107 protein-coding genes and 4 pseudogenes (1 of these 111 only partly in view) are annotated in these 112992 nt (G+C 63.7%); 41 read left to right on the plus strand and 70 right to left on the minus strand.

Features of this window, described 5'->3' with window-relative positions:
• Positions 1–259 (plus strand): integrase core domain-containing protein (locus L630_RS0109545; RefSeq protein WP_024848033.1); only part of this gene is annotated, 259 nt, incomplete at its 5' end.
• A 1-nt stretch (position 260) separates the two neighbouring features.
• Here the strand turns inward: L630_RS0109545 and L630_RS0109550 are convergent.
• Entirely contained in the window at positions 261–1727 is a 1467-nt protein-coding gene (locus L630_RS0109550; RefSeq protein WP_024848034.1) for a type I secretion system permease/ATPase, read from the minus strand.
• Positions 1728–2202: 475 nt separating this feature from the next.
• Between L630_RS0109550 and rfbC the strand changes: the two genes are divergently transcribed.
• The 4 genes from rfbC to rfbB are packed head-to-tail and all read left to right on the plus strand — an operon-like array spanning position 2203 to position 5663.
• Positions 2203–2775, plus strand: coding sequence for a dTDP-4-dehydrorhamnose 3,5-epimerase (rfbC, locus tag L630_RS0109555; RefSeq protein WP_024848035.1), 573 nt, complete (start codon positions 2203–2205; stop codon positions 2773–2775).
• Between the two features lie 8 nt (positions 2776–2783).
• Positions 2784–3680: a dTDP-4-dehydrorhamnose reductase gene (gene rfbD / locus L630_RS0109560; protein ID WP_024848036.1), complete on the plus strand. Its 897-nt coding sequence runs from the start codon at positions 2784–2786 to the stop codon at positions 3678–3680.
• Positions 3680–4561, plus strand: a complete 882-nt coding sequence (gene rfbA, locus L630_RS0109565; protein WP_024848037.1) for a glucose-1-phosphate thymidylyltransferase RfbA — start codon at positions 3680–3682, stop codon at positions 4559–4561. The genes rfbD and rfbA overlap by 1 nt, the downstream gene beginning before the upstream one ends.
• Positions 4562–4598: 37 nt before the next feature.
• Entirely contained in the window at positions 4599–5663 is a 1065-nt protein-coding gene (gene rfbB / locus L630_RS0109570) for a dTDP-glucose 4,6-dehydratase (protein ID WP_024848038.1), read from the plus strand.
• Positions 5664–5669: 6 nt separating this feature from the next.
• On the opposite strand, the gene L630_RS0109575 is transcribed toward rfbB, so the two are convergent.
• From L630_RS0109575 to L630_RS0109585, 3 genes are read right to left on the minus strand one after another with little or no spacing between them, the layout of a single operon-like run.
• The gene (locus L630_RS0109575; RefSeq protein ID WP_024848039.1) at positions 5670–6494 is read right to left on the minus strand and encodes a glycosyltransferase family 2 protein; all 825 of its coding nucleotides are present in this window, start codon (positions 6492–6494) and stop codon (positions 5670–5672) included.
• Positions 6495–7406: a glycosyltransferase family 2 protein gene (locus L630_RS0109580; RefSeq protein WP_024848040.1), complete on the minus strand. Its 912-nt coding sequence runs from the start codon at positions 7404–7406 to the stop codon at positions 6495–6497.
• Positions 7407–7409: 3 nt separating this feature from the next.
• Positions 7410–9176 (minus strand): hypothetical protein, encoded by a 1767-nt coding sequence (locus L630_RS0109585; protein ID WP_024848041.1) that lies wholly within the window; start codon positions 9174–9176, stop codon positions 7410–7412.
• Between the two features lie 398 nt (positions 9177–9574).
• Between L630_RS0109585 and L630_RS0109590 the strand changes: the two genes are divergently transcribed.
• Together L630_RS0109590 and L630_RS0109595 are read left to right on the plus strand one after the other, a co-directional pair.
• A complete protein-coding gene (locus L630_RS0109590; RefSeq protein ID WP_024848042.1) occupies positions 9575–10558 on the plus strand; it encodes an SDR family oxidoreductase in 984 nt (327 codons plus the stop codon).
• 43 nt (positions 10559–10601) lie between these two features.
• Positions 10602–11630, plus strand: a complete 1029-nt coding sequence (locus L630_RS0109595; protein WP_348601903.1) for a DNA topoisomerase IB — start codon at positions 10602–10604, stop codon at positions 11628–11630.
• 57 nt (positions 11631–11687) lie between these two features.
• Here L630_RS0109595 and L630_RS0109600 read toward each other — a convergent pair whose 3' ends face one another.
• The 7 genes from L630_RS0109600 to glpD form a co-directional block, all read right to left on the minus strand.
• Positions 11688–13415 carry an ABC transporter substrate-binding protein gene (locus tag L630_RS0109600; RefSeq protein ID WP_024848044.1) on the minus strand — a complete coding sequence of 576 codons (1728 nt, stop codon included), beginning with the start codon at positions 13413–13415 and terminating at the stop codon, positions 11688–11690.
• A gap of 73 nt (positions 13416–13488) precedes the next feature.
• A complete protein-coding gene (locus L630_RS0109605; protein WP_024848045.1) occupies positions 13489–13770 on the minus strand; it encodes a DUF2160 domain-containing protein in 282 nt (93 codons plus the stop codon).
• A 217-nt stretch (positions 13771–13987) separates the two neighbouring features.
• Entirely contained in the window at positions 13988–14806 is an 819-nt protein-coding gene (locus L630_RS0109610) for a carbohydrate ABC transporter permease (RefSeq protein WP_024848046.1), read from the minus strand.
• A gap of 94 nt (positions 14807–14900) precedes the next feature.
• Positions 14901–15767, minus strand: coding sequence for a sugar ABC transporter permease (locus L630_RS0109615; protein ID WP_024848047.1), 867 nt, complete (start codon positions 15765–15767; stop codon positions 14901–14903).
• The gene (locus L630_RS0109620; protein ID WP_024848048.1) at positions 15764–16852 is read right to left on the minus strand and encodes an ABC transporter ATP-binding protein; all 1089 of its coding nucleotides are present in this window, start codon (positions 16850–16852) and stop codon (positions 15764–15766) included. Before L630_RS0109620 ends, L630_RS0109615 begins: the two co-directional genes overlap by 4 nt.
• A gap of 10 nt (positions 16853–16862) precedes the next feature.
• On the minus strand, positions 16863–17945 hold the full coding sequence (locus L630_RS0109625; RefSeq protein ID WP_024848049.1) for an ABC transporter ATP-binding protein: 1083 nt from the start codon (positions 17943–17945) through the stop codon (positions 16863–16865).
• 35 nt (positions 17946–17980) lie between these two features.
• Positions 17981–19504 carry a glycerol-3-phosphate dehydrogenase gene (gene glpD / locus L630_RS0109630; protein WP_024848050.1) on the minus strand — a complete coding sequence of 508 codons (1524 nt, stop codon included), beginning with the start codon at positions 19502–19504 and terminating at the stop codon, positions 17981–17983.
• 186 nt (positions 19505–19690) lie between these two features.
• Between glpD and L630_RS0109635 the strand changes: the two genes are divergently transcribed.
• Together L630_RS0109635 and ligD are read left to right on the plus strand one after the other, a co-directional pair.
• The gene (locus L630_RS0109635; RefSeq protein ID WP_024848051.1) at positions 19691–20527 is read left to right on the plus strand and encodes a Ku protein; all 837 of its coding nucleotides are present in this window, start codon (positions 19691–19693) and stop codon (positions 20525–20527) included.
• A gap of 3 nt (positions 20528–20530) precedes the next feature.
• Positions 20531–23029 carry a DNA ligase D gene (ligD, locus tag L630_RS0109640; RefSeq protein ID WP_024848052.1) on the plus strand — a complete coding sequence of 833 codons (2499 nt, stop codon included), beginning with the start codon at positions 20531–20533 and terminating at the stop codon, positions 23027–23029.
• Between the two features lie 2 nt (positions 23030–23031).
• Here the strand turns inward: ligD and L630_RS0109645 are convergent, their stop codons facing one another.
• Positions 23032–23847: a Ku protein gene (locus L630_RS0109645; RefSeq protein WP_024848053.1), complete on the minus strand. Its 816-nt coding sequence runs from the start codon at positions 23845–23847 to the stop codon at positions 23032–23034.
• A 332-nt stretch (positions 23848–24179) separates the two neighbouring features.
• Between L630_RS0109645 and L630_RS0109650 the strand changes: the two genes are divergently transcribed.
• The 6 genes from L630_RS0109650 (at position 24180) to L630_RS0109675 (ending at position 31166) form a co-directional block, all read left to right on the plus strand.
• Positions 24180–25199 (plus strand): porin, encoded by a 1020-nt coding sequence (locus tag L630_RS0109650; RefSeq protein WP_024848054.1) that lies wholly within the window; start codon positions 24180–24182, stop codon positions 25197–25199.
• Positions 25200–25355: 156 nt separating this feature from the next.
• A complete protein-coding gene (locus L630_RS0109655; RefSeq protein WP_034329876.1) occupies positions 25356–26522 on the plus strand; it encodes a serine hydrolase in 1167 nt (388 codons plus the stop codon).
• Positions 26523–26533: 11 nt separating this feature from the next.
• Entirely contained in the window at positions 26534–27646 is a 1113-nt protein-coding gene (locus L630_RS0109660; RefSeq protein WP_024848056.1) for a pyridoxal phosphate-dependent aminotransferase, read from the plus strand.
• Between the two features lie 81 nt (positions 27647–27727).
• A complete protein-coding gene (locus tag L630_RS0109665) occupies positions 27728–28333 on the plus strand; it encodes a TetR/AcrR family transcriptional regulator (RefSeq protein ID WP_024848057.1) in 606 nt (201 codons plus the stop codon).
• A 4-nt stretch (positions 28334–28337) separates the two neighbouring features.
• On the plus strand, positions 28338–29501 hold the full coding sequence (locus L630_RS0109670; RefSeq protein ID WP_024848058.1) for an isovaleryl-CoA dehydrogenase: 1164 nt from the start codon (positions 28338–28340) through the stop codon (positions 29499–29501).
• Between the two features lie 57 nt (positions 29502–29558).
• Positions 29559–31166 carry a carboxyl transferase domain-containing protein gene (locus L630_RS0109675; protein ID WP_024848059.1) on the plus strand — a complete coding sequence of 536 codons (1608 nt, stop codon included), beginning with the start codon at positions 29559–29561 and terminating at the stop codon, positions 31164–31166.
• 60 nt (positions 31167–31226) lie between these two features.
• Here L630_RS0109675 and L630_RS0109680 read toward each other — a convergent pair whose 3' ends face one another.
• From L630_RS0109680 to minC, 4 genes are read right to left on the minus strand one after another with little or no spacing between them, the layout of a single operon-like run.
• Entirely contained in the window at positions 31227–31421 is a 195-nt protein-coding gene (locus tag L630_RS0109680; protein ID WP_024848060.1) for a hypothetical protein, read from the minus strand.
• A 47-nt stretch (positions 31422–31468) separates the two neighbouring features.
• The gene (gene minE / locus L630_RS0109685; protein ID WP_024848061.1) at positions 31469–31738 is read right to left on the minus strand and encodes a cell division topological specificity factor MinE; all 270 of its coding nucleotides are present in this window, start codon (positions 31736–31738) and stop codon (positions 31469–31471) included.
• Positions 31735–32553: a septum site-determining protein MinD gene (gene minD, locus L630_RS0109690; protein ID WP_024848062.1), complete on the minus strand. Its 819-nt coding sequence runs from the start codon at positions 32551–32553 to the stop codon at positions 31735–31737. The genes minE and minD overlap by 4 nt, the downstream gene beginning before the upstream one ends.
• Before the next feature lie 31 nt (positions 32554–32584).
• Positions 32585–33352: a septum site-determining protein MinC gene (gene minC / locus L630_RS0109695; RefSeq protein WP_024848063.1), complete on the minus strand. Its 768-nt coding sequence runs from the start codon at positions 33350–33352 to the stop codon at positions 32585–32587.
• A 349-nt stretch (positions 33353–33701) separates the two neighbouring features.
• Here minC and L630_RS0109700 point away from each other — a divergent pair, with 349 nt between their 5' ends.
• Positions 33702–34904 carry an NAD(P)/FAD-dependent oxidoreductase gene (locus L630_RS0109700; RefSeq protein WP_024848064.1) on the plus strand — a complete coding sequence of 401 codons (1203 nt, stop codon included), beginning with the start codon at positions 33702–33704 and terminating at the stop codon, positions 34902–34904.
• A gap of 19 nt (positions 34905–34923) precedes the next feature.
• On the opposite strand, the gene catB is transcribed toward L630_RS0109700, so the two are convergent.
• Together catB and L630_RS0109710 are read right to left on the minus strand one after the other, a co-directional pair.
• Complete coding sequence (gene catB / locus L630_RS0109705; protein WP_024848065.1) at positions 34924–35559, minus strand: type B chloramphenicol O-acetyltransferase; 636 nt, start codon at positions 35557–35559, stop codon at positions 34924–34926.
• 215 nt (positions 35560–35774) lie between these two features.
• Positions 35775–36377: a DUF922 domain-containing protein gene (locus L630_RS0109710; protein ID WP_024848066.1), complete on the minus strand. Its 603-nt coding sequence runs from the start codon at positions 36375–36377 to the stop codon at positions 35775–35777.
• Positions 36378–36498: 121 nt separating this feature from the next.
• Between L630_RS0109710 and L630_RS21270 the strand changes: the two genes are divergently transcribed.
• Positions 36499–38436, plus strand: coding sequence for an acetyl/propionyl/methylcrotonyl-CoA carboxylase subunit alpha (locus L630_RS21270; protein ID WP_034329879.1), 1938 nt, complete (start codon positions 36499–36501; stop codon positions 38434–38436).
• A 127-nt stretch (positions 38437–38563) separates the two neighbouring features.
• On the opposite strand, the gene L630_RS0109720 is transcribed toward L630_RS21270, so the two are convergent.
• Complete coding sequence (locus L630_RS0109720; protein WP_024848067.1) at positions 38564–38821, minus strand: sel1 repeat family protein; 258 nt, start codon at positions 38819–38821, stop codon at positions 38564–38566.
• Between the two features lie 436 nt (positions 38822–39257).
• On the opposite strand from L630_RS0109720, the gene L630_RS0109725 reads away from it, so the two are divergent.
• Positions 39258–39599, plus strand: coding sequence for a DUF2147 domain-containing protein (locus L630_RS0109725; RefSeq protein ID WP_024848068.1), 342 nt, complete (start codon positions 39258–39260; stop codon positions 39597–39599).
• Positions 39600–39644: 45 nt separating this feature from the next.
• Here the strand turns inward: L630_RS0109725 and L630_RS0109730 are convergent, their stop codons facing one another.
• On the minus strand, positions 39645–40346 hold the full coding sequence (locus L630_RS0109730; RefSeq protein WP_024848069.1) for a glutathione S-transferase N-terminal domain-containing protein: 702 nt from the start codon (positions 40344–40346) through the stop codon (positions 39645–39647).
• A gap of 169 nt (positions 40347–40515) precedes the next feature.
• Here L630_RS0109730 and L630_RS23150 point away from each other — a divergent pair, with 169 nt between their 5' ends.
• The 6 genes from L630_RS23150 to L630_RS0109760 all read left to right on the plus strand — a co-directional run bounded on the left by L630_RS23150 (position 40516) and on the right by L630_RS0109760 (position 45815).
• Positions 40516–40683 (plus strand): hypothetical protein, encoded by a 168-nt coding sequence (locus tag L630_RS23150; RefSeq protein ID WP_186441300.1) that lies wholly within the window; start codon positions 40516–40518, stop codon positions 40681–40683.
• 88 nt (positions 40684–40771) lie between these two features.
• Positions 40772–41377 (plus strand): recombination mediator RecR, encoded by a 606-nt coding sequence (gene recR / locus L630_RS0109740; protein ID WP_024848070.1) that lies wholly within the window; start codon positions 40772–40774, stop codon positions 41375–41377.
• A gap of 27 nt (positions 41378–41404) precedes the next feature.
• The gene (locus tag L630_RS0109745) at positions 41405–42637 is read left to right on the plus strand and encodes a lytic murein transglycosylase (protein ID WP_034329881.1); all 1233 of its coding nucleotides are present in this window, start codon (positions 41405–41407) and stop codon (positions 42635–42637) included.
• Positions 42638–42718: 81 nt separating this feature from the next.
• Positions 42719–43201 (plus strand): Kazal-type serine protease inhibitor domain-containing protein, encoded by a 483-nt coding sequence (locus L630_RS0109750; RefSeq protein WP_024848072.1) that lies wholly within the window; start codon positions 42719–42721, stop codon positions 43199–43201.
• A gap of 107 nt (positions 43202–43308) precedes the next feature.
• Positions 43309–44811: an AMP nucleosidase gene (locus tag L630_RS0109755; protein ID WP_024848073.1), complete on the plus strand. Its 1503-nt coding sequence runs from the start codon at positions 43309–43311 to the stop codon at positions 44809–44811.
• A 14-nt stretch (positions 44812–44825) separates the two neighbouring features.
• Positions 44826–45815 carry an endonuclease/exonuclease/phosphatase family protein gene (locus tag L630_RS0109760; RefSeq protein ID WP_024848074.1) on the plus strand — a complete coding sequence of 330 codons (990 nt, stop codon included), beginning with the start codon at positions 44826–44828 and terminating at the stop codon, positions 45813–45815.
• Positions 45816–45897: 82 nt separating this feature from the next.
• On the opposite strand, the gene L630_RS0109765 is transcribed toward L630_RS0109760, so the two are convergent.
• On the minus strand, positions 45898–47577 hold the full coding sequence (locus tag L630_RS0109765) for an electron transfer flavoprotein-ubiquinone oxidoreductase (RefSeq protein ID WP_024848075.1): 1680 nt from the start codon (positions 47575–47577) through the stop codon (positions 45898–45900).
• 210 nt (positions 47578–47787) lie between these two features.
• On the opposite strand from L630_RS0109765, the gene L630_RS0109770 reads away from it, so the two are divergent.
• Positions 47788–48567, plus strand: a complete 780-nt coding sequence (locus L630_RS0109770; RefSeq protein ID WP_024848076.1) for a uracil-DNA glycosylase — start codon at positions 47788–47790, stop codon at positions 48565–48567.
• Here L630_RS0109770 and L630_RS0109775 read toward each other — a convergent pair whose 3' ends face one another.
• Positions 48568–48966, minus strand: coding sequence for a hypothetical protein (locus L630_RS0109775; protein ID WP_024848077.1), 399 nt, complete (start codon positions 48964–48966; stop codon positions 48568–48570).
• A gap of 133 nt (positions 48967–49099) precedes the next feature.
• On the opposite strand from L630_RS0109775, the gene L630_RS0109780 reads away from it, so the two are divergent.
• A complete protein-coding gene (locus L630_RS0109780) occupies positions 49100–49888 on the plus strand; it encodes a helix-turn-helix transcriptional regulator (protein ID WP_024848078.1) in 789 nt (262 codons plus the stop codon).
• Here the strand turns inward: L630_RS0109780 and L630_RS0109785 are convergent, their stop codons facing one another.
• Both L630_RS0109785 and L630_RS0109790 read right to left on the minus strand, forming a co-directional pair.
• Complete coding sequence (locus L630_RS0109785) at positions 49889–50836, minus strand: DMT family transporter (RefSeq protein WP_024848079.1); 948 nt, start codon at positions 50834–50836, stop codon at positions 49889–49891.
• A gap of 10 nt (positions 50837–50846) precedes the next feature.
• The gene (locus tag L630_RS0109790; protein WP_024848080.1) at positions 50847–53120 is read right to left on the minus strand and encodes a xanthine dehydrogenase family protein molybdopterin-binding subunit; all 2274 of its coding nucleotides are present in this window, start codon (positions 53118–53120) and stop codon (positions 50847–50849) included.
• A 148-nt stretch (positions 53121–53268) separates the two neighbouring features.
• On the opposite strand from L630_RS0109790, the gene pepN reads away from it, so the two are divergent.
• Together pepN and L630_RS0109800 are read left to right on the plus strand one after the other, a co-directional pair.
• Positions 53269–55914 carry an aminopeptidase N gene (gene pepN, locus L630_RS0109795; RefSeq protein WP_024848081.1) on the plus strand — a complete coding sequence of 882 codons (2646 nt, stop codon included), beginning with the start codon at positions 53269–53271 and terminating at the stop codon, positions 55912–55914.
• 135 nt (positions 55915–56049) lie between these two features.
• Positions 56050–58389 (plus strand): PAS domain-containing sensor histidine kinase, encoded by a 2340-nt coding sequence (locus L630_RS0109800; RefSeq protein ID WP_024848082.1) that lies wholly within the window; start codon positions 56050–56052, stop codon positions 58387–58389.
• A 16-nt stretch (positions 58390–58405) separates the two neighbouring features.
• Here the strand turns inward: L630_RS0109800 and L630_RS0109805 are convergent, their stop codons facing one another.
• The 31 genes and pseudogenes from L630_RS0109805 to L630_RS22830 form a co-directional block, all read right to left on the minus strand.
• Positions 58406–61354 (minus strand): bifunctional [glutamine synthetase] adenylyltransferase/[glutamine synthetase]-adenylyl-L-tyrosine phosphorylase, encoded by a 2949-nt coding sequence (locus L630_RS0109805; RefSeq protein ID WP_024848083.1) that lies wholly within the window; start codon positions 61352–61354, stop codon positions 58406–58408.
• Positions 61341–62780, minus strand: a complete 1440-nt coding sequence (locus L630_RS0109810; RefSeq protein WP_024848084.1) for an ATP-binding protein — start codon at positions 62778–62780, stop codon at positions 61341–61343. Before L630_RS0109810 ends, L630_RS0109805 begins: the two co-directional genes overlap by 14 nt.
• Positions 62777–63451, minus strand: a complete 675-nt coding sequence (locus L630_RS0109815) for a response regulator transcription factor (protein ID WP_024848085.1) — start codon at positions 63449–63451, stop codon at positions 62777–62779. The genes L630_RS0109810 and L630_RS0109815 overlap by 4 nt, the downstream gene beginning before the upstream one ends.
• Before the next feature lie 68 nt (positions 63452–63519).
• Entirely contained in the window at positions 63520–65052 is a 1533-nt protein-coding gene (locus L630_RS0109820) for a Do family serine endopeptidase (protein WP_024848086.1), read from the minus strand.
• A 108-nt stretch (positions 65053–65160) separates the two neighbouring features.
• The gene (locus L630_RS0109825) at positions 65161–65634 is read right to left on the minus strand and encodes a cytochrome c-type biogenesis protein (RefSeq protein ID WP_024848087.1); all 474 of its coding nucleotides are present in this window, start codon (positions 65632–65634) and stop codon (positions 65161–65163) included.
• Positions 65631–67619 carry a heme lyase CcmF/NrfE family subunit gene (locus tag L630_RS0109830; protein ID WP_024848088.1) on the minus strand — a complete coding sequence of 663 codons (1989 nt, stop codon included), beginning with the start codon at positions 67617–67619 and terminating at the stop codon, positions 65631–65633. The genes L630_RS0109825 and L630_RS0109830 overlap by 4 nt, the downstream gene beginning before the upstream one ends.
• Entirely contained in the window at positions 67619–68083 is a 465-nt protein-coding gene (gene ccmE, locus L630_RS0109835) for a cytochrome c maturation protein CcmE (protein WP_024848089.1), read from the minus strand. The genes L630_RS0109830 and ccmE overlap by 1 nt, the downstream gene beginning before the upstream one ends.
• A gap of 9 nt (positions 68084–68092) precedes the next feature.
• A complete protein-coding gene (ccmI, locus tag L630_RS0109840) occupies positions 68093–69169 on the minus strand; it encodes a c-type cytochrome biogenesis protein CcmI (RefSeq protein WP_024848090.1) in 1077 nt (358 codons plus the stop codon).
• Between the two features lie 67 nt (positions 69170–69236).
• Positions 69237–69668: a hypothetical protein gene (locus L630_RS22445; RefSeq protein ID WP_084465883.1), complete on the minus strand. Its 432-nt coding sequence runs from the start codon at positions 69666–69668 to the stop codon at positions 69237–69239.
• A 99-nt stretch (positions 69669–69767) separates the two neighbouring features.
• On the minus strand, positions 69768–71168 hold the full coding sequence (locus tag L630_RS0109845; protein WP_024848091.1) for an ATP-binding protein: 1401 nt from the start codon (positions 71166–71168) through the stop codon (positions 69768–69770).
• Positions 71169–71205: 37 nt separating this feature from the next.
• On the minus strand, positions 71206–71871 hold the full coding sequence (locus L630_RS0109850) for a response regulator transcription factor (protein ID WP_024848092.1): 666 nt from the start codon (positions 71869–71871) through the stop codon (positions 71206–71208).
• Positions 71872–71938: 67 nt separating this feature from the next.
• Complete coding sequence (locus tag L630_RS0109855) at positions 71939–72226, minus strand: hypothetical protein (protein WP_024848093.1); 288 nt, start codon at positions 72224–72226, stop codon at positions 71939–71941.
• A 55-nt stretch (positions 72227–72281) separates the two neighbouring features.
• Entirely contained in the window at positions 72282–72488 is a 207-nt protein-coding gene (locus tag L630_RS0109860) for a hypothetical protein (protein ID WP_024848094.1), read from the minus strand.
• A gap of 15 nt (positions 72489–72503) precedes the next feature.
• On the minus strand, positions 72504–76406 hold the full coding sequence (locus L630_RS0109865) for a glycoside hydrolase/phage tail family protein (protein ID WP_024848095.1): 3903 nt from the start codon (positions 76404–76406) through the stop codon (positions 72504–72506).
• 11 nt (positions 76407–76417) lie between these two features.
• Complete coding sequence (locus L630_RS0109870) at positions 76418–76858, minus strand: NlpC/P60 family protein (RefSeq protein WP_024848096.1); 441 nt, start codon at positions 76856–76858, stop codon at positions 76418–76420.
• Complete coding sequence (locus L630_RS0109875; RefSeq protein WP_024848097.1) at positions 76855–77742, minus strand: DUF2163 domain-containing protein; 888 nt, start codon at positions 77740–77742, stop codon at positions 76855–76857. The genes L630_RS0109870 and L630_RS0109875 overlap by 4 nt, the downstream gene beginning before the upstream one ends.
• On the minus strand, positions 77739–78383 hold the full coding sequence (locus L630_RS0109880; protein ID WP_024848098.1) for a DUF2460 domain-containing protein: 645 nt from the start codon (positions 78381–78383) through the stop codon (positions 77739–77741). Before L630_RS0109880 ends, L630_RS0109875 begins: the two co-directional genes overlap by 4 nt.
• A 14-nt stretch (positions 78384–78397) precedes the next feature.
• Positions 78398–78870, minus strand: a pseudogene (locus L630_RS21275) (phage tail tape measure protein).
• The gene (locus L630_RS22450) at positions 78830–79090 is read right to left on the minus strand and encodes a rcc01693 family protein (RefSeq protein ID WP_084465886.1); all 261 of its coding nucleotides are present in this window, start codon (positions 79088–79090) and stop codon (positions 78830–78832) included. Before L630_RS22450 ends, L630_RS21275 begins: the two are co-directional and overlap by 41 nt.
• Positions 79087–79425, minus strand: a complete 339-nt coding sequence (locus L630_RS0109890) for a gene transfer agent family protein (protein WP_024848099.1) — start codon at positions 79423–79425, stop codon at positions 79087–79089. The genes L630_RS22450 and L630_RS0109890 overlap by 4 nt, the downstream gene beginning before the upstream one ends.
• A complete protein-coding gene (locus L630_RS0109895; protein ID WP_024848100.1) occupies positions 79422–79832 on the minus strand; it encodes a phage major tail protein, TP901-1 family in 411 nt (136 codons plus the stop codon). The genes L630_RS0109890 and L630_RS0109895 overlap by 4 nt, the downstream gene beginning before the upstream one ends.
• Before the next feature lie 47 nt (positions 79833–79879).
• On the minus strand, positions 79880–80290 hold the full coding sequence (locus L630_RS0109900) for a DUF3168 domain-containing protein (protein WP_024848101.1): 411 nt from the start codon (positions 80288–80290) through the stop codon (positions 79880–79882).
• Positions 80287–80442, minus strand: a complete 156-nt coding sequence (locus L630_RS22825) for a hypothetical protein (RefSeq protein ID WP_156941756.1) — start codon at positions 80440–80442, stop codon at positions 80287–80289. Before L630_RS22825 ends, L630_RS0109900 begins: the two co-directional genes overlap by 4 nt.
• Positions 80439–80774 carry a phage head closure protein gene (locus tag L630_RS0109910; RefSeq protein ID WP_024848102.1) on the minus strand — a complete coding sequence of 112 codons (336 nt, stop codon included), beginning with the start codon at positions 80772–80774 and terminating at the stop codon, positions 80439–80441. Before L630_RS0109910 ends, L630_RS22825 begins: the two co-directional genes overlap by 4 nt.
• Before the next feature lies 1 nt (position 80775).
• Positions 80776–81345, minus strand: coding sequence for a head-tail connector protein (locus L630_RS0109915; RefSeq protein ID WP_024848103.1), 570 nt, complete (start codon positions 81343–81345; stop codon positions 80776–80778).
• Between the two features lie 93 nt (positions 81346–81438).
• Positions 81439–82701, minus strand: a pseudogene (locus tag L630_RS21280) (phage major capsid protein).
• Positions 82688–83383, minus strand: coding sequence for an HK97 family phage prohead protease (locus L630_RS0109925; RefSeq protein WP_024848104.1), 696 nt, complete (start codon positions 83381–83383; stop codon positions 82688–82690). Before L630_RS0109925 ends, L630_RS21280 begins: the two are co-directional and overlap by 14 nt.
• Positions 83376–83699 carry a DUF6107 family protein gene (locus L630_RS0109930; protein WP_245263702.1) on the minus strand — a complete coding sequence of 108 codons (324 nt, stop codon included), beginning with the start codon at positions 83697–83699 and terminating at the stop codon, positions 83376–83378. Before L630_RS0109930 ends, L630_RS0109925 begins: the two co-directional genes overlap by 8 nt.
• A gap of 10 nt (positions 83700–83709) precedes the next feature.
• Positions 83710–84804 (minus strand): annotated as a pseudogene (locus L630_RS0109935) (phage portal protein); the annotation flags it as partial.
• A 72-nt stretch (positions 84805–84876) separates the two neighbouring features.
• Positions 84877–86156: pseudogene (locus tag L630_RS21285) on the minus strand (terminase family protein).
• On the minus strand, positions 86098–86583 hold the full coding sequence (locus L630_RS22830) for a hypothetical protein (RefSeq protein WP_144702530.1): 486 nt from the start codon (positions 86581–86583) through the stop codon (positions 86098–86100). Before L630_RS22830 ends, L630_RS21285 begins: the two are co-directional and overlap by 59 nt.
• Before the next feature lie 273 nt (positions 86584–86856).
• On the opposite strand from L630_RS22830, the gene L630_RS0109950 reads away from it, so the two are divergent.
• The 3 genes from L630_RS0109950 (at position 86857) to L630_RS0109960 (ending at position 90219) form a co-directional block, all read left to right on the plus strand.
• Entirely contained in the window at positions 86857–88998 is a 2142-nt protein-coding gene (locus L630_RS0109950) for a PBP1A family penicillin-binding protein (RefSeq protein WP_024848108.1), read from the plus strand.
• Between the two features lie 107 nt (positions 88999–89105).
• Complete coding sequence (locus L630_RS0109955) at positions 89106–89687, plus strand: DUF1214 domain-containing protein (protein ID WP_024848109.1); 582 nt, start codon at positions 89106–89108, stop codon at positions 89685–89687.
• Positions 89680–90219, plus strand: a complete 540-nt coding sequence (locus L630_RS0109960; RefSeq protein WP_024848110.1) for a hypothetical protein — start codon at positions 89680–89682, stop codon at positions 90217–90219. The genes L630_RS0109955 and L630_RS0109960 overlap by 8 nt, the downstream gene beginning before the upstream one ends.
• Positions 90220–90230: 11 nt before the next feature.
• Here L630_RS0109960 and L630_RS22835 read toward each other — a convergent pair whose 3' ends face one another.
• On the minus strand, positions 90231–90413 hold the full coding sequence (locus tag L630_RS22835) for a hypothetical protein (protein WP_144702542.1): 183 nt from the start codon (positions 90411–90413) through the stop codon (positions 90231–90233).
• Positions 90414–90582: 169 nt separating this feature from the next.
• Here L630_RS22835 and L630_RS21290 point away from each other — a divergent pair, with 169 nt between their 5' ends.
• On the plus strand, positions 90583–91464 hold the full coding sequence (locus L630_RS21290; protein ID WP_024848111.1) for a DUF2336 domain-containing protein: 882 nt from the start codon (positions 90583–90585) through the stop codon (positions 91462–91464).
• Here the strand turns inward: L630_RS21290 and L630_RS0109970 are convergent.
• The 3 genes from L630_RS0109970 to L630_RS0109980 are packed head-to-tail and all read right to left on the minus strand — an operon-like array spanning position 91451 to position 94385.
• Positions 91451–91798, minus strand: a complete 348-nt coding sequence (locus L630_RS0109970; RefSeq protein ID WP_024848112.1) for a DUF1491 family protein — start codon at positions 91796–91798, stop codon at positions 91451–91453. The two genes, L630_RS21290 and L630_RS0109970, sit on opposite strands and share 14 nt — an antisense overlap.
• A gap of 12 nt (positions 91799–91810) precedes the next feature.
• Complete coding sequence (locus L630_RS0109975) at positions 91811–92671, minus strand: peptidoglycan-binding protein (RefSeq protein WP_024848113.1); 861 nt, start codon at positions 92669–92671, stop codon at positions 91811–91813.
• On the minus strand, positions 92643–94385 hold the full coding sequence (locus tag L630_RS0109980) for a HAMP domain-containing sensor histidine kinase (RefSeq protein ID WP_051473184.1): 1743 nt from the start codon (positions 94383–94385) through the stop codon (positions 92643–92645). The genes L630_RS0109975 and L630_RS0109980 overlap by 29 nt, the downstream gene beginning before the upstream one ends.
• Before the next feature lie 432 nt (positions 94386–94817).
• Between L630_RS0109980 and L630_RS0109985 the strand changes: the two genes are divergently transcribed.
• Entirely contained in the window at positions 94818–95159 is a 342-nt protein-coding gene (locus L630_RS0109985) for a DUF5330 domain-containing protein (RefSeq protein ID WP_024848115.1), read from the plus strand.
• A gap of 57 nt (positions 95160–95216) precedes the next feature.
• Positions 95217–95648: a SufE family protein gene (locus tag L630_RS0109990; RefSeq protein ID WP_024848116.1), complete on the plus strand. Its 432-nt coding sequence runs from the start codon at positions 95217–95219 to the stop codon at positions 95646–95648.
• Between the two features lie 2 nt (positions 95649–95650).
• On the opposite strand, the gene L630_RS0109995 is transcribed toward L630_RS0109990, so the two are convergent.
• Both L630_RS0109995 and L630_RS0110000 read right to left on the minus strand, forming a co-directional pair.
• Entirely contained in the window at positions 95651–96454 is an 804-nt protein-coding gene (locus L630_RS0109995) for a DUF6456 domain-containing protein (protein ID WP_024848117.1), read from the minus strand.
• Positions 96454–96780, minus strand: a complete 327-nt coding sequence (locus L630_RS0110000; RefSeq protein ID WP_024848118.1) for a helix-turn-helix domain-containing protein — start codon at positions 96778–96780, stop codon at positions 96454–96456. Before L630_RS0110000 ends, L630_RS0109995 begins: the two co-directional genes overlap by 1 nt.
• A gap of 382 nt (positions 96781–97162) precedes the next feature.
• Between L630_RS0110000 and L630_RS23395 the strand changes: the two genes are divergently transcribed.
• Positions 97163–97501: a cytoplasmic protein gene (locus L630_RS23395; RefSeq protein ID WP_245263704.1), complete on the plus strand. Its 339-nt coding sequence runs from the start codon at positions 97163–97165 to the stop codon at positions 97499–97501.
• Between the two features lie 3 nt (positions 97502–97504).
• On the opposite strand, the gene L630_RS0110010 is transcribed toward L630_RS23395, so the two are convergent.
• Positions 97505–97924 (minus strand): MucR family transcriptional regulator, encoded by a 420-nt coding sequence (locus L630_RS0110010; RefSeq protein WP_024848120.1) that lies wholly within the window; start codon positions 97922–97924, stop codon positions 97505–97507.
• 348 nt (positions 97925–98272) lie between these two features.
• Here L630_RS0110010 and L630_RS0110015 point away from each other — a divergent pair, with 348 nt between their 5' ends.
• Positions 98273–100381 (plus strand): S9 family peptidase, encoded by a 2109-nt coding sequence (locus L630_RS0110015; RefSeq protein ID WP_024848121.1) that lies wholly within the window; start codon positions 98273–98275, stop codon positions 100379–100381.
• Positions 100382–100426: 45 nt separating this feature from the next.
• On the opposite strand, the gene L630_RS0110020 is transcribed toward L630_RS0110015, so the two are convergent.
• From L630_RS0110020 to L630_RS0110035, 4 genes are all read right to left on the minus strand, one after another.
• The gene (locus L630_RS0110020; RefSeq protein WP_024848122.1) at positions 100427–101350 is read right to left on the minus strand and encodes a cytochrome c; all 924 of its coding nucleotides are present in this window, start codon (positions 101348–101350) and stop codon (positions 100427–100429) included.
• An 11-nt stretch (positions 101351–101361) separates the two neighbouring features.
• Positions 101362–101793, minus strand: a complete 432-nt coding sequence (locus tag L630_RS0110025) for a cytochrome c (RefSeq protein WP_024848123.1) — start codon at positions 101791–101793, stop codon at positions 101362–101364.
• Between the two features lie 176 nt (positions 101794–101969).
• A complete protein-coding gene (locus L630_RS0110030) occupies positions 101970–102572 on the minus strand; it encodes a superoxide dismutase (RefSeq protein WP_024848124.1) in 603 nt (200 codons plus the stop codon).
• Positions 102573–102679: 107 nt separating this feature from the next.
• Positions 102680–103555, minus strand: coding sequence for a branched-chain amino acid aminotransferase (locus L630_RS0110035; RefSeq protein WP_024848125.1), 876 nt, complete (start codon positions 103553–103555; stop codon positions 102680–102682).
• 135 nt (positions 103556–103690) lie between these two features.
• On the opposite strand from L630_RS0110035, the gene L630_RS0110040 reads away from it, so the two are divergent.
• Entirely contained in the window at positions 103691–104353 is a 663-nt protein-coding gene (locus L630_RS0110040; protein WP_024848126.1) for a haloacid dehalogenase type II, read from the plus strand.
• A 321-nt stretch (positions 104354–104674) separates the two neighbouring features.
• Entirely contained in the window at positions 104675–105238 is a 564-nt protein-coding gene (locus tag L630_RS0110045; RefSeq protein ID WP_348601896.1) for a L,D-transpeptidase, read from the plus strand.
• Positions 105239–105316: 78 nt separating this feature from the next.
• On the opposite strand, the gene L630_RS0110050 is transcribed toward L630_RS0110045, so the two are convergent.
• The gene (locus tag L630_RS0110050; protein WP_024848128.1) at positions 105317–106882 is read right to left on the minus strand and encodes a helicase HerA-like C-terminal domain-containing protein; all 1566 of its coding nucleotides are present in this window, start codon (positions 106880–106882) and stop codon (positions 105317–105319) included.
• Between the two features lie 225 nt (positions 106883–107107).
• Here L630_RS0110050 and L630_RS0110055 point away from each other — a divergent pair, with 225 nt between their 5' ends.
• On the plus strand, positions 107108–108535 hold the full coding sequence (locus L630_RS0110055) for a methylmalonyl-CoA mutase family protein (RefSeq protein WP_024848129.1): 1428 nt from the start codon (positions 107108–107110) through the stop codon (positions 108533–108535).
• A gap of 9 nt (positions 108536–108544) precedes the next feature.
• Here L630_RS0110055 and L630_RS0110060 read toward each other — a convergent pair whose 3' ends face one another.
• Complete coding sequence (locus L630_RS0110060) at positions 108545–109549, minus strand: asparaginase (protein WP_024848130.1); 1005 nt, start codon at positions 109547–109549, stop codon at positions 108545–108547.
• Positions 109550–109563: 14 nt separating this feature from the next.
• Here L630_RS0110060 and L630_RS0110065 point away from each other — a divergent pair, with 14 nt between their 5' ends.
• Positions 109564–110358 (plus strand): DUF3750 domain-containing protein, encoded by a 795-nt coding sequence (locus L630_RS0110065; RefSeq protein ID WP_051473185.1) that lies wholly within the window; start codon positions 109564–109566, stop codon positions 110356–110358.
• Here L630_RS0110065 and L630_RS0110070 read toward each other — a convergent pair whose 3' ends face one another.
• Together L630_RS0110070 and L630_RS0110075 are read right to left on the minus strand one after the other, a co-directional pair.
• The gene (locus L630_RS0110070; protein ID WP_024848132.1) at positions 110359–111102 is read right to left on the minus strand and encodes an SDR family NAD(P)-dependent oxidoreductase; all 744 of its coding nucleotides are present in this window, start codon (positions 111100–111102) and stop codon (positions 110359–110361) included.
• Positions 111099–112265 carry an acetyl-CoA acetyltransferase gene (locus tag L630_RS0110075; protein ID WP_024848133.1) on the minus strand — a complete coding sequence of 389 codons (1167 nt, stop codon included), beginning with the start codon at positions 112263–112265 and terminating at the stop codon, positions 111099–111101. Before L630_RS0110075 ends, L630_RS0110070 begins: the two co-directional genes overlap by 4 nt.
• A gap of 177 nt (positions 112266–112442) precedes the next feature.
• Here L630_RS0110075 and betI point away from each other — a divergent pair, with 177 nt between their 5' ends.
• Positions 112443–112992, plus strand: partial view of a transcriptional regulator BetI gene (gene betI / locus L630_RS0110080; RefSeq protein WP_024848134.1) — the 5' portion only. 41 nt of this gene lie beyond the right edge of the window; 550 of the gene's 591 nt are visible here — the first part of the coding sequence; the start codon lies at positions 112443–112445; the stop codon falls past the right edge of the window.

Genomic DNA, 112992 nt, shown 5'->3' on the forward strand with positions numbered 1-112992 from the left:
GGGCATCGAGCCCTCCGTCGGCAGCATCGGCGACTCTTACGACAACGCTCTCGCCGAGACGATCAACGGCCTGTACAAGACCGAAGTGATCTATCGACGCGGGCCATGGCGCTCGTTCGAGGCCGTCGAGTTCGCGACGCTGGAATGGGTCGACTGGTTCAACAATCGCCGGCTGCTGGAGCCCATCGGCAANATCCCGCCGNCCGAAGCCGAGGANCGCTACTACGCTATGCTCGAAGAGCCGGCCATGGCAGCGTGACTCAAACCAAAATGCCTCCGGCAATCCCGGCGCGGTTCACCCGGGCAAGACCGATGCGCTGACGCTGGCCGCCTGAAAGCTGCTGTCCGTTGTCGCCAACTTGGGTCTCGTAGCCGCCCGGCAGGCGCAGGATCATCTCATGCACACCAGCCATCTGCGCGGCTTTGACCACCTGCTCCGACTCGCCCGACTGGAAGCGCGAGATGTTTTCCGCAATCGTGCCGGCAAACAGGCGCACCTCCTGCGGCAAATAGCCGACATGGCGGCCGATCTGCTCGGCATCCCAGTGCGCGATCTCCGCCCCGTCGATGCGCACCGTGCCGCTGACCGCGGGCCAGACGCCGACGATGTGGCGGATGAGGCTCGACTTGCCCGAACCGGACGGACCGATGATTGCAAGTGTCTGCCCGGGCTCCACGGCGAAGTTGATGCCTTTGAGGAACGGGGTGCGGGTACCCGGCAGCACCGAGGTCAGGTTCTCTACCTGCAGGTGGCCGAGCGGAGTCGGCAACTCGGTGCGATCTTCGTCGCCCGGCACCATCTCGAACAGGCGCTTGAGGCGTGCATGCGCCTGGCGTGCCGTCACAAACTGCTTCCACTGCGCCACGCCCTGCTCGACCGGCTGCAATGCGCGGCCCATCATGATCGAGGCTGCGATCATGATGCCGGGGCTGATCTCTTGATGCAGCGCGAGATAGGCGCCGAGGCCGAGGATCGCCGACTGCAGCACCATGCGGAAGAATTTCTGGAAGGTCAGGATCGTGCCGGCCTTGTCGCTGGCGTCGGCCTGAGCATCCAGCATCTGGCCATGGCGCTGCTGCCAGCGCTCGCCCAGCGCCCTCTCCATGCCCATGGAGCGGATCACCTCGGCATTCTGCAGCACGGTGCTGGCGAACTGGTTCGCCCCCTGCGCCGCATTGTTGGCGGCCTTCAGCTGGGCTCGGGTCGAGTACTCGTTGATGAGCGCCAGCGCGAAGATGACGATCGCTCCGGTCAGGGCGAGGTAGCCAAGCCAGGAGTGGAACAGGAAGCAAACAACGATAAATACCGGGACCCACGGCGCGTCGAAGAATGCGATGATGCCGGAGCCCGTCAGGAACTCGCGTACCTTGTCTCCGTCCGACAGAATCTGCTCGGCGCCGCCGTTGGGATTGTTCAGGCGCAGCTTCACGGCGCGGCTGAAGAGGCTCTGCGAGAGCACCTCATCGAACTGCATCCCAGCGCGCACAAGCATTCGGGAACGTACATATTCGAGCACACCGTACACTGCCATCAGGAACAGAGTGATGAGCGAGATCATCACAAGGGTGTACTCGTTTCGCGTTCCCAACACGCGATCATATATTTGCAGCATGTAAAGAGGAGCTGCAAAAAGCAGCAAGTTGATCGCGAAAGTGAATATGAAAGTCGTCACAACGACCGCGCGGAATTTGTCGTAGGCGTCATGAAGAGGTGTTTTTTGTTGCATGAACCTATCTCAATTATCCCGAGCGATATTAAACCAGAGTCAAGCTAACCTTCTAGCGTAGCCTTTCCGCCATTGCAATCGAGGCGTCATATCGACAACATACAGTGTTGCACTGAAATCCAACTCGAAAGGATGCAACCTCTCTTTAATAAAGACTGCACCAATCCTCATTTTCATGAGCATAATCTCGATTGTTTTGATTTATTTTTGGACTGAGCGTCTGTTCCCTCCATTTTTGGCCCAACGACAAAATTCCATTTGTGCCGACCTCGAGGGAACCAAGTCGCCGTCGCGAATGGCGCGTCGACAGCAGTGATTCAAAGATTTGGGTTCAAAACATTGCCTAAATCAGCTAGCACCACATCGCCCAAAGTCTGGCTTGCGGGCGAAAGCGACCGAAAGCCAAATGTGTCAGCGCTTCCGGAGCAGTCGCCGTGCCGCTCCCCGCGGCAAGTCTGAAGTGGAACCCTAGCCTATGAGCGGAAACGTGTACCTTATCCACCCCAAGCGGTTTGGCGACAGCCGCGGCTGGTTCACGGAGGTCTACAACGAGAAGCGCTTTGCCGAGCTCGGGATCACCTGCCGTTTCGTCCAGGATAATCACTCGATGTCCGTTCCTGTCGGCACGATCCGCGGCCTTCACTTCCAGACGCCGCCCTTCGCCCAAGACAAGCTCGTGCGCTGCATTCGCGGCAGCATCTTTGACGTCGCCGTCGACATCCGACACGGCTCGCCGAGCTACGGAAAGTGGGTCGGCGCAGTGCTGTCTGCGGAAAATGGCGATCAGCTTTTCATTCCGGCCGGCTTCGCGCACGGCTTTGTCACGCTCGAGCCATCGACCGAGGTCACCTATAAGGTCTCAAGCGGCTATGCGCCCGCCAATGACGGGGGCATCCTCTGGAACGACGAGGACATCGGCGTCGACTGGAGGCTTCCCGCAGGCGTCGAACCGATCCTCAGCGACAAGGACAAGAAGCAGCCGCGCCTTGCCGAGTTCGAAAGCCCCTTCCCCTACGACGGCGCACCTCTGCAGCTGGTAGAGGTGTAGGTTAGTCGATGCGCAGGATTCTTATTACCGGCGGAACCGGTCAGGTCGGCACTGAACTCGAGGCAATCACGTGGGCGGAAGACGTGGAGGTCGTACGTCCGACCCGCAGTGAACTGGATCTGTCCAGCGTCGCAGCAATCCGGGCTTACTTCGCCAGCGAAAAGTTCGACGCGGTGATCAACCCGGCCGCTTACACCGCGGTGGACAAGGCCGAAAGCGATTGCGCCGGCGCTTTTGCGGTGAATGCCACAGCAGCTGCCGCCCTGGCCGATGCGACGCGTCAGCAAGACATCCCGCTGATCCACGTCTCGACCGACTATGTCTTCGATGGAGCGAAGTCCGGCGCCTATGAGATCGATGACCCGATCCGGCCGATCAACGTCTACGGGGCCTCGAAGGCTGCCGGTGAACTTGCGGTCCGCACGGGCAATCCACGGCACGTCATCCTTCGCACAGCCTGGGTGTTCTCTCCGCACGGCGGCAACTTCGTGAAGACGATGCTTCGCCTTGCGGATCGTCCAGAGCTGCGGGTGGTGGATGACCAGAAGGGGTGCCCAACATCCGCCACGGACATTGCGGCTACGCTTGCTGCGATCACGTTACGTCAACTTGATGACCCCGCTGCACCTTGCGGGACCTATCACTTCGTCAATGATGGCGCCACGACTTGGTGCGCGTTCGCACGCGAGATCTTTCACCAGGAGGAGGCAGCTGGTGGCAAGGTGCCGGTGGTCCATGCCATCCCAACCAGCGAATATCCTACGCCGGCGCGGCGTCCTGCCAACTCGGTGTTGTCGGTGAAGCGGTTGAGCGACGACTACGGCATCCGACCCCGGCCATGGACCGAAGCTTTGCAGGACACACTGGCGGCGCTGCGAGACCATAAGATGAAAGGCACTATCTGATGAAGGGCATTATCCTGGCCGGTGGCTCGGGCACCAGGCTTCATCCGGCGACCCTTGCTGTGAACAAGCAGCTGATCCCGATCTACGACAAGCCGATGATCTACTATCCGCTGTCGGTGCTGATGCTCGCGAAAATCCGCGACATCCTGATCATCTCGTCGCCGGAGTATCTGGACAACTACAAACGCCTGTTCGACGACGGCAGCAAGTGGGGCCTGAACATCTCCTATGTCGAGCAGCCGAGCCCGGACGGCCTCGCCCAGGCGTTCACTCTGGGCGCCGACTTCATCGGCTCCGACCCGGCAGCACTTGTACTCGGCGACAACATCTTCTTCGGGGCCGGTCTGAGTACTCTCGTGCAGAAGGCGCGCAGCCGCACGGAAGGCGCAACCGTCTTCGCGTACGAGGTCGATGATCCGGAACGCTATGGCGTCGTTGAGCTCGATCCGAATGGCCGCGCGATCAGCCTCGAGGAAAAGCCAAAGCAGCCGAAATCCCGCTTTGCCGTTACGGGCCTCTACTTCTACGACAACAAGGTCGTGGAATATGCGCGCCAGCTGAAGCCGTCGGCTCGCGGCGAATATGAGATCACAGATCTCAACCGCATCTACATGGAACAGGGCAACCTCTTCGTCGAGAAGATGTCACGCGGCTATGCTTGGCTCGACACCGGCACGCATGACAGCCTGCTCGAGGCCAGCGAGTTCGTCCGTACGATCCAGCACCGCCAGGGCACGCACATCGCCTGCATCGAGGAGATCGCCTACCTCAACGGTTGGATTTCGAAGGACAAGGTGATCGAGTACGGCAACTATTACTCGAAGACCGAGTACGGCAAGTATCTGCTGAAACTTGCTGAAGCCACAAATCCGCAGCAGTAATCTCAAAGCTGCGACCAGAACAACTCAGGGAGCTCACATGCGTATTCTCGTTACCGGAGGGGCCGGGTTCATCGGATCGGCACTGGTGCGCTATCTCGTCGCCGAGGTGGGCGCCGAGGTGCTGACCGTCGACAAGCTCACCTATGCCGGCAACCTCCACTCCCTGCGCGCCATCGAAAACGCGCCGAACCACCGCTTCTTGCGCGCGGACATCTGCGATGCGGCGGCGATCAACGAGGCATTCCGCTCCTTTCAGCCGGATCGGGTAATGCACCTGGCGGCGGAAAGTCACGTCGACCGCTCGATCACTGGAGCAGGCGACTTCATTCAGACGAACGTCATCGGCACCTTTACCATGCTGGATGCTGCGCGCCGCTACTGGACCGGCCTTCCTGCAGACCGCAAGGACGCATTCCGCTTCCTGCATGTCTCGACCGACGAGGTTTACGGCTCGCTCGGCGACGAAGGTCTCTTCCAGGAAGTCACGCCTTACGATCCGTCTTCTCCCTACTCTGCATCAAAGGCAGCGAGCGACCATCTCGCCACCGCCTGGCAACGCACCTACGGCCTGCCAGTGGTGATCTCCAACTGCTCGAACAATTACGGGCCGTATCATTTCCCTGAAAAGCTCATCCCGCTGATCATCCTCAACGCGCTCGAGGGCAAGCCGCTGCCGGTCTACGGCACCGGCGCCAACATCCGCGACTGGCTCTACGTCGATGACCACGCGAGGGCACTGCACCTGATCTGCTCGCGCGGCCGAGTCGGCGAGAAGTACAATGTCGGGGGCCGCAACGAGCGCCGCAACATCGACGTGGTGCGCCGCGTCTGCGAGATCCTCGACCAGATGAAGCCACAGGGGGCTCCGCACGACCGGCTGATTCAGTTCGTCACTGACCGCCCTGGCCATGACGCGCGCTATGCAATCGATGCTACCAAGCTCGAGACCGAGCTCGGCTGGCGCGCGCAGGAAAACTTCGACACCGGCATCGAGAAGACGGTGCGCTGGTACATTGAGAACGAGTGGTGGTGGCGCCCGCTGCGCGACGGTGTCTATGACGGCCAGCGTCTGGGCACGCTCGAAGCCGCGAACAACGGCTAAGTTTATCTAGAAAAGCTTCAGGCCGTGCGTCGCGTAGAAGCGCACGGCCGATTTCCCGAATTGGCGGATGTGCCACCAGCCCTTCTTGCCGGCTTTCCCGCCGGCATGAACGACTCTGACAGCCGGTACGTAGGCGATCTGCGTTTTCTTTCCGGCACGCAGCGACAGGTCGAAATCCTCGAAATAGAGGAAGTAGGCTTCGTCGAAGCCGCCCAGCGCACGTAGGACATCACCGCGGAAGAACATGAAGCACCCGCTGACGATCGGCGGCTCCCAGTGAACTTCGTCCTGCGTTTCCGCACGCATTTCGTAGCGGGCAAGGCGCTGGTCGAACATGGCTGCAAGACGCGCCGGTGCAAAACCGCGCAGCAGCAGGTCGAACAGCGCCGGGTAACGCTTGCACAGATACTGCCGGCCGCCATCCGGCCAGTACGCCATGGGCGTCAACAGCCCACAGGCCGGGTGCTCCTCCAGGAACCTCAGCGCCTTCTGCAGGGCATCCGGGCGCATCTCGATGTCCGGGTTGAGGATCAGGTGGTATTCGCCGGTGCGATCGAGGATCAGGTTATGCGCTCGACCGAAACCGACATTGCCGTGACCGTGCAGAACCTCGACTGTCCAGCTGGCCAGTTCCTGAGCAACAATTTCGCCGACCTCGTTTTGGGGCGAATTTTCGATGACGAAGATCGCGACATCATCGCGAGCGAACTCCTGCAGGGCGGTACGCAGTGACAAAAGAGTGCGCCGGAACTCGTCCGCGTCAGATCGAAACGTGACGATCGATACCGTCAGCTTCCTACGCGGCGAATTGGGCCCCGCGGTTTCCGCCATCTATTTCCTTCCCATCCGGCCGCAGAGGCCGTGCCAGAAGCCAAGCCCCATCATCTTCAGGTGCGTCAGCCCGCGCGGGGCGAAGACACTGAAGAACAGCGCCATCTTGACCGAGCGCAGCAGCAGCACATACCGCCACTGCCAGGAAATCCAGGCTTGCTTGCACAGCCAGATCGCGTTGCGGACATGATAGTAGTGGCGAAGTGGGCTGTGGACCGGCACGCGCCTGTCGCGGAAACGGATCCACTCGTCGCCAAGCGCATGCTCCATCCGCGCCGCGAAGACACCGTACGAGAGAAATCCATCACGGCGGGCACGCAATCCCCACTCGATGTCGACGTAGTCGATGAAGAGGTCGTCGACCATCACGCCAACTTCATCAAGGACGGCGACAGGAACAAGGCAACCGGAGGCTATAAGAAAATCTGCCTCGACCACCGGTTCGGCACCGCGGTGTTCGCGCCGACGCAGCTTCAGTCCGTCAAGATAGACAAAGGCCGCCGCCTCTCCCTGACGAGGGTCGACATAGGAAGGACCAACCGCCGCGACCTTCGCGCCGGTCGCTGTCAGGCGGCGATAGGCCTCGACCAACTGCGCGACCATATCGGGCGCGGGGATACTGTCCTGATCAAGAAGGAGGACGAACTCCGTTCCCCTCTCCCGCGCACGCTCGATCCCGGCATTCTGCGCGTGCGCAATGCCGAAATTTTCGCCGAGCTCAACGATCTCGCAGTCATACTGCCGGGTAAGCCCAGAGAAGTCGAAGCTGGAGCCGTTGTCGACGATGATGAGGGATGACAGTTGCGGACGAATTGCGCCCACCAGCTCCATCAGCTTCGCCGACGAAGGATGGTACGTCACGATCACGCCGCAGACGCTGGCCACGTCCTGCGGCATTTCGGGTAAATTCATGCGTCAGGCGATGCCGTACTCGAGGAAATGCTGCAGGTGCCCGATGGTGGAGATCACGCTGCCGTCCTCGGTCACCCAGCGCACGGTATACGCGACATCGGTGGCCTCGTCTATCGCGGTCATGTCGACGAGGACGATGTGGGAATCGAACTGAACCAATTCGATCTGCCCGGCCCGTTCAATAAATCGGGCGACAAAGTCCTTAGCGCGGTCGTCATACTGCAGGTACGCCGGCGAATAAGTCGGCGCGCGTTCTGCTGGAACCGATGGGATCGGCGCAATCACGGGCTCTACCGCGATGACTGCATCGCCATCCCTTTCCTCACCCTTTGGCCGAAGATGCGGCAGAAGGGTTGCGAGATCGTCCTGATCAAGGGACGTGGAAACAGTGACGTCGCCGAGCTTATGATTTGCAACAAACCCCACGTGGCCGTTGACCAGCGAGAGCAGGATCTGCGAGTCGCTGAGGCTGGCGACCTCGACCACCGCAGCCGAGCTGTGCTTGCTCGAAGCCGCTTCAGGCGCGGTCGCAGCAGCGGGGGCCGACGTGGCAGCCGTCGCCTCGACCTTTCTCGCCGGAGCCACCTTCACCATCTTCGGTGCAGCTGCCTCGACCGGCACTTCGGAATTCCCTTCCACGAAGCGCGCCTGCAGCGCGAGAAGATTGTCCTGCTCGACTAGGTCATGCATCAGCACGGCAACTTCAACATCAAGTGCCGCCAATTCCAACTGATCAGGAGCATGGTGGGACAGCAGGTCCTCTGTTGTCGTGGCGGAACCGCGATCACCGGAAACCTCTGCCTGTCCCTGCTCAGATAAAAGGGAACTCAGCGCGATTGCATCGTTGCTGCTTGTCGATGCAAGACTAACGCTTTCACCATCCGCGGTCTCGGAAACCTCCGTCACCTGCAGGAAGCCGTAGCCGATCGCGATCGCAGCAAGGCTCGCCGCGATGCCGTGGCCCCAAGCAATCGAACCGGACGAACCGGAAGCCACGTTGCGGCTGTCAACCGACAAGCTGCCTTTGCCAGCGTCGGTCACACCCGCGGCAGCGCCGGCATCAGGGGGAGCGCCATAGGAATGGACCTGCTGGTCGAGGGCGGCGTTGAGCTGGCTGACCGCGAGTTCCGGCGAAAGTGCCAGCGCTGAGGCGGCAACATCAAGCGGTCCGGGCAGAGCTCCGGCATCGCCGTCCATTTCTTCCATCGCATGAGCCATGCCGACAAAATCGTCGGAGGCGACATAAAGCGACCAGATCAGCGCCCCGAGCATCACCGCCGGGTGCAGCCGGATCGTCTGGTCGTGCAGCATACGCGGCCGCAACGAAATCACGTTGTCCGACGTCGGCGCGGCGGCTTTTGCGGCCACGTCGCTGACGAAGCGCTTGATCAGTTCCGGGAAGTCCGCGCCATAGAGCACCTCAGAGAGGCCAGGGCTATCGAGCACGTAACCGCCGTCGATGCGCGCGAGATGGACGAAAACGTCGCCATCCTCGCGGAGGAAGACAAACCACGGATCACCTTCGTCAGTAACGCCGCGCGCTGAAGAGACACGGAGGTTCGCCTGGATGAGAAGGCCTTCGACGCGGTAAAGATCCGCCAGTTCCTGATTGGTCCAGTCCCCACGCCCCCGCCGGTCACGTTGCAGGGGCGTAACGACAATTCGGCCATCCGCCGTCGCACTCACAAGCGGCAGATCTTCCCCCGGTCCGGGGGCTACACTCTTCGAATTTTTGCCCCTCAGCGACGGAAAGGCGAGGATCTTGACCATGCTGACTCTCGTCAAAATGATGCCGGATACTAGATCTGCGGTCGCCGCACGTCCAGCACACGGCCCGCTTCTTTCCCACATTTCTACTTCGCTAGACAATAAAAATTTATCAACCACATTTTGCATGATTTTCGAAACAGCGACCACTGTACGAATGTATTCGTGTTTTAATTTTTGATATGATAAACATGATAACCTATATTTCGCGCCCCCATCTTCCATGACAAAGATATGTTTTTTAATAACATCTCGCTAATCTCCATCCGACTTCTTGCTGAACTGAATTACTTTCAAAAATATAATTCCAACCTTTGAAGGACGGATAACTTCCCCAATGGAACGTTGCCGCGTCCATCGTTGTTTGGCTCCTGACGCGAACAGGAATCCCGGAGCCCAAGATGGACGAGAACAAGCACGCCGCAGATGTGGCGGAAGAGGTAGGCAAGCAGCATCGCATTCAGGAGCAGATCGACAGGCAGGATCGGGAGGGCGATAGCGGCGAAGAGAAGCCGAAGGCGATGCAGGCCGGCGCGCGGGAGTATCCCGTTCCGCCGTTCCCCGAACAGCATCAGCCCAAGCCCGGCGACGAGGCCGCGTTGGAGCCCGCCCCGATGTATGATGCACCGTTCTGGCAGGGCTCCGGAAAGCTGGAAGGCAAGGTCGCGCTGATCACCGGAGGCGATTCCGGCATCGGCCGCGCGGTCGCCGTACTATTTGCCCGTGAGGGTGCGGATGTCGCGATTGCCTACCTGAGCGAAAGCGAGGATGCGGAAGCTACCCGCCTGGCGGTGGCTGATGAAGGCCGCCGCTGCCTGCTGCTCCCCGGCGACGTGACAAGCGAAGCGTTCTGCAACGACGCCGTCGAGAAGGTCGTCGCCGAGTTCAGCAAGCTCGACATTCTCGTCAACAATGCCGCTTTCCAGTATCACGCCAGCGACATCGAGAGCATCACCACCGAGCACTTCGACACAACGCTGAAGACCAACCTCTACGGCTACTTCTTCATGGCGCGCGCGGCCGTAAAGCACATGAAGCCGGGCTCAGCGATCATCAACACCGGCTCCGTCACCGGACTTGAAGGCAGCGGCGGGCTAATCGACTATTCGATGACGAAGGGCGGCATCCACGCCTTTACCAAGGCGCTCTCGTCGAACCTCGTGCCCAAGGGCATCCGCGTCAATGCCGTGGCGCCCGGCCCCGTCTGGACGCCGCTAAACCCCTCAGAGCGTCCGCCTGAACAGGTGGCGAAGTTTGGCGCAAATACCCCTATGGGTCGCCCGGCGCAGCCTGAGGAGATCGCGCCCGCTTACGTGTTCTTCGCCTCGCCGCAGTGCTCGAGCTACATCACCGGCGAAGTGTTGCCGATCGTCGGAGGGTACTAAACTGCCCGAGCCAGCTTTCGTCGTCGCCCAGCGCGCGGAACTCATCTACGTCAATGACGGCGAGCCGGGCATCCGCCGCCGTCGCGCGGGCCGCGGCTTCTTCTACGTAGCCGCTGGCGGGGCGCGGCTGTCTGATGCGGACGTGCTGTCGCGCATCAGGACGCTCGCAATCCCGCCGGCATGGACCGACGTCTGGATTTGCCCTGACCCGACCGGACACATCCAGGCTACCGGCCGCGACCAGCGCGGCCGCAAGCAATACCGCTATCATCCTGCATGGACTGCGTGCCGTGACGAGGCGAAGTTTTCGAGCCTTGCGGCGTTCGCCCATGCGCTGCCCGGCCTGCGCGACAAGGTGGAGGAGGATCTGGCGCTTCGCGGCCTGCCGCGCGAGAAGGTGATCGCCTCGATCATCTGGCTGCTCGACAAGACGATGATCCGCATCGGCAACGATGCCTACCGGCGCGAGAACAAGAGCTTTGGGCTGACGACGCTGCGCGACAGGCATGTCGAGGTAAATGGCTCGAGCCTGCGCTTTGCCTTTCGCGGCAAGTCGGGTCAGGAATGGCGCCTGAAGCTGCAGGACCGGCGCATTGCGAAAATCGTTCGCGCCGTGCAGGACATTCCAGGCCAGCACCTCTTCCAATATCTTGACGATGACGGCGAGCGACGCGAAGTCCGCTCGCACCACGTCAACGCCTATATCCGTGACGCGATCGGAGAAGAGTTCTCGGCAAAGCATTTTCGCACCTGGGGTGCCTCGGTGCTCGCGATCCGAGAGTTCGGTGCGATCCCGCTGCCTGAAACGAAGCGTGCTCAGGCGGTAGCACTCAACCAGGTGATCGACGAGGTCGCGGCGACCATGCGCAACACCCGCGCCGTTTGCAGGCGCTGCTACGTCCACCCGCTCATCATCGACAGCTGGCTTGAAGGGACGCTCGGCGACGAACTTCGCGACATCACCCGGCGGACCCGGAAGCCGCTGAAAGGGCTCGACGAGGACGAGTCACTGATGCTGCGCTGGCTCGACATGAGAACAGCGGAAGCGCCACGAGAACTCGCCGAGGCCTGAGCAAAAAGAACGGGCGGGAGATTGCTCTCCCGCTCCCGACTGGCGGCCGGATGCGGCCTACTGAGACTGCCAGCTCTTGACCAGCTCGTCGTAGTTGACGGTCACTGGCTGTTCCTTCTCGTTCTCGATCTTCAGCTGCGGAGCAAGGTTGCCCTTCGCGACGGCATCCTTGTTCCAGTATTCGAGGTCGTGTTCCTCGGCGAGCTTCGGACCGATGTCACCCTGCACGCCGGCGCGCTCGAGGCGTGCCAGCACCTGCTCCTGCTCGGCGCAGAGCGAGTCCATCGCTTCCTGCGCGGTCTTTGCGCCGGACGAGGCATCGCCGATCGCCTGCCACCACAGCTGTGCAAGCTTCGGATAGTCCGGCACGTTGGTGCCGGTCGGCGACCACTGCAGGCGGGCCGGCGACCGGTAGAACTCGATGAGGCCGCCGAGCTTCGGAGCACGCTCGGTGAAGCTCTGGTGATCAAGGGTCGACTGGCGGATGAAGGTGAGGCCGACGTGGCTCTTCTTCACGTCCACCGTCTTGGAGGTCACGAACTGGGCATAGAGCCAGGCTGCCTTGGCGCGGTCATCCGGGGTCGACTTCAGGATCGTCCACGAGCCCGCATCCTGGTAGCCGAGCTTCATGCCTTCCTTCCAGTACACGCCATGCGGCGACGGGGCGAAGCGCCACTTCGGCGTGCCGTCCTCGTTGACGATCGGCAGGCCTTCCTTGACGAAGTCCGCGGTGAACGCGGTGTAGGTGAAGATCTGCTGTGCAACCTCGCCCTGCGCCGGCACTGGGCCGGATTCGGAGAAGTTCATGCCCTGGGCTGCGGGCGGCGCGTACTTCTCCATCCATTCAAGGTATTTTTCGATCGCGTAGACGGCGGCCGGGCCGTTGGTGTCGCCACCACGTGCGACGCACGAGCCCACCGGACGCGAGTTCTCGTCGACCTTGATGCCCCATTCGTCGACCGGCTTGCCGTTAGGGATGCCCTTGTCGCCGTTGCCGGCCATGGAAAGCCAGGCGTCGGTGAAGCGCCAGCCAAGCGACGGGTCCTTCTTGCCGTAGTCCATGTGGCCGTAGACCTTCTTGCCGTCGATCTCGCGGCCGGTGAAGAACTCGGCAATGTCCTCATAGGCTGACCAGTTGACCGGCACGCCAAGGTCGTAGCCGTACTTGGCCTTGAAGTCCGCCTTGTTCTTATCGTCGTTGAACCAGTCGTAGCGGAACCAGTAGAGGTTCGCGAACTGCTGGTCCGGCAACTGGTAGAGTTCGCCGTCCGGAGCGGTCGTGAACGACTTGCCGATGAAGTCGTCGATGTCGAGGTTCGGGTTGGTGACGTCCTTGCCCTCGTTCTCCATCCACTTCGTCAGGCTGCGCGCCTGCAGGTAACGCCAGTGCGTACCGATGAGGTCGGAGTCGTTGATGTAGGCGTCATAAATGTTCTCGCCGGACTGCATCTGGGTCTGCAGCTTCTCGACGACGTCGCCTTCGCCGATCAGGTCATGGGTGACCTTGATGCCGGTAATGGCCGTAAAGGCCGGCGCAAGGACGCGCGCTTCATATTCGTGGGTCGTGATGGTTTCGGACACCACCTTGATGTCCATGCCCTGGAACGGCTGGGCGGCGTTGATGAACCATTCCATCTCGGCTTCCTGGGCCGCCCGGTCGAGCGCGGAGAGGTCGCCGATTTCCTCGTCGAGGAACTTCTTCGCCGCCTCCATGTCTGCATGCGCACTGGTCATTCCGAAGAGGAGCGCCACTGCAGCCGTAGATACAAGCAAGTGCCTTCGCATTTCATTTCCTCCCATTGAACGCAACCAAGTTGCACCGTAGAGCCGGCGCGGAAGCGCCGGCCGTTTCTCCTCCCTAAACGTATCGAAACACGCCGATGGCGTAGACGACCGACAGGGCAAGGGCCCACCAAAGGTTGGGTCCAACGAGACCCAGCCAGGCAAGATGAATGAATGCAGCGCCGAGCAGCGAGACGAACAGGCGGTCGCCCCGCGTCGTCTCGAAGCGCAGAATGCCAAAGCGCGGATCGCCGCCCGGCGAGAAGTACTCCCACACGGCCATCCCGACGAGCATCAGGAAGATCGTGCCGAAGAAGGCCGCGGTCGGCCATGTCCAGGCCATCCATGAAAAGGTCATTGGTGCCCTCCTGTGGATGTTTGGCAAAGGCGGCGTTCGCCCCTCATCCGGCTGCCGCCACCTTCTCCCCGCTTGCGCGGAGAAGGATGAGAGGCATGAAGCGCGTCGGCACTTCGACGGGCGCACCCCGCGGCCGAATAGCCAAACAGATACGGCTTCCTCCCCTTCTCGAAGGGCGGATGAGGGGCGATAAGGGATCGGGACAGCGACCTGGTCATCACACCCGCCCCAGGGCAAAGCCCTTCGCAATGTAATTGCGCACGAAGTAGATCACGAGCGCGCCGGGGATCAGCGTCAGCACGCCGGCAGCGGCAAGCACGCCCCAGTCGAGGCCGGAGGCGGACACGGTGCGCGTCATCGTCGCCGCGATCGGCTTCGCGGCGGTCGTCGTTAGCGTGCGTGCAAGCAGCAGCTCCACCCACGAGAACATGAAGCAAAAGAAAGCTGCGACACCGATGCCTGACGCAATCAGCGGCATGAAGATTTTCACGAAGAAGCGCGGGAAGGAATAGCCGTCGATGTAGGCCGTTTCATCGATCTCCTTCGGCACGCCAGACATGAAGCCTTCGAGAATCCAGACCGCTAGCGGCACGTTGAACAGGCAGTGCGCGAGCGCCACCGCGATGTGGGTGTCGATCAGCCCGAACGCCGAATAGAGCTGGAAGAAGGGCAGCGCGAACACCGCCGGCGGCGCCATGCGGTTGGTGAGCAGCCAGAAGAACAGGTGCTTGTCGCCGAGGAAGCGATAGCGCGAAAAGGCGTAGGCGGCAGGCAGTGCCACCGCCACCGACACCACCGTGTTCATCACGACGTAGATGATCGAGTTGATGTAGCCGGAGTACCAGGACGCGTCGGTGAAGATGACCGTGTAGTTGCGCAGGGTCGGGTTCTGCGGCCAGAGCGAGAACGCGCCGGTGATCTCGGCGTTCGTCTTGAAGCTCATGTTGATGAGCCAGTAGATGGGCAGCATCAGGAAGATGATGTAGAGCGTCGGCACCAGCCACCAGAACCGGGACGCGGTGCCCCGCCGACGCATGGTACGATCAACGACGCCGGACGTGCTGCGGGAACCCCCCGCTGCCGTCGCATCCTCGCGCAGCATCATGGTCGTCTCCTTGGTTCCGGCCATATTAGCGCTCCACGTCATAGTTGGTCATGACCGTGTAGAAGACCCACGACATGAGCAAGATGATGAGGAAGTAGATGATCGACATCGCCGCCGCCGGACCGAGGTCGAACTGTCCCACCGCCATCTTGACGAGGTCGATCGACAGGAACGTGGTCGAGTTGCCGGGGCCGCCGCCCGTCACCACGAACGGCTCGGTGTAGATCATGAACGAGTCCATGAACCGCAGCAGGATGGCGATGGTCAGAACCCGCTTCATCTTCGGAAGCTGGATGTAACGGAAGGTCGCCCAGCGCGAGGCCCCATCAATCCGCGCGGCCTGATAATAGGCGTCGGGGATGGAGACGAGACCGGCGTAGCACAGCAGCACGACGAGGCTCGTCCAGTGCCAGACGTCCATCAGGATCACGGTGATCCAGGCGTCGAGCGGGTCACGCACGTAGTTGTAGTCGACGCCGAGCGCGGCGAGCGTATGGCCGAGCAGGCCGATGTCGATGCGGCCAAACACCTGCCAGATCGTGCCGACGACGTTCCAGGGGATCAGCAGCGGCAGCGCCATCAGCACGAGGCAGACCGGCACGCCCCAGCCTTTGCGCGGCATGTTGAGGGCGATGAAGACGCCGAGCGGAATCTGGATCGCCAGCACGATGAAGGAAAAGGCCAGGTTTCTGCCCATCGCGTCCCAGAAACGGCGCGAATGCAGCATCTGCTGGAACCATTCCGAGCCAGCCCAGAAGAAGACGTTGTTGCCGAAGGTGTCCTGCACTGAATAGTTGACAACTGTCATCAGCGGGATGACCGCCGAGAACATCACCAGCAGCATCACCGGCAGGACAAGGAACCAGGCTTTGTTGTTCCAGGTCTTGTTCATCGCGCGCTCCCCCCGGCTGCGCCTGCAAGATCGACGCGCCAGGAATTGGCGTAGAGGTTGATCCGCTCCGGAACGAAGGTGACATGCGGGTCGGCGGGAATTTCCTCTTCCTCGCCAGCGATCACTGCGATCTCCCTGCCCTCGAGCTCCGCGCGGACGATCTTGCGCCGGCCGGTGTCCTCGATCTTGGCGATGCGGACGGGAATGCCTTCCCTCCCGAGCCGAACGAATTCCGGCCGGATGCCGAGTTCGTACTGCTGCTGGCCGTCGGCTGGCGCGCCGGGCAGGCTGATGACATGGTTGCCAAGCCGCGCGCTCGTGCCCTCGACGCCGACCGGCAGCACGTTCATGCCGGGGGAGCCGATGAAATAGCCGACGAAGGTGTGGCTCGGCCGCTCGAACAATTCATCGGGCGTGCCGATCTGCACTATCTGCCCGTCATACATGACCACGACCTTTTCGGCGAAAGTCAGCGCCTCGGTCTGGTCGTGGGTCACGTAGACCATGGTGAAGCCGTAGCGGCGATGCAGCTGCTTCAGCTGCGAGCGCAGGACCCACTTCATCTGCGGGTCGATCACCGTCAGCGGCTCGTCGAACAGAATCGCGTTGACGTCCGAGCGCACCAGCCCGCGACCGAGCGAGATCTTCTGCTTCTGATCGGCCCCGAGGCCGGCTGCACGCCGCCTGGCGAGCGATGCCAGGTCGATGATCTCCAGCGTCTCGCGCACCTTGCGGCCGACCTCGGCTTCCGGAACGCTGCGATTGCGGAGCGGAAATGCCAGATTGTCGTAGACCGTCATCGTGTCGTAGACGACCGGGAACTGGAACACCTGGGCGATGTTGCGCTGCTGCGTCGACAGGTCAGTGACGTCGACCCCGTTGAAGCGCAGGCGCCCTTCCGATGCGCGCAGCAAGCCGGAGATGATGTTGAGGAGCGTGGTCTTGCCGCAACCGGAGGGGCCGAGCAGCGCATAGGCGCCGCCATCCTCGAAGGTGTGGTGCACCTCCTTCAGCGCATAATCGGCCTCGCTCTTCGGCCTCTCGCCGTAGGCGTGGCGGATATGGTCGAGTTCGATGCGTGCCATGGCCGTCTCCTCATGCCGCCAGGGCGCTGGTGGGCCGCACCGCACGGCCCGACTGGTCGAACACCATCAGGTGACGGGGATCGATATAGACCGTCACGCGCTCGTCCGGCTCGAACCGGTGGATGCCGGGCGCGAGCATCACCCACGATGCATTGGCATAGTGCAGGTGGATAAAGCTCTCCGAACCGGTGATCTCCGTGATCGACACCGTGGCCGTGATCGGCACGGCCGTCGACGACGTCGGATGAAGGGAAAGATGGTGGGGCTGGAAGGCGACCGTATACGGGCCGTCTTCCACGCCGGTGAGGCCGTCCGGCGCCGGGAGGTTCACCCCACCATCCAGCTCGAAGCCGCTTCCGCGCTTTATCAGCTCGATCGTGTTGAGCGGCGGGTCGGCAAAAGTCTTTGCGGTGATGATGTCATCGGGCCGCCGGAAGACATCGACGGTCGGCCCGAATTGCGTCACGCGCCCCTCGGAAAGGGTCGCGGTGTTGCCACCGAGAAGCAGCGCCTCGGACGGCTCGGTCGTTGCGTAGACGAAGATCGCCCCGGACTCCGCGAAGATCTTCGGCAGCTCCGCGCGCAACTCCTCGCGCAGCTTGTAGTCGAGGTTCGCGAGAGGCTCGTCGAGAAGGACGAGCCCCGCCTTCTTGACGATCGCGCGCGCCAGCGCCGTGCGCTGCTGCTGGCCGCCCGAAAGGTTGAGCGGCAGGCGGTCGAGGTAAGGCGTGAGGCGAAGAAGCTCCGCCGCGCGGCCGACCTCGCGCTTGATGGTCTCGCCGTCAACGCCCGCCACGCGCAGCGGCGAGGCAATGTTTTCATAGACCGTCAGGGTCGGGTAGTTGATGAACTGCTGGTAGACCATCGCGACGTTGCGCTTCTGAACCGCAACGCCGGTGACATCCTGTCCGTCAAAAAAGACCTTGCCGGAGGTAGGCTGGTCGAGACCAGCCATCAGTCGCATCAGCGACGTCTTGCCCGAAAGCGTCGGGCCAAGCAGCACGTTGAGAGAGCCATGACGAAGCGACAGGGATACGTCGCGAATGTGTTCCGCGGCTCCGACCTTCTTCGTCACATTTCGCAGTTCCAGCATGCTCCTCCTCCCAAAGGCTGCCGGCCTGCACGGCGCTACTCTGCCGCGCTACGTTTCTTCTCCACCCCTTGCATGTATTCATCCAGCATGGACGCTTCCTCTGCCGTCAGGCGCAGGCCAAGCTTGGTCCGCCGCCAGAGCACGTCTTCCGCTGTTGTCGCCCACTCGTGCGCAATTAGGAAGTCAATTTCGGCCTGATAAAGATCAGCGCCGAAATGCTGCCCGAGACCCGCGAGCAAGGACGCATTTCCAACTATCGTGCGCGCGTCGGTGCCGTAGAGGCGCACGAGGCGTGCGGCATGTGCCGGAGCGAGGAAGGCGTAGCTGTCGCGCAGCCTTTTGACCTCGCCCTCGAAACCATCATGGGCAAACTCCCCACCGGGAAGCGGCGCATTCGCCGTCCAGGGCTTGCCTCGCCTGCCGAGGAAGTCCTCGATCTTCTCGAGCATGTGCTCGGACAGGCGGCGGTAGGTCGTGATCTTGCCGCCGAAGGCGTCGATGCGCGGCGGCTGGCCTTCCGGTGCATCCGGGCGCAGCACGTAGTCGCGCGTGGCTTCCTGCGCCTTCGATGCGCCGTCGTCGTAGAGCGGACGCACGGCCGAATAGGTCCAGATGATATCCTCGGGACGCACTGGCTCGGCGAAATATTCGCTCGCGGCGTTGCAGAGGTAGGTGACCTCTTCGTCGCTGATGTGGACCTTTGCCGGATCGCCCGGATAGTCGCGATCGGTGGTGCCGATCAGCGTGAATTCGTTCTCGTACGGGATCGCGAAGATGATGCGGCCGTCGCGGTTCTGGAAGAAGTAGGCGCGCGGATCATCGAACTTCTTGCGCACGACGATGTGGCTGCCCTGGACGAGACGGACGTTGTGCGCGTCCTTCTGTCCCATAGCCTCGGAAAGCACGTTGTCGATCCAAGGGCCGGATGCATTGACCAGCAGTCGCGCCTTCACGAGCGAGCGGGCGCCGGAACGGGTGTCCTCGATCGTCACGTGCCAGAGCTTGTCGACGCGCTGCGCCGAGACAACCTTGGTACGGGTACGAATGGTCGCGCCGCGCTTCACCGCGTCACGCGCGTTGAGCACGACGAGGCGCGCGTCGTTCACCCAGCAGTCCGAGTACTCGAATGCCTTGGTGAAGAGCGGCTTCAGCGGCTTGCCCGACGGGTCGCGGCGCATGTCGAGCGTGCGCGTCGCCGGCAGCAACTTGCGGCCACCGATGTGGTCATAAAGGAACAGGCCTAGCCGCACGAGCCACGGCGGACGGATGCCCTCGGCAATCGGCAGCACGAAGCGCATCGGCCAGATGATGTGCGGCGCGTTCTTCCAGAGAACCTCGCGCTCCTTCAGCGCCTCGCGGACGAGGCGGAACTCGTAATATTCGAGGTAGCGCAGGCCGCCGTGAATGAGCTTGGTCGAACCCGAAGACGTGCCACTGGCAAGGTCATTCATCTCGGCGAGGAACACGGAATAGCCACGGCCGGCCGCATCGCGCGCGATGCCGCAGCCGTTGATGCCGCCGCCGATAATGAAAATGTCGTGGATGCCTTGGCCGTCCACGCGTTCCCTCCAGGGTTTCGCAACGCAGCGAAGTTGCTGTCATTTTTTCTGCGCCAACAATGAAAACGAATGCGAGCGAATGTCAAACGAAAATACCTGAATCCCACATGTGACATCGTGGGTTTCGAAGATGCGGAACCTTGCCGGAGGCTGCGTGTTCATGCGGAGGAACCGAGGGAGGTCTCCATGGCGATACGCGCGATCTGGAAGGGTTTCCTGAGCATCGATGAGCTTTCCTGCGCCGTCGCGCTTTATTCGGCGGCGACGACTTCCGAGCGCGTTTCCTTTCACATGGTCAACAAGAAGACGGGCAACCGCGTTCGCCGCGAATATGTCGACGAACAGTCCGGCAAGCCGGTCCCGCGCGAAGATCAGGTGAAAGGCTACGAAACGGCCAAGAACAACTACATCATCCTTGAGCCCGAGGAGATCGCTGAGGCGACACCGCAGGGTGACAAGACGCTGTCGATCGAAAGTTTCATCCCCTGCAACGAGGTCGACACCACCTATTTCGACAAGCCTTACTTTCTCACGCCCGCCGACCAGGAATCAGAAGATGCATTCGCGCTGATCCGTGAGGGCATGCGCAAGAAGAAGGTGGCCGCGCTTGCGCGCGCGGTGCTTTTCCGGCGCGTGCGTTCGGTGCTGATCCAGCCGCGCGGGCGCGGCATGCTCGCCAACACGCTCAACTTTGACTACGAGGTCAGGCCTGCAGAAAAGGCGTTCGACGACCTGCCGGACCTGAAGATCAAGGGCGAGATGCTGGATCTCGCCAAGCACATCATCGAAACCAAGAGTGGGAAATTCGATCCCGCCACTTTCGATGATCGCTATGACGCGGCGCTGGCGGAGCTGGTGAAGGCCAAGGCCGAGGGCCGCGAGATCAAGCTGCCGAAGAAGGAGCCCGAAGGAAAGGTTATCGACCTGATGGCGGCGCTGCGCGAAAGCGCGAAGCTCGCAAACAAGCCCGCGGGCAAAACGAAAACGAAATCGGCACCTGAAAAGAAGCGCAAGGCGAGCTAATCCATGGCGCTCGAAACCTACCAGCAGAAGCGCGACTTCAAGAAGACGCCGGAGCCAAAGGGGAAGGCAACCAAGGCTGCAAAGGGCAACAGCTTCGTGATCCAGAAGCACGATGCGCGGCGGCTGCACTACGATTTCCGTCTGGAGATGGATGGCGTGTTGGTCAGTTGGGCGGTCACGCGCGGCCCGAGCCTCGTGACCTCTGAGAAGCGCCTGGCGGTGCACGTCGAGGATCATCCGCTGGAATACGGGTCCTTCGAGGGCACGATCCCGCAGGGCGAATATGGCGGCGGAACGGTGATCGTCTGGGACCGGGGCACCTGGACGCCGGTCCATGATGCGAAGAAGGGAATGGCCAAGGGCCATCTCGAACTCGAGCTGCACGGCGAGAAGTTGCAGGGCCGCTGGCACCTCGTCAGGATGCCGCAGCGCCCACGCGAGAAGCGCGACAACTGGCTGCTGATCAAGGCAGACGATGAGTTTGCCCGCGAGGAAGGCGACGCCGACATTCTCGAGGAGCGGCCGGAATCGGTGCTGACCGGCCGCGAGATTGCCGACGTGGCGGGCGAAGAGCCGGGCTGGTCATCCAAGACCGGCAAGATCGAGAAAAAGAAGGCACCGCAGCCTAAGCAGAAGGGCCGCAAGTCCGCGATGCCGGACTTCATCGCGCCGCAGCTTGCGACTCTGAAGCCGCAGGCGCCGTCAGGCAAGGGCTGGATCCACGAGATCAAGTTCGACGGCTACCGGCTGCAGGCGCGGATCGACAAGGGCAAGGTACAGCTGCTGACCCGCAGCGGGCTCGACTGGACGGAAAAGTTTGGCAAGGAAGTGCCGAATGCGCTCAGCGCCTTGTCCTGCGAACAGGCCATCATCGACGGCGAACTCGTCGTCGAGGGCGCAGGCGGCGCATCCGATTTTTCATCGCTGCAGGCGGATCTCAGCGAGGGTCGCAGCGACCGCTTCATCTTCTTTGTCTTCGACCTGCTTTACCTGGACGGCCGCGACCTGCAAGGCGTTCCGCTACTCGAGCGCAAGGCAGCACTGGAAGCGCTGGTGAAAGACGTCGCTGAGCGCATTCGCTACAGCGAGCACTTTGAAGAAGACGGCGAGATGGTGCTTCGGCACGCCTGCCGACTGAGCCTCGAAGGGGTGGTCTCGAAGAAGGGGAACGCCAAATACCAGTCGGGGCGGAACAAGGACTGGATCAAGTCGAAATGCGCGAAGCGGCAGGAGTTCGTGATTGCCGGCTACGTGCCATCAACCACCTCACAAAAGGCGATCGGCTCGCTGGTGCTGGGCGTTTATGACGATGGCGAGTTGCAGCATGTGGGCCGTGTCGGCACAGGCTTCAGCCGCAACGTCGCCGAGGACTTCTACAAGCGCCTCGCGAAGCTGGAGCAGAAGACCTCGCCATTTGCCGGGAAGCTGGACGCGGCAGCGCGCCGTGGCGCAATCTTTGTGAAGCCGCAACTCGTAGCCGAGGTCGAGTTTCGCGCCTGGACGGCCGACGGGAATCTCCGCCACGCCGCGTTCCGCGGCATTCGCGAGGACAAGCCGGCGAAAGAAGTCGTTCGCGAGGGTGGAATAGCGCCTGTTGAGAAGACGCCTGCCAGGCCAAAGTCCAAGGTCTCCCTCACGCACCCCGACCGCGTCTACTGGAAGGATGTCGGCGTCACGAAGGAAGGGCTTGCGAGCTACTACGCCGAAGTCTGGCGCTTCATGGCCCCGCATATCATCAACCGGCCGCTTGCTCTACTCCGCTGCCCCGGTGGCACCGCGCAGCAATGCTTCTTCCAGAAGCACGGCTGGAAAGGGATGAGTGGAGAGATTTTGAAGGCGGTCGACCCGAAAGACGACAGCGACGACAACACCATCATCGCCATCGACAGTCTCGACGGCCTGACCGGTCTCGTTCAGGGTGGCGCGCTCGAAATCCACACCTGGCAGGCGACGCTGACGGAACTCGAAAAGCCTGACCAGATCGTCATGGATCTTGATCCGGACGACGCCGTGCCGTGGACGGTAATGCTGGATGCCGCGCGCGAAGTGAAGCAGCGACTGGAGGATGCCGGCCTCAACGCCTTCGTCAAAACTACCGGCGGCAAAGGGCTGCATATCGTCTCACCACTGAAACCCAAGGCAGGATGGGAGGAGATGAAGGAGTTTGCACGCGCGATTGCCGACAGCATGGAGAGCGACAATCCCGACCTCTTCATCGCCAAGGCATCGAAGGCGCAGCGGAAGGGCAAGATTTTCGTCGACTATTTGCGCAATTCACGGGGCGCAACAGCGATTGCTCCCTATTCCAGCCGAGCGCGAAATGGCGCGACCGTGTCGATGCCGCTTTCATGGGATGAGCTCGACCCATCGATCAGGTCTTCGCATTTTTCGGTGACAAACGCGGTTGCCCGCGTGGCGAATCTTACGGGCGATCCCTGGGGTGATTTTCGCGCCGCACAGGTTCCACTGGAAACGAAGCGCAAAGGCACGCGCCGCAGATAGCCTTACCTCGGCTTGCCGCTCTTCTTCTCCGCCTCGACGCTTTTGCGCAGTGCATCCATGATCGACACCACATTGGTGGCCGTGGGTGCGGGCGTCTCCTTCGTCTTCTTCGGAGTGGCCTTGCCCTGCTTGCGCTTCTTCGACGCGATCAGTGCCTTCAGACGCTTCTGCACCGGATCCTGCACCAGTGCCGGCTCCCACTCCGTCTTCCGCTCTTCGATCAGGGTCTCGATCAGCTTGAGCGCCTTCGGATCCGGTTTCGAGTTGTCGATGTCGGAGAAATATTCTTCGGCATCGCGCACCTCGTCGCCGTAGCGGAGGGTCCAAACGACGATCCCCTTGCCGCGCGGCTCCAGCATCACTGCGCGCTCGCGCCGGTAGAGAACAAGCCGGGCAATTCCCACCATCTCACTCGCCGCCATCGCATCACGGATGACGGAGAAAGCCTCTTCGGCGATCTTGTCGTCGGGCGTCAGATAGTGAGCGGTGTCCAGCCAGATCCAGGAAATGTCGTCACGAGGGACGAACATGTCGATGTCGATCGTGCGGGTGCTTTCAAGTGCCACCGCATCGAATTCCTCGTCTTCAAGCAGGACGAAGTTGTCCTCGGCAAGCGGATACCCTTTGCGCAGATCCTGATCGCGCACTGGCTTGCGGGTCGCTTCATCCACATAGCGGCTTTCGATCGGGTGGCCGGTCTTGCGGTTGATCGTGCGGAAGGTGACCTTCTCGCTCGCCGTCGTTGCCGGCGCCATTGCAACCCGGCAGGTCACAAGCGAGAGGCGTAAATACCCCTTCCAGAAGCTTCTTGGCGCCATCGATTCGACTACCTCAAACTCACTGCGGAACGCGTGGTGCCACAATTTGTTCCACAGTGATGCTTGAAACCTGACCGTTAACGCGCGTTAATTATTGAGCATTTCGCCCAGCAAAGCGGCAATTGTGTCGCAATGCGCACGTTCGCGACACAGAGTCGTATCATTTTCGCCACACCCCACCCGGTACGAACATCCGCAGGTTGCGCCCGGCGCGCAATTCAGTTGAAACGAATCCGCAAATCATCGACAGATTTGCCTAGGACAGGGGGACAGCTCGGTCCGCGGTATTCGACCAGATAGCGGTCGTCATTTTTGAACGAGTGGAGACACACATGAACATCAAGGGGCTTCTCATCAGCTCTGCTGCCGCCATCGTGGCAGTTTCCGGCGCGCAGGCAGCTGACGCGATCGTCGTCGCCGAGCCAGAGCCGATGGAATATGTTCGCATCTGCGATACCTACGGCACCGGCTACTTCTACATCCCGGGCACCGAGACCTGCCTGAAGATCGGCGGCTACCTCCGCTACCAGATGAACTACGTCAAGCCGGACGGTTCGGACTACGCCTTCGACAAGCTGGCTCGCTTCGCTCCGACCTTCACCGCGAAGAACCAGACCGAGTGGGGCACGCTGACCTCGCACGCTCAGGTTCTCTTCGACTGGGCTAGCGGTTCGACCTTCTACGGCACCGGCACCGCTCTCGAGCACGCTTACATCTCGCTCGACAACGGCACCTCGAGCTTCCTCGTTGGTAAGACCGACACGCCGTTCTACGAGTTCCTCGGCTTCTGGGCTGGCCCGACCATCCACGAAGGTGCTTACGGCGGCGCCAACACCGGCCAGCTGCGCTACACCTACAACGCTGGCAACGGCTTCTCCTTCGTCGCAGCTGTCGTCGAGAACCCGAACGACAACGACTTCCACCCGAGCGTTGAAGGCGGCGTGAGCTACACCCAGGATTGGGGCTGGGTTGCTGGCGCAGTTGCCTATGACACCTTCGTTGAGCAGTTCGCTGCCCGCGCTGGTATCGGCTTCAACTTCACCCCGGCGATCTCGTTCAGCCTGCACGGCATGTATGCTGATGACGACGTTGCTGGCATGTACAGCCTCAACGACGCTCCGTGGACTGGCGGCAACCAGGCTGAGTGGGCTGTCCTCGCTGGCGTCAGCGCTGGTCTGACCGACAAGGTCACCCTCAACGGTCACTTCCAGTACCTCGACACCGAGGAGTGGAACGCCGCTGTGAACCTGGCTTGGACCCCGGTCAACGGCCTGACCATCACCCCGGAAGTTGCTTACGAGTCCTCGACCGAGTCGACGATCGGCTTCCTGCGCTTCCAGCGCAACTTCTAATCGATCCTTCAGGATCGTTCGGAAAACCCGGCAGGCAACTGCCGGGTTTTTTGTTTGTGCGGCTGACAGCGGGCAGCCAGGCTAAGGTCACTTGCCGCTTGACTTACGCAGCCGGCTCCCTCCTATCACCCGCGCAGAATGGGGAACGTGAGAACGATGATTGAGATTCCGGCGCGCTCGCAGATCACTCTCGCAAACTGGCGGACCAATCCCGCCAGCCGGTACAGTTTCCAGCATGTGGCGGAGTTCGTCCCTGTAGCGATGGTTTCCACGGGCACCGGCGGCGAAGAGCCCTCCCCCGGCGAAGGCATTCTGCCGGAGTTGCAACTAGCAGACCGCGACGGTTCGGCGATCCTGGCTCTCGACCACATGCATCGTTCGCACACCGACCATCTCGTCGTCATGCGCGACGGCAAGGTGATAGCCGAGTGGCTGAAGGAAACCGCGGATGCTTCGCGGCCGCATCTCGTCTTCTCGATCTCGAAGTCTGTGACCGGTCTGCTGGCCGGTATTGCCGCCGGCGAATGCAAACTCGATCCTGACGCGCTGGTGCCGCAATACGTGCCGTCGATGCAGGGCTCTGGCTATGCCACCGCGCGCGTGCGCGACCTCCTCGACATGACCGCCGACATCGACTTCGACGAGGAGTATCTCGATGACGGCGGCGCGTTCGACCGCTACCGCCGGGCGATGCTTTGGAACCCCGAGCGCCCTGAAACGACGCCGGAAACGATGGAACAGTTCCTGGCGAGCATCGGCACGCCGAACAACGCGCACGGCAAGCGCTTCTACTACGCCTCACCCAATACCGACCTCCTCGGTCTCGTCATCGAGCGCGCGACGGGCGTGCGCCTCCATAAATACCTCGCCGAGAAGCTTTGGCGGCCGATGGGTGCCAAGGGCATGACCTATGTGACCGTCGACCGGGTCGGCACCGCGCGCGCGGCAGGTGGCATCTGCATGACGACACGCGACCTTGCTCGCATGGGCCTGCTCGTCCTCAACTGCGGACGCAACCAGCAGGGCGAGCAGGTGGTGCCCGCCGACTGGATCGAGGACCTGCGCAACAACGGCGACCGCCAGGCTTGGGTCGACGGCAATTTCGCCGACATGTTCGCGAACGGCCGCTACCGCTCGTGCTGGTACGATGTCGGTGATGAACGCGGGAGCTTCGCCGCCGTCGGCATTCACGGCCAGTGGCTATGGGTCGACCCAACCAATCGTGTCATCATAGCCAAGACCTCATCCCGTCCCGCGCCCAGCGACGATGATGAAACGGCACTCGAAATCCACATCCTCTCGCAGATCGCCAAGGCATTCTAAGTAGGTTCGTCATGACGGCTCGCCCTTCCTTCACCCCCCTCGTCCGGTCCCTGCCAGCATCGGTTCCCTTCGTCGGACCGGAGACGCAGGAGCGCGCCCGCGGTCGCGCCTTCCGCGCGCGTATCGGCGCCAACGAGAATGGGTTCGGTCCCTCGCCGAAGGTGAAGGCGGCGATCCGCGAAACCGCTGACGGCGTCTGGATGTATGCCGATCCGGAGCATCATGAGCTGAAGGGCGCGCTGGCAAAGCACCTCGGCGTCGGCACCAGAAACATCGTCATTGACGGCGGCATCGACGGCCTGCTCGGCCTGCTTGTTCGCTTGATGATCTCGGAAGGCCTGCCGGTCGTGACCTCGCTCGGCGCGTATCCCACTTTCAACTATCACGTTGCCGGCTTCGGCGGCCGGTTGGTCACTGTCCCCTATGTCAATGACAAGGAAGACCCCGAGAGCCTGCTCGACGCTGTGCGCAAGGAAAACGCGCCGCTCGTCTACCTCGCCAACCCCGACAACCCGATGGGTTCCTGGTGGGAAGCGGACGAGATCAACCGGATGATCGAGCAACTCCCGGAGACGACGCTGCTGGTGCTCGACGAGGCGTATTGCGAGTTTGCGCCGGCCTCCTCGATCCCGGCGATCGACGTCTCCCGGCCGAACGTCATCCGCATGCGCACGTTCTCGAAGGCGTACGGCCTTGCCGGCATGCGTGTGGGTTACGCGATCGGCGAGGAGAACCTGATCAGCGCGTTCGACAAGATCCGCAATCACTTTGGCATGAACCGGCTGGCGATGACTGCCGCGCATGCGGCGTTGGAGGACCAGGCGTATCTGCAAACCGTCATCTTGCAGGTCGCCGATGCGCGCGAGCGGATCGGCAGGATCGCCGCTGCCAACGGCCTCGTCGCCCTACCCTCAGCCACCAACTTCGTCGCAATCGACTGTGGTCACGACGGTGCCTTTGCCATGCGCGTCCTGCAGGAGCTGGTCGCCCGGGACGTGTTCGTGCGCAAGCCAATGTCTCCGATCCAGGACCGCTGCATCCGCATTTCCGTCGGTCCGGCGGCTGAACTCGACGTGTTTGAGGCCGAACTTCCCGCCGCGCTCGAAGCCGCATCAAAGAGCTGAACACCACCATTTGGTGTAGCGTTTGGCTATGGGCTTGCAATTAATTGAACGTTCGTTTCATTCTGTCCTTAGGAGGACAGAATGGCACGAACAGCTGGCTCGGACGGTGAGCGCACGGAAGCCTTGATCCGGGAGGCGGCGGCTCGCCTGATCGCGCGGCACGGCTACGAGGCCATGTCGATGCGCCAGCTCGCGGCCGAAGTCGGCGTGCAGGCTGCCTCGCTCTACCGCTATTTCCCGACCAAGGAAGACCTGCTGTTTGCGCTGATGCGCGAGCACATGGAGCAGCTGCTCGCCAGCTGGGCAGAGGCGGCGCCAACGGGCGCATCCGCGCCGGAACGCCTGACCGCGTTCGTGCGCAACCACATCCACTTCCATGTCGAGCGCCGCCACTCCACCCACGTCAACAACATGGAGCTGCGCTCTCTGTCGCCGCAGCGCCTCAGCGCGATCCTCAAGATGCGCAACACCTACGAAAAGGAGTTGCGGCAGATCCTGCGCGAGGGCGCGGCCGACGGATCGTTCACCGTCGACGACGTCACTCTGACCGCCATGGCGATCATCCAGATGATCACCGGTGTGATCGTCTGGTTCAGGCCGGACGAGCGCCTTTCCGTGAATGAAGTCACGACTACCTACCACCGAATGACCATGCGCCTCGTCGGAGCACGGGAAGCTAGGGAGTAAGCCGATGTATGACCACGTCATGAATTTCGGCCTGGGCGAAGAAATCGATGCGCTTCGCGAGACGGTACGCCGCTTCGCGCAGGACCGGATCGCGCCGCAGGCTGACGCAATTGATGCCGGCAACGACTTTCCGGCGCCGCTCTGGAGGGAGATGGGGGAGCTCGGCCTGCTCGGCATTACCGCCGATCCGCACTATGGCGGCACTGGCATGGGCTATCTCGCCCATGTCGTGGCGATGGAGGAGATCTCGCGGGCGTCAGCTTCGGTTGGCCTCTCCTACGGCGCGCACTCGAACCTCTGCGTCAACCAGATCAACCGCTGGGGCACGGTGGCGCAGAAGGAAAAATATCTGCCGCCGCTCTGCACCGGCGAAGCGGTCGGCGCCCTTGCCATGTCCGAACCCGGCTCGGGCTCGGACGTCGTGTCGATGCGGCTGCGCGCGGAGAAGAAGAACGACCGCTACGTGCTGAACGGCACCAAGATGTGGATCACCAACGGCCCGGAGGCGAGCACACTGGTCGTCTATGCCAAGACCGACCCGGAGAAGAATTCGCGAGGCATCACCGCCTTCATCATCGAGAAGACGATGCCGGGCTTTTCGGTTGCGCAGAAACTCGACAAGCTTGGCATGCGCGGCTCGAACACCGGCGAGCTCGTTTTCGAGGACGTCGAGGTGCCGTTCGAAAACGTGCTGCACGAGGAAGGCCGCGGCGTGGAGGTGCTGATGTCAGGCCTCGACTATGAGCGCGTCGTGCTGTCCGGTGGGCCGCTCGGCATCATGGCGGCGGCAATGGACGTGGCCGTCCCGTACGTCCAGGAACGGCAGCAGTTCGGCCAGCCGATCGGCGCGTTTCAGCTGGTGCAGGGCAAGCTCGCCGACATGTACACGACGATGAATGCGTGCCGCGCCTATGTCTACGCGGTGGCGGCCGCCTGCGACCGCAGGGAGACGACGCGCAAGGATGCCGCCGGCTGCATCCTCTATGCTGCCGAGAAGGCGACGCAGATCGCGCTCGACGCGATCCAGCTCTTGGGCGGCAACGGCTACATCAACGAGTATCCGACCGGCCGCCTGCTGCGCGACGCCAAACTCTACGAGATCGGCGCCGGCACGAGCGAGATCCGGCGCTGGCTGATCGGACGGGAGATCATGTCGGAAGCGGTTTGACCCCTTCCCCTTCCCGCCTTTAGCGGCCACACTCAGCGGCGACTCCAAGAGGATACGATGCCGACACTACACTCGCAGCTGTCTACCTCTTCCGATGCGTTCAAGGCCAATGCGGAAGCGATGAAGGCGCTGGTTGCCGACATCGCCGACAAGGCCTCCGTCGTTGAGCGAGGCGGGCCGGATGAGGCGCGCGAACGACACATGTCGCGCGGCAAGCTCTTGCCCCGCGAGCGGCTGGCGCAGCTCATCGACACCGGGTCGCCCTTCCTCGAGATCGGCCAGTTCGCAGCGTGGGGCATGTATGGCGAGCATATTTCCTCGGCCGGCATGATCGCGGGCATAGGCCGCGTCGAGGGCGCCGAATGCATGATCGTCATCAACGACGCGACGGTAAAGGGCGGCACCTACTACCCGGTCACAGTGAAGAAGCACCTGCGCGCGCAGGAAATCGCGATGCAGAACAACTTGCCCTGCATCTACCTGGTCGACTCGGGCGGCGCGAACCTGCCCAATCAGGACGAGGTGTTCCCTGACCGCGAGCATTTTGGGCGCATCTTCTATAACCAGGCCAACATGTCGGCGGCAGGCATCCCGCAGATCGCCTGCGTAATGGGCTCATGCACGGCGGGAGGGGCCTATGTCCCGGCCATGTCCGACGAAACCATCATGGTGAAGAACCAGGCGACGATCTTCCTTGGCGGCCCGCCGCTGGTGAAGGCGGCGACTGGCGAGGAAGTTACGGCGGAGGAACTGGGCGGCGCGGACCTGCATACCCGCGAATCCGGCGTTGCCGACCACTACGCGGTTGATGACCGCCATGCGCTGGCGATCGTCCGGCAGATCGTGAAGAACCTCAACCGCGGCAAGAACATAAGCCTGAAACTGACCACGCCGCGACCGCCGCTATACGACCCGGAAGAAATCTACGGCGTCGTCCCGTCGGACCTGCGCAAGCCATACGATGTCCGCGAAGTGATCGCGCGGCTGGTCGATGGCTCGGAGTTCGACGAGTTCAAGCAGTACTACGGCACGACGCTCGTCACCGGCTTTGCGCACCTCTACGGCATGCCCGTCGGCATCATCGGCAACAATGGCGTGCTTTTCTCGGAAAGCGCGCTTAAGGGCGCGCATTTCATCGAGCTGTGCTGCCAGCGCAAGATCCCGCTGATCTTCCTGCAGAACATCACCGGCTTCATGGTCGGGCGCAAATACGAGGCCGGAGGCATCGCCAAGGACGGCGCCAAGCTGGTGACGACGGTGGCGACCGCACAGGTGCCGAAGCTCACCGTCATCATTGGTGGCTCGTTCGGCGCAGGCAATTACGGCATGTGCGGCAGGGCCTATTCGCCCCGCTTCCTGTGGATGTGGCCCAACGCGCGCATTTCGGTGATGGGGGGCGAACAGGCGGCGACCGTGCTGGCACTGGTCAAGCGCGAAGGGATTGAGCGGCGCGGCGACTCATGGTCAGCCGAAGAGGAAGCGGCGTTCCGCGCGCCGATCCTGGAAAAATACGAGCGCGAGGGACATCCGCTCTATTCGTCCGCACGGCTGTGGGACGACGGCATCATCGACCCGGCGCGCACCCGCGACGTGCTGGCGCTCAGCCTGTCGGCAGCACTCAACGCGCCGATCGGCGAGACGAAATTCGGCGTATTCCGGATGTAATTGAGTCCGAATCAAAACGGGCGCCCCTCTTGCGAAGAGCGCCCGTCCAGGGATCGGATATCAGGCGTTACCGTGCGCCTGCTCGGATAAAGCGTCCGTGCGCGGTGAGATGCCAGCCGCTTCCTCGCACTGTTCCACATGACGCAGGAGCGCCTGGTTCGAGAGAACCGCGCTGATCGTGGTGATGTCGCGGCCCTGGTAACGGGGTAGCTGCTGGACTTCCTTCAGCCTCTCGAGAAGTGCGAGTCGGGTCATGGCAATCCCTTTCCTTGACTGCAGGCGTTACGGGGACTTCCGTCGGCTCAGGCGGCCTTCTTGCCTGGCTTGAACGGAATTTCGATATCGACCGCGAGGGTCGACATCTGGTCGCCGCGCTCCATCGTCACACTGACCTTTTCCTGGTCGATCTTCATGTGCTTCTGGATCACGCGGAGGATCTCGTCGCGCAGCTTCGCGACCAGATCGGAATCGCCGCCGACGACTGCCCGTTCATGTGCGAGGAGGACCTGCAACCTTTCGCGGGCGGCCGGTGCGGATGAGGGTGGACGGGAGAATATGCGGAACAGGTTCATGCCGCTTTCCTTCCGAAGATCTTGCCGAAGAAGCCCCGCTTTTCATTGCCCGGAACGGTGACCTCGAGCTCCTCGCCCTTCAGTCGGCGGGCAGCGTCGAAATACGCACGCGACGGCGCGCTGGAGCCGTCTGCGATCGTGACCGGCGCGCCGACGTTCGAGGCGCGCAGAACGTCCATGCTCTCCGGGATGATGCCGAGGAGCGGGATCGACAGGATCTCGAGGACGTCGTCGACCTTGAGCATGTCGCCGCGCGCGGCGCGGGCCGGATCGTAGCGGGTCAGCAGCAGGTGCTTTTCCATCCGCTCGCCGGCCTCGGCCTTAAGGGTCTTGGAGTCCAGCAGGCCGATGATGCGATCGGAGTCGCGAACCGAGGAGACTTCCGGGTTGGTGACGACGATCGCAACGTCCGCATGGCGCATGGCCAGGGTCGCGCCGCGCTCTATGCCTGCCGGGCTGTCGCAGATGACCCAGTCGAAGCTCTTCTTGAGGGCGGCGATGACCTTCTCGACACCTTCGGGCGTGAGGTGATCCTTGTCGCGGGTCTGGGAGGCAGGCAGCAGGTAGAGGGTTTCGAGGCGCTTGTCGCGGATTAGCGCCTGGGTGAGCTTTGCATCGCCCTGGATGACGTTGACGATATCGTAGACGACGCGACGCTCGGCACCCATGACGAGGTCGAGGTTGCGAAGGCCGACGTCAAAGTCCACCACGACGACCTTTTCGCCGCCCTGCGCAAGAGCAGCTCCGAGCGCAGCCGACGACGTCGTCTTGCCGACGCCGCCTTTGCCCGATGTGACTACGATTACCTTGCCCATTGAACTCTCCTGTTGTTGGGCTGCCTGCTGCTCAGCCAAGTGTGCCCGTCCTGATGGTTTCGCCTTCGAGCCAGATCTGCACGGCCTGCCCATGCAGATCCTGTTCCAGGTCCTCGGCTGTCTTGTAGTAACCGTCGATGGCGATGAGCTCTGCCTCCAGTTTGCGGCAGAAGATGCGCGCGGTGGAGTTACCCATGGTGCCGGCGAGCGCGCGCCCGCGCAGCGTGCCATAGACGTGGATGGAGCCACCCGCGATGATCTCCGCGCCCGAGGCGACGGAGCCGACGATGGTGACATCCCCATCGGGGTAGAAAATCGACTGGCCGGAACGGACCGGCTCCGAAACCATCAGCGAAGGCGAGACCTTGACCGACGGAAGCTCGACGGGAACGACCTCGTGCTCTTCCTCGACGGCCTCAACCGCGGCCTTCTCTTCCTTCGCCTTCGGCGCCGCTTCGGACGCTACCGGCGTCTCGATGTCGCCGGCCGGACGCCCGTCGGTCATCGCCGGCGGAAGGTCGGGACCTAAAATCGACGGACGCGCACCCTCAATGCCCATCACGCGCACATTGCGCGCATTGAGCTGGTTCACCAGTTCGCGCAGCTGCTCGCGGTCGATGGCAAGGTTCGTCAGATCGAGAACGACGGGGCGGCGCAGGAAGAAGCCTGCCGAGCGAGCCGCCAGATCATCCAGCCTGACCAACCAGTCTTCGATGGGAAGATCCGGGGTCAGCGCAAGGGCAAGGAAGGACCGCCCCTTGAGGCGTATGGGCCTGGGTTGAGTTAACACGTCGTTCATCTTGGTAAATTTTCGGTTTCTTCGGTGTATCGAGGGATTGGTTAACAAAAGGTTAATTAAGGCTTTAGGAAGGTACCGCTCGGAGCCCCAAACCGCCCGTTTCCAGAGCTGCAATCAAACGAGAACAACGCATCTTTTCGCTTTCTTTTCAGCCACTTGGCTAACACCGGCCGATTGAAACGAAATGTTACCGCACCGCCATTGCCCGAGGCTTGCGTCGTAGAAGCCCGTTCGGCAACAGGTCTTCCGGCTTTGGCAGCTTGCTGCTATTGCCCCCTACCTTGCTGCGGCATCGCCCGCGCGTTGAAGTTGCCCCCGAAAGCCCAGCAACCGGCAGGAAATGATGCACATCCAGAGCTTCGACACTGTCATCCTGGGCGCCGGCGCGGCCGGTATGATGTGTGCGATTCACGCGGCAGCTAAGGGCGGGCGCGTCCTCATCATCGATCACGCCAAGGCTCCGGGCGAAAAGATTCGCATCTCCGGGGGTGGCCGCTGCAATTTCACCAATCTCGGGGCCAGCGCGAAGAATTTTCTCTCCGGCAACCCGCATTTCGCCAAGTCGGCGCTCGGCCGCTTCACGCAGCATGACTTCATCGCCATGGTCGAGAAGCACCGCATCGCCTGGCACGAAAAGACACTCGGTCAGCTCTTCTGCGACAACTCCGCCAGGGACATCATCGACATGCTGACCGCGGAAATGGCGCAGAACGGCGTCGAACTACGGCTGCGCACGACGCTCGAGAGCGTGACGAAAACCGAAAGCGGATTTTCCGTCAGCCTCGGCGGCGACGGCGCGGCGCGGATCAGCTGCAGGAATTTCGTCGTCGCCAGCGGCGGCAAATCGATCCCCAAGATGGGCGCGACTGGCCTCGGCTACCAGATCGCCAGCCAGTTCGGCCTTGAGGTCACGGAGACGCGGGCGGCTCTCGTTCCCCTCACCTTCGGCGAAGATATGCTGGTGCACTTTCGCGAGATGGCAGGCGTCGCCACCAGCGCGCGAATCTCATGCGGCAAAACCTCGTTCGAGGAAGCGCTCCTTTTCACCCATCGCGGTCTTTCAGGACCCGCGATCCTGCAGATCTCATCCTACTGGCGGGAAAAGCAGCCGATCCGCGTCTGTCTTCTCCCCGAGATAAACGTTGCGGCTGAGCTTGTCGCGGCGAAGCGGCAGAACCCGCGCCAGCAGATCGCGACGGCGCTCGGCGACCTTCTCCCGAAACGGCTTGCCGCTTACTTCGCGCAGACGAATGGCTGGTCAGGACCATTGGGCGAAACCAGCGACAAGAAACTGACCGAGATTGGCCAGCTGATCCAGGGCTGGGAGATTTTCCCGATCGGCTCCGAAGGCTACCGGACCGCGGAAGTGACGCTAGGTGGCGTCGATACGTCCGGCCTCAACTCGCGCACCATGGAGGCCAGGGACGTACCCGGCCTGTACTTCATCGGCGAGGTGGTCGACGTGACCGGCTGGCTGGGTGGCTATAACTTCCAGTGGGCCTGGTCGTCAGGCTGGGCGGCAGGCACGGCGATCGCCGAACGCGCGGCGTGACCGCACCTACCTTCGCGCGTCAGACGCCGGCTATTTCCGCCTTCCAGAAGCGGTAGAGGCCGTCGATGTCACTGGAGGTCATCAGCGACATCGCCCGGCTCAGCACCTCCTCCGGCCAGTCCCACCAGCAGATTTCCAGCAGCTTTTCGATCTCCTCATCGCTGAAGCGCTTGCGGATCACCCGCGCCGGATTACCTCCGACAATCGCGTAAGGCTCGACGTCGCGGGTCACCAGCGCCCGCGTACCGATGATCGCACCGTGCCCAACCTGCACGCCCGGCATGATGATCGCCTCCGAGCCGATCCAGACGTCGTTGCCGACGACCGTATCCCCGGCGGGGAGATAGCCGTTGGCGGCGCCTTCGAACTCCAGCGCATCCGGCACAAATGCGAACGGGAACGTGCTGATCCACTCGCTGCGGTGCCCCTGGTTGCCGGCCATGATGAAGGCTGCGCCCGATCCAATTGAGCAGAACGAGCCAATCACCAGCCGGTCGCCATCCTCGTCGGGCAGAAGATAGCGGGCGCAATCCTCGAAGCTGTGGCGGTGATAGTAGCCGGAATAGTAGCTGTAGCGTCCCACACTGATGCGCGGGTTAGAGACCTGACGGTCAAGCGGAATGCCCTTGAACGGGCTCTCGAAAAAGTTGGTCATGTTGTCCACCTGCACGGACCTGCGGCAGGCAGCTGCCTGCGGTCGGTCCTAAGATTTTGGGGTAATTGAAGGTGAGCGGCAACGGCCGGAGCCTTGCCGGTCGTGAGTTCCTGGCACGCGGTGCCGGAACTAGCTGCAGGTGGTACAGTGCGTCGCCTTCATGCGAAAAATTGTAGAGCGAGGAGCGCTGCGTCGCAAGCCGGGATTTGCTCGGGTTACCGGTCGCCATTGACGAGTTCGAGAACCAGCCGGTGCACATTCCCGCCATCGCTCATCTCGACGCGGTCGAAGTCGCGACTGCGGGCGCGCTGGCGCTCGGAGATCGGGCCCAGCTGGCTCTGCAGCGCGGCGCGCACCTTCTTGCAGTCGGGGTCGTTCGGCGCGCTGAGACCGACCGAGACCTTTTCAATCTCCTTCACCATGTCGACAATGATGTCGCCGTGCACCTTCTCGTGCGCGGTGACTCCCGAAATGAAGCGCTCCCACAGCCGCTTCGTCGCCGCCGGCATGTTTCCTGACGCCTTCGGCAGTCGGTAGGTGATGGTGAGGCTGGGCCGCGCCGAGACCAGCTTGCAGGAGCCGTCCGGCTGGGGGCGGTAGTCGCGCGACCAGAGCAGCTTGAAATCCGTGTAGGCGATGACGTTCCCTGGCCCGACCCGCGGGCCGTTCGCGCCGATCGACCGATAGAGCTCGATGCCCGAGCCGCCGCTGACGCGGTAGTGCTCGACGCGTTCCTGCGGCTTCCAGTCGGCAGCGATGGCCAAAGTCGGCGCGAGCGCGCAGGCGGCGAAGATAAAGGGACGGAAGAAACGAAGCATCTGGCCTCCGGAAAATCGCCGCCAAGATGCCCCGGATGTTTCCGCAAACACAAGAACCGGCGATGCTGGACGAGGCGATAAGCCTTCCCTACTCTGCGACCTGGAGAAAAGGGAGAAGCCGATGTTCGACAAGGTCCTGATCGCCAACCGCGGTGAAATCGCCTGCCGGATCATCCGCACCGCGCGAAGGATGGGCATCGCTACCGTCGCCGTTTACTCCGACGCCGATACGCGAGCTCTGCATCTCGAAATGGCCGACGAGGCGGTGCATATCGGCCCCTCCCCGGTCAGCGAAAGCTATCTCGTTGCCGAAAGGATCATCGAGGCGGCACTTTCGACCGGCGCTCAAGCGATTCATCCGGGCTACGGCTTCCTTTCGGAAAACCCAGACTTCGTCGAAATGGTGGAGACCGCCGGGCTCGTCTTCATTGGCCCTTCCGCCAAGGCGATCCGCGCCATGGGCCTCAAGGACGCGGCAAAGCGGCTAATGGAGCGCGCGGGCGTGCCGGTGGTGCCCGGCTATCATGGCGAGGCGCAGGAACTTGTCGTGCTCGCAACCAAAGCGCGGGAAATCGGCTACCCGGTCCTCATCAAGGCGCGCGCGGGCGGCGGCGGCAAGGGCATGCGACGCGTCGACGACCCGGACGATTTTCACGAGGCGCTGGCGGCAGCCAAGCGCGAGGCGAAGGCTGCCTTCGGCGACGAGCGGGTGCTGGTCGAAAAATACATCTCGAAGCCGCGCCACATCGAGGTGCAGGTGTTCGGCGACATGCACGGCAATGTCGTCCACCTCTACGAGCGTGACTGCTCGGCGCAGCGCCGCCACCAGAAGGTGATCGAGGAAGCCCCTGCCCCCGGCATGACCGCAGAAATGCGGGCGGCGATGACCGAAGCGGCGGTCACGGCCGCGAAGACGATCCACTACACCGGCGCCGGCACGATCGAGTTCATCGTCGATGCCTCGGAGGGGCTGCGGCCTGACCGGTTCTGGTTCATGGAAATGAACACCCGATTGCAGGTCGAGCATCCGGTGACAGAGATGATCACCGGCATCGACCTGGTCGAATGGCAGTTCCGGGTCGCCGCCGGCCAGCCGCTGCCGCTGCGCCAGGAGCAGATCCCCCTCAACGGCCATGCTTTCGAGGCGCGGCTCTATGCGGAGGACGCGGCAAAAAGCTTCCTGCCGGCGATCGGTACGCTGCATCATCTGGAATTCCCGCAGGGCGGTGGCGTGCGTGTCGAAACAGGCGTGCGGCAGGGTGATGCGATCTCGCCCTACTACGATCCGATGATCGCCAAGCTCGTCTGCCATGGCGCCGACCGCGCAACCGCGCTCAACTGCCTCTACGACGGGCTGACGAAAACGCGGATTGCAGGTTCGGTCGTCAACACGGCTTTCCTCGCTGCGCTTGCGAGTGACCCCGATTTTGCCGCCGGCGAGGTCGACACCGGCATGATCGAGCGCAAGCAGTCGGAACTGACGCAGACCGAGATGCCGACCTTCCGCGACGTTGCCGCCGCGGCGCTTGCGGCAGGCGAGGTCTCGGTCGATCCGTCGGCTCAGGACCCGTGGCGGGCGCTGGCCGGCTACACGCATTTTCATCCGCTGGAGAAGCAGGTGAAGCTCGCCTTCGGCGAGGAGGAAGTATCGGCGCACCTTGCAGTCAACCGCAACGGCACCGCGCGCATCCGCGTCGGCTCGCTGGCGACGACGCTCGCACTGCAGGAGAAGAACGGCGAGGCGATCCGCTGGCCGGGGCACGTCACCGTGTTTTCGGGAACCGCCAGCCACACCTTCGCCGTGCCGGACCCATTCGAGCTTGCCGAGGCACAGGCAGCCGGAGGCGATGCCCTGCGCGCGCCGATGCCGGGGCTTGTGAAGATTGTTCGCGCGTCAGAGGGTGACGCAGTGAGCAAGGGCCAAGCCCTGCTGATGCTGGAAGCGATGAAAATGGAGCACACGATCTCGGCGCCGCATGACGGCGTCATCGAGACGATCGCGGCTCAGGGCACGCAGGTCACCGAAGGTACGGTGCTGGTGCGCTTCCGCGAGCAGTAGGCAGGTAACGGAAAGGCCGCACCGGCGCTTCCTGCCGGTTACGGCCTTGCTGTTCTCGTCGATCCTCCGGATGCGGCGCGCGCGTCCGACTTTGCCAGTACAAAGGGAGCGTCCATGCGCGGCGCAATCAGTGGACGGTCATCCACTCGCGGGCCTCGCGCAGCGCACGGGCGATGTCCATCTTCGACATGGTCAGGGCGAGTTCGGCACGCATGGTAGCCGCGCGGTCCGATCCCTTGATCGCGGCGATGTTGAGCCACTTGTGGGCGGCGACGAGATCGACGTCGCAGTCGCGGCCGGTGGCGTACATCATGCCGAGTTCGAACAGAACGTCCGCCTGCGCGGAGGAGCCGATACCTGCTTCAAGCACTTCGAAACGAGCCATTTTTCAAGTCCCCTGTGTAACTCTGAGAGCCAGATTTTCCGGCGTGTCCCGCCGTTGTCTTTGATGCTTCGAGGATGCCGTGGAGCCTTGAATCCGCCGTTAAACGGGTTGCTTAACGGCGGGAAAATGAAATCAAAACAAGAGGTAAACCCTGGAATTCGTTAAGGATAGAAGTGCCGGTATTCCGCGGATTTAGATTAAACTGCGCGGAAAATCTTACTTGTCGCCGGAAAGCCTTTGCTAACCACGCGAAACGGTGTCTGCGAGGAAAGTCGGGGTTCTTCTCAGGAAATCGCAGCGCCGGAAGCCTCCCGAGAATGCCGCACATCCCCGCTCTTGCCCTCTTCCGCTCCCGCGCGAGTTCAATTACGCTTACGTTCGCGTAAGTTAAAAGGCCGCCGAATCTGTTTACCTGTCGGGGCCAGGAGGAGGATACATGCTGCGCACGACTGCCCTTGCTGCAATGACTGCCCTGATGCTGACGGGGTCTGCTTACGCCGACGGAATTGTCGGCAAGTGGAAGACGGACAGCGGCGCGATCGCAGAGATCGCCCCGTCCGGCGGCGGCTTCGTCATCACCGTCAGGAGCGGTGCTCACAATGGCAAGCGCATCGGCCAGATGAACCCAGCAGGCAACGGCAAGTACAAGGGCGAGATCACCGATCCCGCAACCGACAAGACCTATTCGGGCAACGCCACTCTCAAGGGGAATTCGCTCGCCATGCAGGGCTGCGTGGCGGCGATCTTCTGCAAGACGCAGAACTGGAAGCGCCAGTAGGCAATGGCGGCAGGCGGCTCTTGCTGCCGCCTGCCCTCTTCATCTTCAGCGCGCGCGCTGGCCGAACAGGACCTTCTGGGCTTCCTTGTCGTCGGCGATGTTGCGGCGGTGCTCCTGCCCGACCGACCACCCGCGCTCGACGGCGGGGCGCGCCGACATCGTCTCGAACCAGCGCTTCAGGTTCGGGAACTCCTCGATATCCTGCCCCTGGTTCTTGTATGGCCGTATCCAGCCGACGCAGGCCATGTCCGCAATCGAGTACTCGCCGGCGAGGAATTCGCGGTCGGCAAGGCGCCGGTTCATGACGCCATAGAGGCGGTTGCACTCGTCGGTGTAGCGCTTGATCGCATACGGCACCTGCTCGGGCGCATACTGGCGGAAGTGGTGCGCCTGTCCGGCCATTGGTCCGAGGCCGCCGACCTGCCAGAACAGCCACTGGTCCACATCGACACGCTGGCGCTCGTCCGACGGATAGAAGCGGCCGAACTTGCGGCCGAGATACTGCAGGATCGCGCCCGACTCGAAGATCGAGATCGGCTCGCCGCCGGGCCCCTCCGGATCAACGATTGCGGGCATGCGGTTGTTCGGCGAGATCTTCAGGAACTCCGGTTCGAACTGCTCACCCTTGCCGATGTTGACGTACTGCACCTCGTAGGGAACGCCGAGCTCCTCGAGCATGATGGTGATCTTCCAGCCGTTGGGAGTCGGCCAGTAGTGAACCTGAATTGGCACGGTCTGGGTCGTCATCAAATTCCTCCAAATGTGGTGGCCCGGAACAAAGCACATGCCGGCAGCAACTGCCAACGAATAGGATTTAGGGTTCTGTTAAGATCATTGAACCGCAGATGAACGGAGAAATCAGGGTCGGTTCAGCCACGATCGGGCACCTTCTCGCCATAAAGAAGGAGACGCCCCAATGCTCGCTCGCCGCTTCACCATCGTGTGCCTGATGATCATGCTGTTCGGCATGGGTCTGTCGGTGCTGGTCGCCGAAAAGAGCCGCCTCGGAACGGTTCAGCGTGGCACGATGACCGCCTGCGACATCACCAACCCGATCAGTTGCGCCATTCCCTTCGCGCGCTAGGCGCAGAGCCCATAATCCTGTCAGGATCGGGGCTCACCATCGCATGCTGGCGCTATCCATCAGCCGTATTCCCCGCTAAACGCATCGCATGTCGAAAAGAATCGCCGGTCCTGAAATCGAACGCCTGATCCAGCTCCTGGCCAAGGTGCCGGGGCTCGGGCCGCGTTCCGCGCGCCGCGCAGCACTCCATCTCATCAAGAAGAAGGACCAGCTGATGTCGCCGCTGGCGCAGGCGATGGGCGAGGCCGTTGCCAAGGTGCGGGTCTGCTCCTGCTGTGGCAATGTCGATACCAGCGATCCCTGCACGATCTGCACCGATCCACGGCGCGACCCGGCAACGCTGATCGTCGTCGAAGACGTGTCGGACCTGTGGGCGTTGGAGCGCGCATCAGCGCTCAACGTGCGCTACCACGTTCTCGGTGGCACGCTCTCGCCGCTCGACGGCGTGCGGCCGGAGGACCTGAACATCGCCTCGCTGGTCTCGCGTGTCGCCGAAGGTGGCACCTCCGAGGTGATCCTCGCCGTCAACGCGACGGTCGAGGGACAGACAACCGCGCACTACATCACCGACCAGCTAGCGGGGCTGGACGTGAAGGTCACGCGGCTCGCGCATGGCGTGCCGGTCGGCGGCGAACTCGACTACCTCGACGAAGGCACACTTACAGCCGCGCTCAAATCACGTACGGTGTTCTAAACACCCACCCTCTGCGGAGGACGAACCATGAAGACACGTTTCGCCCTCATCCTTTCCTGCCTGATCGGCCTCTCAGCTCCCGCCACTGCGAAGGATATCAATGCGCAGTTCCAGGGCTGGCTGAAGAACGAGCTGTGGCCGCAGGCAAAGGCGCGCGGCATCTCACCCGAAACTTTCAACGCCGCCTTCAGCGGCGTGAAGCCTAACTTGAAGCTGCCCGACCTCGTGCTGCCGGGCCAGAAGCCGGAGACGCCGAAGCAGCAGCACCAGGCCGAGTTCGGCTCGCCGGGCGCCTACTTTGCCGAGAAGACGATCTCGGCCGTCACATCCGGTGGCCGTGCACGCGCCGGGCAGCTGAAATCCGCGCTCGACAGGATCGAACAGCGATACGGCATTCCACGCGGCGTGCTGCTGGCAATCTGGGGCCGCGAGTCCGGCTTCGGCAGTGCCAAGATCCCCTACAACGCCTTCGAAGTTTTGGGCACCAAGGCATTCCTGGCCACGCGCAAGGAGATGTTCCGAAACGAGCTGCTGGCGGCCCTTGAAATGATCGAAAAGCGGCAGGCGCCGATCTCGGCCATGAAATCGTCCTGGGCCGGCGCGCTAGGGCAGCCGCAGTTCATGCCGAGCTCGTACCTGCAATATGCCGTCGATGGCGACGGTGACGGGCGCGCCGACATTTGGGGCTCGGCGGCAGACACGCTGGCATCGATCGCCAACTACCTCACGAAGAAGGGCTGGGTGAAGGGTCGCGACTGGGGCTTTGAGGTCACCGTGCCGGCAAATGTCTCCTGCTCTCTCGAAGGCCCCGACCGCGGCAGAAAGATCGCCGACTGGGCGGCGATGGGAATTACCCGCGTCAGCGGCCGCCCCTTCCCTGAACACGAGGCAAGGCAGGAAGGATTTCTGCTGATGCCGGCGGGCCGCTCTGGCCCCGCTTTCATCGTCACGCCGAACTTCTACGTGCTGAAGGAATACAACTTCTCCGACAACTACGCGCTGTTCGTTGCCCACGCCGCTGACCGCATCGCCTATGGCGACAAGCAGTTTACAGCCCAATGGGGTAAGGTCGGCGGGCTCTACCGCTCCGACATCGCGGCAATGCAGCGGGCGCTGGAAAAGCTCGGCTACGACGTAGGCTCCGCGGATGGCCTGCCGGGCTTCCGCACCCGCCGCTCGATCGGCGAATGGCAAGCCAAAGCCGGCATGCCTGCCACCTGTTTCCCGGACAAGGCGATCGTCTCCGCACTGACGAAATAGCACACCCCCGGTTGCATTTTCGCCTCGCTTCGATGATCGATTGATGAGGAAGGATCGCAGACGGTTCACGAGGAGGAACGGATGAACCTGTTTTCAATTGCGAAGATTGCGGCAGGGGTGGCCGTGAGCGGCACCATCCTCGCTGCGTGTACCGTCGTGGTCGATGAAGGCCCGGGCTATCGCCCGCCACCGCCCCGACCGACGCCGCCACCGGTCGCCTGCACACGCGAGTACCTGCCGGTCTGCGCACAGCGCGGCGGCCAGCGCCGCACATTCGGCAATGCGTGCATGGCGCGCGCGGAGGGCTTCAGCATTCTTGGCGATGGCGAGTGCCGCTCAGGGTCGCCGTCGTCTGGTCCTGGCAGCGACTGGAACCGTCCGCCTTCCGGCCCCGGCGGCAACTGGAACCGCCCGCCGGAGCAGCGCGCCTGCACGATGGAGTACCGCCCGGTCTGTGCACGACGCGGCAGCCAGACACGTACCTTCGGAAACGCATGCTCGGCCGAGAGCGAGGGCTTCCAGATCGTCCACAATGGCGAGTGCGGGCGCCCAACGCGCATGTAACGGCTCACGTGGCGCGGGAACCATGCCGCGCCACGCTGCCTCTGAGGGCAGAAGGGTTAACCTTGCTGCCCTACTCGAAATCGCGCCTGATCGCCCTATAATGGGCCATGGAAAAGCGAACCTATAACGATCCGATCCCTGTCATCTCGACGCCGGAGCCGTTTCCGCGTCAGAGCTTTACTGACGCGGCCGAGGCGGTGCGCGCGCTCAAGCAGCTCTATCAGCGCAGCACTGCCTTCCTGCGCGACTCCTTCCAGTCGCTGGCGACCGGCGGCGACCAGCACCAGCGGTTCCGCGCGTTTTATCCGGAAGTCCGGCTGACGACCTCTTCCTACGCCCAGATCGACTCGCGCCTCGCATATGGCCACGTGACCGGCCCCGGCGAGTACGCCACCACCATTACCCGGCCCGACCTCTTCGAAAACTATCTCACCGAACAGCTGGGGCTCCTCATCCGCAACCACGGCGTGCCAATCAGTGTCGGCGACTCCGACACGCCGATCCCGCTGCACTTCGCCTTTCTCGAAGGCACCTATGTCGACAGCAGCGTCGCCGAAGTGCTGCGGCGGCCGCTGCGCGACCTGTTCGACGTGCCGGACCTCAACACCACTGATGACCACATTTCAAACGGCACCTATGAGCCCGCACCCGGGGAGCCGATGCCGCTCGCGGCCTTCACTGCCCAACGCATCGACTATTCGCTGCACCGACTCACTCATTATACGGCGACGGGCCCCGAGCATTTCCAGAATTTCGTGCTGTTCACGAACTACCAGTTCTACATCGACGAGTTCTGCGCGGTTGCGCGCAAGCTGATGGCCGATGGCGGCGGTGGCTATGAGGCCTTCGTCGAGCCGGGCAACATCGTGACGCTCGCAGGCTCCGGGCATCCGGACGAAGGCACGACGCCGATCCGCATGCCGCAGATGCCGGCATATCACCTCAAGAAGCCGGGCAACAACGGCATCACCATGGTCAATATCGGTGTCGGGCCGTCCAACGCCAAGACGATCACCGACCACATCGCGGTGCTGCGGCCACACGTCTGGCTGATGCTCGGCCACTGCGCGGGCCTGCGCACCAGCCAGGCGCTGGGCGACTACGTATTGGCCCATGCCTATGTCCGCGAAGACCACGTGCTCGACGATGACCTTCCGGTCTGGGTGCCGATCCCGGCGCTCGCGGAAGTCCAGGTCGCACTCGAGGAGGCCGTCGCCGAGGTGACGGGCCTTTCGGGCTACGACCTCAAACGCATCATGCGCACTGGCACGGTCGCCACCATCGACAACCGCAACTGGGAACTGCGCGACCAGCGCGGTCCGGTGCAGCGCCTGTCGCAGTCGCGAGCCATCGCGCTCGACATGGAGTCGGCGACGATCGCCGCCAACGGCTTCCGCTTCCGCGTGCCCTACGGGACACTGTTGTGCGTCTCGGACAAGCCGCTGCATGGCGAGCTGAAGCTGCCGGGCATGGCGACTGAGTTCTACAAGCGGCAGGTGGCGCAGCACCTGACAATCGGCTTGCGTGCGCTGGAGAAGCTGGGGCAAATGCCGTCCGAGCGGCTTCACTCCCGCAAGCTGCGCAGTTTTGCTGAAACCGCCTTCCTGTAGAGCGCGCTCACCTTATGAAATCGACCGTTTTCCGGCTCATCGTGCTCGCCGCCCTGACGGGCATCGCGGCTGCCCTCAGCTTCGGCTATCTCGGGCGGCTGCATCCTGCCCTCGACTCCTTCTCGCATTTCCGCGTGCACCTGGCGGTATTGCTGTTGATCCTTGTTCCCGTCCTCCTGCTGGTCAGGCTGCGGATCGAGGCGCTGTTCGCGGTGCTGCTGGGCGGTCTGACGCTCGGAACGACGCTCTGGGAGGGCGCGGGCGCGACACCCGCGCATGCGAGCGGCGCGGTTGCCGGGCCGGTCTACAAGGTGCTGCATCTCAACGTCTATTACCGCAACGAGCGGCAGGATGCCGTGCTGTCGCTGATTGGCGAGGTGCGGCCTGACGTCGTGATGCTGAACGAGGTCTCCGCGCGCTGGCACGAAAAGATCAGACTGCTGGAGGGGGCGTACCCCTACACACTGATCTGTCCGAAGCCTGACGACCTCGGCGGCACCGCGATCCTTTCGCGCCGGCCCTTCGCGACGGGCTTCCATCCCCAATGCGGAGCAAGAGGTGACGTTGCCCACCTCCGTTACGACTTTGGCGGACAGGCAGTCGACATGATCGCGGTGCATCTCGGATGGCCGTGGCCGTTCCACCAGCAGAAGCAGATGCCGCGCGTCCTGCCACTGATGCGCGAGGTCGGACCAACAGCGATTCTCGCCGGCGACCTCAATTCAGCGCCGTGGAGCTACTCTGCCCGCTCGCTGGCCGATGCCGCCGGCGCACGCATCCTGCGCGGACTTGGCTCCACCTATCTGCACCGGATCGCTCCCGACTGGCTGCGCCGGACAATCGGCTTGCCCATCGACCATGTCATGGTGAAGGGTGCGGTCGTGCCGGTAAGGCTCCAGACCATTGAAGGTGGCAACTCCGACCATTTGCCGGTGCTGTTCGAGTTCACCCTGCTGCCGGAAGAGAAGCCGGCCGAGGTGAGACAGGCGGCGGTAAGGGAGTAAGGGAGTAAGGTAGCCCGGCGCGACGTTGTCGCACGCCTCCACCCAGTTCCTTAGTCCCTTAGTCCCCTACTCCCCTAGCCCCTTACATGTTCGGATAGACCGGACCTTCGCCGCCCTGCGGCGGGACCCAGTTGATGTTCTGGTTCGGGTCCTTGATGTCGCACGTCTTGCAGTGGACGCAGTTCTGCGCGTTGATGACGTAGCGGACATCGACGCCCATCTTGTCGGCCGCGGCGTTGCCGTCAGCATCCACCCATTCGTAGACGCCAGCGGGGCAGTAACGGCTCGACGGACCGGCGTAGACATCGTGCTCCGAGCGCTTCTGCAGGTCCATGTCCTTTACCTGCAGGTGGATCGGCTGGTCTTCCTCGTGGTTGGTGTTCGACAGGAACACCGACGACAGGCGGTCGAAGGTCAGCACCCCATCAGGCTTCGGATACTCGATCTTCTTGTGCTTGGAAGCCGGCTCCAGCGACTCCGCGTCGGTCTTGCCATGTTTCATCGTTCCGAACGGCGAGAAGCCGAAGATCGAGTTGAGCCACATGTCGAGGCCGCCAAGGCCGACGCCGAGCCACAGGCCGAACTTCGACCACAGCGGCTTCACGTTGCGGACCTTCTTCAAGTCCTTGCCAATGTCGCTCTCGCGCCATGCAGCCTCGTAGCCGGTCAGCTCGTCGTGCTCGCGGCCGGCGGCGATCGCCTCGGCAACATGCTCGGCTGCGAGCATGCCGGAGAGTACTGCGTTGTGCGAACCCTTGATGCGAGGAACGTTGACGAAGCCCGCGGAGCAGCCGATCAGCGCGCCGCCCGGGAAGCTCAGCTTCGGCACCGACTGGTAGCCGCCCTCGGTGATGGCGCGAGCGCCGTAGGAGATGCGCTTGCCGCCCTCGAAGGTCGGAGCGATCGCCGGATGCGTCTTGAAGCGCTGAAATTCCTCGAACGGCGACAGGTACGGGTTCTTGTAGTTCAGGTGAACGACGAAGCCGACCGCAACCAGATTGTCCTCGAGGTGGTAGAGGAACGAGCCGCCGCCGGTCTCGCCGCCAAGCGGCCAGCCGAACGAGTGCTGCACAAGACCCGGCTTGTGGTTCTCCGGCTTGACCTGCCACAGCTCCTTGAGGCCGATGCCGAACTTCTGCGGCTCGCGGCCATCCGCTAGGTTGTACTTGGCGATCAGCTTCTTGGCGAGCGAGCCGCGCACGCCCTCACCGATCAGCACGTACTTGCCGAGCAGCGCCATGCCGGGAGCGTAGTTCGGGCCCGGCGTGCCGTCGCGCTCCACGCCCATATCTCCGGTAATGACGCCGGTGACTGCGCCATTCTCGTCATACATGAGGTCGGCGGCAGCAAAGCCCGGATAGATCTCGACGCCCAGCGCTTCGGCGTGACCAGCGAGCCAGCGGCAGACATTGCCGAGTGAGACGATGTAGTTGCCGTGATTGTTCATCAGCGGCGGCATCAGCACGTTCGGCAGCCGCAACGAGCCTGCAGGCCCGAGGATCAGGAACTGGTCGTCGGTGACCGGCGTCTTGAACGGATGGTCGCTGTCCTCGCGCCAGTTCGGCAGCAGGCGGTCGATGCCGATCGGATCGACGACCGCGCCGGAGAGGATGTGCGCGCCGACTTCGCCGCCCTTCTCGAGCACGACCACGGAGAGATCAGGATCGAGTTGCTTCAGGCGGATCGCGGCGGACAGGCCTGCTGGCCCTGCGCCGACGATCACCACGTCGAACTCCATGCTCTCCCGCTCGATATCGCTCATCAGCAGCTCCCTGTGCGTAGACCCGTCGGCATTTCCGTGCTTGCGCTCATATCCTATCGCGCTGCAACGGGAAACAGTCGATATTGTTCAAGCTAAGGTAAGTACCAGTTTCCGCCTATGAATACTGCAGCAGTTCAATTCCTCGGCGGATAGGTGGCGGAATGTCGCCGCAGCGCTTGCAGGACGCCGCCCCGCGGGCGACAATAGGGGATGCTGACCGCAGACCCGAACGCATCCTTCCCTGACCTTGCCGACCTGCTGCGCTTCTACGCCGAAGCGGGCGTTGACGAGCCATTGCTGGAAGAGCCGGTCAACCGCTTCGAGGAGCAGGCTGCTGCGCGTCAGGCCGCGATGGCGGCCCCAGTTCTCCCCGACGAGGAGCAGGCGGTGCGGGCGCGCGAGGTTGCCGCCAGCGCCCAGTCGCTCGATGAGTTGTGCGAACTGTTGCGCAATTTCGATGGCTGCAACCTGAAGCTGACCGCCAAGAACCTTGTCTTCGCCGACGGCAACCCGCAGCCGGACGTGATGCTGGTGGGCGAGGCTCCCGGGCGGGACGAGGACATCGAAGGACTGCCGTTCGTCGGCCGATCTGGCCGCCTGCTCGATGCGATGCTTGCCGCGATCGGCGTGTCGCGCAAGACCAACGCCTACATTGCCAATGTCGTGCCATGGCGCCCGCCGGGCAACCGCACGCCCACGCCACTCGAAACCGAAATCTGCCGCCCGTTCATCGAGCGGCAGATCGAGCTTGCGCGCCCGAAAATTCTCGTCGCGCTTGGCGGCCCGTCGGCGAAGGTGCTGTTGCATGCGAACGAAGGCATTCTGCGCCTTCGCGGCAACTGGAAGGTCCATCGCACGGCCTCGGGCGTAGAAATCCCGACCATGCCGACGCTGCATCCGGCCTATCTGCTGCGCAACCCAGCGCACAAAAAGCTCGCCTGGCGCGACCTGCTCGAGATCGCGGCCAGGCTCGACCAGATGCGCGCCTGATCAGGCGGCGACCGTATCCGGCCGCCGCAGCGGGATGGCCTCGAGCCACGCGAAGCCCCCCACCGCAACCGCCTGGACGATCACAAATGCCGCGCCCAGCATGTTCGGCTGCACCAGCCCGAGCATCATGATGGCAAGGCTCGCGACTGTCCAGCTCGCGTTGATGAAGACGATCTCCCGCAGCCACGACCTGGGAATTTCAGGCCGGAACGCCATCATCAACAGGAAGGCCGCGATCGGCACGAGCGCGACGCCCGCCCAGAACAGGAGGCCTTCCGGCAAGGCGAGCCAGGCCGAGAGCAGCCCCGCTCCGAAGATGGTGATGGCTGCGGCGGCGAAGCCCATCACGGCATCGGCGATAAGAGTGGCGCGCAGGAATGGTGAGTTCGTAACGGTCATCGGGCATCTCCTTCGGTTGAACCAGGATGCCCTCAGGTTGAGCCACAACGCGGCGCAAAGCGATTACGTGGGAGGTAATAGAAATACGGCGGATCCGCGCCTAGGCTGAGGCGTCCTCAGGGAGGCCGACACGATGGAACAACTGAATGCGGGTGCGTTGATCCGAGAATGGCGCCAGCGGCGCCGTCTGAGCCAGCTGGATCTTGCGCTCGACGCCGAGATTTCACAGCGGCACCTCAGCTTCATCGAAAGCGGCCGCGCAAGACCTTCGCGCGGGATGGTGCTGCGTCTTGCCGAGCAGATGGACGTGCCGCTGCGCCAGCGAAACCGACTTCTGATGGCTGCAGGTTATGCGCCGAGCTTTAGCGAGCGAGAGCTGGATGATCCGGCGCTCAAGCCCGCGCTGGCTGCCGTGGAGCAGGTCCTTATAGGTCACGAACCATTCCCGGCGATCGCAGTGGACAAGGGCTGGAACATGCTCAAGGCGAATGCTTCCGTCGGGCCGCTCCTGGAAAGCATCGAAGACCTCGCCCTGCTTGAGCCGCCCGTCAACGTGCTGCGCCTGTCTCTGCATCCCAAAGGGCTTGCGCCGCGTATCGTCAATCTCGGCCAGTGGCGCACGCACCTTCTGGAGCGCCTGAGATTGCAGATCGAGAACTCGGGCGGCCCGGGGTTGCAGGCGCTCGAAAAGGAACTGTTGTCCTATCCCGGTCCAGCTGCGGCGCATGAACCAGATGCGGCGCACAACATCGCCGTGCCGTTGCGAGTGCGGATGGGGGATCAGGTTCTCAGCTTCATCAGCACGATCACCGTGTTCGGCACGCCTCTCGATGTCACGCTGTCAGAGCTAGCGATCGAGTCGTTCTTCCCCGCAGATACCGAAACCGGGGACTATCTGCGCCAGCTCGCCACCGCGACGTGACTATTGGGGCGGCGATACCTTCTTCGCCTTTGCCCGTTCGAGACCGAGCTGACGCTCGCGCACGACGATGAAGATGCCGGCGCTGATGACGATGGCGCCGCCCACCAGCGTGTAGATCGTCGGCAGCTCACCGAAGACGAGATATGCGAAGACGATCCCAAGCAGCAGCGACGTATACTCGAACGGTGCGACGACCGACGCCTCGGCATAGCGGTACGCCTCTGTCATCAGGATCTGCGCGAGGCCGCCGCAGATGCCCGCGCCGATCAGCGACGCGACCTGGTATGGCTCAAGAGCGTTCCATCCGAACGGGATGGTGAAGAGCGAGATCACCGTCGCGCTGGCCGAGAACCAGATGACGATGGTCGACGTACGCTCGGTATGGACCAGCTTGCGGACCAGCAGCATCGCGATCGCCGACATGGTCGCACCGCCGAAGGCGGCAAGGACGCCAATTGCCTGTCCTGTTTCAGCCGGTGCGCCGGACGAGAATAACGTCAGCTTCGGCCACGAGACGACCACGACGCCGAACAGGCCGACGATGACTGCCGACCAGCGGTAGACGCGGATCAGCTCGCCCATAAACAGCGCGCTGAAGACGACGACCAGCAGGGGCTGGGCGTAGTTCAGGGTGATCGCGTCGGGCAGCGGCAGCCGGGTCAGTGCGAAAAAGCCGAGGCCCATCGAGCTGACACCGACGAGGCCGCGCATGATGTGCCCGACCGGATTTTTAGTGCGCCAGGCGCCCTTCATCTGGCCCTGCAACCACAAGACCAGCATGATTGGCGGAATGGCAAATAAGGACCGGAAGAAGACGATCTGGCCGGCGGGTACGTCGCCGGCCACCTTGATCAGGCCATTCATCATCACGAAGATGGCCACCGAAGCGACCTTGAGGAGGATGCCGTGAACCGCGTTCTCAGCTTGGCTGGAAGATTCGACCGGCAATCAGGCCCCCTCAGTTACGTGACGTCGCCTCCCTGATCGCTGACCAGACACGATTCGGCGTCGCTGGCATGTCGATATGGTCTATTCCGTACGCTCTGTGAAGGGCGTCCTTGACCGCGTTCATCACCGCGGGAGCCGCACCGATCGTACCAGCCTCGCCTGCTCCCTTGATGCCAAGCGCATTGGTCGTCGAGGGCACGTTGCGGGTCGAGAAGTTGAAGTTCGGGAAGTTGTCGGCGCGCGGCATGCAATAGTCCATGAAGGTCGCCGTCTGGAGCTGCCCATCCTCGCCATACACCGTGTTTTCGTAGAGCGCCTGCGCGACGCCCTGGGCGATGCCGCCATGCACCTGTCCGGCGAGCAGCACCGGGTTCACGGTGATGCCGAAGTCGTCGACGCTGACGTAGTTGACGACATCGACCTCGCCGGTCTCCGGATCGATCTCAACTTCGCAGACGTGGGTGCCGTTCGGATAGGTCGCTTCGTTCTGGACGAACTCGCCGAAGCCCTTCAGGTCATCGGGCGACTTCGCCGCCTTTGCGATTGCCGAATAATCCATGCGGCGGTCGGTGCCGACGATGCGCGCCTCACCGTCGACGAGTTCGATGTCGGCGGGCGAGGCTTCGAGCTCGTCCGCGGCAATCTTGCGGATCTTTTCGGCGAGGTTCTCGCCGGCGCGTGCGGCCGAAACGCCGCCGAGCGGAATCGAACGCGAGCCGCCGGTGCCGCCTCCCTTGGGCAGACGGTCGCTGTCTCCCTGGATCACCTTGATGCGGCTGGGGTCGAGGCCGAGCGTGTCGGCAACGAACTGCGTGTATGCGGTGGCGTGGCCCTGGCCGTTCGACTGGGTGCCGATGTCGAGCGTGACGGAGCCGTCTTCCTCGAGCTTCACATGCACCGCTTCCGAGCCCGGGAAGGCGCAGGCCTCGACATAGGACGCCATGCCGATGCCTCTGATCTTTCCGCGTGACGTCGCTTCCGCGAGCCGGGCTTCGAAGCCCGCCCAGCCGGCAACCTCCATCGCCTTTTCCATGTGCCCCTGGAACTCGCCGGTGTCGTAGAGACGGCCGGTCTGCGTGCGGTAGGGAAGCTGCTCCGGCTTGATGAAGTTGCGGCGGCGGATCTCGTCCGGCGTGAGTCCAAGGTCGCGCGCACAGGCATCAACCAGCGTCTCGACCAGGAAGGCCGCTTCCGGACGGCCCGCGCCACGATAGGCGTCGATCGGGGCGGTGTTGGTGTAGACCCCGAGGATCGAGACATCGAGCGCCTGAATGTCATAAACGCCGGTCGACATGGTCGCGCCGATGAAGGGGATCAGCGGGCCGACCTGATGGGCATAGGCGCCGAGATTGGCGATCATGCGCACGCGCATGCCGAGGAAGCGGCCGTTCTCGTCGAGCGCCATCTCGGCTTCAGTGACGTTGTCGCGCCCGTGGGCATCGACAAGGAAATGTTCGGTGCGGTCGCCGGTCCACTTCACCGGACGGCCCAGCCGCTTTGCAGCTTCCAGCACCAGCGGATGCTCGCGATAGGTGCAGGCCTTCGGGCCAAAGCCGCCGCCGACGTCCGGCGTCACCACGCGGATCGTCTCCTGCGGCACGTTGAAGACCTGGTCGGCGAGGATCCTGCGCATCGAGTGCACGCCCTGCGAACCGGTCGTGAGGACGAAGCGCTCCTCGTCGGCGAGCCATTCGCCGATCGCCGCGCGCGGCTCCATGTAGTTGCTGACGAGGCGGTTGTTGAGGACGCTTATCTTCGTCACGTGCGCCGCTTTCGCGAACGCCTCGTTGGTCCGCGCCTCGTCGCCGAGCTTGTATTCGAACGCCTTGTCGGGTGAGGTCGCGGTGTCGGCTATCGCCTCCTCCGCCTCGTACTCGATCTCGATCAGTTCGGCGGCGTCCTGCGCCTGCGCGCGGGTCTCGGCGACGACGAAGGCAACCGCATCGCCGACATGCTCGACCCGGTCGCGGCAGAGAATCGGAATGTCGCGCGTCGGGGCCTTCGTGCCGTCCGGCTGCGGCATCATCAGCGTGGACCTGAGGTCGCCGAGGTGCGCGAGATCAGCGCCCGTCAGGACGAGATGAACACCGTCCGCCTCCCGCGCGGCCTCGGTCGAGGTGATGGTGAACGTGCCCTTGGCGATGGGCGAGCGCAGCACGTAGCCGTGCAGCATGCCTTCCTGGCGAATGTCGTCGGTGTAGCGTCCCTTCCCCGTGATGAAAGAGCTGTCCTCGAGACGCAGGACAGACGCACCTATCCCGAACTTGGGCGTCATGACGGTCATTGATTTTCCTCCCTCGGGGCCGCATCTGGCGCCCGGTGCAATTGTATACACTCGTTCCAGTTTTGCCGAGCGCCAGTATCATGTAAAGACCGAATGCAGATTTTGACGCGGCTTTGCGTGGCCGCGATACGAAGGAAAGTTCAGGGTTATGCGTCAGGACACGGGCAAGGTATTCCGGATCGAAGACTATCGGCCGACGGAGTACTTCATACCGCAGACCAGGTTGCTCTTCGTCCTGTCGCCGCAAGAAACGATCGTCACCGCCGAGCTGGAGATCGAACGCCGGGACGGCACCGCCCCCGGCACGCCGCTAGAGCTCGACGGCGACGAGCTTGAGTGCCTCGGCGTCGAGATCAACGGCGTCGCCGCCGCTGATGGCTCCTATGAAGCCACGGTCGACAAGCTGACCCTCCACAACCCGCCGCAGGACAAGAGCTTCCGCCTGAAGGTCGTCACGAAGCTCAACCCGTCGCGCAACAGCGAACTGATGGGTCTCTACGTATCGAAGGGGGTCTATTGCACCCAGTGCGAGCCGGAAGGTTTCCGCCGCATCACCTACTTCATCGACCGGCCGGACATGCTCTCGGTTTACACGGTCCGCATCGAGGGGGATCAGACGGCTGCTCCCCTGCTGCTTTCCAATGGCAACATGGTCGAGAGCGGCCAGCTCGACGGCGGTCGCCACTTCGCCGTCTGGCACGACCCGTTCCCGAAGCCGTCCTACCTCTTCGCGCTCGTTGCGGGTGACCTCGCCGGGCTGAAGGACGAATTCATCACCGCATCCGGGCGCAAGGTCGCGCTCGGCATCTATGTCGAGCATGGCAAGGAGTCGCGCGCGGCCTATGCGATGGACGCGCTCAAGCGCTCGATAAAGTGGGACGAGGAGGTGTTCGGGCTCGAATATGACCTCGATGTCTTCAACATCGTTGCCGTCAGCGACTTCAACATGGGCGCGATGGAAAACAAGGGCCTCAACATCTTCAACGACAAGTATGTACTTGCCGACGAGGCCACCGCGACCGACGCCGACTTCGCCAATATCGAGGCAATCATCGCCCACGAATACTTCCACAACTGGACAGGCAACCGCATCACCTGCCGCGACTGGTTCCAGCTGTGCCTGAAGGAGGGCCTGACCGTCTTCCGCGATCACGAATTCTCGGCTGACCAACGCTCGCGCGCCGTCAAGCGAATTGCCGAAGTACGGACGCTTCGCGCCCACCAGTTCCCGGAGGACCAGGGGCCGCTCGCGCACCCGGTGCGCCCGCGCCGCTACCGCGAGATCAACAACTTCTACACCTCGACTGTCTACGAGAAGGGATCCGAGGTGGTGCGGATGATCCGCACGATTCTCGGCGCGGAAAAATTCCGCGAGGGCATGAGCCTCTACATCAAGCGGCATGACGGCGATGCCGCCACGATCGAGGACTTCCTCAAGGCATTCGAGGACGCCTCCGGTGTCGACCTCTCGCAGTTCGCGCTCTGGTACCACCAGGCCGGCACGCCGAACCTGACGATCTCCACCGCCTACGACCAGCAGGCAAAGACCTACACGCTGGAGATCGAGCAGTCGGTGCCGCCGACGCCCTCGGAAAGCCGCAAGCGGCCGATGCACATTCCGCTTGCCTTCGGGCTGGTCGGCCCCGAGGGCGAAGACCTGCAGCCGACGGCTGTCGACGGCGCCACGGTTTCGAACGGCGTCATCCACGTCAAGAAGCGCCGGCACACCGTCCGCTTCGAGGGCATTCCGACGCGCCCTGCCCTGTCGCTCAACCGCAGCTTCTCGGCCCCGGTGACGATCTCGATCGAGCAGCGGCCCGACGATCTCCTGTTCCTCGCCCGCAAGGACAGCGACCTGTTCTCGCGCTGGCAGGCGCTCAACACGCTGTTCACCGATGCGCTGGTGCAGGGCTTCAAGGCGGTGCGCGGCCAGAAGCAGCCGCAGTTCGGCGAAGGCCTGGTCCGTGCTGCGGGCGAGATTGCTGTGGACGATACGCTCGAGCCGGCCTTCCGCGCCCTGGCGCTGACCCTGCCAGCCGAAGCCGACATTGCCCGAGAGATCGGCTCCAACATCGATCCCGATGCGATCTTCGTGGCGCGCGAGGCGCTGATGCAGACGATCGCCACGGCTAACGTCGATGGCTTTGCGGAGATCTACAACTCGTTTGCCGAGAGCGGCCCGTTCCGCCCCGACGCCGAGAGCGCCGGCCGCAGGGCGCTGCGCAACACGTTGCTCGACTACCTGTCCGTCGCTGCCGACAGTGCAGAACAGGCAGCAAGCCAGTTCGCTGCTGCGACCAATATGACCGACAAGTCGGCAGCGCTCGCGATCCTCGCGCACCGCTTCCCAAACGACGAGCGGACGGCAGAGGCACTGGCGAAGTTCGAGGCCGAGTTCGGCTCCGATCCGCTGGTCATGGACAAGTGGTACCAGATCCAAGCGACGATCCCCGGCTCCGGCGCCGTGGAGCGCGTCAAGTCGCTGATGGAGCACAAGGGCTTTGCCCTTTCCAACCCCAACCGCGTGCGCGCGCTGGTGGGCTCCTTTTCGACGCTCAACCAGACCGGCTTCCATCAGGAAGACGGCTCAGGCTACCGCTTCTTCGCCGAGACGGTGCTGAAGATCGAGAAGGGCAATCCGCAGCTTGCGGCACGTCTTGCAACGGCCATGCGATCCTGGCGCTCGCTCGAGCCGGTGCGCCGCGAGGCTGCCCGTGAGGCCCTGGTCGCCATGGCAGCGCCGAAGGACCTCTCCACGGACCTTCGCGACATCGTCGAGCGGACGCTCGCCTGACCGAAGTTACGGTTAACGAATCGTAACTTTTTTGCCCTGTCCCCACTGGACAGGGCGAATCACCTCTGATTCCTTAATGACGATTCGGATGTGCGGCGTTGCCGGATCATCAGGTGCAATTGGGGAGCCACATCGATGGCAAACGCGGACGCGTGGAGCGCGCCCGATGGGGATTTTCATGCGCGTCAATCGGCGGCGCAGACGGCCAGCCGGTCGATCTCGTGCCGTGCGCGCATGCTTGCTGCCCCTGCCTATCAGCGGCTGCTGGCGCTGGAGCCCTATTTGCGCCGTATCGTCCCGATTCTGATCATTGTCTTCCTGGTCGTCATCGCCGGCACCCGCACGCTTGCGCTGCTCGCGCAGCGTGACGACGTCGAGCGCACCGCGCGCGGCATGCTGACGCTCGCCACCGCGCAGATGACCGAGTCGATGGAAGCGCAGCAGCTGCGCAGCGAAGGTGCGTTCCCTGATCCGCAGCCGCTTCTTGAAGAGATCGCCGCCCAGGGCGCGCTGACTTCCAGCCACGTGCTGCTCGTCACCGACGCAAGCTTTGCCGTGCGCGCCGCCTCGCCGGCGGGAAGCGCGTGGATTGGCAAGCCGCTCGACGGCTTCATCCATGGGGGCCAGCCGCTGTTCCTGTTCGGCACCCGCGCCGGCGTAATGGAAGTCCAGGTCGACGGACAGCCATGGTTTGCGGCAATGGGAATCAGCGATGACCGCAAGTTTGCGACCGTCGCGATGATTTCGCAGTCGGCGGTGTTCGCCGACTGGCGCCGCAACGCGACGCTGAACGTTACGCTCTACGTCATCACCGCCGTCGTGCTGCTGGTCGTGCTCTATGCCTATTTCGGCCAGGCTGCGCGGGCGCAGGCCGCCGACCGCCTCTATCTCGAGGCGCATGAGCGCGTGGACCTTGCGCTGGTGCGCGGCCGATGCGGTCTGTGGGACTGGGACATGGTGCGCGGCAAGATGTACTGGTCGCGCTCGATGTACGAGATGCTGGGCTATGAGCCCACCGAGGCGATGCTGTCGTTCGGCGTCGTCGCCGAGATCATTCATCCCGACGACGTCGACCTGTTCGATCTCGCCAACAAGATCGTCGCTGGCGAAATCGACCAGATCGACCAGGTCTTCCGCATGCGCCATGCCGACGGCCAGTGGATGTGGATCCGCGCCAAGGCGCAGGTGAAGGACCCCGAGGCGCCGGAAATGCACCTCGTCGGCATCGCCGTCGACATTTCCGAGCAGCAGCGGCTTGCCCAGCGCTCGGAAACGGCCGACCTGCGGCTGCGCACCGCAATCGAGAGCATTTCGGAATCCTTCGTCCTGTGGGATGCGTTCGACTGCCTGGTGATGTGCAACTCCAAGTACAAGCAGGATTACGGGCTTTCCGACCACGACGTCATTCCGGGCACGCCGCGCGTCGAGATCGAGAAGAAGATGATGGCGCTCGCCTATGAGCGCAGGCTGGCAAGCCCGAATGGCCCGCACAGCGGCGCCACCTACGAGCGTCAACTCGCCGACGGGCGCTGGCTGCAGGTCAACGAGCTGCGCACGCGCGACGGCGGCATGGTGTCGATCGGCGCGGACATCACCCAGCTCAAGCAGCAGCAGGAGAAGCTGACCGACAGCGAGCGGCGCCTGATGGCGACGATCCACGACCTGTCGCTGGCGCGCCGCGCCGAGGGCGAGCGCACTGCCGAACTCGTCGAGCTGAACCGCAAGTACATGAAGGAAACCGAGCGCGCCGAAGCCGCGAACCGAGCGAAATCTGAATTCCTCGCCAATATGAGCCATGAGCTGCGTACGCCGCTCAACGCCATCATCGGCTTCTCGGAGATGATGCAGCAGGCCTATTTCGGCCCGCTCGGCTCGGAGAAATACGTGGAGTATGTCGCTGACATCCACTCTTCCGGCCTCTACCTCCTTGGCGTCATCAACGACATCCTCGACATGTCGAAGATCGAAGCTGGCCAGTTCTCGATCGACCGCGAGCGGATCGACCTGCACCCGCTGATCCTCGAGACGGTGCGCGTCGTGGCGCTGCAGGCGGCGGAGAAGTCGATCACGCTGTCGACCCAGATCGACGAGGGGCTGGTGCTGCATGCCGACCGCCGCGCGATCAAGCAGATCGTCATCAACCTTCTCTCCAACGCGGTGAAGTTCACCGGCCACGGCGGCAAGGTGACGATGCGCGCCCGCAAGGCCGGCGGCGCGATCACCCTCAGCATCGAGGACAATGGCTGCGGCATTCCGAAGGACGCGCTCAAGAAGCTCGGCCGTCCGTTCGAGCAGGTACAGAACCAGTTCTCGAAGAACCACACCGGCTCGGGCCTTGGTCTTGCCATTTCGCGCTCGCTTGCCGAACTGCATGGCGGCGCGTTGAAGATCCGTTCGACCGAGAATGTCGGCACCATCGTCTCGGTGCGCATTCCGATCCGCCCCGTGAAGGTGGCGCCGAAGAAGGCCGCCTGAGCAGCCCCTTCCCAAATCAGGCTGAAAGCAGCTTCTTGAACGCGTCGGACACGGTGGCTGCCGTGTCCTTGATGTGCGCCTGGAGAACGTCAATGCTTGGCAGGTCTGTGCTGCGCAGAAGCAGGTCGGCAACGCCCGGCGGCACGTCGTCCGGTTCGAGTGGACCGGTCAGGCATAGCCGCACGATCTGCGTCAGTGACAGGTAAAGCTCGTAGGCGCGCACGAGATCGTCGCGCGTCTTGGGACTGCAGAACTCCGGCGTCAGCCGCGCCAGCGCATCTCCGGTCGAGGTAGGCGGCCACTCGCCCGGCTCGATGTTGCCGGTAAGCCGCGCGCACTGGGCGATGAACTCAAGATCGATCTGGCCACCTGAAATCAGCTTCAAATCCCAGATGTTGCGGGGCGGCTTTTCCTGCGCGATCGTCGCGCGCATCTCGCGCGCGTCCTTGAAGATTTTCTTCGGCTCGCGGTCGAGCGCGATGATCTGCGCCACCTCCTCATCGGCCTCCTTGCAGAGGCTTTCGTCGCCTGCAATCGCGCGGCCGCGCGTCAGCGCCATGTGCTCCCAGGTCCATGCCTCGGTGCGCTGGTATTTGCGGAAGGCATCGATATGGGTGGCCACGGGCCCCTTGTTGCCGGAGGGGCGCAGACGGAGATCGAGCTCATAAAGCACGCCCTCGGCCGTCGGCGCGGAAACAGCTGCGATCAGGCGCTGGGTGAGACGCGCATAGTAGTGTGAAGGGGCAAGGCCCTTCTCCCCGTCGGATTCGTCGGCGTCCGGGTCGTGATCGTAGAGCAGGATGAGGTCGACGTCGGAGCCGGCTGTCAGCTCCCGGCTGCCGAGCTTGCCCATTCCGAGAATCGCGACGCGTCCGCCTGGCACGCGGCCATGGCGGATGGCAAACTCTTCCTGCACGGCGGCTAGCGCCGCGCCTATCGTCAGATCGGCAAGGTCAGAAAACGCCTTGCCGGCGCGCACGGCATCGATCGCGCCTTTCATCAGGCGCACGCCGATCAGGAATTGCTGCTCGGCCGCAAAGATGCGCAGGCGGTCGAGCTTTTCCTCGTGCAGCTCCGCGCCCTGTAGGAACGCGTCGAGCCGCGCGGAGAGGTAGGCCTTGTTCGGCAGCTCCGACAGCAGCGCCGGGTCGAGCAGCCCGTCGAAGACGTGCGGGCGGCGGGTGATGATCGCGGCAAGCCGCGGCGCCGCGCCCATGATGGTGGCAAGCAGGTCGAGCAGCGCGGGATTGGACTGGAGCAGCGAGAACAGCTGGATGCCCGCGGGAAGCCCCGCCAGAAACTCATCGAAGCGCAGTAGCGCCTCGTCGGCGCGCCTGGTGCGGCCGAAGGTTTCGAGCAGTGCTGGCGTCAACTCCGTCAGACGCTCGCGCGCCTCCGACGATTGCGTCGCGCGGTAGCGCCCAAAGTGCCACGTCCGGATCACGCGGCAGATGTCGCTCGGCCGGGAGAAGCCGAGTTCCGAAAGCGTCTGCAGGGTCGAGGGGTCATCTACGTCGCCGGTGAAGACGAGGTTGCCGACGCCGCGCGACAGCTGCGGCGCCGTCTCGAACAGGGCTGCATAGTGGCTCTCGACCAGCAGCAGCGACTTGCGGAAGGATGCCGAGAATTCCTCGGCACTGGCAAAGCCAACCATACGTGCAATGCGCTCCAGCCCCTCGTCGTCCTCGGGCAAATTGTGGGTCTGCTCGTCGGCGACCATCTGGATGGCGTGCTCGACGTCGCGCAGGAACCAGTACTGGGCCGTCAGCGCATCGCGCGCGTCGGGCGTGATCCAGCCGCGCTCGGCCAGCACCTTCAGCATCTCGATTGTCTCCCGGCCGCGCAGTTCCGGGAAACGCCCGCCCGCGATTAGCTGCTGTGTCTGCACGAAGAATTCGATCTCTCGGATGCCGCCACGACCAAGCTTGACGTTGTGACCTTTCACGGCCACCTCGCCGTGGCCCTTGTGGGCATGGATCTGGCGCTTGATCGAATGAACGTCCGCGATCGCCGCAAAGTCCATGTACTTGCGCCAGACATAGGGCGTCAGTTCCTTGAGGAAGGCATTACCCGCCTCGATGTCACCGGCGACCGGGCGCGCCTTGATCATCGCCGCGCGCTCCCAGTTCTGGCCCCTGCCCTCATAGTAGATCAGCGCAGCCTCGACCGGGATTGCTAGCGGCGTCGAGCCGGGGTCGGGGCGGAGGCGCAGGTCGGTGCGGAAAACATAGCCGTGCTCGGTGCGGTCCTGGAGGATGCGCACCAGCCGCCGCGTCAGGCGCACGAAAGTATCGGCCGCCTCGTAAGGTTCCGGCACCGCCGGGGCGAACGGATCGAAGAAGATGATGAGGTCGATGTCGGAGGAAAAGTTCAGCTCACGCGCGCCGAGCTTACCCATGCCCAGCACGATCCAGCCGGATTTTTCCGCCGGCTTCGCCAGATCAACGAGCTTCAGCTTGCCCGTCCGATTGGCTTCGAGGAGCAGGAAGTCTATGGCGGTCGCGACGCAGGCGTCCGCGAGATCGCTGAGGCGGCGGACGGTAACGGAGGCGTCGGCCGCGCCGGCAAGGTCGGCAAGCGCGATCAGGAAATGCGCCTCACCCTTGGCTTCGCGCAGCTCCTTCATCAGCAGAGATTCGCTCTGCCCCTGGCGGGTGCCGAGGGCGCGGATCTGCTCGTTGATCTCCTTCAGCCGCTGGGAAAGAGGCGTAGAGAAGAGGTTCTCCAGCGCCGCGAGGTAGCGACGGGCGCAGCCTTTAAGAAAGGGAGAGAGATCGAAGGCCGCGCCGAGGAAGGCCGCCAGCGGCGACTTGCCATGCAGCAGCGCCGCGGTCTTCCCGTAGCCGCCCTCCCTGGCGGCGTCAGCCAAGTCGCTCAGGCCTTCCGCTGCCGCCTTCGCATCCAGCGGTTCCAGATGAATGACCGTAGTTCCGAACCAGGTCTCGCCGTTCTCAGCCTTGCTCATCTTTGTGCGAATCCTCCCGGAAGATCATCCGCACGGATAGTCCGGGGTTTCGCCCTGCCAATTCAAGCCTCCCGTGATGAAATTCCATCACGGCCTTGGCGAGGCTAAGGCCGAGGCCGGATCCCGGCTGCGAGCGGCTCCGCTCGAGACGCACGAAGCGCTCCGTCGCGCGGTCGCGATCCTCGTCCGGAATGCCCGGGCCGTTGTCGGCGACTTCGATGACGTAGCCGTCATCCTCGCGGCCAAGCGAGACCTGCACCTTCGGTGCCTCGCCAGAGCCCGCCGAGTACTTGATTGCATTGTCGACGATGTTGGACAGCGCCTGCGCGACCAGCTCGCGGTTGGCGGTGATGCTCGCCTCGCCCGCGATCGAGGCCTCGATGGTCACACCCATCTCTTCTGCAACTGGCTCGTAGAGCTCCACGACGTCGGCAACGGTTTGTTGGAGGTCGACGGTTGTAGTCTGCTCTGACGATTGGCCAGCCTCGAGACGCGAGATCATCAGGATCGCGTTGAAGGTGCGGATAAGCTGGTCCGACTCGCGGATGGTCGCCTCCAGCGCCTCGCGGTAGTCGGCGTCCCGGGGATCGCCCGCAAGTGCTGCCTCGGCGCGGTTGCGCAGGCGCGTGAGCGGCGTCTTGAGGTCGTGGGCAATGTTGTCGGAGACCTGCTTGAGGCCATCGTTCAGCCGGGCGATGCGCGCCAGCATAACGTTGAGGTTCTGCGACAGGCGGTCGAACTCATCGCCGGTGCCACTCACCGGCAGGCGTTCAGACAGGTCGCCCGCCATGATCCGCCGGCTCGCCTCCGAGACGGTATCGATGCGGCGCAGCGCCCGGCGGCCGACGAAGAACCAGATCACGGCGGCACCAATCCCCATCATGCCGAAGGCGAGGATCAGCGAACGGTTGACGATGTCGCGAACGATCTGCGGCTCGCCGAGGTCGCGGCCGACGAGCAGGATCATCTGGTTGGGAAGGCGCAGCACCAGCGCGACGGCCTGGTGGCCGCTGAACTCCGCCTGTTCTTCGCCCTCTTCGGTCGTCGCCGCACTCCTGTCGCCATAGCGCCGATATGCGAAGGGGCGTCCGGTCCAGCCGTCGCCCTCGAGCACGCCCGGCTCAATGCTCTCGACGTTTCCAGACAGAATACGCCCGTTCGGATCTGCCAGCAGGTAGAGATTGGCGCCGGGCTGACGCGAGCGGACCTCAACGAAGCGCACCAGCGCCGGCAGGCTGCCGCGCTGGTAGGCTCGCGACAACACCTCCATCTCCTCGGCGATAGTCTCCTGCGTCTGGGCGGTCAGCATGCTCACCGACAGCGACGACATGTAGAAGACCAGCACTGCCGCGCAGAGCGCGAACAGCACCATGAACATCGCAGTGAGGCGTGCCGCCGTCGTGCGCAGGACCGCGGGCAGCATCATCCGGCCTTCAGCATGTAGCCGGCGCCGCGGATGGTGTGGAGGACGGGCGTTTCGTACCCCTTCTCGATCTTCGAGCGCAGCCGCGAGACGTGTACGTCGATGACGTTGGTCTGCGGGTCGAAATGATAGTCCCAGACGTTTTCGAGCAGCATGGTACGGGTCACCACCTGCCCGGCATGGCGCATCAGATATTCGAGCAGACGAAACTCGCGCGGCTGCAGCGGGATCTCCTTGCCAGCACGCTTGACGGTGTGAGAGAGCCGGTCGAGCTCAAGGTCGCCGACGCGGTAGACGGTCTCGACCTCGCGCGGACTGCCGCGGCGCTCCAGCACTTCGACGCGGGCAAGCAGCTCACTGAAGGCATAGGGCTTGGTGAGGTAATCGTCGCCGCCGGCGCGGAGGCCGGTGACCCGGTCGTCGACCTCGCCCAGCGCCGAGAGGATCAGCACCGGCGTTGTAATGCCGCTGGTACGCAGCCCTGAAATCACGGAAAGGCCGTCGCGGCGCGGCAGCATGCGGTCGACGACGAGAACGTCGTAGTCGCCGTCCAGCGCCAGCTGGTAGCCGCTGTCGCCGTCGAAGGTGACATGCGCGTTGTGGCCCGCTTCGCCGAGAGCCTTCTGCAGGTACTCCGCGGCTTCGCGGTCATCTTCAATGACAAGAATCTTCATGGGCGCGACTATACGCGAAAAAGGAAGGAGGCGACGGCCCTGAGACCGTCGCCTTGTTCATACCGCGATCAGCCGATCGGCAGCGGCACGAAGTGGTTGTTGTTGTCGCGGGAGACCTGCAGCAGGACCGCCTTGCGGCCCGCCTTCGAGGCTTCCTCGACAGCCTTGCCGATATCCTCGCCGCTCGTCACCAGGTTCGAGTTCACCGCGACGATCACGTCGCCGACCTGGATGTCGCGCTCCTCAGCAGGGCTGCCCGGCTCGACTTCGGTTACGACCACGCCCTTGCCATCATCGGCCGGGGCCACGGTTATGCCGAGGTCAGCGAGAGCGGTGTCGGCGGTCGCCTTGCCGCTCGACGGCGCCTCAGCCTTGGCGGTGTCGGTCGGCAGTTCGCCGAGCTTGACCTTCAGCTTCTCTTCCTTGCCGCCACGCCACAGGGTGACCTCGACCTCCTCGCCCGGGGCGAAGCTGCCGATGGTACGAGCAAGTTCTCGCGGGTTGGCGACGTCGCGCCCATTGACGGAGGTGATGACGTCACCCGCCTTGATGCCGGCGGCAAGGCCCGGGCCATTCGCCTGCGGTTCGGTCACAAGCGCGCCCTTCGGCTTCTCGAGGCCGATCGACTCGGCAATCTCGTCGGTCACCGGCTGGATCTGGACGCCCAGCCAGCCACGGGTCACCGCGCCATTCTCGATCAGGTTCTTGACGACGTGGTTCGCGGTCGAGGCCGGGATGGCGAAGGCGATGCCGACATTGCCGCCCGACGGCGAGAAGATCGCTGTGTTGACGCCGACGACTTCGCCATTGAGGTTGAAGGCCGGGCCACCGGAATTGCCGCGGTTCACCGCAGCGTCGATCTGGATGAAGTCGTCATACAGCGTCGCGCCAATGTCACGCCCGCGGGCTGAAACGATACCTGCCGTCACGGTGCCACCAAGGCCGAACGGGTTACCGACGGCGACGACCCAGTCACCAACGCGAACCTTCGAGTCGTCGGCAAAGGCGACATAGGTGAAGGTCTTGTCCGCCTCGACTTTCAGTACGGCAAGGTCGGTGCGCGGGTCAGTGCCGACCAGCTTCGCATCAAACTCCTCGCCGTCATCGGTAACGATGACGAAGTCCGAGCCGCCCTCGACGACGTGGTTGTTGGTGACGAGGTAGCCGTCACCGGAAATGAAGAAGCCGGAACCCTGCGCAACCGGGCGCGAACGCTCCTTCCCCGGGCGCTCCGGACGTGCGCGCTGGCGCGGATTGCCGAACTCGCGCTCGCCCCGGAATTCACGGAAGAAGCGGTACAGCGGATGATCACGCGGCAGGTCCTCAAAGCCCGGCATGCCGAACGAGAAGCCGTTGCGGCGATCGCTTGCCGGATCAACCTTTGCCTGGACCCGGACGCTCACGACGGCCGGCTTGACGCGCTCGACAACATCGGCAAAGCCCGCGCTCTGCTGGACGCCCTCGACCTTGACCGCCTCTGCATAGGAAGGCAGAGCCCCGGAGGTGACGGCGCCGAAACCGATCGCGCTGGCGATGGCAACCGAAGCCGCAGCAGCGAGCCAGCGGTTACGTGCCTTAGAAACAGTCTGGTTCTGAGTCATCTCGCATTTCCCTGGTGATACCGTGGATGCGCCATCGCACCCTTGGCCTCTGAGATAGGCGAGCCAACCTTACAGCGCCATTTCCGGCGCATGAAACTTTTGTAATCTTCAGGAGCGGGAGGTGTCGTCCCCGCCTAGGATTTCGCGGAGCTTCTGCTCCTCCTCGGGCGTGAGCGCGGCTGAGGCCGGCTTCGCAACTCGCTTGCGGCCGCGCACGAACAGGAACGTGCCGCCGATGACCAGCAGCACGACGGGAGTGGCCCACAGGATGGCGTTGCGAGCGCTTACACGCGGCTGCAACAGCACGAACTCGCCGTAGCGCGAGACGACATAGTCGATGACCTCTTCGTCGGTCGCACCGGCGACCAGACGCTCGCGAACAAGAACGCGGAGGTCGCGGGCGAGCTCGGCATCCGAGTCGTCGATCGACTGGTTCTGGCAGACCATGCAGCGCAGCCCCGCCGACAGCTTTCGCGCACGCTGCTCGAGCACCGGGTCATCCAGCACTTCCGACGGCTGTACCGCCAGCGCCGGCATGGCGAGCGAAAACAGCAGAATCAGCGATGCAGCGAGCTTCCTCATTCCGCAGCAACCCCTGCCGGAACAGCCTTCGTCTTGCGGCGTGCCGGCGCGCCCACGCGCAGGCGCCGGTCAAGCAGCGAAATCACGCCGCCGGCCATCATCACGACACCGCCGAGCCAGATCAGCAGCACCAGCGGCTTCCACCACACGCGCACGACCAGCCCGCCATCGGGCGCTACGTCGCCGAGCGAAACGTAGAGCTGGCTGAAACCGCGTGTGGCAATGCCGGCTTCCGTTGTCGGCATCTGGCGAGCAGTGTAGACGCGCTTCGACGAAATGATCTCGCCCTTCGGACGCCCCGCCGCGTCGAAATAGGTGAATCGAGCACGATCCTCCGTGAAGTTCGGGCCACGGTAGGGCGCGATGTCCTCGAACTTGAGCGCGTAGCCGGCAACGGGGAGCGTGTCGCCCGGACGCATCACCGTGACTTCTTCGACGTCGAGCGAGGTAACGGTCGCGATGCCGAGCACCGTGACGCCAAGACCGAAATGCGCCAGCGCCGTGCCGAACACGGAGCGCGGCAGGCCGCGGAAACGGCGCCAAGCGACCGACCCTGACACGCCGCCGACGCCGGCCTTCAGCGCCAGGTCCGTCATCGCGCCCAGCATCAGCCAGGCCGCAAGGCCCATGCCAAAGGCCGCGAGCACTCCGGTGCCATCGACGAAGAAGTAGCCGATCAGCATCACCAGCAACGCGCCGCCGAAGGCGAAGAACAGGCGCTGCGCCACCGCATAGAGATCGCCGCGCTTCCAGGCGAGCAGCGGGCCGAACGGAACGGCGAGCAGCAGCGGCACCGCAAGCGGGATGAAGGTAAGGTTGAAGAAGGGCGCTCCGACCGAAATCTTCTCACCCGACACCGCTTCGACCAGCATCGGGTAGAGCGTGCCGAGCAGCACGGTTGCCGTCGCGGTGGTCAGGAACAGGTTGTTGAGGACGAGCGAGCCCTCGCGTGAAATCGGGTGGAACAGGCCGCCCGCCGTCAGCGACGAAGCGCGCACGGCAAACAGCGCGAGGGAGCCGCCGATGAACAGGATCAGCAGCACGAGGATGAATACGCCGCGCGCCGGATCGGTCGCGAATGCGTGCACCGAGGTCAACACACCCGAGCGGACAAGGAACGTACCCATCAGCGACAGCGAGAAGGTGAGGATTGCCAGCAGCAGCGTCCAGATCTTCAGCGCCGAGCGCTTTTCCATGACGATCGCTGAGTGCAGCAAAGCCGTTCCGGACAGCCAGGGCATGAATGAAGCGTTCTCGACCGGGTCCCAGAACCACCAGCCGCCCCAGCCGAGTTCGTAATAGGCCCAGTAGGAGCCCATTGCGATACCGCCGGTCAGGAAGATCCACGCGGCCAGCGTCCACGGGCGCACCCAGCGCGCCCACGCCGCATCGATGCGGCCCTCGATAAGGGCGGCAGCGGCGAAGGAGAAGCAGACCGAGAAGCCAACATAGCCGAGGTAGAGCATCGGCGGGTGAACCGCGAGCCCGATGTCCTGCAGCACGGGATTGAGGTCGCGGCCCTCCATCGGCGCCGGCGTTAATCGCGCAAACGGGTTCGACGTCGCCAGGATGAACAGCAGAAAGGCGGCTCCGACCAGCCCCTGAATGGAAAGCACGTTGGCGCGCAGCGTGTCGGGCAGGTTGCGGCCGAACATGGCGACCAGCGCGCCGAAGAAGGTGAGGATGAAGACCCAGAGGATCATCGAACCCTCATGGTTTCCCCATACGCCCGTTACCTTGTAGAGCATCGGCTTTGCCGAGTGGGAGTTCTCCCACACGTTCAAAACCGAGAAGTCGGACTGGACGTATGCGGTAATCAGGGTCGCGAAGGACAGCGCGACGAGCGCAAAGCCCACCAGCGTCACCGGGCTCGCAACCGCCATCAGCCTTGCATCGCCCAGGCGCGTCCCCGCAAGCGGCACCGCGAACTGGACGAGAGCCAGGGTGAAGGCCAGGACCAGCGAGAAATGTCCGATCTCGGCGATCACTGCGTTGCCTCTTCGCCGTCAGAGGACTCGGCGTGCTGCCACATGCCGTTCTGCTTCAGCTTGTCCGCAACTTCCGGGGGCATGTAGGTTTCGTCGTGCTTCGCCAGCACGCTGTCGGCAACGAAGATGCCGTCCGGCCGCATCTCGCCTTCGGTGACAACGCCCTGACCCTCGCGGAAAAGGTCAGGCAGGATGCCGTTATAGGCGACGCGGACCGAGTGCGACTGGTCGGTGACCGAGAACTGGATCTCGGTTCCTCCGCCGCGCACGACCGAGCCTTCCTCAACGAGGCCGCCGAGACGGATGCGCTGCCCGGCCTCAGGCGCGGCAGCCTTCAGGTCGATGGGCGTATAGAAGTACGATGTCTTCTGGCCGAGAGCATAAAGCGTCAGTCCCGAGGCAAGGCCCAGGAACAGCATCGCCCCGCCAATCACCGAAAGCCGCTTCTGCTTGCGCGTCATTGCCATCGTCTATTCCTTCGCACTCAAGCCGCGTTCCGCGGCAAAGGCGGACAGTTCATTGCCGGCTTCGCTATCGGCGCCCAGCGCCTCAAGTCCTCGCGCGAGCGCATCCTTCGCCTGCTCCATCCGACCGAGCACGACATAGGAGTGAATGAGCCGCTGCCAGCCGGCCGGATCCTGCGGCTGCTCGCGCAGTCGCTGGTCGAGGCCTGCCACCATATTCTCGATCATCTCGGACTGTGCGTTGTCCGAAGTCAAATTGCCGTCATCACCATTGGTTGATGCGAGCGCCTGGTTGATCGCGCCGCGCCACGGCGAATCCGCCGGCAGGTCGGCGAGCAGCTCACGTAGCGCCTTCTGGGCGTCCTCGACCCGGCCTTCCTGAGACAGCGCTGCCGCCAGCGCAAACCGAGCCTTCGGGTTGCCGGGCTCTAGCCGCAGGGCCCGCTCATAGGCCTGGCGAGCATCAGCAACGATGACTCCACCGGCCTCCGCCGTCAGCGCATCGGCAAGTCCGATTTCACGCGCGGCGTTCTGTCCGCTGATGGAGATGGCGCTGCGCCAGGCGGTCACCGAATCCTGGAAACGACCAACGCGGTAGTAGATCGGCGCAAGCACCTCCCAGCCGCGGGCATCCTGCGGATTCGCGACAAGATGCTTTTCAGCGCGAGCAATCAGCTCCTCGATGCTGCTCTCGGACGGATCCTTAGACAGGCGCGCTTCAAGCGGCTGGCTCGGGAGATCGGGCGAGCCGGTGACGGAATAGACGCCCCAGCTTGCGAGTGGCACCATCAGCACGGCGCAGGTGGCGATCACCTTGCCGATCTGGCTGCTTGTGGCAGCCATCTGCTTCTCGCCGGAAATCTTGAGGATTCGGCGCCCAATTTCGGCGCGTGCTTCCGCGGCCTCCTGCGGATCGATCACGCCGCGCTCGACGTCTCGTTCAAGCTCCGCCAGTTGGTCCTGGTAGACCGTCAGGTCGTGGTCAGCGTCCGCGCCAGCGGACGCGCGCCCGCTCATCGCCGGCAGCAACACGGCAAGGCACGCGGCAATGGTAAGGAGGGCTGCGAAAATCCAGAAAGCCATGGCCGTCAGATAGCGGTTGGTTTCCCCGATGCCAATGACGGCTCAGTGCGGCTTTTTGGCGATCTCGCTACGCGAGAAGCGTCCAGCTGCCGTCGGGATTGCGACATGCAGTGCCGCGCGTCGAACGCACCGCGGGGCCCGCATAAACCGTATGCGTGTACTGGCGGCAATCCTGAGACCCCACCCTGTACGGCGACCCGGCAACGACTTCACCCCGGCTTCCACCAGGGCGCCCCCACGACACGGACTGACCGGCTGGCATATATTCGAGCGCTCGATACTCCGCTTCCAGAGCGCGCCGGCGCTCGCGGCTGTCCAGCTGGACGCCCGGCGTGCGGGCGATCAGGCCTCCTGCCATCGCCTCAACGATGGCCGTCGAAACCGGTCGCGAACTTCCTGCAAATGCCCTTTCCGCCAGACTTGCCGTTGGGCTGCCCGTCGTGGAACAGGCCGACAACAGCGCTACGAGAACCACCACCGCCGCAATCGAATGGTTCATTACCAAGATGCCTTTCCAATCAGTCCTGCGTCTCCCCCGCCGACCGACGCTTCATTAAGGCAGAGTTTGGCGCATCCATGGCAAAACGGCAACGTAACGTCACTGTTGTGCACGTTTAAGGGTTACCGATGCACGCAGGCCACCCCAGGGTGACCGAGAAAGCACGATCTCCCCGCCGTACTCCTTGACGAGATCGGCAACGATCGAGAGCCCGAGGCCCGTGCCCGGCTTCGTCTCGTCGAGCCTGCGGCCGCGCACCAGCGCATCGCGCCGGCATTCCTCGGGGATTCCCGGTCCGTCATCATCGACGATCAGCCGGAAGGTGCGCTGGCTGGCCTCGCCCGGCCCTGCCTCGATCGTGGCCGCGACCTGCTCTCGGCCCCACTTCATCGCGTTCTCGAGCAGGTTGCCGGCGATCTCCTCGAGATCCTCGCGCTCGCCGGCGAAGATGAGCTCCTCGTCCGGCGCGTCCAGTGACAGGTCGATGCGCGGATTGAGCTTAGCCATCACCCGCACCATGCGTTCGATGACCTGCCTGACCGGCGTGCGGAAGACGATGGTGTCGCGCTGCGCGGCCATTCGCGCCCGCTGCAGATAATGCTCCACCTGCTGCTGCATGGCGCCTGCCTGCTCGGCGATCAGCTGGCCCTTCTTGCCACCGATCGCCCGCGCCTCATTGGTCAGCACCGCGAGCGGCGTTTTGAGCGAATGGGCAAGATTGCCCACCTGCGTTCGGGAGCGCTCGACGATGCGGCGGTTATTGTCGATCAGCGCATTGGTCTCATCTGCAAGCGGCGCGATCTCGGCCGGAAAAACACCGTCAAGACGATGCGCCTGCCCCGCGCGAATCTCCGCCAGCGCCTCGCGCACGCGCCGCAGCGGGTTGAGGCCAATCAGGATCGCGATCGCGTTGATGGCGATCATGCCAAGGCCGAAGATCAGCAGCGACAGGTAAAGCTGCCGCTCAAAGCTGGCGATGTCTTCTTCCAGCTCGGTACGATTTCCCATCACCCTGAAGCGGGCGATGCTGTTCTCGCCCGCCAGCACGAACTCGCTTTCAAAGACCTCAATGGTCTCGCCATCGAGTCCGTCAGCGAGATAGCTGCGCTGGTATTCGCTGTTGAACGGGAATTCGTCGATCGGCGGCGACGGGAGGTCTCCGGTCAGCGACAGCGATTGAAGCCTGCCCTTTACGTCCTCCGAGACAGGCTCAACCGACCAGTACCAGCCCGAGTTCGGAATGGTGAACCGCAGGTCGCCGAGGTTGGGCGAGCCGGAGAGCCTTCCATCGGCATCAACGCCGACGGAGCTGATGAGGTTGAACAGGTGCGCGGTCAGCAGGCTTTCGAAGCCGCGCTCGCTCGCCTGCCTGAACAGGGTGGAGATGATGGTTGCAATGACAACAAGCGCCAGCACCGCCCACACCGTCGAGAAGGCGACGACGCGAAATGCGAGGTACCGGAAAGGCTTCTTAAGGATCGGAAGGACGGACGCCAGCACCGGTCGCCCGTTCAGCCGTGATGGACGCGGGCGCTTCTCACTCCGGCGTCCCCCGCATGCGGTAGCCGAGCCCGCGAACCGTTTCGATCAGGTCGACGCCCATTTTCTTGCGCAGCCGGCCGACGAACACCTCGATGGTGTTCGAGTCGCGGTCGAAATCCTGGTCGTAAAGGTGCTCAACCAGCTCAGTGCGCGACACCACCTGGTCCATGTGGTGCATCAGATAGGCGAGCAGGCGAAACTCGTGCGAGGTCAGCTTCAGCGTCACGCCGTCGATGGTGGCCTTCGAAGACTTGGTGTCGAGCCGAAGCGGTCCGCAAATCAGCTCCGACGAGGCGTGCCCAGCCGCGCGGCGGATCAGCGCGCGCACGCGCGCCAGCACTTCCTCGATATGGAACGGCTTGGTGACGTAGTCGTCTGCGCCCGCGTCGATGCCGGCGACCTTGTCGCTCCAGCGGTCGCGCGCGGTCAGGATCAGCACCGGCATCTTGCGCCCGTCCCGACGCCAGCGCTCCAACACGCTGATGCCGTCCATCTGCGGCAGGCCGATATCGAGCACCACTGCGTCGTAGGGCTCGGTGTCGCCCAGAAAGTGCCCCTCCTCGCCGTCAAATGCCCGGTCCACGACATACCCGGCATCGATGAGCGCTTCGGAAACCTGACGGTTCAGATCCTTGTCGTCCTCGACCACGAGTATGCGCATTGGGTGTCCTGTGGGTTGGCGTCGGGGGTGATTATGTCTGGAAATTCACGGCAGGCAACGTGACGCTCTAGCCGGCGGGAACCACGATTTCCTCGCGGCGCGGCCGCTGGCCGTCCCGCGCAGGCAACAGCACGACGATGACGCAGACCTGCTGGCCACCTCTCACGTCCGGCGTGGCGCGCGCCAGCTGTCCGCCCATCTGCGCGGCGTAGCGCTGGCCGACGTCGTGGCAGGAGCCCGCCTGCGCGACTTCATAGGCGCCGGATGCCGCCTGGACCGGTGCCTCAGGCACCAGCACGGCCGAGGCCAGAAGTCCTGCGACAAGAACTTGAGAGATGGTGCGGAGCGTTTTCATGCCTCGGTTCTATCGTAGTATGCCTGAACGCGGAATGAACAATAACCGCCGCACGCTAACCGATCCTTGCGCGTGCAGCCAGCCTGCCAACCAGTGCAACGAGCGCGGCGACGGCTACCACTGCCTGCACGATACCGTCGACCAGCTCCGTCATTTCTGCATCTTCAAAGTTAAATCCAAACAACCCCGCGATCGCGGCAACAATGACAACTAGTGATGCCCACACCGTTCGCGACAGATACCACGGCTTTACCTCCTCCATTTAGCTCTCCTCATCTTAAGTGAGCGTCACGCGACACCGCGCCGGAAAGCCCGCACCCACGGACGAACTGACTTGGCGTACGGTGACTTCGACCTCGCAAGGCCGATCCAGAAAATCCGCCAGCCCGAATCCCTCTGGATAAATCCAGGAAGGCGCGAAAACCTCGGCTGAACGCCGGACCTCCCCTGTCTCATCGGCAATCTCAATCCGGTACTTTTCGCTCTCCTCGCCGAGCGGAATGTCCTCGGCCAGCCAGGAATCAGCGTCGATCCGCCCGCGCCGGATCCAGCTGATCGCGACACTGCCGTCGTCCTGCTCCACCGCCTTCAGATGCACCGGCGACAGCGGCAGTCGCGCCCGCATGCCGCCTGCCTGCTGTACCGAAACGAAGTTTCGCGTGCTGGGCGTCTGGCCAGCTGGCCCCACGCGCCAGTTGAGCAGCAAGCCGCACTGTTCCGGTGTGAGCCCCGCGCTCACCACCGCGCTGTTCAGCAGCACGAATGGCGCACCGGCGGTATGGCCGTTTCGCATTGCGTCTTCAGTGCCAAGCTGCGCCCGCAGCAGCTTTGTCAGCCGCCAGATGCTTGGCGCGATTTCCTCTGCGGCGGCAAACTGCAGCACTTCCCATTCGCCGCTCTCTGACCGCACGGCCGCGACATTCGCTCCGTTGAGGAGGCTCGCCATGCTGACGCTGGCGAGTTCGCCGCCGAACAGCTTCACCGTCAGCGAGCCGGCAAGATCCATCCTGGCCCGAGGTCCGGGTTCCAGCGGCTCGACGAGTTCGCCCATCGTCGCCCTCGTTTCGACTGCGGTCATAAACTGGAACGAGCTCTGCTCCGGCGAGGCATAGACCGCCTGCTGCCGCCAGGGATCGGCGAATGCAGCAATCCTGAACTGCTTTTCGAAGTCGCCGGTTCCCGGCAGCATCGGCAGGTCGAGAAGCATGACATGCGGCGGCCCTGCGATAGCCGGCGGGCGGTAATTGCTGTCGCCGAAGCCGAGCCCTTGTGGCGTCGGCACCCGGCGACTGACGCGCCGCGCGACCACCTTGCGCCTCAGTCCCTGCTCGACCTCAGTCACGAGGTAGTCGTAGCCCGCCTCATCAGCATCCAGCCGCACGACGGCGCCGACCTCGATTGCGGTCGCATTCGCCGGCACCGCAAAGCCGATCCTATCTCGCGCAACATGGCGACGCTCGAGCCAGTCGCTGATCAGTGCCGCAGCGCCTTCACGATGAATGCTGCCGGGAAGCGACAGCCGCTCGATTGAAGCCTCATGCGCCCCCGGCCGCACGACCCGCACAACGGCTGCCTGATACTCCGCAAAAGGTTCGATGAAGCTCACCTCGGCCGCGTCGTTCAGGTCGCGCTGCGGCATGCGCGTCCGCTCCAGCGTGGCGCCGCCTTCCTCCACGACGAGCTCCGCGACGGGAAAGACCTGCTGCGCAGCATCTTCCGACGAGAACCGCAGCCGTCCGTCCTCTTCCCTAGCCACCACACCGAAGAGCTGCGCAAAGGGCTCCAGCGCTGCCCGCGCGGTATCCGGCGCATCTGTCAGGTAGCCATAGAGACTTCCGGCCACCAGCTTTGTGTCGGCCGCCGGCAGCCCGTGATCCTTCAGGATCGCCTCGACCAGATCCGCGCCGAGCACCCCGCACAGCCTGCCGTTCAGCCAGTGGCCGGCGCTCCAGTTCTCGCCATCGGCCCAGATTTCGTCGTGCAGCGGAAAGGCCGGAAACGGCCGCGCGTCCCATGCCCATACGCTGATACGCGCCGGCTCGACCATCCGCCCGCCATAGACGGGCGAAACCGGGTTCTTCGCCTCGTCGAAATAGCGGCTTGCCGGGTCCCAGTGCTGATAGTGCGCCTGCAGGAACCTGGCCGGCGCCTCGTCCGCTCGCCCGCCGTTCGAGAAATACGGGATCGCGTTCTCCGACGATTTTCTGTCCGGAAACACGTTTGGCTGGTTGGGGCCCTTATCGACCGCCGGGCAACCAAGCTCCGTGAACCAGATCGGCTTCGAACGCGGCAGCCAAGCAGTCGGCTCAGCCGCCTCGACCCCACCGATCCGGTTGAAGTGCTGGTTCTCCCACCACGAGACCAGGTCCTTGTAGCGGAAGACCCACGGCTTGCCATAGGCGCCGTCGGTGATCGGCGAGCGCTCCCGCGCTTCACGCGCCCCGGGACTGGCGTAGTACCAGTCAAAGCCCTCGCCGGCGCTCACCTGGCTGCGTAAACCGTCAATGTCGTAAGGCAGGCGGAATCCATCCGGGTTCCCGCCGTCGATGTCTTCGTCGCGCCAGTCCGCCAGCGGCATGTAGTTGTCGATGCCAACCGCATCGACCGCCGGATGCGCCCACAGCTCGTCGAGGTGAAAGAACACGTCGCCGGAACCGTCCGGCGGCTGGTGCCCGAAATATTCGGTCCAGTCGGCGCCATAGGTGATCTTCGTGCTGCTGCCCAGAACGCTGCGGACATCGGCGGCCAACTCGCACAACGCCTCGACGAACGGGAATCGGTTATCCCCGTCGCGCAGCGTCGTCAGCCCGCGCAACTCGGAGCCGATCAGGAAGGTGTCGACGCCGCCTGCTAGCTCAGCCAGCCTTGCGTAGTGCAGCACCAGCCGGCGAAAGCCCCACTCGTCCTCGTCACCCGAGAACGCGACCCTACCTTCCTCGACAGCAAAATCCGCTACAGCCGCGCTGCCGCAGAACGCCGCCACATCGTCCCGAATTTCTGCAGACTTGTCCGGCGATCCCTCGCGTCCCGGCGCCGGGATGCAGCTGATGCGCCCGCGCCACGGGAAAGGTGCTTGCTCGTCCGCGCCGTGGGGATCAGGCAACCCATTGCCCGACGGCACGTCCATCATCAGGAACGGGTAGAGCGCAACGCGCAATCCGCGGCGCCTGATTTCCTGGATGAAGCGAACGACGGAGGCGTCCGACGGCGTGCCGCCATAGCAGGCGACGCCGTCGACATAGCTCACCTGCTCTGCATCCTCGCGATCCACGCCGCAGACGCGCCAGGGTTCCGAGAACTCGAGGGCCGTGTTCTGCGTCACCTTGGGCCTGATCCTGCAGTGCCCCGCGCGCAAATCGTCGCCGAACCAGGTGACGACGATGGCGATCTCCTCGAGGTTCGGGCACAGCGCCTGCAGCTCGTCAAGCGAAGCAATGAGGTCCGTCGGCCCATGCAGGACATTGCGGTTGACGTAGATGGTCACGCCTGGACTCGGCGTATGGGTCACCGGTTCCGGATCGAGCCCGTATTCCGTAGCGCCCGGCAGCAGCGCGACCGACCTTATCTGCCGGTGCAGCTCGCCCACCGGCCGCATCACCTCGAACTGGAACTGCGGGATGCGGTTGCCGAAGTCGCCGAGCGGGAAGTGGTCGAACACCGCATAGGCCGTGCCGCGATAGGCCGGAGCCTTGCCGTCCTGCTTGGCCAGGATCAGCGGATCAGGAAGCTGGTCCTCTGACCCGATGTAGCCGCGGACGTTGAACTCATCGAGATCGAGCTCGCGTCCGTCCGCCCAGATGCGGCGCACACCCGCGATCTCGCCCTCGCACAGCGCAAAGGCGAAGTTGCCGAAATAGGCGTAGGTGGTCGTGGTAACCCGCGGCCCCGCCTTGCCGCCCTGCCGCTCGACGGTCTTCGTCTCCTGGAACCTGGTCGCCCAGATCAGGTTGCCGCCAACGCGCATCGTCCCGTAGATGCGCGGGATCGGCTGGCCTTCCTCGGCAAGGAAAGGTCGTGGCGAACCGAGCCTGGGCCCCTCGATGCGGCGATGCCCCTGCAACAGCGTCTGATCGATGGCGTAGCCCGCCATCGCGCCGGCCGCCGAGCCGATTGCGCTGCCGATAGGCCCAAAGATGCCGCCGAGGAACGCCCCGGCTGCCTGCAGGATGATTGTCGCCATGGCTGGCCCGATCAGCTCGTGATGTCAGGAAAGGCGAAGACGCCGGCGATCCGCCGCCGCCACTGCGGCACGAGCGGTGAGACCATCACCACGTGCCCCTCATAGGCGTGGAGGAACTCGTTCTCGCTCATGAGAATGCCGAGATGCTTGGCTGCATGCTGCGGCCGCCAGCGGAAGACCAGCAGATCGCCCGGCAGAGCATCCCCGATCGGCTTCTCGACTGCATGGCGTCGCGCCGCCTCCAGCAGCCTGTCGCAGCCACCCAATTCAGCCCAGTCCGGCGAATAGGCGCCGGCCTCTTCCGGCTCCGCACCAAAGACGTTGCGCCAGATGCCGCTCACCAGCCCGAGGCAGTCGCAGCCGACGCCCTTTCGCGAGCCCTGGTGGCGGTAAGGGGTTCCCACCCAGCTTATCGCCTCGGCGAGGATTTTTTCGCGAATGTCCCCGCTCATTCGACCAGCGCCCCGCCGTCGAACTCCATGCCGTCGGCGACATAACGATAGGCGCCATCATTGCCCGGCAAGTGCGGAAAGCCGCGAAAGTTCAGGCCATTGCCAAACTTTTCCCGGCAGGTTTTGAAGCTCTTGTCGCAGCCGGCGATGATCGTGAATTCCGCACCCACTTCCGGCTGCGGGTCGGCAGCCGACACGGTGAGGATGACCTTCCCGCCGCGCACCGCGTGATCCAGCACCGCGAAGCTGCGCCCGGCCAGCGGCCCGCTCGTCCAGCTGATCTCGCCAAGGCTGAACCACCCGGATGCGTATTCGCCCAATCCGCTCGCCTCGAACCTGCCCGCCCCGGATATTGCCTCCACCGTCCCCTCGCCCTTCAGCGTAGGGTCGTCGGTAACGACCTTGCACCGCCCGTCGCCGAGCTGCGCATCGCACTGGCGGCGCAGCACGCGCCCGTTCGGTTTGTCCAGGCTCGCGGTCAGACTCTCGAGCTCGGCGACGAACTGCCCGTCCCGCCGCTCGATGCGCCCGATCGTTGAGGTGCGGATCAGCGCGAACTGGCTCGCGTCCATCCAGTTCACGAGAAAGGTCTCCACCTTCGCGCCATCGTAGAGCCAGGCGAAAATATCCTTCTCGACGAGGACGTCGGACGACAGCGCACCCTCGACATCGACGGTGTCCACCGCCATCCCGAGCGAGGTCCGTACCTCGCTCTGCGAGAGGCCGCTTTGCGGCTCGAAGATCTTGCCGTCGACCGTCAACATCCGGTCGTGGTCGGTGAAGCCAAGGGTCGTGCCGTCGCGCCTGGTTACAAGCCAGCAATGGCAGAGCGTAGTGCAATCCTGCGCGAGATGCGCAGCAAACTCGGCAGAATATCCGCTCATGGCAGCAGGATCTCCACGATGGGGATCGACGGGATCTGTCCGGCGCTGAAAGCGGTCAGGCTGATCTCGATCCGCTCGGTGTCGAAACGCGCCGCAACGTCGAACTCGTACCCGGCCGAGACCTCTTTCCCGTCGCCGGGCACCGAGCCCTGGGCGAAGGTGATGATGCCTGTCGTCGCATCGACCTCGAAATCGTCGCCTTCTGTCGCGACTTCACCGTCCACCGCCACCAGCACAGTCTCCGCCAACGGCTTGCGGATCGGGCGGGCATAGGCATCTTCACCCTCGCCGTACCATTTCACCAGCTGGAAGGTTGCGGTTTCGCCGTCGCCGGTCCCAATGAACTGGTCAAATGCCGTGGGCTGGGCGTTCGGCGGGCACGACTTCATGTCGAACGGATCGCGGAAGCGGAAGCCGTGCAGCGACCCCCGCCTTGCCTCGAAGAAGGCGACGATCTCGTAGAGGTCGGCGAGCGAGCGAACGCCCGTCCCCGCATCAAAGCGCCGGCGCGATTGCGCAAACCTCAGGTTCCGCTTTTCGCGGCCGGACGTCAGCGCGACGATCTCGTTGCGTCTTTCCGGCCCGCCGGTCGCGCCAAAGGACACGTCCTCCGGAAACCGGACCTCGTGGAAACTCTGCATCGATTGCTCCGATTTCAGAGGGTGCGCGTCCCGCGTGTCACCGCCCGCGCCAGCATGCCTGTCACCTGCGCCTCCGACTTGCGAAACGAGGCCGCATCCGGGGTCGAAACGTTGAAGACGACGTTCACCGTCCCGCCGCCGCCACCCGAATTCGCGACGCCGAGACGACCCCGCCACTTGCAAACGGCACAACGCCGCCCTTCGCGAAGGGAAGCGCCTTGCCGATCCCGCCGAACATGGTCGAAAACAGGCCGGAGGCGAGGTTCGACAGCGGCTGCAGCCCCTGGCTCAGCGCCATGCCCGCGAGGTTCATGCCGATCTTGCGCAGCATGTCGTCGAGCGACTTGCCGCTCACCACCGCGTCCTTCAGCGCGCCGGTCAGCTGCCGGCCAAAGCTCTGTGAGAGCTTTTCGAGATTGCCGATTGCATCCGCGAACGGCTGCGTGTCAGCCTCGATGCTGATCTCCAGCCTTTCCCGCTCTGCCATGTCTGTCGCCTCGTGGTTGGTCCGGGAACATCCGCATCAGTTCAGCCAGCGCGGCCCGCGTCGGCGGCGTCTGGTCGCCGCGCAGGAAGCGCAGGGCGTGCGCAAGTTCCCTCGGCGTCATTGTCCAGAAGTCGCGCGGCGGCAGCCGCAACAGGCCCAGCCCCAACGCGATGACATCGTCCCAGGGAAACCGGCGCGCACTGCCTGTTGCGGCGTTCAGGGGCCCGGCGACGCCGCAGCCTCAGCCGCGCCGAACGTGACCTGCAGCAATTCGGCGACAATCGCCGCCGCTCCCGTCGCGCCGCCCTCGATCTTCATCGCCGCCACGTCGCTCGCCTGCACAGGTAAGCCCGCACCGCGCAGCCCGGCAGCGATCACCTCCATCAGGTCTCGCGCCGAGAGTTTCCCGCTCGAAAACCTTTCGGCCAGCGCCGTCAGATCGCTCGCCGCAAAGGCGTTCTTCAGTTCCGCCAGCGAGCCCAGCGTCAGGCACAGCGTGCATTCGCGCCCGTCGATGACTGCGGAAATTTCCCCGCGCCGCCGGTTCGCACTCATGTCTGAGCCTCGAAGGAAATGACGCCTGCCGACTCCAGCGCGATCTCGAAGGCCACCTCGCCATCGTGGTTGCCGGTATATTCCAGCGCCGTGATCTGGAACGGACCGGACACCGTGCCGAAGTCCGGGATCACCAGTTGCCAGGTCGAGATCGTGCCGCCGAAGAACCGGCTACGAATAAGCCCGTCAGACGTTGCGTCCTTGAAGATGCCGGACGCGCTTAGCGATGCCCGCTGCACGCCCGCGCCGCCCAGCAGCTCGCGCCAGCGCCCGGTCGAGTCCGCGTCCGTGATGTCCACCGTCTCGCTGTTGAACGCCAGCCGCTTGCTGCGCAGGCCGGCCACCGTCACGTAGCTCTCGCCATTGGCGAGCTTCAATAGAAGATCCTTGCCCTTCTGTGCTGCCACAGCGAGCCTCCTTACCCTCTGATGATGTGATGGAGTGACCTGAAAGGTTAGCCGATCGGTTCGGTCACCGCCCTGAACCGCAGGATGCCGTGATAGATGGCGAGGTCTTCGTCGTAACGAACTTCCTCGAACTCGCGCCTGAGATTCACCAGCTTATGGCCTTCGAGTTCGAGGTCGGCGTCATGCAGCGCTGCCTTGACGCCATCCAGCATCGACAGCGTCTCGCTCTTGCCCATCTCCTTCGACCAGGCATGCACAGTGAACAGGTGCTCCGACCCGTCCTCCGTGCTGGTGCTCCAGTCGAAACCGGTCGTGCGGCCGAAGGTAAAGTAGGGAAACGTGACATTGGCCGGTGCGTGGTCATAGACCCGCACCTCGCCCAGCAGCGCTGTGAGTGCCAAGTCGGAGGTGAGCCTGGCAAAGATCGCCTTCTGCAACTCGATTGCCGCTGCCGTCATGTTTCAGTCTTTCCCACCCTCGTGCGCTCCTCGCGATTCTCCTGCGCGCGTCCCTCAGCGTATCCCGTCTCGATCTCGTCCGCCATCAGGTGCATGTGGGACCGCAGCGCGCGAATGAGGTCGTCCACCGTCATCCGGATAGACAGCTTCATCGTCCGATCTCCCTCGTCCGGCAGATGAGGTAGCGGCCCGTTTCGTCGGGATCATGTACGGTCAGGATCTCCAGGATCCGGCTGCCGTGCTTCAGCCGCATACTGCTCGCGATGTCCGCCCGGAAGCGGATCGTCACGCGATGCGTCACTGTCTCCAGCGTCTGATCGCCGCCGAACCTGCTCGTCGCCGCAACCGGCTCGATCCGCGCGAAGAAGGTGGCGACTTCCGTCCAGCTTGCATGATGCCCGCCGGCGCCATCCGGTGTGAGGTTTACCGCCTCGAGGATGACTTGATGGCGGAACGCACCGGGATCGACGAACTCCGTCCGCATACTACAGCCTCCGGGAGCGCCACGGTGCGATCAGCCGCTCATATCCTGCCGGATACGAGACCGGCTGGTCCTTCGGCGAAAGATGCGCGCGGAACTCGTACCAGTGCGCAACGAGCAGCAGGATCGCACGCTTGATGAGGTCAGGCACGTCCGTTCCCGCCTCACCGAAACCTGCCTTGAAGTCGATCTCGTAGCCGTTCGCCGCTCTCCTCGGGTCCGGCAGTGTCCTGAAATGCAGCCGCGCCGGGCGCGCATGGGCGTCGAGCCGGTAGCTGGCCGGACTGACCGTCTCGCCCTCGCCATCCTCGCCGAACATCGTGATGGATACGATCTCGCGCACCGGATGACGGCGCAGCAGCACGCGTGCGAGCGGCGGAAGCACATCGAGCGCCAGACGCCATTGCTGGTCGATCAGCGCCAAGCCGCATGACGCCTCCACCTCCTCGCGCGCTGCCCGGATCAGTCCGGAAATCAGTTCGTCCTCGCTGTCGTGGCTGATGCGCAGCATCTGCTTCGCCTCGGCGAGCGTCACCGGCTCGGCCTCGGGCGCAACCGTTCGATAGAGGGTCATCGGCACCTCGAAACTGATGGAATGAAAACGGCCCCGGCAAGGGGCAACCGGGGCCGTCGGCGAAGGGCCGGCTCGTGCCAGCCACGCTTCGCCTTATTCGTCCGCGTCGCCGAACTTCAGCAGCTTGATCGCGTCAACGTCCTGCACGCCGCCGCCGACGCGCTTGGTCGTGTAGAACAGCACGTACGGCTTGGCGGAGTACGGGTCGCGCAGCACGCGCACGCCGGTGCGGTCGACGATCAGGTAACCGCGCTTGAAGTCGCCGAAAGCAATCGGGGTCGAGCCCGCCGCGACATCGGGCATGTCCTCGGCTTCGACCAGCGGGAAGCCCATCAGCATGGCCCGCCCGCCGGCCGTTGCCGGCGGCTGCCAGAGATAGTTGCCGTCCGAGTCCTTCATCTTGCGGATCAGCGCCTAGGTCTTGCGGTTCATCACCCAGTGCGCGTTCTGCCGGTAGCCCGCCTTCAGCGAATAGATCAGGTCGAGCAGCTTGTCGGACGGACTGGTAGTCGGGAACGCTATGTCGACACCGGTGTCGACATAGCCGATCTCACCCCAGCTGCGCGACGCGTCCGCCTCCTGGTCATAAGCCAGAAAACCCTTCGGCTGGTTGGAACCTGTGCCGTTGATGAAGGCGGCACCTTCCTTCTCGGCGAATGCGGTCTCCACTTCGCTGACGATCCACTGGTCGAGATCGACCACGGCATCCTCGAGCAGCGACGGCGTCGCGGCCGGCATCGCATAGAGCTCCGCCGTCGGGAACTGCAGCTGGTCGAGCACCGGCGAGTCCGTCTTCGTTCGCGAGGCAGTCTCCGCCGCCCAGTTCGCCACCGGTCCCGTCACTGTGAACGGCTTGCGCAGCACCGGCCCCGACACCTGCTGTACCGAGGCAATGGATCGGATCGGCGAGATCTCGGCCAGCCTGCGACCGATCTCTGCCTCCACATTCTGCGGCACCAGATAGCCGCCATCGGCGTTGGAGCCATAGGACATGTCCTTGGTCTCGATCGCCCGCAGCTTCTGCTCCTCGCCCGAGCGCACGTAGCGCTCGAACGCCTCCTTGTGCTCGAGGTCGACGATGCTGTCTCCATCGCGGCCGAGCGCCGGACGGGCCCGCTTCAGCGCGATTTCGTCGAGCGCGCGCTTCTGCCGGTCGAGTGCCTCGGAGATACGATCCACCTTTTCGACGGTCAGCACGTCGGCGCTCTTGCGCTGTTCGACCTCCCGCAGCCGCTTGTCGTTTTCCTCGCGAAATGCCGCGAAGGTCGCCATGAACTCGTCAAAGCCGTCGGCGAGCGCGGCAAGGTCGGCCGAGCCGGACTTCGTCTCCGGCGCAACCTGGTCAGGATTCGTCATGTCCGCTTTCCTTGTTTGAGATGATGCGTGTTGCCCGGCGGATGCGCTCCGCAAGGCGGGCTTCGGTGAAGCGCGTGGCATCCCGCTCACGCACCAGTGCAGAAAAGCCGCGCGTGATGACCGCACGGGCTTCTGCGCGCGTCAGCTTCACGTCCCGCGTCAGCCAACGCTCGAACTCGCGAATGGAAGGTAGCCGCCCCATGGCGCGCTTGACGCTTTCAACGCGGGCCTCGGGCAGCATGGGAAAAGTCACGATCGAGATTTCCCAGAGGTCCGCCTCCAGGATTCGGCGCACGCCGGAGCTCGCATCCTTGCGCGAGCGCACCGTGCGGAAACCGATCGACAGCCCGTCGAGCGCTCCGCTGCGCATCAGCTCGCGCACTTCGCGCGCCCGGCCGACGCCGTTCGTCAGCCGGCCGCGCACGAACAGTCCGCGCTCGTCCTCGCGAACTTCGATCCACGTGCCGATCGGCTCGTTGGGATCGTGCTGGTAGAGCATCCGTATCCCGCCAGCGCCGCGCCTGGCGAGCGAGCGCGCAAACGCGCCCCGCTCGACCACGTCGCGGGCGAGGTCGGCCTTGCCGAACAGGCTCGCATAGCCGGTAAAGGTCCCGTCGACGTCGACGCCGAAGGTGGTATCGGCGACCTTGCGTTCGTAGCGAAGTGCAGGATGCTCATTCATCGCCCTGCTCCTTGCGAACAGCGCGCTTGGCACGGAAGAAGCGGACGAGCAGCCCAAGTGACCACCAGGCGCACAGGCTCGCCGCGGCCGAGCCCATCAGCACCAGCTCGTAAGGGCCCAGCTTGTCGTCGATGCCGAGTTCGGTCGCGATCTTCAGCCCCACCGTTCCGCCAAAGACGAGGCCGCTGGCGACGCCGATGCCGAGCCGGATTGCTGCTTCGCGGCGGGTGACCGGCAAGAGATACGCCAGCGAGATCGCAGACCCCGCGGCCGCTCCGCCGGCTCTGGCCGTCCATAGCAAGACCGTATCGTTCATGATGATATCCTCAGCTGCGCGGGCCATAGCCCACCGCCTCCCGCTTTTCGTCGTCCGTCAGGAAATCTGCCGCGCCGATCCGCGACCACAGCGCCTCGCGCTCCAGCGCAAGGCCGTCGATCTGGTCAGCGTCGAAGGAAAGCCGCAGGCTGCTGCCGAAGCGCGGCACAAGGAAGGCCGACAGTTCCGCCGCCGTCCGCGCCACGAGCGGCAGCACGGTCATGCGGTAGAAGGCACGGTTCGCTTCCTGATAGTTAGCGTAGGTGTTGTCTCCCGGAATGCCGAGGATCATCGGTGGCACGCCGAAGGCGAGCGCGATCTCGCGGCTCGCGCCGTTCTTGGCCTCGCCGAAGTCCATGTCCTTCGGCGTCAGGCCCATCGCCTTCCAGTCGAGCCCGCCCTCGAGCAGCATCGGACGTCCGGCGCGCGCGGCACCCGTGTAGCCTTCCTCAAGCTCGCTCTTCAGCCGCTCATATTGTTCCTCGGTGAGGTTGCCCCCGTCCTTCGGCGCATAAACCAGTGCGCCGGACGGCCTTGCCGAGTTGTCCAGCAATGCCTTGTTCCAGCGCCCCGCCGCATTCTGGATGTCGAGCGCCATCAGCGCCGCCTGCAGCGGCGGGAAACCGTAGAGGTCGTCGAGCGGGTGGAAGAGCCGCAGGTGCAGCGCGGACCCCTCGCGCTCGCTGCCGAGCAGAATCCGGCGCTTCTTCTCTCCCTGCCGCTGTTCGAGCGCCACGGGCCAGCCGCTCGCATCGGTGACGACCGACACATGGTCGGGCCGCAAGAGATGCAGTTCGCGCGTCTCGCCAGCTTCGACCAGCTCGACATAGGCGTTGCCGGACATCAGCAGGTGCCCGTACAGCACCTCCATGAAGCTCGCTCCCGAGCAGCGCGGGTTCGGCCGCGCCAGAAGTTCCAGCAGCGGATGCTCGCTCACCTCGCTTTGCTGTTCATAGAGCAGCCACGGCACCGATGCTGCCGCCTCGGCAATCAGCCGCACGCAGCGGTGCACCGTCGGGTTGCGCATGAACCCTTCGCGCGCCAGCGTCGCATAATCGCGCCGGGTCCAGGCGGCATCTCCCTGCGCATGCAGCGCGACGAAGCCATAGACGCCGTCGCCCTTGCGCTCGACCTTCGGCCGAGCCCATGGCCAGTTCCAACCCATTGTCGAGATCCGTTAGCTGAAGTTTCTGACACGCGGCCGGCCGGAACCGCCCAGCAGCAATTCGCTCAGCGCCCAGACGAGCGCGTCCACCCGGTCGGGCGACCGGCCGCCAGAAAGCCCGTCGGGCCCGAAATCCCACATCTCGTCCTCGAGTTCGGGAAAGCGCCGCGCATGCACCACGCGGCCCTGCGCATACAGCGCCGCGACCGGCTCTGCGCGCAGCCACTTGCCGCGGCTTGCCCGCACTTCCCTGACCGGCACCGTGGCGTCCACCGTCCGCAGCACCGCCGTCACCATGTCCCCCCTTGGTTCACTTCGGCGACGATCGCATCGGCTTCGTACTGGTGAAACAGCGCCACTACTCTGCCTGCCCAGTCCTGCGGCCGGGCCGCGTTCAGCGTTGCGTCCTGCTGCACCACCGCGATTCCCTCGTCATCCACGCCAGCGACGATGATCCCGCAGGCGTCGGAGCTCTTCCGCGAAGACGCCGGCGGGTCGACGGCAACCACGATGCGCCGCAACTCGCCATGCTGCCCATGCGTCTGTTCCAGCAAGTCCCGCGTCCACAGCGCGTCCTGCCGGTCATCGATCAGTTCGCCGTCGAGCTCCTGCCGCCCGAGTCGCGAGCCGGCATATTGCGCCTCGATCGCCTCGATGAACCCTGACGCCAGGTTCTCCTCGTTCTCCCGCGTTCGCATCTGGGTCAGATAGAATTTCGGATCGCTCAGCAGCCGCTTCACCAGCGGCACCGGCTTCGGCGTCGTCGTCACGATCTGCCGCGGCATCGGCCCGAGCCGCAGGCCGAACTGCAGCATGTCGAAGCATTCGACCGCGTTCTTCCACTTGGCGACCTCATCGCACCATGCCGCTTCGAACTGCGGCCCGCGCAGGCTCTCCGGATCTTCCGAAGAGAACGCCTGCGCCACCGCCCCGCTGTCCCACAGCAGCCTGCGCCGCGTCGGCTCGTAGCGTGGCCGGTCGCGGCGCGAGATCGTCGCGATCCCGGACGGCCCCTCGATCATCACCTCGCGCACGTCTCCCAGCGTCTCGGCTACCAGCGCGATCCGGCCATACCTGACATCCCTTGGTGTGAAAGGCGGCAGCCCGCGCACCAACGCGCTCACCCATTCCGCCCCCAGCCGGGTCTTGCCCGACCCGCGTCCGCCCATCACCAGCCAGTTCGGCTTTTCTGCCCCCGGCCGGTACTGTGCCCCGCGCGCGCTGCCTGCCCACTCATGGGCCAGCGTCACGATCTGCTGCGGGCTGTACTCCTTCTCCAACCATTCTCTCAGCGAGATATCGGGCCAGCTCCACGATCTTCCGGTCGAGCCGGTCGAGAAGGTCTGCGACGTTGGCATCGCTCGTTATCTGCCTTTCGCGCGCCTCGTCGTCATCGCGCGTCGTCTCGAAAATCCTGAGGAGCGTCTTCACGCTGGTTGAGAGGTCCGAGACCGCCTTGTCCGCGCCCGGCTCATCTTCGGCGGGATTGAGCTCGATGCGCTCGGCCTTCTCCAGCAACCGGTCGCGCAGCCTGGCGATCCGCTCGCTGCGGCTCAGCCCCTGCGCCACGCCCGAAACCCGCCAGCGCTCCCGTCGCGCGGTACGCTCGAGCGTCGCCGTGCTGACGCCGCAGGCCTGCGCCATGCGCTCGAACGTCAGCGGCGCGCCTTCCATCAAGGCACGCCGGGCCGCCCACGCGGCATTTGCCCCATGGCTCATTCCTGTTCCCGAAATCTGGAAAATCCGTCGCGAAAGAAACCAGCGACCCGCTGGAAGGTGCCTCACCGGCACACGTTTCCGACCATAGCCAAACGCTACCAAAGCACCGTCACGGTGTCAAGAATATATTCCTATATCTTTTCACATTTTCTGACACGCTCTTCGCGCCGCTTGCCGCCTGCCGGGAAATCGGCAACAACAATCGATGGTTGATCCTTCAACGGGCGCGTAGGGCGCGGCCTTCGAAGGTTTCGTTGCGTGGGCGCGATCTGGATGAATAATCCTCAGAAGGAAAAGAAGCCGGCCTCGCGATTGGCAACGAAACTGCTCGCGTTCGACGCGTGGCTCGACTCGTCCCTCTACGAAGCCGGCTTTAAGGCTGGCGAAGCCTGGGAAAACATCACGATCTTCTTCCGCCGCTTCCGCGTCTCGGGCTGGAAGCGCGCCTTCTTCGAACTCGGCAGCGAAGGCTTTACGCTTGGCACGCTCGGCTGCATCGTCATGCTGGCGCTTGCGCTGCCTGCCTTCGAGGAGACCGCGAAGGACTGGCGCAGCCAGGGCGACTTCGCCGTCACCTTCCTCGACCGCCACGGCAACGAGATCGGCCAGCGCGGCATCATCCAGCGTGATTCCGTCCCGGTCGACGAGCTGCCCGACCATCTCATCAAGGCGGTGCTCGCCACCGAGGACCGCCGCTTCTTCGACCATTTCGGCATAGATTTCATCGGCCTCTTCCGCGCCCTGTCCGAGAACGTGCGCGCGAACTCCGTCGTCCAGGGAGGTTCCACGCTGACGCAGCAGCTGGCAAAAAACCTCTTCCTGACCAACGAGCGTTCGATGGAGCGCAAGATCAAGGAAGCCTTCCTTGCGCTCTGGCTTGAGTGGAACCTGACCAAGAAGGAAATTCTGCAGCTCTATCTCGATCGCGCCTATCTCGGCGGCGGCACCTTCGGCATCGCGGCTGCGGCCGATTTCTACTTCGACAAGAGCGTCAAGGAACTGACTCTCGCCGAGGCAGCGATGATCGCCGGCCTGTTCAAGGCGCCGGGCAACTACGCCCCGCACATCAACCTGCCGGCCGCACGCGGCCGCGCCAATGTCGTGCTGTCGAACATGGTCGATTCCGGCTTCATGACCGAGGGCCAGGTGCTGCACGCACGGCTGCATCCAGCCACCGCCGTCGACCGCGGCGACCGCGACAGCCCGGATTATTTCCTCGACTGGGCCTTCGAGGAGGTGAAACGGGTCGCGCCGAAGAACAGCCCGCGCTCGCTCGTCGCGCGCACCACCATCGACATGAACATCCAGAAGGCGGCGGAGGAATCGCTCGAATTCCACCTGCGCCAGTACGGCAAGTCCTACCGCTTCGCCGAAGGCGCCGTCGTCGTCATCGAGAACAACGGCGCGGTGCGCGCGGTCGTCGGCGGCAGCGACTATGCGCGCAGCCAGTTCAACCGCGCCACCAAGGCGCTGCGCCAGACCGGTTCGTCCTTCAAGCCCTATGTCTATACGGCGGCGATCGAAGCCGGCTTCACCCCGCAGTCGATCGTCTCCGACGCGCCGATCAGCTGGGCGGGCTGGTCGCCGCGCAACTACAGCCGCGGCTTTGCCGGCCGCGTCACGCTCGCCGACGCGCTCATTCGCTCGCTCAACACTGTTCCGGTGCGTCTCGCCAAGGAGCATCTGACGATCCCCGTCATTACCCAGAAGGCGAAGGACATGGGCGTCGAGAGCGAGCTCAATGGCCACCGCACCATGGTGCTCGGCACGTCCGGCATGACGGTGATGGACCAGGCGACCGGTTACCTCACCCTCGCCACCGGCGGCTACACCGGCAGCCGCCACGCCATCACCCAGCTGCTCACCCACGCCGGGGAAGTGGTCTACGACCATGCGCGCGATGCGCCGCAGCCGCGCCGCACCGTCACCGAGGAAGCCGCAGCGGCGATGAACCAGATCATGGTGCAGATCCCGGAGACCGGCACGGCCCGCCGCGCCGCGCTGCCCGGCATCCGCTCCGCCGGCAAGACGGGGACGGCGCAGGCGTATCGTGACGCCTGGTACATCGGCTACACCGGCAACTACACCGCCGCCGTCTGGCTCGGAAACGACGACTATTCGCCCACCCTCAATATGACCGGCGGCTCGGTGCCGGCCATGGTCTGGCAGCGCCTGATGGCCTATGCCCATCAGGGCATCGAACTTAAGCCCATCCCCGGCATCGAAAAGCCATTCCTCGAGCAGAAGCCCGATCAGGCAGTGGCATCAGTCAATGGCGAGGGAGAGACGGAGATCGAGCGCCCCGCTGTCCTGTCAGCCCGCACGACGAAATTTCTGCTCGACCTGTCCGAAACCTTCCGTAACGCCCCGCCAATCTCGGTTCCCGAGACGCCAGAAACCCTTTCTGCCCTGTGAGCAGTTCATGCGCGTGACCGAAACGCCTTGACAATCGGAGCCTGTCTGGCGACCGCTTGGTACTTCGTCGTCCGAACCTGCCTGAAAGCGTTACGGTCCATCCCTGAATGCTGAAGTCGATTTTCCTGACAGCTCTGGCAGTTGCGATCGCCCTCGGGGGCGGTGCCGGCAGCGTCTGGCTGGCTCTGGATTCGGATTTCGAGTTCGACACCGTCACGGTCGGCGACTGGTCGGCGTTTCCCTCGCGCGGCACACCTGACGCGGATCCTTATGCCAAGGCCCGCTTCTCCCGCACGGCCGACCTTGCGCTCGGTCGCGGCGAAGGCCTCACCTTCACCGCCCGTCACGATGCAGACGGCGAGCCGCTTCGCGGCAGCTGCACCTACCGGCTTGAAGGCCCGACGCCCTCCGCGCGCTTCTGGACGCTCCACGCGCGCGATGTCGAGGATCGGTTGATAGAGCCTGCCTCCAATCGTGCTTCGGCGCTTCACTCCTATGCCGTGCTGCGCCAGCAGGACAACACCGTCGTCACCCTCGTCTCGCGTCACCCGCAGCCAGGCAACTGGCTTGCCGTACGTCCGGGCGAGTTCAGCCTCGTCCTCTCGCTTTACGACACCGCCATCTCGTCCAGCTCGCGCATCGGCGAGGTCGAACTGCCGCGCATCATCCGCGAGGGCTGCGATGGGTAGGCTGCTTCACGCCCTCGTTCTCGGCGTCATCGGCGCGGCGATCGTCCACATCGCGATCCTCCTGATGGTGCCTGAGTTTTCCGTCCGCGACGCCTGGTCGAGCCTTTCCCAGCGCAGCAATTATTACACCATGACGCGGCTCGATAAGCTCGCCGGCCAGCAGCTGATCGACTCCATCGACCCGCTCTTCCTCGCGAGCGCCTGCCGCTTCGATCTCTCGGAAGGCGTCGTTCACCTCACAGGCGAAGGTAAGGTCCCCAACTGGTCGATCTCGGTCTACGACCGCGCCGGCCAGAACGTCTTCAGCCTCAACGACCGCTCGTCCTCGGCAGGCCAGCCGGACTTCGTCATCGCGACCACGTCGCAGATGGTGGAAATGCGCAATGCGCTGCCCCCCGAGTTCAGCCGCTCGGTGTTCATCGAGGCAGACATTGATGAGGGGATCGTCGTCGCGCGTGCCTTTGCGCCGGACGCAAGCTGGCACCCGACCGTGTCCAACTTCCTCCAGAGCTTCAGCTGCACGTCGCACTGACGCGCGAGGTGCTAGTTCGTGCCGGCCTTCTTCCGCCGCGCGGATGATCTTCGCTTTCCCGGCTTGAGGTCGACTTCATCCGACCACCGTTCGTAACGCACGCCGGGGAAGATCACGATCTCGGCGCCCTTTCCTGGCCGCCTCGCCTTCTGGCGAGTGCCGGGGCGACACTCGAACTGCAGAATTGTAGCCATGACCTGCGCCTCTTACGGTTCACCGGAGCAAACGCTACGCCTCCGGTGCAGATTATCGCGCAGAAGACAGTTAACGCACCGCTAACAAATATGGCGTAATTTGACTCATCCGATCTGGCCGTATGGCCACTCGGGTTGTGTCAGTAGTCTTGCGTATCGGCGTGTATTCGTGAACCCTTCGCGTTCCTCCCTGCCCAGTTCATACCGCGCAGCCGGACGACCCGAACGTCTTCTCAGGTCCGCTATCAGCGCCTTCTGCTCAATCCCGAGGCCGACCCGCCGCGAGATCATCCAACTCGACGACCTTGCCGTACCGCTGCTCGACTTCGCCTCCGACGAAACGCTGCGCTATGTCTCGGCAGCCCTATCCGACCTTCCGTACGCGCCGCCGCGTCTCGTCCGCCGCCTCGCGGCACTTCCCGCCGAGATCTCGGCACCGATCCTGATGCGCTCGCCTGTGCTGACCGACATCGACCTCGTGGCGCTTATCGGCCGCCACGGCGTCTCGCATGCCCGTGCCATCGCGGCACGCCCCAACCTCGATGAGCGCATCGCCCAGCTGATTGCCTCGATCACAAGGCTCGAGCGCAGCGCACCCGACAAGGCCGAGCAGACGCGCGATCAGCTGCGCGCCATGATGCGCCCTGTCGATACCCTTGAAGAGGACGAGCAGGACGCCGAGGTTCATCAGGAACCGGGCTACGAGAGCCTGAAGGCCGCTGCCCTTACCGGCCGTGCCCACGAGTTTCACCGCGCTCTGTCAGTTGCCATCGGCATCAGCGTCCACGGCGCCCGCCAGATCGTCGAAGCGAACGAGCGCGCCTATTTGCTGGCGTGCCTGCGCGTTCTGGAGCTCTCCGAAGAGCAGGCGTTCCTGATTTGGAAGTGCGTGCGCCCGCACGGCATCTACACGGCAAGCGCCATCGCCGACTTCCTGCACGCCTACGAGCAGATGGACGGCCACAAGGCCGAGCGGATCGTCGGGGAATGGCGCACGCTCGATCGCGCCGCCAACAGCCCCGGCCGCAAGGCGGCGCTCAGAGCGTCCTGACGCTCACCAGTTCCTTGAAGGTCGTGTCGTCGACCTCAAGCTCGATCACCCAAATATCCGGGTCGAACCGCATTTCCCGTTCCAGCCGCTTGTCGATCTCGTCCGGATCAAATGTCCGCGCGACCTCGGTAAACAGTCGTTCCTCCGGCCGCCCCTCGTCATAGCTTGTTTGCGGTGCTGGGCCGTAGAGGGTCGTCTCCCCCATCCGGTCGCGCACGAGAATCATGATCGCCCCGGCCTCGGTAGCGCCGCGGCGCACGACTGCCGCGTACCCGCCGCTCGCGAAGGCGCGACGGGTCAGCGCTGAAACCCATAGATCGGAAGTGACTCTCACCGGGAAGTCGTATCAGTCCGTCAGGCCGATGTCGCGCATCTTGGCGTAGAGCGCTTCATCAGGCTCGCCCGTCTGCGGCAGGCCGAACAGCGACTGGAACTCGATGATCGCCTTGCGCGTCCGCGGCCCCACGACGCCATCTTCCTCGATGCCGTCATTGCCGAACGCCTTCAGGCCTGCCTGGATGCGGCGGATCATCTGGTCGCCTCCGCTCGGCTTCGCCGACGACGTTTCGATGAGATCGGTACCCGGCGAGCCTGCCGGCAGTTGCGGCGCCGAGGTCATCGAGCGCGGCGCAGCACCCAGCTGCGACAGCAGCGCGTCGTCGATCTCGGCACCACCGCCGAGGCCGACGATCCGACGGTAATTCTCGATGGCCGCGCGCGTCTGCGGCCCGTTCAGTCCGTCGACCGTGCCGGAATAGAGGTTGAGACCGGAGAGAATGCGCTGCACTTCCTCGACAACCGGATCACCCGTGCGCACAACCGCCTGCTGCGGTGCCGGGGCAGGTGCCAGGTCCGGCAGCTGCGGGGCCGCCGAGGGGGTCGCGCCCGACTGCTTCACGGCAGCAACCTGGTTCTGCACCGGCTCCTGCGCCGCGCTGCGGTCGAGGCGGATGATTGTCTCCGGACGTGCCGGCTGGGCGCCCGACGGCAACGGACGCGTCGCGAAGAACGCACCGTCGTGCGCATGCGGCTGGTACCAGATCGCATTGGCCGTGACATAGGAGAAGGCGACGGCAAAGGCGGTCAGCCCGCCCACCGCAAAGCGATGGCGCATGAGGAAGGCGCCGAGGCCGCCTGCCTCGTCCTCCTCCTCGTAAATATCCGCCGGTCGCCGGCCGCTACGCGGTCTTGCGGAGCGCGATGCCATCACATTCCCCATTGTTGCCTTTCAGGCTCTGCCGGGTTGCAGCAGGAAGCCCAACCATCACCGTCGTGCCCAGTCCCGGGGCGCTTTCGATGCTCATCGTGCCGCCATGCAGCTTCACCAGGCCCTTCACGAGGGACAGGCCAAGACCCGTACCCTGGTACTGCCGTGTGTAGTCGTTCTGGACCTGCCGGAACGGCTGGCCGAGATGCGCCAGGTCCTCCGCGGCAATGCCGATACCGGTATCGTTGACGAAGATGCGAACCGTGTCGTCAGCCGAGACCGCTGAGACGCTGACACTGCCGCCTTCCGGCGTGAACTTGATCGCGTTCGAGACGAGGTTGATCAGTATCTGCTGGACGGCGCGTTGATCGCCGAGCACCGCGCTCAGGCCGTCCGGGATCTTCGCCGACAGGTTGACGCCCTTGTCCTGCGCCTGCGGGTTCAGCATGGCGCAGCACAGCTCCGCGGTCGGACGCAGTTCGAACGGTTCAACGACGATCTCGTAGGAGCCCGACTCGATCTTCGACACGTCGAGGATCGCATTGACCACGGAAAGCAGATGATTGCCTGCCTCTCGGATCAGCGACACCTGCTCCGACTGCTTGTCGGACAGCGGGCCCGAGATCGCCGGGTGCAGCAGCATGTCGGAGAAGCCGATGATGGCGTTGAGCGGCGTGCGCAGCTCGTGGCTGACGGCAGCCAGGAACCGGCTCTTGGCAACTTCGATCTGGCCCGCCTTCTCGCGAGCCTCGGTCAGTTCTTCGCGCAGCGCGGCATACTCACCGCCATCGCGAATCAGCACGCTCACCGTTTCAGCGTCTTCATGCGTCCGCACGATCTCAATCTCGAACGGGCGGTAGTATGCACCGCCGCCGGCAGACGGCATGCGGATGCGCGCGGTGCAATGGCTTGCCTTGCCCGTGTCGCGTGTGGAAGCCAGCGCGCACATGAAGGCGACCCGGTCGGCGACATGGATGCGGTCGAACAGGCCAGTGCCGAGCAGCAGCGACGGATCGAGCCCAAGCAGCTCGGCCGCCTGCGCGGACGCGTTCACCGCCTCGCCATTGCGGCCAACACGGATGATCGCCGCATTGAAGCATTCTTCCGGCAGCAGGTCCGGTGCGACCCTGACGACGTTGCCGGCATCAGCACCATTCAGCGCACGCAGCGCAAGCGTTGCCGCATAAAGCACCGGCGACAGCCACAGCCACCCCTGCCCTGCGGTCCAGGCCGCCTCAGGCGCCACGATCGCCGCACCGCAGGCTGCGACGGCCGCGGCGGCCAGGCCGAAATACCCTGCCTTACGCGAGCGGGTAATCCAATACGTCTCGATCGGAAGTGCAGCCAGTAGCATCGCGGCCGGGGTACCGAGACCGCCGGCGAAACCGACTGCGAGCGAAAGCGCGACCGTTGCGAGAACCAGCGCCGCGACGCCTGCCTCCCGCGCGCGACCACGCGTCGAAAGAAGCAGCGCGCAAAGCCAGGTGAGGCCCACGGCAACACAAAGTGCGGAAACAGCAGTGAGAAGCCCGAAAGCAGATGCGGCTGCCTGCGCGATCAGCGGAGCAGCAACGAAGGGTCCAGCCAGCAGAACAGCGAGAAGACGGCAGTGTTCTGCCTTCTTCTCGTCAGTCGCCGAGGGATGAAGCAGGCGTTCGCAGCCTGCCTGCAGCCCCTCGAACCAGCGGCCTGATCTGGTTGCTTCTGAACTCAACTCAACGCACCCGTACAACGTCCGCTTTGCGGATCGAACTCTTTGTCCGGAACCTCGCATCTGCGGTTTAAGGAATGAATAAACGCGAGGCCGAACCGGGGCCCGAAATGCCCTCGGGAAGCCATTAGCGCCGAGGAATTTGCCGCATGGTAAACAGAGGGTAAGTTGCTGGTCCGCAGCCGGTAGTCATGGCGCTTCTGCGCCTTTTCGGACGAAAATTACAAGTTATCTCAATTTGTTGGGACAGGTCGCGGGGAGCCGGAAGCGAGGCTCGAAACGCCTGGAAACGCGCCTTCGGGCCCGATACATAAAATTTGAATCAACTTTGCCGCAAATGTCACTCGTCATCTCAAGCGGGCATTTCAGGTTGCCCTGCATTATGAGCCCATGACAGGCGGAACACCGCGTCCGCCAGACAGTCGAGGGTGCAACATGGGTTTCCTGATCAAGTCCGCTTTCTGGCTTTCCATCGTCCTGCTGCTCATCCCGTTCGGCACGAATTCCGACGACGAGCCGACGATCGGTGCGGTCGAGGCCTTCCTGGCCGCCCGCGCGCTGGTGGATGACATGTCGGGTCTGTGCGAACGCCGCCCGGATGTCTGCGAGGTTGGCCGCGCTGCCATGCAGACGATCGGCATCCGCGCCCGCGAAACCGCCCGCATCGCCTACACGACGCTCGACGAGCACTTCGGCAAGGACGCTCAGGAGGTCGAGATCGTCACCGGTTCCGTGCCGGCACAGCCGCAGCCGGAAGAAGCCGAGGCGGCCGAGTAATCTGCAGATCCGCGCTTTTCGGGTGACGGCCGCGCATCCACGCACTATATCGCGGTCATGACCACGACTATTGACTCCATCCGCGAAGACTTTTCCTTCCTCGACGACTGGGAGGAACGTTACCGTTACGTGATCGAGCTGGGTGGAGATCTTGAGCCCTACCCGGAAGAGGCACGCGACGACGCCCACAAGGTTCCGGGCTGTGTCAGCCAGGTGTGGCTTTACACCACGCGCGGAACAGGAGCCGATCCGGAGCTCACCTTCCGTGGCGATTCAGACGCCCACATCGTTCGCGGCCTCGTGGCAATCGTCCTTGCCCTCTACTCCGGCCAGAAAGCCTCCAGGATTCTCGAGATCGACGTCGAAGAGACGCTGCGTGCGCTCGGCCTCGACGAGCATCTGACGCCGCAGCGCGCCAACGGCCTGCGCTCGATGATCCGCCGTATCCGCGCCGAGGCGGAAAAGGCCCTCGCCGCTTCCGCCGCCTGATCTCATCTGATCGCCGGGCGGTAGTCCGCTGCTCCCCAATGCAGGATCGGCCTTACCTCACGGCTTGCCCGCGTTTCCGGCTCGTAGTGCCGTGCCAGCGCTGAAAGCGCCGACTTCAGCACGACCTTCGCCGAACGCACCGGCCAGCCGCGTTCGGCCTCAACGGTTTCCAGACCTTTGAGAAAACAGCAGACGTCAATCAGGACGCCGGCGAGTTCCGGTCCTACTGCTTCGATCGCTTTTTCGACACGCTGCCGCGCGGCTAGCGCACTCATCGACAGATCCTCGCCTCCGTTCTGCCACTGGCCTGAAGCTCCGGAGGCACCTCCCAGCGAGCCCCAGTTGATGCCGAGTCGTGGCATGATCCGCCCGTAGGTATAATCTTTCCGCAGCCGTTCTCCCGCCCGATACTCGCGCTCGTCGAGAAACCGCCTGCCGTTGCGGTCGCGCCTGCGCCAGAGCAGGTCGAGTGGACTTTCGTTCTGGTTGACGATCACCCGCTCGGCACCGGCCGCCGTGACCACGGTCGCGACCTCGCGCTCCTGATGCTGGGTGGCGTGTGAATCCGCCGGCGCATCGGCGCGCTTCGCCGCCTTCCTGCCCACTTCCGTCAGCGCGACGGCATCGCCGGTCATGGTAAGAAGTTCCGCGCGGGCAAGGCTCGCGAGCACGTCCGCCTCCTCGCCGATGACGCCCCTGTCGCCACCGTCGAGCAGCACCCTGCCCTTCGTTGCCGCTGTTTGCAGGCGCGCGCTTCCCTTTGCGAGGAAGGCCAAGAGCCTCCTCTGCCGCTTTTCATCGATCATCAGATAACCTCGTTGCCGCGTCCTTCCGTGAGGCCAAAGGCGGCCGCGATCACGCGTTCGGTGATGGAGACGATGCGGTCGAACTCAAGGTCGTCGCGCATGTCCTCGATCTGGTGGCAGGCATACAGAACCGTCGTCCGGTCGCGCCCAAAGCCGTGGCCGACGTCGCGCATGCTGAGCGCCAGCGTCACATGCGCCACGTACATCGCGATCTGCCTGACGCGAGCGATGTCGGCGGTCGACCGCCGCGGATTGCGCAGATCCTTGCTGCTGACGCTGAACAGCGCCGATGTGATGTCGATCACCGCATCGCAGATAGAAATCACGCGCTCTGACCGCGGCAGCTTGGCGAGCCCCGTTGTCCTGGCATCTCGAACGGGGCTTCTGCGGCTTCGGCCCTCTGCGGCTTCCGGGTGGCCACCCAACACCACCGGCTGCTGGCAGCTTTCGCAGTATTCCCTCTCTGACTGTCTCGCCTGCTTCGCGGTCGTCAATCGCACGTTGAGCACCCCGTTGAAATAGGAATGCTTTCTTATATTCGATCAACGGAAGAGTGTGAACAAATCGAGAACAAATAGCTTAGTGAAACGAACTCTTGCTTGAATTCATTTCGCTTTTTCCTCCGAACCCTCGCCACACTGCCGGAACTTATCCACTCGCTTCCAGGCCCCCCCAGAGTCCCCATCAGACAACCGACGAGGCATTCTGATGAACACTTTGCAGGACGAGATACGCGCTTTCCGACTGCGCAGGTCAGGCGAACACGACCACGCCCGGCAGTTGATGGCGCTGCAGCTCTGCGCTGGCATGGACATGGAAAAAGCTCTGGAAGCGGATGGCGCGGAGCAGGAGCGGATCATCCTCCGTCTCCAGCGTCTGCTTGAGCGCGAGCGATTGCGCGGCATGCGCCGGCACTGGAGCTACGACCTCAACCGCCACATCTCGCTCAAGCAGGCGCTCGACCTGTTCCGCGCACGGGCAGGCATAAAGCAAAAAGGGCAGCGATCTTTCGACCGCTGCCCTTTGGGCTCCAGCGTGACTGGATAATTCTTACTTTGCCTTGCGGCCGAGACCCATCTTCTTCGCCAGGTCCGAACGCGCACGCGCGTAGTTCGGCGCGACCATCGGGTAGTTGGGGTCGAGGCCCCACTTCTCGCGGTACTGGTCGGGCGTCATGCCGTAGTGAGTCATCAGATGACGCTTCAGCGACTTGAACTTCTTGCCGTCCTCGAGACAGATCAGGTAGTCGTCGTGGATCGACTTCTTCGGGTTGACCGCAGGCTTCTGCTTGTCGGTAGGAGCCTGTTCAACGGCGCCTTCTACCCGGCCAAGTGCAGCGTACACGTCTGCGATGAGGTTTGGCAGCTCACCGACCGGAACCGGATTGTTGCTGACGTAAGCGGAAACAACATCCGCGGTGAGCTCAATGAGCATTTCGCCGTTTCTGGCGACAGTCTCGTTCGTATCCATTTTGGCCCCAATATTGGAATGTTAGTCATTTCCGCGGGCGATCTGCGTGCCCAGCGGAAGACGCTGCAGCGGGTGCGTTAGCCACACCTTCCGATTCGCATCGTCACGGCATAAATGGTACTCTACGAAGAGTAAGTCAATTCAAAACTTACGATTTTTTCCGTGAACCAAGTGGAAAACCAGTATTGGGACGGGCCACTAGTTGCGGCATTTGGTCGACGGGCGATTTAGACCACCGGCCGATAACTCTGACATTTGCCCGCAAATGCTGCAATTGACGATTTTTCGTCCTTGTGCAGCGATTGGATCAGAGGATATTCGCTAACCTGACAATTCTAGGAAGCCGCTATGTCCATTAGATCATCCATCTTTCTCCGAAAAGATGCACCTTTGCCGCACCGTAAGAAGTTCGTCCACACCGCACACGGAATTTCGCGGCAGGACGACTACGCGTGGCTTCGTGCGGACAATTGGCAGGAAGTGTTTCTTGCGCCCGATAAGCTGGATCCCGAGATCCGCGCTCATCTTGATGCTGAGAACGCCTACCAGCAATTGTTGATGGCCGACACAGCTGAACTGCGTAAGACCCTCTTCCAGGAGATGAGGGGCCGCATCAAGGAAGATGATTCAAGCGTACCAATGAGGGATGGTCCCTACGCCTATGGTACGTCCTTCGTCACCGGTGGCGAACATCCGAGGTACTTCCGCATTCCGCGCGACGGCGGCGACCAGCAGATCCTGCTCGATGGTGATGCCGAGGCAAAGGACCTCGCCTATTTCCGCATCGGCGGCGTCGACCACTCCGGCGACCACAAGCGCCTGCTGTGGGGCTATGACGACAAGGGCTCTGAGTTCTACACGCTAAAGGTCCGTGACCTCGACAGTGGCACCGACCTGCCGGACGCGATCAGCAACACCGGCGGCTCGGGTGAATGGGATGCGTCGAACGGCGGGTTCTTCTATACGCGCCTCGACGAGAACCACCGCCCCTCGCAGATCTTCTACCACCGCCTCGGCGACGACGTCGCCAGCGACCGGCTGATCTACGAGGAAAAGGATCCCGGCTTTTTCATGGATGTCGGCGGCACGCGCCTTCGCGACTGGATCATGATCTCGATTGGCGATCATGAGACGTCCGAGTACCGCCTGCTGCCGGCGAACGATCCTTTCGCTGCGCCGATCACGGTCAAGGAGCGCGAGACCGGCGTTCAGTACGACCTTGAGGAAGGCGGCGACGTCTTCTTCATTCTCACCAACTCGGGCGGCGCGAAGGATTTCCGCATCATGACGGCGCCGGTCAGCGATCCGCGCGAGGAAAACTGGACTGAACTCGTCCCGCACGAAGCCGGCCGCCTGATCCTCTCGATCATCGGCTTCCGCGACTGGCTCGTCCGCCTTGAGCGCAAAGACGGCCTGCCGCGCATCGTCGTGCGCGAGCGCGCCTCGGGCAACGAGCACATCGTCGCCTTCGACGAGGAAGCCTACTCGCTGGGCCTGTCGGGCTCGTACGAGTACGACACCGACGTGATTCGCTTCTCCTATTCGTCTATGACGACGCCCGCGCAGGTGTTCGATTACGACATGCGCACCCGGGAGCGCGTGCTGCTGAAGACGCAGGAAGTGCCGTCCGGCCACAACCCGGCTGACTATGTCACCCGCCGCATCATGGCTCCTGCGCATGACGGCGAAACCGTGCCGGTCTCGCTGCTCTACCGCAAGGACACGCCGCTCGACGGTTCTGCGCCCTGCCTGCTTTATGGCTACGGCTCCTACGGCGTCACCATCCCGGCCTCATTCAACACCAACTGCCTGTCGCTGGTCGACCGTGGCTTCGTCTACGCGATCGCCCACATCCGCGGCGGCAAGGACAAGGGCTACGCCTGGTACGACGAGGGCAAGCGCGAGAAGAAGGAGAACACCTTCCACGACTTCATCTCGGCCGCGCGCTACCTTGTATCCGAAGGCTTTACCTCGTATGACCGCATCGTCGCACAGGGCGGCTCCGCCGGCGGCATGCTGATGGGTGCCGTTGCCAACATGGCACCGGAGGCGTTTGCCGGCATCATCGCCGAGGTGCCGTTCGTCGACGTGCTGACGACCATGCTTGACGCGACCCTGCCGCTCACCCCGCCGGAATGGCCCGAATGGGGCAACCCGATCGAGTCGCTCGACGACTACAAGACGATCGCGGCCTACTCGCCCTACGACAACGTCAAGGCGCAGGCTTACCCGCCGATCCTGGCTGTTGCCGGCCTCACCGACCCGCGCGTCACCTACTGGGAGCCAGCCAAGTGGGTTGCGCGCCTGCGCGAGCTGAAGAACGACGACAACCCCGTCCTGTTCAAGATCAATATGGACGCGGGTCACGCAGGCGCGTCCGGCCGTTTCTCCCGTCTCGAGGAAATCGCCTACGTCTACGCCTTCGCCCTCAAGGTCGTTGGCGAGGCCTCAAAATGAAGAAGGCTCGGAACCTGGTTCCGGGCCTTCTTCATGATGTGTCCCTCAGTCGGCGCTCGGATGGCCGGGAATGGCCATCAGGTATGCCGCGATCGCTTCGCGATCCTCCGCCGACAGCTTCGCCATGTTGCGGACAACCGGTGCCATCGAGCCGCCGACCGAATCGAACTCCGGGGTGAAGCCAGTTTCGAGCAGGTCGATGATCTCCGTCTTCGACCAGTCACCAATCCCGCCTTCGCCCGTGGTGATGTTGGGCACGCTGCCCTCGCCTTCGGCGGCCTTGGCACCCGCAAGCCAGCGGCTCGCGTCCAGCCCGCCGAGTATCCCGCGCGGCGTATGGCATTCGCCGCAGTGCCCCGGCCCCTCGACCAGATACTGCCCGCGCAGCACTTCCTCGCTGGCATTGGCCATCTGCACCCTCGGCTTGTCGCTGAGGTAGAGCAGCTTCCAGTAACCGAGCGCCCAGCGCTGGTTGAACGGGAAGCTCAGCTCATGCTCGGGCGCCTTGCCTTCCACCTCCGGCAGCGTCTTCAGGAACGCGTAGAGGTCGGCAATATCCGCCGGCTTCATCCGGGCGTAGGACGTATAGGGAAAGGCGGGATAATAATGCCGGCCGTCCGGCGAGACGCCGCGCATCATCGCGTTGGCGAGGTCCTCGACGCTCCAGCTGCCGATGCCATCTGTCGGATGCTGCGAGATGTTTGGCGCAACGAAGACGCCGAACTCGGTCTTGAAGCGCTCACCGCCGCCAAGCTGCAGCACCGCATCGCCTTCAGCACCCGGCGCCGCGTGGCACGAGGCGCAGCCGGCCGCCCAGAACACCTGTTCGCCCCGGCTCGCATCCCCTTCCCCGAACGACGCCAGCGCCGCGGCGTTCAGCCGCGAAGGCGTCGCAAGGAACCACGCCGCACCGCCGGCGACAGCTGCGGCTACCAGCAAGCCGGCGGAAATTTTGGCAAGTGAGGACATGCAAGCCGCCGTTAGTTGCGGTAGGTCTCGTGGCAGCCGCCGCAGCTCGCGCCGATCGGTCCGAACACGGCCTTGAACGCGTCAACGTCCTGCGGCTTTGCCTCGGCGGCAGCCGCAACCTTGGAGAGGTAGTCCTCGTTGGCCTTCTTGAAGCCCTCGCGGTCCGACCAGATGCTCTCCTTCACCTTGGTGTCGCCGGTCTCGGTGCCGGCCGGATAAAACGCATCGACGTCCGCCGCTGCCTGCGCATTCGCATTCAGCTTCTCCAGCGCATCCAGCACGGTCGCCGCGTCAAAATCCGCGCGGCCCTGTGCGATCGGGGCCAGCACGCGCAGGATCTGTCCGCGCTCCTTCATGTTGGCCTGGCGCTGTTCAATCGGGTTCGCGGTCGCCCCCATCGTCATGACGGAAAGAGCGGCGGCAGCGTAGATGAACAGTTTCATGAAATAACTCCGGTAAAATTCGCTATGGCCCATTGCGGATCCATCGTCGCGATAATGGCGATTTCGCATCTGCGGAAAAGTCACATCCGCCCGCCGAGGACTCACGCTTCTGTGATGGTTCCGGCAAAAGAAAGCCCCGGCGTGCCGGGGCTTCCATGTCTCGCGGCTGCGAGAAATTACTTCGTCGCCGCCTCGTACATCTCCAGGACGTAGTCCCAGTTGATGAGGCTGTCGACGAACGCCTCGAGGTACTTTGGACGGGCGTTGCGGTAATCGATGTAGTAGGAGTGCTCCCAGACGTCGACGCCGAGGATCGGCGACGCGCCATGGACCAGCGGGTTCTCACCGTTCGGGGTCTTCGAGATCTCGAGCTTGCCGTCCTTGACCGACAGCCATGCCCAGCCCGAACCGAACTGGGTCGTACCAGCATTGATGAAGTCGGCGCGGAACTTGTCGTAGCCGCCGAGGTCGCTGTCGATTGCCTTCTGCAGCGCGCCCGGAAGGCTCGTGCCGCCGCCGCCCTTCTTCATCCACTTCCAGAAGTGGATGTGGTTGTAGTGCTGGGCAGCGTTGTTGAAGAGGCCCTGGTTCTTGCCGAAGGACTGCTTCACAACTTCCTCGACCGACAGGCCGTCCATGCCTGCTTCAGCGGCCAGCTTGTTGCCGTTGTCGACATAGGCCTTGTGATGCTTGTCGTGGTGGTACTCGAGCGTCTCCTTCGACATGAACGGCTGGAGAGCCTCGTAGTCGTACGGCAGTTCCGGAAGTTCAAAGGCCATGGCAATATCTCCCTCGCTGAAATGGTCTGGGTTCGAACTGTACATAGGCGCGCACCGCGGCTTCACAACCCTCGGCGGCGCAATGTCCCGCGATGTTTAGCGCCTCTTTACGCAGCTGTCGAATGGGCCCATTGCCAATAAAGCTCGCGTGCCCGCTTCGCCACCGGTCCGGGCGGCAGCTCGCGGTCCTCGATCTTGATGATCGGCACCACCTTGGAGTGGTTGCCGGTGGAGAAGATCTCGTCCGCGTCCAGGAAATCCTGCACTTTCAGCGTTTTCTCGACCACTTTGAAGCCAGCTTCCCGCAGCAGTCCGATGATGCGCGAGCGCGTGATCCCAGCGAGGAATGTGCCGTTCGCGACGGGCGTCATCACCACGCCGTCCTTGACGATGAACACGTTCGAAGAAGCGGTCTCGGCAACGTTGCCGAGCATGTCGAGGACCAGCGCATTGTCGAAGCCGCGGTTCCGCGCCTCCAGAATCGCACGGCCGTTGTTCGGATAGAGGCACCCTGCCTTGGCGTTGGTCGGCATCGTCTCAAGCGTCGGCCGGCGAAACGGCGACACCGTGATTGAGAAGCCGGACGGCGGCAGCATCGGCGACTCGTAGAGGCAGAGGCAGAAGCGCGTCGAATCCGGATTGGCCGGCACGCCCATGTAGCCGCCATACTCGGCCCAGTAGGTCGGACGGATGTAGATCGCCGTCTTGCCGTCGAATTTCTTGATGCCCTCCCAGGTAAGCGCGACCATTTCTTCCACGCCGACCGTCGGTTTCAGGCCGAGATTGGTGGCGGACTCGTTGATGCGCGCGCAGTGGAGGTCGAGGTCGGGCGCGATCCCCTCGAACCAGCGGGCGCCGTCGAACACGCTGGAGCCGAGCCACAGCGCATGGCTGCGGGGACCGATCACAGGGACGTTCCCTTCGTACCAGTCTCCCTCAATGTAAGTCCAAGTCGTGCTTTCGGCCGGGCTCGCAAGGTTCATGACTGATCTCCTTCTTTGAGCGGCATCGAAGGCGCTTTGTCCCGTTGCGTCAACCGACAGCTTGAAAACATCGATCAGTCCAGCCGTCTCTTTCGCTTGACCGCATGCTGCACCTGCGTTCAAGTCACTGACACCATGAGACATTCTGCTTACGTATTCGACGCCTACGGCACCCTCTTCGACGTCCACGCCGCCGTGCGGCGCCATGCGGCGAGGCTCGGGCCGGAGGGTCAGCGGCTGTCCGACATCTGGCGTGCCAAGCAGCTGGAATATTCGTGGGTGCGCACGCTGATGGGCAGCTACCGCGATTTCTGGCAGCTCACCGAAGACGCGCTCGATACGGCGTTCCGGCTGGTGCCTTCCGCCGATCCCGGCATGAAGAAGCAGCTGCTTGAAGCCTACTGGCATCTCGACTGCTATCCGGAAGTGCCTCGCATCCTGCGCGAGCTCAAGGCTGCTGGAGGCCGCATCGCCATCCTTTCGAACGGTTCGCCAGCCATGTTGCAGGCCGCCGTGCGCTCGGCAGCGCTGGATCACGTCATCGATGAGATCTTCTCCGTCGACGAGATCCGCAAGTTCAAGGCCGCCCCGGAGGTCTACGACCTGGTCACCACCAGCTGGCGGCTCTACCCAGACGCCGTGTCGTTCCAGTCATCGAATCGCTGGGACATCGCCGGCGCGCAGAAGTTCGGCTTCCACACGGTCTGGATCAACCGCTCCGACCTTCCGGACGAATACCTCGATCACGAGCCGAACCTGATCCTCCCGTCGCTCGAGGGTCTCCTGACTGCTTTTTGAGCAGCATCGCTACGTCAGCGTGGCGAAAGAACAACAGGTGGCGAATCACTCACGGGATAGGACTGCCGAGGGGCAATTCGCGGTTGCACAACGCCCGCCGCGATACCTATACAGCCCGCACAACCTTGAACTGGAACCAACGTGTCCAATCCCATGATCTCCCGGCGCTCCCTCCTCACGGCAGCAACCGCGACAATTGCGACTGCTGCGCTCGCAGGCTGTTCTGAAACCACTTCGGGCGAATCGCGTCCTGCGGCGCGCACCCCTTTCGCCCCGCCGCCGATGCCGGAGCTCGCGCCTCCAGCGTTGATGTATGCGGCGATGACTGATGGTGGCCACAACATTCCGGCGGTTCCGTATCAGAAGATCGATTCGCGCTACCATCGCCAGATCGTCGCTGACCCGACCGGCGAGCGTCCCGGCACGGTCGTCGTCGATACCGGCAACCACTTCCTCTATGTCGTGTTGCCGTTCCGCCGCGCGGTTCGCTACGGCGTTGGTCTCGGCCGCCAGGGCTTCGAGTGGTCCGGTGAAGGCGTGATCGAGTGGAAGCAGCCGTGGCCGCGCTGGCATCCGCCGGCAGAGATGATCGAGCGTCAGCCGAACCTCAAGAAGTACGCGACGACCTACGATCCGAAGACCAAGCAGTGGCTTGGCGGCATGGAGCCGGGCGTCAACAACCCGCTCGGTGCACGCGCCCTCTACATCTACCAGAACGGTAAGGACACGCTGTATCGCCTGCACGGCTCGCCGGAATGGTGGTCGATCGGCAAGTCGGTCTCGTCGGGCTGCGTCCGCCTCATCAACCAGGACGTGATCGACCTCTATGAGCGCGTCGCTGCGAAATCGCCGATCATCGTCACCTCGGGCCTGCGGATCACCTGATCCGCTCGCCACATCGGGCACAGGAAAAACGCCATGCGACCGACTGGTCCGCACGGCGTTTTCTTTTTTCAGTCTGTCTCAGCGCTTGCGCAGGCTGCCGAGGATGCCGCGCACTAGTTCGCGGCCAAGCGTCGAACCGACCGTGCGCACGACTGACTTGATCGCGGCTTCCGCAACCGTCTGCCGGTTGCCGGTACTGCGCGAGCGGCCCTGCTGCCGGCTGCTGCCGCCACCGCCGCCGAAATCCGGCAGCGTCCAGCCGCCACCGCCGGTATCGGCGCGCTGGCGCTCCTGTTCAACGCGACGGTCGTCTTGCTCCTTGGCGCGGGCGGATTCCTCCGCACGCTTCTGCAGGATTTCGTAAGCCGACTCGCGGTCGATCGCATTGTCGTACAGCCCACGCACCGGGCTCATTTCCATGACCTTGCGGCGTTCTTCCGGCGTGATTGGCCCCATTTTCGCTGAGGGCGGACGGATCAACGTCCGCTGCACCATCGACGGAATGCCCTTCTCCTCCAGCACAGACACCAGCGCCTCGCCGGTGCCGAGCTGGGTGATCGCCGTCGCGCAGTCGAAGTCGGGGTTCGGACGGAAGGTGTCGGCCGCCGTCTTTACGGCCTTGGCCTCGCGCGGCGTGTAGGCACGAAGGGCGTGCTGGATGCGGTTGCCGAGCTGGGCCAGAACCGTCTCGGGCACATCGAGCGGGTTCTGGGTGACGAAGTAGACGCCGACGCCCTTCGAACGGATCAGGCGCACGACCTGCTCGATCCGCTCGACGAACGCCTTAGGCGCATCGTTGAACAGCAGGTGCGCCTCGTCGAAGAAGAAGACGAGCTTTGGCTTAGCCGGATCACCCACTTCCGGCAGCTCCTCGAACAGCTCCGAAAGGAGCCACATCAGGAAGGTCGCGTAGAGCCGCGGGTTGTTCATCAGCTTGTCGGCGGCAAGCATGTTGATCGCGCCGCGGCCGTCGCGCGTCGTGCGCATCAGGTCGCTAATCGACAGCGCCGGCTCTCCGAAGAAGAAGTTGCCGCCCTGCTGCTCGAGCACCAGCAGCTGGCGCTGGATGGCGCCGACCGACTGGCGCGAGACATTGCCATAGCGGGCCCCGATTTCCTGCGCGCGCTCGGCCATGTTGGTCAGCATCGCCTGCAGGTCCTTCATGTCGAGAAGCAGCAGGCCTTCCTCGTCGGCAAGGCGGAAGGCGATGTTCATCACGCCTTCCTGCGCTTCCGTCAGGTTCATCAGCCGCGACAGCAGCAGCGGCCCCATCTCGGAGATCGTCGTGCGGATCGGGTGGCCCTGCTCTCCGAACAGGTCCCAGAAGATCACCGGGAACTCGGCGAACTCGTAAGGCTCAAGCTTGATGGCCTCGGCGCGCTTGTGGAGAAAATCCTGCGACACGCCCATCTGCGACAGGCCCGCGAGGTCGCCCTTGATGTCCGCGCAGAACACCGGCACGCCGGCATTGGAGAACCCTTCGGCCAGGATCTGCAGGGTCACGGTCTTGCCGGTGCCCGTTGCGCCCGTGATGATGCCGTGGCGGTTGGCATACTTCAGCAGAAGCTCTTCCGCCTTCTGGTAGCTGTCATCCGGCTTTCGGCTACCGCCGACGAAAATGCTCTTCTGCTCGTCCTGCCACATCCTGCCTCTCCCGCGTGTCCGGTGCCACTGAGTGGGTATCGTCTCCTCGTATATCCAGCGCTTTACTTGCTGCCAATGAGGTAATGGTCAGGAGGCCGTGGCCGATTCATCACAGCGGTTTCGGAAATGCCCGCGTCCCGTTGCGATCAAACTTCGAGAACGTCCGTTGCATTGCGGGATCAGGGTACCCACCCTAAACTAAGGGTTCGATGCGGAGGAAAGCAGATGGAAGCGGCAATCATCAGCGCAGGCAGTTTCCCGCCGATGAACCGGGCGGACTGGCTGGAAATCGGGCGGCAGGCGGTCATCAAGCGTCGTGCTGACGCGCCACAACCTCCACGCAGCGCGGATCTCCGCTTCCAGCAGCCGCGGCTCGATGTCGGCGCCGCGGCCATGGAAGGCAACGCCGGTGCCGGCTGGACGATCGTCCAGCGCATCGATGACGTCGATCCGCGTCGCGCCAATCATCAGGCCCAGGAAGACATTGCCGGCGGCGCAACCGGCCTTTCGATCGTGTTCGAGGGCGCGCCGAATGCGTTCGGCTATGGCCTTCCAGCCCGCCCGGAATCGCTCGCGGCGGTGCTGCACAACATCCAGCTCAACCGCATCCACCTTCGCATGGACATGCATCCCGCAAGCCGCGCGTCGGTTGACTGGCTGATCGAGCTTGCTCGGCGCAAGAAGGTCGACCCGGCCCGCCTCAGCCTCTCCTTCGGCATTGATCCGGCAGCCCTTTTTGCCGGCAGCGGCACGCTGCGCATGTCGGTGGCAGCGCTGCAGGCGTCGATGCCCCCCTCACTCGGCCACTTCTTCGGCCTTGGCATCCCCGCCGTGCTTCTCGAGGCGGACGGGCGCGTCGTCCACAATGCCGGCGGCAGCGAGGCGCAGGAACTTGGCGTGATGCTGTCTGCAGCCGTGTCGTATCTGCGCATGTTCATCGATGCGCGGCAGCCACTGGTCTACGCCGCGCCGCATATCGGCTTCTCGCTCAGCGTCGACCACGACCAGTTCATTTCAGTGGCCAAGATTAGGGCGCTGCGTCGCCTGTGGTCCAAGGTGCAGGAGATCTGCAACATCCCAGCCCTGCCACCGAAGATCCACGCCGAAACTTCCTACCGGATGATGTCGGTACGCTCGGTCGAGACCAACATCGTCCGCGCTTCGCTCGCGGCCTCCGCGGCGGCAGCCGCCGGCGCCGATACCGTCAGCGTCCTGCCGCATACCCAGCCGCATGGCCTGCCGGATGCGCATGCGCGCCGCATCGCCCGCGACCTGCAGCTGGTGATCGCCGACGAGACGCACCTGTCGTCGCTTGCCGATCCGGCCGCGTCGTCCGAGGATCTCGACATCCTCGTCGCCTCGCTCTGCGATGCTGGCTGGGAAGAGTTCCGCCGGATTCAGGAAGAAGGCGGTCTGCTGACCAGCCTCGCGGCCGGTTTCGTGCAGCAGCGCGTCTTCCAGGCGCGGGAGCAGCGGTTGCTTGCGCTGCGCAAGGGCAGCTTCTCCATCGTCGGCACCACGATCGACCAGCCGAAGGAAGACGTCGCTCCTGCTACGCTGGCAGCGACAGCCCGCCCGGGGCCGACCGAGGGCGTCGCCCGCTGCGACCGCCTCGCGCCCGTCCGCTTCGACGAGCTATTGGCGCAAGGCTGATCGATGGTCTCAGGCCAGCGCCTGCGTTGGCCTGAGCGTTCCGACCTCGATGCCGTTCCAGTTGTGCATCACCGGATGCGCGAACTCCCTGAGCTTCGCCGCCAGCTCCTCGTCCTTCTCCATCAGCTTGGCAAGTACGGCTGCGACCATAACCTCCGAAGCACGCACCGCGCCGTCGTCGCACTTGATGGCGATGCCGAGCCCCAGTTCCGGGATCGCGCCGCAATAGACGGCCTCGGCCCCGGTCTTGATCATGATGCGTCCGTTCGCGGCCTGCATCAGTCGGGTGTCGAGCTTGTCGGTTCCGGCAACATAGTACGGCTCGGCCATGCAGGCTTCGAGGATGCGTTTGGCGGCTTCTGCCCGCTTCGGTGCAAGGCCCACGCCTGTCGCCATTTTCGCAAAACCCTGCGCCAGCGCGCGCTGCGGGACGGCATAGGTTGGGATCGAGCAGCCGTCGGTCCCGCAATTGTCGATGCCGTGTACCGCACCCGTCACCGATTCCATCGCCTCGCGCACCATCTGCTGCAGCGGATGCTCGCGCTTCACGTAGCCCTTGTAGTCGAGCCGCAGGTGCTGGCAGGTGCACAGGAAGCCTGAGTGCTTGCCGGAACAATTGTTGTGCAATGCCATCGGCATCTGGCCGTGCCGGGCAAGGTCCAGCGCGGCTTCCTGACGCGTCGGCCAGTGTGCGCCGCATTCGAGCGCGCCCGGCGACAGCCCTGCCCGATCGAGCATTGCGGCGGCAAGCGCAGCGTGCTTTGGCTCGCCGGAATGCGAGGCGCCAGCAAACGCGATTTCGCGAACGCCGAAGCCGAACGCGTCGGCCGCACCAGACTCGACGAACGGCAGAGCCTGGATCGCCTTTACCGCCGAGCGCGGAAATACCGGCCGGTCAATGTCGCCGATCTCCAGGACCACGCCGCCATCGGCATCGACGACCGCAACAGACCCGCGGTGCGTGCTCTCGACGATGTTACCGCGCGTGACTTCAACCAGAACCGGATTTGTCATTATCTCGTCCAGACATGAGTTCTCTGCCTCTCGTTTCTCCGCCACCGGCGCATCGGCGCCTGCGACCGCTCAGGCTTTTGAGAGGCGTTCTCCTATTTATCCTCATCGTCTTCGTAGCGCCAACTGCCGCCACGGCAGCCTGGTGGGCGATGGCCGACCGGCCCACCTCCTGGAGCTCGGCAAACTGGGAGTCGAGCGGCATCCTGCCACCCGCATCCGACGATCCCGAGGCAGCGATCTACATCATGGCCGCGCGCACCGGCGGCATGAAGGGAGCGGTCTCGGTGCATAGCTGGATCGTGCTCAAGAAGCCCGGTGCCCACAGTTATGAGCGATACGACAAGGTCGGCTGGGGCTCGCCGATCCGCATCAACGGCTACGCCGCCGACGCCTACTGGTATTCCAACCAGCCGTCGATCATCCGCGAAATTCAGGGCGAGGAGGCTGAACGCCTCATCCCCGAAGTCGAAGCGGCCATTGCCGCTTACCCATATTCCCAGCGCGGCGGCTACCGGATCTGGCCGGGCCCGAACTCGAACACATTTGTTGCCCATGTGCTGAATGCGGTACCGGCGCTCGGCACGGTGCTGCCACCCAACGCCGCCGGCCGCGACTATGCCGAGGGCCCAGTCTCGCTGCGCGTCGCGAGCGACTGGCGCGATCTGCACTTTACGCTGAACGGCCTCGCCGGCTTCGCCGTCGGCCTGCGCAGCGGCATCGAGTTTCATTTCATGGGAGCGGTGGCCGGCATCGATTTCCTGCGCCCGGCGCTGAAGATCCCTGCTCTCGGCCGCGTCGGCCTCGACTAATTAGAGCCTGCGCCGCATCCCGGCGGCCATGAAACCGCCATCTACGGCGATCGTCTGGCCGGTAATGTAGGCGGCCTCAGGCGACAGCAGGAAGGCGATTGCCGCCGCCACTTCGTCCGGCTCGCCATGTCGGCTTAGCGGGACGTGCTGCAGCCATTCCTGGCGCATGTTCTCGTCGTGCAGCCGCGCCGACAGCGGCGTCTCTATGACGCCGGGTGCCACGCAATTCACGCGCACATCGCGGTGCGCTAGTTCCACCGCCATCACCTGCGACATCAACGCGACACCTGCCTTGGACGCACCGAACGCCATCCGGCCCTCATTGCCGCGCATGCCGGACACCGACGCAAGATTGACGATCGACAGCGTCTCCGCCATCCGCTCGACCGCCGCACGCGAGGTGATGAATGAACCGACGACATGGATGTCCAGCATCTCGCGCAAGAGCTCGGCGCTCGTCTCGAGGCATGGCGCGACATGCGCCACGCCTGCCGAGTTGACGAGACCGCCGATGGGTCCCAAGACGTCCGCGACCTGGTCGAAGGCGTCGGAGACCATTTCTTCATCGGTCACATCGACTGGAATGAAGATCGCGCTCTCGCCCGCGAGCATGTCCTCGGCGGAAGCAAGCGCCTCAGGGTTCACGTCAAGGACGGCGACCGGCCAGCCGTCGTCCAGCAGCCACTCGACTGTCGCCAGTCCGATTCCAGATGCTCCTCCGGTGACGACGGCCGACGGCTTCATCTGATCCGTTCGAGGATCGACACGTAGTTGGCGACGGCCGCGCCGCCCATGTTGAAGATGCCGCCGAGTGTCGCGTCCTTGATCTGGATGCCGCCGGCTTCACCCATGAGCTGCATCGCGGTGAGCGCATGCATAGAAACGCCTGTCGCGCCGATGGGATGGCCCTTCGCCTTCAGTCCGCCCGACGGGTTCACCGGCAGGCGGCCATCCTTTTGCGTCTGGCCTTCGAGCGCGATTTTTGCGCCCTGCCCCGGCTTCGCAAGGCCCATCGCCTCGTATTCGATCAGCTCAGCGATGGTGAAACAGTCATGGGTTTCGACAAAAGACAGATCGTTGAGCGTCACGCCCGCCTGTTTCAGCGCCCGCGCCCACGCTTCCGAGCAGCCTTCGAACAGCAGGATGTCGCGCTTCGACATCGGCAGGAAGTCCTGCACGTGCTGGTTAGCGCGGAAGGTGACGGCCCGGCGCATCTGCTTTGAGGTTTCATCGTCCGCTAGCACAATCGCCGCGGCGCCATCCGAGACGAGCGAGCAGTCGGTGCGCTTCAGGGGCCCCGCGACAAACGGATTCTTCTCGCTCTCAGTGCGGCAGAACTCGAAGCCGAAATCCTTGCGCATTTGCGCATACGGGTTCTCGACGCCGTTCTTGTGGTTCTTGGCCGCGATGTAGGCGAGTGCATCTGACTGGTCGCCATGGCGCTGGAAATAGGCAGCGGCGATCTTGCCAAAGACGCCGGCAAAGCCTGCGGGCGTGTCGCCGTCTTCCGGCAGGTAGGAGGCCTTGAGGAGGTTCTTACCGATCTCCGGCCCCGGCGTCGTCGTCATCTGCTCGACGCCGACCACCAAGACGATGCGCGCTGCGCCCGAGTCGATCGCCTGTATGCCCTGACGCACCGCCGCCGAACCGGTGGCGCAGGCGTTTTCCACGCGCGTCGCCGGCTTGAAGCGCAGGCGGTCGTCAGCCTGCAGCACCAGGCTCGCCGTGAAATCCTGCGCCGAGAAACCGCCGTTGAAGTGGCCCAGAACGATCTCGTCGACATCGTCCGGCCCGATGCCGGCATGGTCCAGCGCATCGCGCGCAACACCGACGATCAGGCTTTCGACCGTCTCGTCAGTCAATTTGCCGAAGGGCGAATGCGCCCAACCCACAATGTTTGCAGTCATAGTCTCTCTCCCGCGGTCGAGCATAGCATGAAGGCCGCCGCCTTCATCGCCCAATGTTTGTTCAACCATGAACTGTCTGCGTAGCCTCGTAAAGAGCCGCCACTTCCCGCAGCGTCAGCATTTTTTCTTGATTGATGGCTCAATCAAAAATAGCTTCGCGGCCGCAAGGAGCGCGAAATGCCAAAGGTTGGAATGGAGCCAGTGCGCCGCAAGGCGCTGATCAATGCTGCGATCTCGGTGATCGGCGAGCACGGCTCGCTCGACGTCACCATGACGGAGATTGCCGGGCGCGCGGGCGTCTCGGCGGCGCTTGCCCATCATTACTTCGGCGCCAAGGAAGGTCTCCTGCAGGAGACCATGCGCCACATTCTGCGGGAGCTCGGCCACGACGCGGCCAACGCGCTACGCGGCGTCACCGATCCGCGTCAACGCCTGTCGGCGCTGGTCGCCGTCAACTTCGCGAACAGCCAGTTCAGCACCGAGACGGTCTCCGCCTGGCTCGCCTTCTATGTCGAAGCCCAGCGCTCGGAGCCAATGCGCCGGCTTCTTTTAATCTACGCGCGTCGCCTGCACTCGGACCTGATGAGCAGCCTGCGCCACCTGCTGCCGCTCGACGAAGCGACCCGCACGGCCGAGGGCGTCGCGGCGCTCATCGACGGGCTCTACATCCGCTGCGCACTGCGCAGCGCAGCACCCGATGCCGCGAGCGCCATCGCGCTCGTGGAGG

It is taken from the genome of Aminobacter sp. J41 (genome assembly GCF_000526635.1).
Classification (GTDB): Bacteria; Pseudomonadota; Alphaproteobacteria; order Rhizobiales; family Rhizobiaceae; genus Aerobium.

Coding starts and splice junctions, on each gene's coding strand:
- L630_RS0109985 (WP_024848115.1), top strand. CDS start 94,818: ATGGGTTTCCTGATCAAGTCCGCTTTCTGGCTTTCCATCGTCCTGCTG.
- L630_RS0109900 (WP_024848101.1), bottom strand. CDS start 80,290: ATGACGGCAGCGGCAATCGAGTTGCAGAAGGCGATCTTTGCCAGGCTC.
- L630_RS0109815 (WP_024848085.1), bottom strand. CDS start 63,451: ATGAAGATTCTTGTCATTGAAGATGACCGCGAAGCCGCGGAGTACCTG.
- L630_RS0109755 (WP_024848073.1), top strand. CDS start 43,309: ATGGAAAAGCGAACCTATAACGATCCGATCCCTGTCATCTCGACGCCG.
- L630_RS0109880 (WP_024848098.1), bottom strand. CDS start 78,383: ATGCAGAGTTTCCACGAGGTCCGGTTTCCGGAGGACGTGTCCTTTGGC.
- rfbC (WP_024848035.1), top strand. CDS start 2,203: ATGAGCGGAAACGTGTACCTTATCCACCCCAAGCGGTTTGGCGACAGC.
- L630_RS0109625 (WP_024848049.1), bottom strand. CDS start 17,945: ATGCTGGAACTGCGAAATGTGACGAAGAAGGTCGGAGCCGCGGAACAC.
- L630_RS0110075 (WP_024848133.1), bottom strand. CDS start 112,265: ATGACTGCAAACATTGTGGGTTGGGCGCATTCGCCCTTCGGCAAATTG.
- L630_RS0109725 (WP_024848068.1), top strand. CDS start 39,258: ATGCTGCGCACGACTGCCCTTGCTGCAATGACTGCCCTGATGCTGACG.
- L630_RS0109825 (WP_024848087.1), bottom strand. CDS start 65,634: ATGAGGAAGCTCGCTGCATCGCTGATTCTGCTGTTTTCGCTCGCCATG.
- L630_RS0109590 (WP_024848042.1), top strand. CDS start 9,575: ATGGACGAGAACAAGCACGCCGCAGATGTGGCGGAAGAGGTAGGCAAG.
- L630_RS0109950 (WP_024848108.1), top strand. CDS start 86,857: ATGAATAATCCTCAGAAGGAAAAGAAGCCGGCCTCGCGATTGGCAACG.
- L630_RS0109750 (WP_024848072.1), top strand. CDS start 42,719: ATGAACCTGTTTTCAATTGCGAAGATTGCGGCAGGGGTGGCCGTGAGC.
- L630_RS0109580 (WP_024848040.1), bottom strand. CDS start 7,406: ATGAATTTACCCGAAATGCCGCAGGACGTGGCCAGCGTCTGCGGCGTG.
- L630_RS0110040 (WP_024848126.1), top strand. CDS start 103,691: ATGAGACATTCTGCTTACGTATTCGACGCCTACGGCACCCTCTTCGAC.
- L630_RS0109635 (WP_024848051.1), top strand. CDS start 19,691: ATGGCGATACGCGCGATCTGGAAGGGTTTCCTGAGCATCGATGAGCTT.
- L630_RS0109930 (WP_245263702.1), bottom strand. CDS start 83,699: ATGAACGATACGGTCTTGCTATGGACGGCCAGAGCCGGCGGAGCGGCC.
- L630_RS0109770 (WP_024848076.1), top strand. CDS start 47,788: ATGCTGACCGCAGACCCGAACGCATCCTTCCCTGACCTTGCCGACCTG.
- rfbB (WP_024848038.1), top strand. CDS start 4,599: ATGCGTATTCTCGTTACCGGAGGGGCCGGGTTCATCGGATCGGCACTG.
- L630_RS22825 (WP_156941756.1), bottom strand. CDS start 80,442: ATGAAGCTGTCTATCCGGATGACGGTGGACGACCTCATTCGCGCGCTG.
- L630_RS22830 (WP_144702530.1), bottom strand. CDS start 86,583: ATGAGCCATGGGGCAAATGCCGCGTGGGCGGCCCGGCGTGCCTTGATG.
- L630_RS0109765 (WP_024848075.1), bottom strand. CDS start 47,577: ATGAGCGATATCGAGCGGGAGAGCATGGAGTTCGACGTGGTGATCGTC.
- rfbA (WP_024848037.1), top strand. CDS start 3,680: ATGAAGGGCATTATCCTGGCCGGTGGCTCGGGCACCAGGCTTCATCCG.
- rfbD (WP_024848036.1), top strand. CDS start 2,784: ATGCGCAGGATTCTTATTACCGGCGGAACCGGTCAGGTCGGCACTGAA.
- L630_RS0109875 (WP_024848097.1), bottom strand. CDS start 77,742: ATGAGCGGATATTCTGCCGAGTTTGCTGCGCATCTCGCGCAGGATTGC.
- L630_RS0109610 (WP_024848046.1), bottom strand. CDS start 14,806: ATGCGTCGGCGGGGCACCGCGTCCCGGTTCTGGTGGCTGGTGCCGACG.
- L630_RS0110045 (WP_348601896.1), top strand. CDS start 104,675: ATGACTGATGGTGGCCACAACATTCCGGCGGTTCCGTATCAGAAGATC.
- L630_RS0109600 (WP_024848044.1), bottom strand. CDS start 13,415: ATGCGAAGGCACTTGCTTGTATCTACGGCTGCAGTGGCGCTCCTCTTC.
- L630_RS0109810 (WP_024848084.1), bottom strand. CDS start 62,780: ATGATGCTGCCCGCGGTCCTGCGCACGACGGCGGCACGCCTCACTGCG.
- L630_RS0109865 (WP_024848095.1), bottom strand. CDS start 76,406: ATGGCGACAATCATCCTGCAGGCAGCCGGGGCGTTCCTCGGCGGCATC.
- pepN (WP_024848081.1), top strand. CDS start 53,269: ATGCGTCAGGACACGGGCAAGGTATTCCGGATCGAAGACTATCGGCCG.
- L630_RS0109605 (WP_024848045.1), bottom strand. CDS start 13,770: ATGACCTTTTCATGGATGGCCTGGACATGGCCGACCGCGGCCTTCTTC.
- L630_RS0109890 (WP_024848099.1), bottom strand. CDS start 79,425: ATGAGTGCGAACCGGCGGCGCGGGGAAATTTCCGCAGTCATCGACGGG.
- L630_RS0109760 (WP_024848074.1), top strand. CDS start 44,826: ATGAAATCGACCGTTTTCCGGCTCATCGTGCTCGCCGCCCTGACGGGC.
- L630_RS0109800 (WP_024848082.1), top strand. CDS start 56,050: ATGGCAAACGCGGACGCGTGGAGCGCGCCCGATGGGGATTTTCATGCG.
- L630_RS0109575 (WP_024848039.1), bottom strand. CDS start 6,494: ATGGCGGAAACCGCGGGGCCCAATTCGCCGCGTAGGAAGCTGACGGTA.
- L630_RS0109910 (WP_024848102.1), bottom strand. CDS start 80,774: ATGCGGACGGAGTTCGTCGATCCCGGTGCGTTCCGCCATCAAGTCATC.
- L630_RS0109820 (WP_024848086.1), bottom strand. CDS start 65,052: ATGACTCAGAACCAGACTGTTTCTAAGGCACGTAACCGCTGGCTCGCT.
- L630_RS0109730 (WP_024848069.1), bottom strand. CDS start 40,346: ATGACGACCCAGACCGTGCCAATTCAGGTTCACTACTGGCCGACTCCC.
- L630_RS0109720 (WP_024848067.1), bottom strand. CDS start 38,821: ATGGCTCGTTTCGAAGTGCTTGAAGCAGGTATCGGCTCCTCCGCGCAG.
- L630_RS0109775 (WP_024848077.1), bottom strand. CDS start 48,966: ATGACCGTTACGAACTCACCATTCCTGCGCGCCACTCTTATCGCCGAT.
- L630_RS0109710 (WP_024848066.1), bottom strand. CDS start 36,377: ATGCTTCGTTTCTTCCGTCCCTTTATCTTCGCCGCCTGCGCGCTCGCG.
- L630_RS0109850 (WP_024848092.1), bottom strand. CDS start 71,871: ATGCGCATACTCGTGGTCGAGGACGACAAGGATCTGAACCGTCAGGTT.
- L630_RS0109925 (WP_024848104.1), bottom strand. CDS start 83,383: ATGAATGAGCATCCTGCACTTCGCTACGAACGCAAGGTCGCCGATACC.
- L630_RS0109745 (WP_034329881.1), top strand. CDS start 41,405: ATGAAGACACGTTTCGCCCTCATCCTTTCCTGCCTGATCGGCCTCTCA.
- L630_RS0110030 (WP_024848124.1), bottom strand. CDS start 102,572: ATGGCCTTTGAACTTCCGGAACTGCCGTACGACTACGAGGCTCTCCAG.
- L630_RS0110020 (WP_024848122.1), bottom strand. CDS start 101,350: ATGTCCTCACTTGCCAAAATTTCCGCCGGCTTGCTGGTAGCCGCAGCT.
- ligD (WP_024848052.1), top strand. CDS start 20,531: ATGGCGCTCGAAACCTACCAGCAGAAGCGCGACTTCAAGAAGACGCCG.
- recR (WP_024848070.1), top strand. CDS start 40,772: ATGTCGAAAAGAATCGCCGGTCCTGAAATCGAACGCCTGATCCAGCTC.
- L630_RS0109585 (WP_024848041.1), bottom strand. CDS start 9,176: ATGGTCAAGATCCTCGCCTTTCCGTCGCTGAGGGGCAAAAATTCGAAG.
- L630_RS21270 (WP_034329879.1), top strand. CDS start 36,499: ATGTTCGACAAGGTCCTGATCGCCAACCGCGGTGAAATCGCCTGCCGG.
- L630_RS0109860 (WP_024848094.1), bottom strand. CDS start 72,488: ATGGAGGAGGTAAAGCCGTGGTATCTGTCGCGAACGGTGTGGGCATCA.
- L630_RS0109675 (WP_024848059.1), top strand. CDS start 29,559: ATGCCGACACTACACTCGCAGCTGTCTACCTCTTCCGATGCGTTCAAG.
- L630_RS0109790 (WP_024848080.1), bottom strand. CDS start 53,120: ATGACCGTCATGACGCCCAAGTTCGGGATAGGTGCGTCTGTCCTGCGT.
- L630_RS0109955 (WP_024848109.1), top strand. CDS start 89,106: ATGCTGAAGTCGATTTTCCTGACAGCTCTGGCAGTTGCGATCGCCCTC.
- L630_RS0109680 (WP_024848060.1), bottom strand. CDS start 31,421: ATGACCCGACTCGCACTTCTCGAGAGGCTGAAGGAAGTCCAGCAGCTA.
- ccmE (WP_024848089.1), bottom strand. CDS start 68,083: ATGACGCGCAAGCAGAAGCGGCTTTCGGTGATTGGCGGGGCGATGCTG.
- L630_RS0109615 (WP_024848047.1), bottom strand. CDS start 15,767: ATGAACAAGACCTGGAACAACAAAGCCTGGTTCCTTGTCCTGCCGGTG.
- L630_RS0109650 (WP_024848054.1), top strand. CDS start 24,180: ATGAACATCAAGGGGCTTCTCATCAGCTCTGCTGCCGCCATCGTGGCA.
- L630_RS0109855 (WP_024848093.1), bottom strand. CDS start 72,226: ATGAAAACGCTCCGCACCATCTCTCAAGTTCTTGTCGCAGGACTTCTG.
- L630_RS0110010 (WP_024848120.1), bottom strand. CDS start 97,924: ATGGATACGAACGAGACTGTCGCCAGAAACGGCGAAATGCTCATTGAG.
- catB (WP_024848065.1), bottom strand. CDS start 35,559: ATGACCAACTTTTTCGAGAGCCCGTTCAAGGGCATTCCGCTTGACCGT.
- L630_RS0109915 (WP_024848103.1), bottom strand. CDS start 81,345: ATGACCCTCTATCGAACGGTTGCGCCCGAGGCCGAGCCGGTGACGCTC.
- L630_RS0109660 (WP_024848056.1), top strand. CDS start 26,534: ATGACGGCTCGCCCTTCCTTCACCCCCCTCGTCCGGTCCCTGCCAGCA.
- L630_RS0109550 (WP_024848034.1), bottom strand. CDS start 1,727: ATGCAACAAAAAACACCTCTTCATGACGCCTACGACAAATTCCGCGCG.
- minC (WP_024848063.1), bottom strand. CDS start 33,352: ATGAACGACGTGTTAACTCAACCCAGGCCCATACGCCTCAAGGGGCGG.
- L630_RS0109870 (WP_024848096.1), bottom strand. CDS start 76,858: ATGAGCGGGGACATTCGCGAAAAAATCCTCGCCGAGGCGATAAGCTGG.
- L630_RS0110025 (WP_024848123.1), bottom strand. CDS start 101,793: ATGAAACTGTTCATCTACGCTGCCGCCGCTCTTTCCGTCATGACGATG.
- L630_RS0110055 (WP_024848129.1), top strand. CDS start 107,108: ATGGAAGCGGCAATCATCAGCGCAGGCAGTTTCCCGCCGATGAACCGG.
- L630_RS0110060 (WP_024848130.1), bottom strand. CDS start 109,549: ATGACAAATCCGGTTCTGGTTGAAGTCACGCGCGGTAACATCGTCGAG.
- L630_RS23150 (WP_186441300.1), top strand. CDS start 40,516: ATGCTCGCTCGCCGCTTCACCATCGTGTGCCTGATGATCATGCTGTTC.
- L630_RS0110035 (WP_024848125.1), bottom strand. CDS start 103,555: ATGAACCTTGCGAGCCCGGCCGAAAGCACGACTTGGACTTACATTGAG.
- ccmI (WP_024848090.1), bottom strand. CDS start 69,169: ATGGCTTTCTGGATTTTCGCAGCCCTCCTTACCATTGCCGCGTGCCTT.
- L630_RS23395 (WP_245263704.1), top strand. CDS start 97,163: ATGAACACTTTGCAGGACGAGATACGCGCTTTCCGACTGCGCAGGTCA.
- L630_RS0110065 (WP_051473185.1), top strand. CDS start 109,564: ATGAGTTCTCTGCCTCTCGTTTCTCCGCCACCGGCGCATCGGCGCCTG.
- L630_RS0109645 (WP_024848053.1), bottom strand. CDS start 23,847: ATGGCGCCAAGAAGCTTCTGGAAGGGGTATTTACGCCTCTCGCTTGTG.
- L630_RS22445 (WP_084465883.1), bottom strand. CDS start 69,668: ATGAACCATTCGATTGCGGCGGTGGTGGTTCTCGTAGCGCTGTTGTCG.
- L630_RS0109670 (WP_024848058.1), top strand. CDS start 28,338: ATGTATGACCACGTCATGAATTTCGGCCTGGGCGAAGAAATCGATGCG.
- L630_RS0109995 (WP_024848117.1), bottom strand. CDS start 96,454: ATGATCGATGAAAAGCGGCAGAGGAGGCTCTTGGCCTTCCTCGCAAAG.
- L630_RS0109620 (WP_024848048.1), bottom strand. CDS start 16,852: ATGGCACGCATCGAACTCGACCATATCCGCCACGCCTACGGCGAGAGG.
- L630_RS0109780 (WP_024848078.1), top strand. CDS start 49,100: ATGGAACAACTGAATGCGGGTGCGTTGATCCGAGAATGGCGCCAGCGG.
- L630_RS0109655 (WP_034329876.1), top strand. CDS start 25,356: ATGATTGAGATTCCGGCGCGCTCGCAGATCACTCTCGCAAACTGGCGG.
- minD (WP_024848062.1), bottom strand. CDS start 32,553: ATGGGCAAGGTAATCGTAGTCACATCGGGCAAAGGCGGCGTCGGCAAG.
- L630_RS0109960 (WP_024848110.1), top strand. CDS start 89,680: ATGGGTAGGCTGCTTCACGCCCTCGTTCTCGGCGTCATCGGCGCGGCG.
- L630_RS0109975 (WP_024848113.1), bottom strand. CDS start 92,671: ATGGCATCGCGCTCCGCAAGACCGCGTAGCGGCCGGCGACCGGCGGAT.
- L630_RS0110070 (WP_024848132.1), bottom strand. CDS start 111,102: ATGAAGCCGTCGGCCGTCGTCACCGGAGGAGCATCTGGAATCGGACTG.
- minE (WP_024848061.1), bottom strand. CDS start 31,738: ATGAACCTGTTCCGCATATTCTCCCGTCCACCCTCATCCGCACCGGCC.
- L630_RS22835 (WP_144702542.1), bottom strand. CDS start 90,413: ATGGCTACAATTCTGCAGTTCGAGTGTCGCCCCGGCACTCGCCAGAAG.
- L630_RS0110050 (WP_024848128.1), bottom strand. CDS start 106,882: ATGTGGCAGGACGAGCAGAAGAGCATTTTCGTCGGCGGTAGCCGAAAG.
- L630_RS0109990 (WP_024848116.1), top strand. CDS start 95,217: ATGACCACGACTATTGACTCCATCCGCGAAGACTTTTCCTTCCTCGAC.
- L630_RS0109805 (WP_024848083.1), bottom strand. CDS start 61,354: ATGAGCAAGGCTGAGAACGGCGAGACCTGGTTCGGAACTACGGTCATT.
- L630_RS0109665 (WP_024848057.1), top strand. CDS start 27,728: ATGGCACGAACAGCTGGCTCGGACGGTGAGCGCACGGAAGCCTTGATC.
- L630_RS0110015 (WP_024848121.1), top strand. CDS start 98,273: ATGTCCATTAGATCATCCATCTTTCTCCGAAAAGATGCACCTTTGCCG.